At 73.7% G+C, this 110,045-nt stretch carries 102 protein-coding genes and 3 tRNA genes; 61 read left to right on the top strand and 44 right to left on the bottom strand.

Annotation, left to right across the window (positions count from 1 at the left end; genetic code table 11):
- Positions 1-112 precede the first annotated feature (112 nt).
- Together ACI79T_RS14900 and ACI79T_RS14895 are read right to left on the bottom strand one after the other, a co-directional pair.
- Positions 113-1,270: an MFS transporter gene (locus tag ACI79T_RS14900; protein WP_456610854.1), complete on the bottom strand. Its 1,158-nt coding sequence runs from the start codon at positions 1,268-1,270 to the stop codon at positions 113-115.
- Positions 1,271-1,388: 118 nt separating this feature from the next.
- A tRNA-Lys gene (locus ACI79T_RS14895) sits at positions 1,389-1,464 on the bottom strand.
- Between the two features lie 271 nt (positions 1,465-1,735).
- Between ACI79T_RS14895 and ACI79T_RS14890 the strand changes: the two genes are divergently transcribed.
- The 4 genes from ACI79T_RS14890 (at position 1,736) to ACI79T_RS14875 (ending at position 4,828) form a co-directional block, all read left to right on the top strand.
- Complete coding sequence (locus ACI79T_RS14890; RefSeq protein WP_456610853.1) at positions 1,736-2,908, top strand: L,D-transpeptidase; 1,173 nt, start codon at positions 1,736-1,738, stop codon at positions 2,906-2,908.
- A 79-nt stretch (positions 2,909-2,987) separates the two neighbouring features.
- The gene (locus ACI79T_RS14885) at positions 2,988-3,389 is read left to right on the top strand and encodes a hypothetical protein (protein WP_456610852.1); all 402 of its coding nucleotides are present in this window, start codon (positions 2,988-2,990) and stop codon (positions 3,387-3,389) included.
- Positions 3,390-3,456: 67 nt separating this feature from the next.
- The gene (locus tag ACI79T_RS14880; RefSeq protein ID WP_456610851.1) at positions 3,457-4,536 is read left to right on the top strand and encodes an exo-alpha-sialidase; all 1,080 of its coding nucleotides are present in this window, start codon (positions 3,457-3,459) and stop codon (positions 4,534-4,536) included.
- A gap of 10 nt (positions 4,537-4,546) precedes the next feature.
- On the top strand, positions 4,547-4,828 hold the full coding sequence (locus ACI79T_RS14875; protein WP_456610850.1) for a ubiquitin-like small modifier protein 1: 282 nt from the start codon (positions 4,547-4,549) through the stop codon (positions 4,826-4,828).
- A gap of 76 nt (positions 4,829-4,904) precedes the next feature.
- Here ACI79T_RS14875 and ACI79T_RS14870 read toward each other — a convergent pair whose 3' ends face one another.
- A complete protein-coding gene (locus ACI79T_RS14870; RefSeq protein WP_269191029.1) occupies positions 4,905-5,147 on the bottom strand; it encodes a hypothetical protein in 243 nt (80 codons plus the stop codon).
- A 170-nt stretch (positions 5,148-5,317) separates the two neighbouring features.
- Positions 5,318-7,105, bottom strand: coding sequence for an AMP-dependent synthetase/ligase (locus ACI79T_RS14865; protein ID WP_456610849.1), 1,788 nt, complete (start codon positions 7,103-7,105; stop codon positions 5,318-5,320).
- A gap of 151 nt (positions 7,106-7,256) precedes the next feature.
- Here ACI79T_RS14865 and ACI79T_RS14860 point away from each other — a divergent pair, with 151 nt between their 5' ends.
- The 4 genes from ACI79T_RS14860 (at position 7,257) to ACI79T_RS14845 (ending at position 12,542) form a co-directional block, all read left to right on the top strand.
- The gene (locus tag ACI79T_RS14860) at positions 7,257-8,399 is read left to right on the top strand and encodes an acyl-CoA dehydrogenase family protein (protein WP_456610848.1); all 1,143 of its coding nucleotides are present in this window, start codon (positions 7,257-7,259) and stop codon (positions 8,397-8,399) included.
- A 50-nt stretch (positions 8,400-8,449) separates the two neighbouring features.
- Entirely contained in the window at positions 8,450-9,664 is a 1,215-nt protein-coding gene (locus ACI79T_RS14855) for an acetyl-CoA C-acetyltransferase (protein ID WP_456610847.1), read from the top strand.
- A gap of 11 nt (positions 9,665-9,675) precedes the next feature.
- Complete coding sequence (locus ACI79T_RS14850) at positions 9,676-11,841, top strand: 3-hydroxyacyl-CoA dehydrogenase NAD-binding domain-containing protein (protein ID WP_456610846.1); 2,166 nt, start codon at positions 9,676-9,678, stop codon at positions 11,839-11,841.
- 65 nt (positions 11,842-11,906) lie between these two features.
- Positions 11,907-12,542, top strand: a complete 636-nt coding sequence (locus ACI79T_RS14845) for a TetR/AcrR family transcriptional regulator (protein WP_456610845.1) — start codon at positions 11,907-11,909, stop codon at positions 12,540-12,542.
- Positions 12,543-12,585: 43 nt separating this feature from the next.
- Here ACI79T_RS14845 and ACI79T_RS14840 read toward each other — a convergent pair whose 3' ends face one another.
- Positions 12,586-14,094 carry an alanine/glycine:cation symporter family protein gene (locus ACI79T_RS14840; protein ID WP_456610844.1) on the bottom strand — a complete coding sequence of 503 codons (1,509 nt, stop codon included), beginning with the start codon at positions 14,092-14,094 and terminating at the stop codon, positions 12,586-12,588.
- Positions 14,094-14,531, bottom strand: a complete 438-nt coding sequence (locus ACI79T_RS14835; protein WP_456610843.1) for a universal stress protein — start codon at positions 14,529-14,531, stop codon at positions 14,094-14,096. The genes ACI79T_RS14840 and ACI79T_RS14835 overlap by 1 nt, the downstream gene beginning before the upstream one ends.
- Positions 14,532-14,747: 216 nt before the next feature.
- On the opposite strand from ACI79T_RS14835, the gene ACI79T_RS14830 reads away from it, so the two are divergent.
- Together ACI79T_RS14830 and ACI79T_RS14825 are read left to right on the top strand one after the other, a co-directional pair.
- Positions 14,748-14,903 carry a hypothetical protein gene (locus ACI79T_RS14830; protein WP_456610842.1) on the top strand — a complete coding sequence of 52 codons (156 nt, stop codon included), beginning with the start codon at positions 14,748-14,750 and terminating at the stop codon, positions 14,901-14,903.
- A gap of 102 nt (positions 14,904-15,005) precedes the next feature.
- Positions 15,006-15,278: a GlsB/YeaQ/YmgE family stress response membrane protein gene (locus ACI79T_RS14825; RefSeq protein ID WP_456610841.1), complete on the top strand. Its 273-nt coding sequence runs from the start codon at positions 15,006-15,008 to the stop codon at positions 15,276-15,278.
- Here the strand turns inward: ACI79T_RS14825 and aztA are convergent.
- The gene (aztA, locus tag ACI79T_RS14820; RefSeq protein WP_456610840.1) at positions 15,254-16,039 is read right to left on the bottom strand and encodes a zinc ABC transporter ATP-binding protein AztA; all 786 of its coding nucleotides are present in this window, start codon (positions 16,037-16,039) and stop codon (positions 15,254-15,256) included. The genes ACI79T_RS14825 and aztA overlap by 25 nt on opposite strands.
- A gap of 48 nt (positions 16,040-16,087) precedes the next feature.
- Between aztA and aztB the strand changes: the two genes are divergently transcribed.
- Genes aztB through aztD form a run of 4 tightly spaced genes read left to right on the top strand, consistent with a single transcriptional unit; the run spans position 16,088 to position 20,374 of the window.
- Positions 16,088-16,903 carry a zinc ABC transporter permease AztB gene (gene aztB / locus ACI79T_RS14815; RefSeq protein WP_456610839.1) on the top strand — a complete coding sequence of 272 codons (816 nt, stop codon included), beginning with the start codon at positions 16,088-16,090 and terminating at the stop codon, positions 16,901-16,903.
- A gap of 53 nt (positions 16,904-16,956) precedes the next feature.
- Positions 16,957-18,189: a hypothetical protein gene (locus ACI79T_RS14810; RefSeq protein WP_456610838.1), complete on the top strand. Its 1,233-nt coding sequence runs from the start codon at positions 16,957-16,959 to the stop codon at positions 18,187-18,189.
- The gene (gene aztC / locus ACI79T_RS14805; protein WP_456610837.1) at positions 18,186-19,094 is read left to right on the top strand and encodes a zinc ABC transporter substrate-binding protein AztC; all 909 of its coding nucleotides are present in this window, start codon (positions 18,186-18,188) and stop codon (positions 19,092-19,094) included. The genes ACI79T_RS14810 and aztC overlap by 4 nt, the downstream gene beginning before the upstream one ends.
- 44 nt (positions 19,095-19,138) lie before the next feature.
- Positions 19,139-20,374, top strand: a complete 1,236-nt coding sequence (gene aztD, locus ACI79T_RS14800; RefSeq protein ID WP_456610836.1) for a zinc metallochaperone AztD — start codon at positions 19,139-19,141, stop codon at positions 20,372-20,374.
- Between the two features lie 80 nt (positions 20,375-20,454).
- Here the strand turns inward: aztD and ACI79T_RS14795 are convergent, their stop codons facing one another.
- The 5 genes from ACI79T_RS14795 to ACI79T_RS14775 all read right to left on the bottom strand — a co-directional run bounded on the left by ACI79T_RS14795 (position 20,455) and on the right by ACI79T_RS14775 (position 26,443).
- A complete protein-coding gene (locus ACI79T_RS14795; RefSeq protein ID WP_456610835.1) occupies positions 20,455-21,624 on the bottom strand; it encodes an AI-2E family transporter in 1,170 nt (389 codons plus the stop codon).
- A 207-nt stretch (positions 21,625-21,831) separates the two neighbouring features.
- Entirely contained in the window at positions 21,832-23,337 is a 1,506-nt protein-coding gene (locus ACI79T_RS14790; protein WP_456610834.1) for a mannitol dehydrogenase family protein, read from the bottom strand.
- A 61-nt stretch (positions 23,338-23,398) separates the two neighbouring features.
- Positions 23,399-24,412, bottom strand: a complete 1,014-nt coding sequence (locus ACI79T_RS14785) for an aldo/keto reductase family protein (protein WP_456610833.1) — start codon at positions 24,410-24,412, stop codon at positions 23,399-23,401.
- Positions 24,413-24,488: 76 nt separating this feature from the next.
- The gene (locus ACI79T_RS14780; protein ID WP_456610832.1) at positions 24,489-24,887 is read right to left on the bottom strand and encodes a MerR family transcriptional regulator; all 399 of its coding nucleotides are present in this window, start codon (positions 24,885-24,887) and stop codon (positions 24,489-24,491) included.
- Positions 24,888-24,952: 65 nt separating this feature from the next.
- On the bottom strand, positions 24,953-26,443 hold the full coding sequence (locus ACI79T_RS14775) for a SulP family inorganic anion transporter (RefSeq protein ID WP_456610831.1): 1,491 nt from the start codon (positions 26,441-26,443) through the stop codon (positions 24,953-24,955).
- Positions 26,444-26,755: 312 nt separating this feature from the next.
- Here ACI79T_RS14775 and pgi point away from each other — a divergent pair, with 312 nt between their 5' ends.
- Positions 26,756-28,387 (top strand): glucose-6-phosphate isomerase, encoded by a 1,632-nt coding sequence (gene pgi / locus ACI79T_RS14770; protein WP_456610830.1) that lies wholly within the window; start codon positions 26,756-26,758, stop codon positions 28,385-28,387.
- A gap of 21 nt (positions 28,388-28,408) precedes the next feature.
- On the opposite strand, the gene ACI79T_RS14765 is transcribed toward pgi, so the two are convergent.
- Positions 28,409-28,864 (bottom strand): hypothetical protein, encoded by a 456-nt coding sequence (locus tag ACI79T_RS14765; protein WP_456610829.1) that lies wholly within the window; start codon positions 28,862-28,864, stop codon positions 28,409-28,411.
- Positions 28,865-29,063: 199 nt separating this feature from the next.
- Here ACI79T_RS14765 and ACI79T_RS14760 point away from each other — a divergent pair, with 199 nt between their 5' ends.
- The gene (locus ACI79T_RS14760; RefSeq protein ID WP_456610828.1) at positions 29,064-30,779 is read left to right on the top strand and encodes a bifunctional metallophosphatase/5'-nucleotidase; all 1,716 of its coding nucleotides are present in this window, start codon (positions 29,064-29,066) and stop codon (positions 30,777-30,779) included.
- 90 nt (positions 30,780-30,869) lie between these two features.
- On the opposite strand, the gene ACI79T_RS14755 is transcribed toward ACI79T_RS14760, so the two are convergent.
- Positions 30,870-32,231: a wax ester/triacylglycerol synthase family O-acyltransferase gene (locus ACI79T_RS14755; protein WP_456610827.1), complete on the bottom strand. Its 1,362-nt coding sequence runs from the start codon at positions 32,229-32,231 to the stop codon at positions 30,870-30,872.
- A gap of 106 nt (positions 32,232-32,337) precedes the next feature.
- Between ACI79T_RS14755 and ACI79T_RS14750 the strand changes: the two genes are divergently transcribed.
- The gene (locus ACI79T_RS14750) at positions 32,338-32,805 is read left to right on the top strand and encodes an RNA polymerase sigma factor (RefSeq protein ID WP_456610826.1); all 468 of its coding nucleotides are present in this window, start codon (positions 32,338-32,340) and stop codon (positions 32,803-32,805) included.
- Entirely contained in the window at positions 32,802-33,572 is a 771-nt protein-coding gene (locus ACI79T_RS14745; RefSeq protein WP_456610825.1) for a hypothetical protein, read from the top strand. Before ACI79T_RS14750 ends, ACI79T_RS14745 begins: the two co-directional genes overlap by 4 nt.
- Before the next feature lie 85 nt (positions 33,573-33,657).
- Here ACI79T_RS14745 and ACI79T_RS14740 read toward each other — a convergent pair whose 3' ends face one another.
- The 3 genes from ACI79T_RS14740 to orn all read right to left on the bottom strand — a co-directional run bounded on the left by ACI79T_RS14740 (position 33,658) and on the right by orn (position 36,157).
- Entirely contained in the window at positions 33,658-34,992 is a 1,335-nt protein-coding gene (locus tag ACI79T_RS14740) for a heparin lyase I family protein (RefSeq protein ID WP_456610824.1), read from the bottom strand.
- 355 nt (positions 34,993-35,347) lie between these two features.
- Positions 35,348-35,420: transfer RNA gene (locus tag ACI79T_RS14735), tRNA-His, on the bottom strand.
- Positions 35,421-35,509: 89 nt separating this feature from the next.
- Positions 35,510-36,157, bottom strand: a complete 648-nt coding sequence (gene orn / locus ACI79T_RS14730; protein WP_456610823.1) for an oligoribonuclease — start codon at positions 36,155-36,157, stop codon at positions 35,510-35,512.
- A gap of 157 nt (positions 36,158-36,314) precedes the next feature.
- Between orn and ACI79T_RS14725 the strand changes: the two genes are divergently transcribed.
- Positions 36,315-37,499 carry a hypothetical protein gene (locus ACI79T_RS14725; RefSeq protein WP_456610822.1) on the top strand — a complete coding sequence of 395 codons (1,185 nt, stop codon included), beginning with the start codon at positions 36,315-36,317 and terminating at the stop codon, positions 37,497-37,499.
- A gap of 157 nt (positions 37,500-37,656) precedes the next feature.
- Positions 37,657-39,468 carry a hypothetical protein gene (locus tag ACI79T_RS14720; protein WP_456610821.1) on the top strand — a complete coding sequence of 604 codons (1,812 nt, stop codon included), beginning with the start codon at positions 37,657-37,659 and terminating at the stop codon, positions 39,466-39,468.
- A gap of 1 nt (position 39,469) precedes the next feature.
- Here the strand turns inward: ACI79T_RS14720 and ACI79T_RS14715 are convergent, their stop codons facing one another.
- The gene (locus tag ACI79T_RS14715) at positions 39,470-40,096 is read right to left on the bottom strand and encodes an SACE_7040 family transcriptional regulator (protein ID WP_456610820.1); all 627 of its coding nucleotides are present in this window, start codon (positions 40,094-40,096) and stop codon (positions 39,470-39,472) included.
- 90 nt (positions 40,097-40,186) lie between these two features.
- On the opposite strand from ACI79T_RS14715, the gene ACI79T_RS14710 reads away from it, so the two are divergent.
- Genes ACI79T_RS14710 through ACI79T_RS14700 form a run of 3 tightly spaced genes read left to right on the top strand, consistent with a single transcriptional unit; the run spans position 40,187 to position 44,963 of the window.
- Positions 40,187-41,800 (top strand): carboxyl transferase domain-containing protein, encoded by a 1,614-nt coding sequence (locus tag ACI79T_RS14710; protein ID WP_456610819.1) that lies wholly within the window; start codon positions 40,187-40,189, stop codon positions 41,798-41,800.
- An 11-nt stretch (positions 41,801-41,811) separates the two neighbouring features.
- The gene (locus tag ACI79T_RS14705) at positions 41,812-43,809 is read left to right on the top strand and encodes an ATP-binding protein (RefSeq protein ID WP_456610818.1); all 1,998 of its coding nucleotides are present in this window, start codon (positions 41,812-41,814) and stop codon (positions 43,807-43,809) included.
- Positions 43,809-44,963 carry an acyl-CoA dehydrogenase family protein gene (locus tag ACI79T_RS14700; protein WP_456610817.1) on the top strand — a complete coding sequence of 385 codons (1,155 nt, stop codon included), beginning with the start codon at positions 43,809-43,811 and terminating at the stop codon, positions 44,961-44,963. The genes ACI79T_RS14705 and ACI79T_RS14700 overlap by 1 nt, the downstream gene beginning before the upstream one ends.
- A gap of 208 nt (positions 44,964-45,171) precedes the next feature.
- Here ACI79T_RS14700 and ACI79T_RS14695 read toward each other — a convergent pair whose 3' ends face one another.
- From ACI79T_RS14695 to ACI79T_RS14685, 3 genes are read right to left on the bottom strand one after another with little or no spacing between them, the layout of a single operon-like run.
- A complete protein-coding gene (locus ACI79T_RS14695; RefSeq protein ID WP_456610816.1) occupies positions 45,172-46,860 on the bottom strand; it encodes a DUF885 domain-containing protein in 1,689 nt (562 codons plus the stop codon).
- 45 nt (positions 46,861-46,905) lie between these two features.
- Positions 46,906-47,265 (bottom strand): LuxR family transcriptional regulator, encoded by a 360-nt coding sequence (locus ACI79T_RS14690; RefSeq protein ID WP_456610815.1) that lies wholly within the window; start codon positions 47,263-47,265, stop codon positions 46,906-46,908.
- Between the two features lie 22 nt (positions 47,266-47,287).
- Positions 47,288-48,301, bottom strand: a complete 1,014-nt coding sequence (locus ACI79T_RS14685; RefSeq protein WP_456610814.1) for an NADPH:quinone reductase — start codon at positions 48,299-48,301, stop codon at positions 47,288-47,290.
- Positions 48,302-48,396: 95 nt separating this feature from the next.
- Between ACI79T_RS14685 and ACI79T_RS14680 the strand changes: the two genes are divergently transcribed.
- Together ACI79T_RS14680 and ACI79T_RS14675 are read left to right on the top strand one after the other, a co-directional pair.
- A complete protein-coding gene (locus ACI79T_RS14680) occupies positions 48,397-48,642 on the top strand; it encodes a type II toxin-antitoxin system Phd/YefM family antitoxin (protein ID WP_456610813.1) in 246 nt (81 codons plus the stop codon).
- Positions 48,639-48,890, top strand: a complete 252-nt coding sequence (locus ACI79T_RS14675) for a Txe/YoeB family addiction module toxin (RefSeq protein WP_456610812.1) — start codon at positions 48,639-48,641, stop codon at positions 48,888-48,890. Before ACI79T_RS14680 ends, ACI79T_RS14675 begins: the two co-directional genes overlap by 4 nt.
- Positions 48,891-48,925: 35 nt before the next feature.
- Here ACI79T_RS14675 and ACI79T_RS14670 read toward each other — a convergent pair whose 3' ends face one another.
- Genes ACI79T_RS14670 through ACI79T_RS14660 form a run of 3 tightly spaced genes read right to left on the bottom strand, consistent with a single transcriptional unit; the run spans position 48,926 to position 51,065 of the window.
- Positions 48,926-50,056, bottom strand: a complete 1,131-nt coding sequence (locus ACI79T_RS14670) for a hypothetical protein (RefSeq protein WP_456610811.1) — start codon at positions 50,054-50,056, stop codon at positions 48,926-48,928.
- 37 nt (positions 50,057-50,093) lie between these two features.
- Complete coding sequence (locus ACI79T_RS14665; RefSeq protein ID WP_456610810.1) at positions 50,094-50,510, bottom strand: hypothetical protein; 417 nt, start codon at positions 50,508-50,510, stop codon at positions 50,094-50,096.
- A 9-nt stretch (positions 50,511-50,519) separates the two neighbouring features.
- Positions 50,520-51,065: a hypothetical protein gene (locus ACI79T_RS14660; protein WP_456610809.1), complete on the bottom strand. Its 546-nt coding sequence runs from the start codon at positions 51,063-51,065 to the stop codon at positions 50,520-50,522.
- Between the two features lie 195 nt (positions 51,066-51,260).
- Between ACI79T_RS14660 and ACI79T_RS14655 the strand changes: the two genes are divergently transcribed.
- Positions 51,261-53,174: a glycosyl hydrolase family 28-related protein gene (locus tag ACI79T_RS14655; RefSeq protein WP_456610808.1), complete on the top strand. Its 1,914-nt coding sequence runs from the start codon at positions 51,261-51,263 to the stop codon at positions 53,172-53,174.
- A 110-nt stretch (positions 53,175-53,284) separates the two neighbouring features.
- Here ACI79T_RS14655 and ACI79T_RS14650 read toward each other — a convergent pair whose 3' ends face one another.
- Positions 53,285-53,725, bottom strand: a complete 441-nt coding sequence (locus ACI79T_RS14650) for a cupin domain-containing protein (RefSeq protein ID WP_456610807.1) — start codon at positions 53,723-53,725, stop codon at positions 53,285-53,287.
- 51 nt (positions 53,726-53,776) lie between these two features.
- On the opposite strand from ACI79T_RS14650, the gene ACI79T_RS14645 reads away from it, so the two are divergent.
- Positions 53,777-54,601, top strand: a complete 825-nt coding sequence (locus tag ACI79T_RS14645) for an alpha/beta hydrolase (RefSeq protein WP_456610806.1) — start codon at positions 53,777-53,779, stop codon at positions 54,599-54,601.
- Positions 54,602-54,686: 85 nt separating this feature from the next.
- Here the strand turns inward: ACI79T_RS14645 and ACI79T_RS14640 are convergent, their stop codons facing one another.
- The 3 genes from ACI79T_RS14640 to bla all read right to left on the bottom strand — a co-directional run bounded on the left by ACI79T_RS14640 (position 54,687) and on the right by bla (position 60,309).
- Positions 54,687-55,886 (bottom strand): hypothetical protein, encoded by a 1,200-nt coding sequence (locus ACI79T_RS14640; protein WP_456610805.1) that lies wholly within the window; start codon positions 55,884-55,886, stop codon positions 54,687-54,689.
- 720 nt (positions 55,887-56,606) lie between these two features.
- The gene (locus tag ACI79T_RS14635; RefSeq protein ID WP_456610804.1) at positions 56,607-59,210 is read right to left on the bottom strand and encodes a bifunctional FO biosynthesis protein CofGH; all 2,604 of its coding nucleotides are present in this window, start codon (positions 59,208-59,210) and stop codon (positions 56,607-56,609) included.
- Positions 59,211-59,373: 163 nt separating this feature from the next.
- A complete protein-coding gene (gene bla / locus ACI79T_RS14630; RefSeq protein WP_456610803.1) occupies positions 59,374-60,309 on the bottom strand; it encodes a class A beta-lactamase in 936 nt (311 codons plus the stop codon).
- A gap of 220 nt (positions 60,310-60,529) precedes the next feature.
- Here bla and ACI79T_RS14625 point away from each other — a divergent pair, with 220 nt between their 5' ends.
- The 5 genes from ACI79T_RS14625 to ACI79T_RS14605 are packed head-to-tail and all read left to right on the top strand — an operon-like array spanning position 60,530 to position 64,626.
- Positions 60,530-62,029, top strand: a complete 1,500-nt coding sequence (locus ACI79T_RS14625) for a 2-hydroxymuconic semialdehyde dehydrogenase (RefSeq protein WP_456610802.1) — start codon at positions 60,530-60,532, stop codon at positions 62,027-62,029.
- Positions 62,026-62,811: a 2-keto-4-pentenoate hydratase gene (locus tag ACI79T_RS14620; RefSeq protein WP_456610801.1), complete on the top strand. Its 786-nt coding sequence runs from the start codon at positions 62,026-62,028 to the stop codon at positions 62,809-62,811. Before ACI79T_RS14625 ends, ACI79T_RS14620 begins: the two co-directional genes overlap by 4 nt.
- A complete protein-coding gene (locus ACI79T_RS14615; RefSeq protein ID WP_456610800.1) occupies positions 62,808-63,233 on the top strand; it encodes a RidA family protein in 426 nt (141 codons plus the stop codon). The genes ACI79T_RS14620 and ACI79T_RS14615 overlap by 4 nt, the downstream gene beginning before the upstream one ends.
- 29 nt (positions 63,234-63,262) lie before the next feature.
- Complete coding sequence (locus ACI79T_RS14610) at positions 63,263-63,841, top strand: 3-hydroxyanthranilate 3,4-dioxygenase (RefSeq protein ID WP_456610799.1); 579 nt, start codon at positions 63,263-63,265, stop codon at positions 63,839-63,841.
- 5 nt (positions 63,842-63,846) lie between these two features.
- Entirely contained in the window at positions 63,847-64,626 is a 780-nt protein-coding gene (locus tag ACI79T_RS14605) for an alpha/beta hydrolase (protein WP_456610798.1), read from the top strand.
- A gap of 45 nt (positions 64,627-64,671) precedes the next feature.
- Here ACI79T_RS14605 and ACI79T_RS14600 read toward each other — a convergent pair whose 3' ends face one another.
- The gene (locus ACI79T_RS14600; protein WP_456610797.1) at positions 64,672-65,115 is read right to left on the bottom strand and encodes an Lrp/AsnC family transcriptional regulator; all 444 of its coding nucleotides are present in this window, start codon (positions 65,113-65,115) and stop codon (positions 64,672-64,674) included.
- A gap of 145 nt (positions 65,116-65,260) precedes the next feature.
- On the opposite strand from ACI79T_RS14600, the gene ACI79T_RS14595 reads away from it, so the two are divergent.
- The 8 genes from ACI79T_RS14595 to ACI79T_RS14560 all read left to right on the top strand — a co-directional run bounded on the left by ACI79T_RS14595 (position 65,261) and on the right by ACI79T_RS14560 (position 75,265).
- A complete protein-coding gene (locus ACI79T_RS14595) occupies positions 65,261-66,172 on the top strand; it encodes a tryptophan 2,3-dioxygenase (RefSeq protein ID WP_456610796.1) in 912 nt (303 codons plus the stop codon).
- A 5-nt stretch (positions 66,173-66,177) separates the two neighbouring features.
- Entirely contained in the window at positions 66,178-67,506 is a 1,329-nt protein-coding gene (gene kynU / locus ACI79T_RS14590) for a kynureninase (protein ID WP_456610795.1), read from the top strand.
- On the top strand, positions 67,503-68,852 hold the full coding sequence (locus tag ACI79T_RS14585; protein WP_456610794.1) for an FAD-dependent oxidoreductase: 1,350 nt from the start codon (positions 67,503-67,505) through the stop codon (positions 68,850-68,852). Before kynU ends, ACI79T_RS14585 begins: the two co-directional genes overlap by 4 nt.
- Positions 68,849-69,892 carry an amidohydrolase family protein gene (locus ACI79T_RS14580; RefSeq protein WP_456610793.1) on the top strand — a complete coding sequence of 348 codons (1,044 nt, stop codon included), beginning with the start codon at positions 68,849-68,851 and terminating at the stop codon, positions 69,890-69,892. The genes ACI79T_RS14585 and ACI79T_RS14580 overlap by 4 nt, the downstream gene beginning before the upstream one ends.
- A gap of 84 nt (positions 69,893-69,976) precedes the next feature.
- Positions 69,977-71,086, top strand: a complete 1,110-nt coding sequence (gene ald / locus ACI79T_RS14575; RefSeq protein ID WP_456610792.1) for an alanine dehydrogenase — start codon at positions 69,977-69,979, stop codon at positions 71,084-71,086.
- A gap of 60 nt (positions 71,087-71,146) precedes the next feature.
- Complete coding sequence (locus ACI79T_RS14570) at positions 71,147-72,430, top strand: amidohydrolase family protein (RefSeq protein ID WP_456610791.1); 1,284 nt, start codon at positions 71,147-71,149, stop codon at positions 72,428-72,430.
- Positions 72,427-74,043: an amidohydrolase gene (locus ACI79T_RS14565; protein WP_456610790.1), complete on the top strand. Its 1,617-nt coding sequence runs from the start codon at positions 72,427-72,429 to the stop codon at positions 74,041-74,043. Before ACI79T_RS14570 ends, ACI79T_RS14565 begins: the two co-directional genes overlap by 4 nt.
- Positions 74,036-75,265, top strand: coding sequence for an amidohydrolase family protein (locus tag ACI79T_RS14560; protein ID WP_456610789.1), 1,230 nt, complete (start codon positions 74,036-74,038; stop codon positions 75,263-75,265). The genes ACI79T_RS14565 and ACI79T_RS14560 overlap by 8 nt, the downstream gene beginning before the upstream one ends.
- A gap of 27 nt (positions 75,266-75,292) precedes the next feature.
- Here the strand turns inward: ACI79T_RS14560 and ACI79T_RS14555 are convergent, their stop codons facing one another.
- Positions 75,293-75,829 carry a helix-turn-helix domain-containing protein gene (locus tag ACI79T_RS14555; RefSeq protein WP_456610788.1) on the bottom strand — a complete coding sequence of 179 codons (537 nt, stop codon included), beginning with the start codon at positions 75,827-75,829 and terminating at the stop codon, positions 75,293-75,295.
- A gap of 153 nt (positions 75,830-75,982) precedes the next feature.
- Between ACI79T_RS14555 and ACI79T_RS14550 the strand changes: the two genes are divergently transcribed.
- From ACI79T_RS14550 to ACI79T_RS14480, 15 genes are all read left to right on the top strand, one after another.
- Positions 75,983-77,617, top strand: coding sequence for an ABC transporter substrate-binding protein (locus ACI79T_RS14550; protein ID WP_456610787.1), 1,635 nt, complete (start codon positions 75,983-75,985; stop codon positions 77,615-77,617).
- A 74-nt stretch (positions 77,618-77,691) separates the two neighbouring features.
- A complete protein-coding gene (locus ACI79T_RS14545; protein ID WP_456610786.1) occupies positions 77,692-78,774 on the top strand; it encodes an ABC transporter permease in 1,083 nt (360 codons plus the stop codon).
- Positions 78,771-79,706, top strand: a complete 936-nt coding sequence (locus tag ACI79T_RS14540) for an ABC transporter permease (RefSeq protein WP_456610785.1) — start codon at positions 78,771-78,773, stop codon at positions 79,704-79,706. The genes ACI79T_RS14545 and ACI79T_RS14540 overlap by 4 nt, the downstream gene beginning before the upstream one ends.
- Position 79,707: 1 nt before the next feature.
- Positions 79,708-80,751: an ABC transporter ATP-binding protein gene (locus tag ACI79T_RS14535; RefSeq protein WP_456610784.1), complete on the top strand. Its 1,044-nt coding sequence runs from the start codon at positions 79,708-79,710 to the stop codon at positions 80,749-80,751.
- A complete protein-coding gene (locus ACI79T_RS14530; protein WP_456610783.1) occupies positions 80,748-81,716 on the top strand; it encodes an ABC transporter ATP-binding protein in 969 nt (322 codons plus the stop codon). Before ACI79T_RS14535 ends, ACI79T_RS14530 begins: the two co-directional genes overlap by 4 nt.
- Before the next feature lie 98 nt (positions 81,717-81,814).
- Complete coding sequence (locus ACI79T_RS14525; protein WP_456610782.1) at positions 81,815-82,120, top strand: TIGR04076 family protein; 306 nt, start codon at positions 81,815-81,817, stop codon at positions 82,118-82,120.
- The gene (locus ACI79T_RS14520; protein ID WP_456610781.1) at positions 82,117-83,238 is read left to right on the top strand and encodes an LLM class flavin-dependent oxidoreductase; all 1,122 of its coding nucleotides are present in this window, start codon (positions 82,117-82,119) and stop codon (positions 83,236-83,238) included. Before ACI79T_RS14525 ends, ACI79T_RS14520 begins: the two co-directional genes overlap by 4 nt.
- Complete coding sequence (locus tag ACI79T_RS14515) at positions 83,235-84,368, top strand: alpha/beta hydrolase (RefSeq protein WP_456610780.1); 1,134 nt, start codon at positions 83,235-83,237, stop codon at positions 84,366-84,368. Before ACI79T_RS14520 ends, ACI79T_RS14515 begins: the two co-directional genes overlap by 4 nt.
- On the top strand, positions 84,365-84,808 hold the full coding sequence (locus ACI79T_RS14510) for a nuclear transport factor 2 family protein (protein ID WP_456610779.1): 444 nt from the start codon (positions 84,365-84,367) through the stop codon (positions 84,806-84,808). Before ACI79T_RS14515 ends, ACI79T_RS14510 begins: the two co-directional genes overlap by 4 nt.
- On the top strand, positions 84,805-85,788 hold the full coding sequence (locus ACI79T_RS14505) for an NADPH:quinone oxidoreductase family protein (protein WP_456610778.1): 984 nt from the start codon (positions 84,805-84,807) through the stop codon (positions 85,786-85,788). The genes ACI79T_RS14510 and ACI79T_RS14505 overlap by 4 nt, the downstream gene beginning before the upstream one ends.
- Positions 85,788-86,591 (top strand): IclR family transcriptional regulator, encoded by an 804-nt coding sequence (locus ACI79T_RS14500; RefSeq protein WP_456610777.1) that lies wholly within the window; start codon positions 85,788-85,790, stop codon positions 86,589-86,591. The genes ACI79T_RS14505 and ACI79T_RS14500 overlap by 1 nt, the downstream gene beginning before the upstream one ends.
- Positions 86,592-86,790: 199 nt before the next feature.
- Positions 86,791-87,513 (top strand): 2-keto-4-pentenoate hydratase, encoded by a 723-nt coding sequence (locus ACI79T_RS14495; protein ID WP_456610776.1) that lies wholly within the window; start codon positions 86,791-86,793, stop codon positions 87,511-87,513.
- Positions 87,510-88,460, top strand: coding sequence for an acetaldehyde dehydrogenase (acetylating) (locus ACI79T_RS14490; RefSeq protein WP_456610775.1), 951 nt, complete (start codon positions 87,510-87,512; stop codon positions 88,458-88,460). Before ACI79T_RS14495 ends, ACI79T_RS14490 begins: the two co-directional genes overlap by 4 nt.
- Complete coding sequence (gene dmpG, locus ACI79T_RS14485; protein WP_456610774.1) at positions 88,457-89,494, top strand: 4-hydroxy-2-oxovalerate aldolase; 1,038 nt, start codon at positions 88,457-88,459, stop codon at positions 89,492-89,494. The genes ACI79T_RS14490 and dmpG overlap by 4 nt, the downstream gene beginning before the upstream one ends.
- A 148-nt stretch (positions 89,495-89,642) precedes the next feature.
- On the top strand, positions 89,643-90,890 hold the full coding sequence (locus tag ACI79T_RS14480; RefSeq protein WP_456610773.1) for a multidrug effflux MFS transporter: 1,248 nt from the start codon (positions 89,643-89,645) through the stop codon (positions 90,888-90,890).
- Between the two features lie 19 nt (positions 90,891-90,909).
- Here ACI79T_RS14480 and ACI79T_RS14475 read toward each other — a convergent pair whose 3' ends face one another.
- The 6 genes from ACI79T_RS14475 to ACI79T_RS14450 form a co-directional block, all read right to left on the bottom strand.
- Positions 90,910-91,758: an ABC transporter permease subunit gene (locus tag ACI79T_RS14475; protein ID WP_456610772.1), complete on the bottom strand. Its 849-nt coding sequence runs from the start codon at positions 91,756-91,758 to the stop codon at positions 90,910-90,912.
- A 73-nt stretch (positions 91,759-91,831) separates the two neighbouring features.
- Positions 91,832-92,791: an ABC transporter ATP-binding protein gene (locus tag ACI79T_RS14470; protein WP_456610771.1), complete on the bottom strand. Its 960-nt coding sequence runs from the start codon at positions 92,789-92,791 to the stop codon at positions 91,832-91,834.
- Between the two features lie 19 nt (positions 92,792-92,810).
- Positions 92,811-93,896 (bottom strand): hypothetical protein, encoded by a 1,086-nt coding sequence (locus ACI79T_RS14465; RefSeq protein WP_456610770.1) that lies wholly within the window; start codon positions 93,894-93,896, stop codon positions 92,811-92,813.
- The gene (locus ACI79T_RS14460; protein WP_456610769.1) at positions 93,880-94,401 is read right to left on the bottom strand and encodes a sigma-70 family RNA polymerase sigma factor; all 522 of its coding nucleotides are present in this window, start codon (positions 94,399-94,401) and stop codon (positions 93,880-93,882) included. Before ACI79T_RS14460 ends, ACI79T_RS14465 begins: the two co-directional genes overlap by 17 nt.
- Before the next feature lie 193 nt (positions 94,402-94,594).
- Positions 94,595-96,223 carry a thiamine pyrophosphate-binding protein gene (locus ACI79T_RS14455; RefSeq protein WP_456610768.1) on the bottom strand — a complete coding sequence of 543 codons (1,629 nt, stop codon included), beginning with the start codon at positions 96,221-96,223 and terminating at the stop codon, positions 94,595-94,597.
- A 112-nt stretch (positions 96,224-96,335) separates the two neighbouring features.
- On the bottom strand, positions 96,336-96,824 hold the full coding sequence (locus ACI79T_RS14450; protein ID WP_456610767.1) for a flavin reductase family protein: 489 nt from the start codon (positions 96,822-96,824) through the stop codon (positions 96,336-96,338).
- A gap of 35 nt (positions 96,825-96,859) precedes the next feature.
- Between ACI79T_RS14450 and ACI79T_RS14445 the strand changes: the two genes are divergently transcribed.
- Together ACI79T_RS14445 and ACI79T_RS14440 are read left to right on the top strand one after the other, a co-directional pair.
- Entirely contained in the window at positions 96,860-98,284 is a 1,425-nt protein-coding gene (locus ACI79T_RS14445; RefSeq protein WP_456610766.1) for a dihydrolipoyl dehydrogenase family protein, read from the top strand.
- Positions 98,285-98,355: 71 nt separating this feature from the next.
- Positions 98,356-99,162, top strand: a complete 807-nt coding sequence (locus ACI79T_RS14440) for an SGNH/GDSL hydrolase family protein (RefSeq protein WP_456610765.1) — start codon at positions 98,356-98,358, stop codon at positions 99,160-99,162.
- A 70-nt stretch (positions 99,163-99,232) separates the two neighbouring features.
- Here the strand turns inward: ACI79T_RS14440 and ACI79T_RS14435 are convergent, their stop codons facing one another.
- On the bottom strand, positions 99,233-101,167 hold the full coding sequence (locus ACI79T_RS14435) for a putative bifunctional diguanylate cyclase/phosphodiesterase (RefSeq protein WP_456610764.1): 1,935 nt from the start codon (positions 101,165-101,167) through the stop codon (positions 99,233-99,235).
- Positions 101,168-101,365: 198 nt separating this feature from the next.
- Here ACI79T_RS14435 and ACI79T_RS14430 point away from each other — a divergent pair, with 198 nt between their 5' ends.
- The gene (locus ACI79T_RS14430) at positions 101,366-102,400 is read left to right on the top strand and encodes an LLM class flavin-dependent oxidoreductase (protein ID WP_456610763.1); all 1,035 of its coding nucleotides are present in this window, start codon (positions 101,366-101,368) and stop codon (positions 102,398-102,400) included.
- Positions 102,401-102,645: 245 nt separating this feature from the next.
- Positions 102,646-103,296: a hypothetical protein gene (locus tag ACI79T_RS14425; RefSeq protein ID WP_456610762.1), complete on the top strand. Its 651-nt coding sequence runs from the start codon at positions 102,646-102,648 to the stop codon at positions 103,294-103,296.
- Positions 103,297-103,359: 63 nt separating this feature from the next.
- On the opposite strand, the gene nadC is transcribed toward ACI79T_RS14425, so the two are convergent.
- From nadC to nadA, 3 genes are read right to left on the bottom strand one after another with little or no spacing between them, the layout of a single operon-like run.
- Positions 103,360-104,259, bottom strand: a complete 900-nt coding sequence (gene nadC, locus ACI79T_RS14420) for a carboxylating nicotinate-nucleotide diphosphorylase (protein ID WP_456610761.1) — start codon at positions 104,257-104,259, stop codon at positions 103,360-103,362.
- Positions 104,256-105,956, bottom strand: coding sequence for an L-aspartate oxidase (locus ACI79T_RS14415; RefSeq protein ID WP_456610760.1), 1,701 nt, complete (start codon positions 105,954-105,956; stop codon positions 104,256-104,258). Before ACI79T_RS14415 ends, nadC begins: the two co-directional genes overlap by 4 nt.
- A gap of 2 nt (positions 105,957-105,958) precedes the next feature.
- Positions 105,959-106,984 (bottom strand): quinolinate synthase NadA, encoded by a 1,026-nt coding sequence (gene nadA, locus ACI79T_RS14410; RefSeq protein WP_456610759.1) that lies wholly within the window; start codon positions 106,982-106,984, stop codon positions 105,959-105,961.
- 73 nt (positions 106,985-107,057) lie between these two features.
- On the opposite strand from nadA, the gene ACI79T_RS14405 reads away from it, so the two are divergent.
- Positions 107,058-107,762 carry an NUDIX hydrolase gene (locus tag ACI79T_RS14405; RefSeq protein ID WP_456610758.1) on the top strand — a complete coding sequence of 235 codons (705 nt, stop codon included), beginning with the start codon at positions 107,058-107,060 and terminating at the stop codon, positions 107,760-107,762.
- Positions 107,763-107,771: 9 nt separating this feature from the next.
- Here the strand turns inward: ACI79T_RS14405 and ACI79T_RS14400 are convergent, their stop codons facing one another.
- From ACI79T_RS14400 to ACI79T_RS14385, 4 genes are all read right to left on the bottom strand, one after another.
- Positions 107,772-108,014 (bottom strand): hypothetical protein, encoded by a 243-nt coding sequence (locus tag ACI79T_RS14400; RefSeq protein WP_456610757.1) that lies wholly within the window; start codon positions 108,012-108,014, stop codon positions 107,772-107,774.
- A 76-nt stretch (positions 108,015-108,090) separates the two neighbouring features.
- Entirely contained in the window at positions 108,091-108,612 is a 522-nt protein-coding gene (locus ACI79T_RS14395; protein WP_456610756.1) for a DinB family protein, read from the bottom strand.
- On the bottom strand, positions 108,609-109,100 hold the full coding sequence (locus ACI79T_RS14390; RefSeq protein WP_456610755.1) for an RNA polymerase sigma factor: 492 nt from the start codon (positions 109,098-109,100) through the stop codon (positions 108,609-108,611). The genes ACI79T_RS14395 and ACI79T_RS14390 overlap by 4 nt, the downstream gene beginning before the upstream one ends.
- A 75-nt stretch (positions 109,101-109,175) precedes the next feature.
- Positions 109,176-109,248, bottom strand: a tRNA-Arg gene (locus ACI79T_RS14385).
- Between the two features lie 189 nt (positions 109,249-109,437).
- Between ACI79T_RS14385 and ACI79T_RS14380 the strand changes: the two genes are divergently transcribed.
- A complete protein-coding gene (locus ACI79T_RS14380) occupies positions 109,438-109,959 on the top strand; it encodes a single-stranded DNA-binding protein (protein WP_456610754.1) in 522 nt (173 codons plus the stop codon).
- Positions 109,960-110,045 lie beyond the last annotated feature (86 nt).

The raw sequence follows: 110,045 nt of genomic DNA, 5'->3' as shown, positions 1-110,045 counted from the left end.
CGCGTGGGGCTTGGGGTCTGGTTTGGAGGGGTTGTAGGGGGCGCCGGGCGCGGCCGCCCCGGGGGGTCCCGCGCCCCCCCGCGCGGGCGGGGGGGGGGCCGCCGCTGCGTTCTCACAACCGGTGGGCGCGGGCGACCGGCAGCAGGCGGAGGGCGAGCAGCGCGGTGACCGCGGCCGCCACGGCCAGCGGTACGGACGCCGACGTCGCCCGCGCGGCCACCGCCATGACGAACGGTGCGGCGAAGCCGAGGTAGGCGCAGGCCAGGAACAGCGACGTGAGGGTGCCGAGGCGGGCCGGCGGAGCCAGCCGTGCAGCCAGCGTGAGCCCCGCGGCGAGGCACAGCCCGCCGCCCGCGCCGAGCAGCGGAGCGGCGACGACCAGCCAGGCCAGCGCGCCGCTCGCCGCGAACGAGGCGGCACCGGCGAACCCCAGGGTGCCGAGCGCGGTGCCGACGACGGCCGTCCACGTCCCCAGCCGGCGCTGCAGGCCGGCGACGACCGTGCCGGCTCCCAGCGTCACGCCGGCCAGCACGCCGGTGACCGCCACACCGCCGTAGGGCAGGTCCACCAGCAGCGGCACGGCGGAGATGATCGTGGACGGGAACGCGTAGACGCACACCGCCACGGGAGCCAGCACGGTGGCCAGCAGGGCGACGTCGCCCTGCCGGATCAGCGGTGCTACCGGTGCCGGCTCCGTCCCGGTCGGTCGATCCCGCTGCAGGTCGACCGTCTCCGGCAGCCGCAGGGCGAAGACGAGCCCCACGGCGACGAGCACGGTGTGCACCAGGTACGACAGCACGGTGGGCCACGGCGCGTACTGGCCCAGCAGGCCGCTGGTGAGGGGGCCCAGCGAGAACCCGGCGGTCATGGCGAAGGCGGCCCGTCGCCCACCTGCGCCCTCCCCGGACGCGCGGGAGAGCTCGCCCACCCAGGCGCTGCCGACGCTGAAGACGATGCCGCTGACCACGCCCTGGAGGAACCGGGCGCCGAACAGCAGCACCAGCGAGTCGCCGGCCGCGGCGAAGGCGAGCGACGCCAGCCCCGACAGCACGATGCCGGGGATCGCCACCTTCCGGCGGCCCAGCCGGTCGGACAGCGGCCCGGCCAGCAGCAGGGCGGGGACGAGCCCGGCGGCGTAGCAGCCGAACAGCGCCGTGAGCACCTCGGCCGACAGGTCCAGCCGCTCCTGGTAGACCAGCAGCAAAGGGGTGGGGACGTTGGTGCCCGCTGCCACGGCGAAGAGCGCGAAGACGGCGCGCTTCCAGATCACCGGGCGACCCTACGGCCCGCGACCGGTGACGCCGTCCCGCGTCCGTCGCGTCGTCCGTGGTGCTGCCCGGAACGACGAAACGGCCCCGCCCGGGAGGGGCGGAGCCGCTGCTCGATCGTGGTGCGCCATCAGGGACTCGAACCCCGAACCCGCTGATTAAGAGTCAGCTGCTCTGCCAATTGAGCTAATGGCGCGGTGTGCCCGGCGTGCCGGGCAACGAGGGAGAACGATACCAGCGCCGGCCCCGGATCCCGGTGGCGGGGTGGCGTGCTCTTCGCCACGGCTCCGCCGTGCGGCTGTCACCTGCTGTGCCGGGTGGGACGACCGGGACCGGATGCCGCCTGCGGGTCGTGACCGACTGCACTCTCCGGTGTCGTCGCTGCGTGGACACTGGAGGGGATGGTCCCCGCCCCGGTCCGGGCGGGGTGGGGAGAGGGGGCGGGACAGGTGCGACGGACAGCCGCAGTGATCGCCACCGGGGCGCTGGTCTTCCTGGCCGGGTGCGGCGGGGACGAGGGCGCCGGCGGGTCCGGCGACCGGGAGACCGTCGCCGAGCCGGCCACGGTCGAGCTGGCGGTCGCCGACGGGGCGGTCGACGTCTCACCCGTGGTCCCGCTCGAGATCGCGGTGACCGACGGGGAGCTGGCCGGGGTGACCGTCACCGACGGCGCCGGTGCGCCCGTGCCCGGCGCCGTGGAGGACGAGCAGCCGGCCGCCGCGGACGACGGCGCGCAGGTCTGGACGCCGGAGACGCCGCTGGCCTACGGCACGAGCTACACCCTCACGGCGACCGCCACCAACGAGGACGCGGCGGAGACGACGGCGACGTCGACCTTCACCACGGTCGACCCGCAGACCCTCTCCACCCCGGGCATCGGCCCCCTCGACGGCCAGACCGTCGGCGTCGGCATGCCGATCCGGGTCTACTTCGACGACCCGGTGGCCGACAAGGCCGCCGTCGAGAGCCACCTGCAGGTGACCAGCACGACGCCCACCGACGGGGTCTGGAGCTGGTTCAGCGACACCGAGGTGCACTTCCGCCCGTCGACGTACTGGCCGGAGAACATCGAGGTGACCCTCGACGCGGACCTCTACGGCGTCGACTTCGGCGAGGGCGTGTGGGGGGAGAAGGACCGCTCGGTGTCCTTCTCGATCGGCGAGCGCCACGTGTCGGTCGCCGACGCCGCCGCGCACACCATGGAGGTCTACGACGGCGACCAGCTGGTGCAGACCTTCCCGATGAGCGCCGGTGGCCCCGACTTCCCGAGCCGCAACGGCGCGCACGTGGTCACCGAGCTCAACCGGGACCGGGTCATGGACTCGAGCACCTACGGCACCCCGGTGGACAGCCCGAACGGCTACCGAACGCCGGTCGAGTACGCCGTCCGGCTGAACGACAACGGCGAGTTCGTGCACGCCGCGCCGTGGTCGGTCGCCCAGCAGGGTCTGGAGAACGTCTCGCACGGCTGCATCAACCTCTCCACCGAGCGCGCGGCCTGGTTCTTCGACTTCTCCCAGCCCGGCGACGTCGTGGAGATCGTGAACTCCCTCGGGCCCACGCTGTCGGCCGCCGACGGCGACATCTACGACTGGGCGATCTCCTGGGAGGACTGGCAGGCCGGCAGCGCCCTGAAGTGAGGGCGCGCCGTCGCGGGACGGCGTTTCCCCCCGCCTGACCAGGGGCATCCTCCGTCCGCTGCGCCGAGGAGGAGTTGTCGTGGACGCCTGGCTGATCGTGCTGATCGTCGTCGTGCTGCTGGTGCTGATCGCCCTCGCGGCGCTTATGTACTCCAAGCGCCACCGCGTGTCCCGCGTGCGGCGGGAGTCGGAGCATCGCCAGCAGGCGCGGGAGAACCTGCAGGAGGCGCAGGTCCGGGCGGCCCGCGCCGACCGGGAGCAGGCCCTCGCCGAGGAGCAGGCCGCGCGCGCCCGGCGCGAGCTGGCCGAGGTGCAGGAGCGCGCCGCGCGCGCCGAGCAGGAGGCCCGCCGCCGCGCTGCCGGTGCCGAGGAGGACCGCGCGGCCGCCGAGCACCTGCGGGCCGAGGCCGAGCGGCTGGCGCCCGACGTCGTCGCCGACGGGCAGCACCCCTACCCCGAGGGCGGCGCCACCCGCCGCTGAGCCCACCGCTCAGTTCCCGCCCCGCCGGCGGTCCTACCCCCGAGGACCACCGAACCGGAGGGGTGCAATGACCGATCTGCTGGCCATCGGGACGCGCAAGGGGCTGTGGCTGGCCCGCAGCGAGGACGACCGCCGGACCTGGACCCTCGACGGGCCGCACCTGCTGGCGCAGGAGGTCGCGGCGGTGTCGATCGACACCCGCCGGGCTGCACCGCGGCTGCTGGCCGGGGTGCAGTACGGCCACTGGGGGCCGAGCGTCACCTGGTCCGACGACCTCGGGAGCAGCTGGCACGAGACCGACTCCGGCGCCATCCGTTTCCCGGCCGACACCGGCGCCGCGCTCGGCCGGGTGTGGCAGCTGCGGCCCGACACCGCGGACCGGCCGGACGTGGTCTGGGCCGGCTGCGAACCGCAGTCGCTGTGGCGCAGCACCGACGGTGGCTGCAGCTTCGCGCTGGTGCATGGGCTGTGGGACCACCCGCACCGGCCCACCTGGGAGCCCGGCGCCGGCGGGGGCGCGGTGCACACCGTCCTCCCCGACCCGGACACCCGCCGGGTCACCGTCGCCATGAGCACCGGCGGCGTCTACGTCAGCGACGACGGCGCGACCGGGTGGCGGCCGCACAACCGCGGGATCAGCGCGGTCTTCCTGCCGGAGCCGCCGGAGTACGGCCAGTGCGTGCACAAGGTCGCCGCCGACGCCGGCGATCCGCGGCGGATGTACGCGCAGAACCACTTCGGCGTCTTCCGCACCGACGACGGCGGCGCCTCGTGGACCTCGATCGCCGAGGGGCTGCCCGTGGACTTCGGCTTCCCGATCGCCGCCTCGCCGACCACCCCGGGCACCGCCTGGGTGGTGCCGTTGGTCGCCGACGTGCAGCGGGTGCCACCGGACGGCAGGCTGCGCGTGCACCGGACCCGGGACGCCGGCACCAGCTGGACGGAGGTGGGCGCCGGGCTGCCCGACGGGTCCTGGACCGCGGTGCTGCGGGACGCGTTCTGCACCGACGACCACGAGGCGACCGGCCTCTACGTCGGCACCCGGGACGGCTGCGTCTACGCCAGCGCCGACGAGGGCGACACGTTCAACACCGTGGCCGAGCACCTGCCCGACGTGCTCGTCGTGCGGGCCGCGCGGCTGCGGTGAGGAGGCCGGCATGAGCGTCGAGGTGGTGCTGCCCGGGGCACTGGCCGACCTGGCCGGGGGTGCCCGGCACCTGGATCTCCGGCCCGATGGCGCCACGCTGGCGGCGGTGCTCGACACCCTGGCGGCGACGCACCCGGTGCTCGGCCGCCGGATCCGGGACGAGGCGGGAGCGGTGCGCCGGTTCGTGAACGTCTACGTCGACGGGGAGGACGTGCGCTGGCAGGGCGGGCTGGCGACGGCGGTGCCCGACGGCGCGGTGGTGCACGTCCTGCCGTCGGTCGCCGGCGGCTGACCGGGCATAGGAGGCTATGCCTGCGGTTTGCCGCCCGAACCCGTAGGCATAGCTTCCTATGCCTCGAGGCGAGGGGTCAGAGGGCGGCGAGGGTGGCGCAGTTCGGGCAGAGCTGGGTCTCCTCGTAGCCCTCCGGGGGCCACGGCAGCTGCTCGTCGATGGAGACGTAGGCGCCGCACAGCGCCTTGCGGCTCTGCCCGCTCACCCGGCCGATCGTCGCGTGCGCCGGGCCGATCTGCCGGGGTGCCAGGCCTTCGGCCCCGAAGGAACCGACCATGACGACCGCGTGAGCCGTGCCGTACGCGTAGACGCTGGTCATGCCGACCAGAGTCCGAGCCTTCCGCCCTCCGCGCCACCACCGCCGGTCACGTGTCGGCCGCACCCGTCACACCGGTCCCACCCGTTCCGGAAACGCCACCGGAAGTGCCCCGGACGGCCGGAGAGCCCCCGCCCGCGCGAGGCGGGCGGGGGCTCTCCGGGCGTGCGCGCTCAGGCGTAGATCTTCTCCACCTCGCCGGCGAACTCCTTCATGACGACCGAGCGCTTCAGCTTCAGCGACGGCGTCAGCTGACCGCCCTCCACGGTCCACTCGACCGGCAGGACCGCGAAGGACTTGATCGACTCCGCCTTGGACACCTGCGCGTTCGCCCGGTCGACCGCGGCCTGGATCTCCGCCAGCACCTCCGGGTCGTCCACCAGCTGGGGCATCGGGGTGTCCGTCGGCCGGCCCTTCGTCTCCAGCCAGCCGGGCAGCGCCTCCGCGTCGAGCGTCACGAGGCAGCCGATGAAGGGGCGGTTGTCCCCGACCACGATGCACTGGCTCACCAGCGGGTGCGCCCGGATCTTGTCCTCCAGCACGGCGGGGGAGACGTTCTTGCCGCCGGAGGTCACGATGATCTCCTTCATCCGGCCGGTGATCGTCACGTAGCCCTCGTCGTCGATGACCCCGAGGTCGCCGGTGGCGAACCAGCCGTCGCGCATCGTCTCCGCCGTGGCGTCCGGGTTGTTCCAGTAGCCACGGAAGACCTGCGGGCCGCGCACCTGGATCTCGCCGTGCTCGGTGATGCGCACGGCCGAGCCCGGCGCCGGCCGGCCCACCGTGCCGACCTTCATCGCATCGGGGCCGCTGACGGTGCTCGGCCCGGTGGTCTCGGTGAGCCCGTAGCCCTCGAGGATGGTGACGCCGATGCCGCGGAAGAAGTGACCGAGCCGCTCGCCCAGCGGGGCGCCGCCGGAGAGGGCGTACTCCACCTTGCCGCCCATCGCCGCCCGGAGCTTGCCGTAGACGAGGGCGTCGAAGAGCTTGTGCTGCAGGTTCAACCCCAGGCCGGCGCCGCCGGTGTCCTGGGCCTTGGACCAGGCGACCGCGACCCGCTCGGCGCGGTCGAAGATCGCCCCCTTGCCACCGGCGTGCGCCTTCTGGCGTGCGCCGTTGTAGACCTTCTCGAAGACCCGGGGGACGGCGACCAGGAAGGTCGGCTGGAACGTGCCGAGATCGGCCAGCAGCTGGGTGAGGTCGGCGGTGTGGCCGAGCCGCGCCCCGTTCTGCACGCAGCCGACCTCGATGATCCGGGCGAAGACGTGGGCCAGGGGCAGGAAGAGGACCGAACTGGCGTTCTCGGCGGCCATGGCCGGGATGACCTGCGGGGCCAGCTCGGCGACGTACAGCAGGTTGCCGTGGGTGAGCTCGCACCCCTTCGGCCGCCCGGTCGTGCCGGAGGTGTAGATGATCGTGGCCAGCGTGTCGGTGGACAGCGTCGCGCGCCGCTCGGCGAGTTGCTCCTCGGGCACCTCCGCCGCCCGGGCCGCGACGCTGTCGAGGTCCCCGCCCTCGATCCGCCAGACCTCGCGCAGCCCGGGGAGGCCGTCGCGCACCGACTCGACCATCGACCGGTGGTCGGCGGTCTCGACGACCACGGCCACCGCGCCGGAGTCCGACAGGATCCACTGCGCCTGCTCGGCCGACGACGTCTCGTAGATGGGGACGGCGACGGCCCCGGCGGTCCAGATGGCGTAGTCCGCCAGCGTCCACTCGTACCGGGTCCGGCTGAGGATGCCGACCCGGTCCCCGGCGCCCACCCCGGCCGCGATCATGCCGCGGGCCAGCGCTGAGACCTGCTCGGCGAACTCCCGGCTGGTCACCGGCACCCAGCTGCCGCCGACGTTGCGGCTGAAGGCCGCGCGGTCCGGTGACGAGGCGGCGTGCTCGGTGACGGCATCGGGCAGCGCGGCGGTGGCCGGGATCTCGAACGTTGCGGGGCTGGAGTACTCCTGCACGGCGGGCTCCTGTCAGAGGCTTCAGCGACTGTGACGTGGCTGACAAAACTACTGTGACGCCGCGTACAAATAAACAGAACGGCTGGTCTGTATGTTGAGGTTCCCCGTGCGGGTGACCGCCGGGTGATCCGCAGACTTCCGGAGGTCCGCTGTGCAGTCCGCGCTCTACGAGGCCGAGCACGAGGCGTTCCGCGCCATGCTGCGCGACTTCCTGGCCAAGGAGGTCGTCCCGCACCACGCGGCGTGGGAGGAGGCCGGGGTCGTCGACCGGTCGGTCTGGCTCAAGGCCGGCGAGCACGGCCTGCTCGGCATGGACGTGCCCGAGGAGTACGGCGGCGGCGGGATCAAGGACTTCCGCTACAACGCGATCCTCTCCGCGGAGGTCAGCCGCGTCGGGGCCAGCGGCCTCGGCTTCACGCTGCAGAACGACGTCGTCGCCCCGTACCTGACCGCGCTCACCACGGACGAGCAGAAGCGGCGCTGGCTGCCCGGGGTCGTCAGCGGCGAGATCATCACCGCGATCGCCATGACCGAGCCGGGCGCGGGCTCCGACCTGCAGGGGCTGACGACGACGGCGCGCCGCGACGGCGACGAGTGGGTGCTCACCGGGTCGAAGACGTTCATCACCAACGGCATCAACGCCGACCTGGTCATCGTCGTCACCCGCACCGACCCCGAGGCCGGTGCCCGCGGCTTCTCGCTGCTCGTGGTCGAGCGGGGGATGCCCGGGTTCGAGCGCGGGCGCAACCTCGACAAGGTCGGCCTGAAGGCGCAGGACACCGCCGAGCTCTTCTTCGACGAGGTGCGCGTGCCGGCGGCCAACCTGCTCGGCACCGAGGGGCACGGCTTCTTCCACCTGATGGAGAACCTGCCGCAGGAACGGCTCTCCATCGCTGCGGGCGCCGTCGCCTCCTCCCGGATCGTGCTCGACCTGACCGTCGAGTACTGCAAGGAGCGCACCGCGTTCGGCAAGCCGATCGGGACGTTCCAGAACACCCGGTTCGAGCTGGCCGAGATGCACACCGAGGTGTCCATCGCCGAGACCTACCTCGAGAAGGCGATCACCGAGCACAACGCCGGGCGGTTCACCGCCGAGGACGCCGCGATGGCGAAGTGGTGGACGACGGAGCTGCAGAAGCGCGTCATCGACCGCTGCCTCCAGCTGCACGGCGGCTACGGCTACATGCTCGAGTACCCGGTCGCCAAGGCCTTCGTCGACTCGCGCATCCAGACCATCTACGGCGGGACGACCGAGATCATGAAGGAGATCGTCGGCCGCTCGCTCGGCGTCTGACCTCCCATCCGAACTCCCGAGAGGACCCGTATGGCCACCGAGGCACGAGCATGAGCACAGAGGCGTTCGTCTACGACGCCGTGCGCACCCCGCGCGGCAAGGGCAAAAGGACCGGTGGGCTGCACTCGGTCAAGCCGATCAGCCTGACCACCGGACTCATCGACGAGGTCCGGAGGCGAAACCCCGGGCTGGACCCGCAGCTGGTCGACGACATCGTCCTCGGGGTCGTCTCCCCGGTCGGCGAGCAGGGCGCGGTCATCGCCCGGACGGCGGCGCTCGCGGCGGGCCTGCCGGACACGGTGGCCGGTGTGCAGATCAACCGGTTCTGCGCCTCGGGCCTGGAGGCGGTGAACCTGGCCGCGCAGAAGGTGCGCTCCGGCTTCGAGGACCTGGTGCTCGCCGGCGGCGTCGAGTCGATGTCGCGCGTCCCCATGGGTTCCGACGGCGGCGCCTGGCCGATGGACCCCGAGACCGCCGCGCGGACCGGCTTCGTGCCGCAGGGCATCGGCGCGGACCTGATCGCCACCCTCGCCGGCTGGAGCCGCGAGGACGTCGACGCGTACGCCGCCGAGTCGCACGCCCGCGCCGCCAAGGCCTGGTCCAACGGCTACTTCGAGGGCTCCGTCGTCCCCGTGACGGACAAGAACGGCACCGTCGTCCTCGACGCCGACGAGCTGGTCCGCCCCGGCACGACGGTCGAGTCGCTGGCCGCGCTGCCCTCGGCGTTCGCCGGCATCGGCGACATGGGCGGCTTCGACGCCGTCGCGCTGAACGAGTACCACTGGGTCGAGCGGATCGAGCACGTGCACACGGCCGGCAACTCCAGCGGCATCGTCGACGGCGCCGCGCTGGTCGTCGTCGGCACCGAGGAGGCGGGGCGGCGCAACGGGCTGACCCCGCGCGCCCGCATCGTGAGCACCGCCGTCTCCGGCGCCGACCCGGTGATCATGCTGACCGGCCCGGCGCCGGCCACCCACAAGGCGCTGGCGAAGGCCGGGCTGACCGTCGACGACATCGACCTGGTCGAGATGAACGAGGCGTTCGCCGCGGTCGTCCTGCGGTTCATGGCCGACACCGGCTTCGACCACGAGCAGGTCAACGTCAACGGCGGCGCCATCTCGATGGGGCACCCGCTGGGCGCCACCGGCGCGATGATCCTGGGCTCCCTCGTCGACGAGCTCGAGCGGCGCGACCTGCGCTACGGCCTGGCCACCCTGTGCGTCGGGGGCGGGATGGGCATCGCCACCGTCGTCGAGCGAGTCTGAGGAGCACTGCAGTGAGTGAGAGCACCATCCGCTGGGAGCAGGACCCCGACGGCGTCGTCGTCCTGACGCTCGACGACCCGGCGTCGTCGGCGAACACCATGAACGACGCGTACGTGCGGTCGATGGGCGAGACGATCGACCGGCTCCAGCGCGAGAAGGAGTCCATCCGCGGCGTCGTGCTGACCAGCGCGAAGAAGACCTTCTTCGCCGGCGGCAACCTGGGCAGCCTCATCCAGGCGACGCCGGAGACCCGCGACCAGGTCCTCGCCCAGGTCACGCTGGTGAAGAGCCAGCTGCGCCGGCTGGAGACCCTCGGCCTGCCGGTGGCCGCGGCGATCAACGGGACCGCGCTCGGCGGCGGGCTGGAGATCGCGCTGGCCTGCCACCACCGCGTCGTCCTGGCCGACCCGAAGGTCAAGCTGGGCTTCCCCGAGGTGACGCTGGGCCTGCTGCCCGGCGGCGGCGGGGTCGTGCGGTCGGTCCGGCTGCTCGGGCTGACGACGGCGCTGCTGGAGCTGCTGCTGCAGGGCCAGCAGGTGCGGCCGGAGAAGGCGCTCAAGCTGGGCCTGGTGCACGCGACCGCCGCGGACCCGGACGAGCTGCTGGCGAAGGCGCGCGACTGGGTACTGGCGAACCGGGGCGCGGCGCAGCCCTGGGACACGAAGGGCTACAAGGTGCCCGGCGGCACCCCGTCGTCGCCGTCGCTGGCCGCCAACCTGCCGGCGTTCCCGGCCAACCTGACCAAGCAGCTCAAGGGCGCGCCGTACCCGGCGCCGTACGCGATCCTGTCGGCCGCGGTGGAGAGCCTCCAGGTCGACGTCGACACCGCGTTCACCGTCGAGGGGCGCTACTTCGTCGACCTCGTCGTCGGCCAGGTCTCCACCAACCTGATCCAGGCGCTGTGGTTCGACCTGAACCGGATCAACGGCGGCGGCTCCCGCCCCGCGGTCGAGCGGACGGTCACGGCGTCGAAGGTCGGCGTGCTCGGCGCCGGGATGATGGGCGCCGGCATCGCCCACGCGTTCGCCAAGGTCGGCGTGGAGGTCGTGCTCAAGGACGTCAGCACCGAGGCAGCCGAGAAGGGGAAGGCGCACGTCGCGACCCTGGTGGGCAAGCAGGTCTCCCGCGGCCGGATGGCGCAGGAGAAGGCCGACGCCTTCCTGGCCCGGATCACCCCGACCGGCGACGCCGCCGACCTGGCCGGCTGCGACGTGATCGTCGAGGCGGTCTTCGAGGACACCGCGCTGAAGCACCGGGTGCTGAGCGAGGCCGAGGCGCACGCGGCGCCGGGTGCGCTGCTGGCGTCCAACACCTCGACGCTGCCGATCACCGGCCTCGCCGAGGGCGTGCAGCGGCCGGCGGACGTCGTCGGCATGCACTTCTTCTCACCGGTGGACAAGATGCCGCTGGTCGAGCTGATCGTGGGGGAGCGAACCTCGGACGAGGCGCTGGCCCGCGCCTACGACGTCGTCCGGCAGATCGGCAAGACGCCGATCGTGGTCTCCGACAGCCGCGGCTTCTTCACCAGCCGGGTGTTCGGCACCCTCGTCATGGAGGGCGCGGCACTGCTGGCCGAGGGCCTCGCCCCGATGAGCATCGAGCGGGCAGCCCTGCAGGCCGGCTTCCCGGCCGGTCCGCTGACGCTGCTCGACGAGGTGACGCTCACCCTGCCGCTGAAGATCCGGGACGAGGCGGCCAGGGCCGGCGCCGGCGACGACCACCCGGCTGTCGCGGTGCTGCGGACGCTGGTCGAGCACGGCCGCACCGGCAAGTCGGCTGGCGCGGGGTTCTTCGACTGGCAGCCGGAGAAGCGGGTGTGGCCCGGGCTGGCCGAGCTCTTCCCCGCGAGCGATGCCGGTTCCGCGGGTGCGGTGCCCTTCCGCGACGCCCAGGAGCGGCTGCTGTTCGCCATGGCCGTCGAGACGGCGCGCTGCCTCGAGGAACAGGTGCTGCGCACCGTCGAGGACGCCAACATCGGCTCGATCATGGGCATCGGGTTCCCCCCGCTGTACGGCGGCGTGCTGCAGTACGTCGACCAGTACGAGGGCGGGGTGGCCGGGTTCGTGGCCCGCGCCGACGAGCTGGCCGACCGCTACGGCGAGCGGTTCCGCCCGCCGGCGCTGCTCCTGGAGCGGGCGGTTCCCGCCGGGAGCCTGCGCGCGGCCGCCGCGGTCTAGACAGGGGGAGCGGGGCGCCGCGCACCGGCGGCGCCCCTCTCCCGCCGCTTCCTACGATTCGGGTCATGGTCGAGAGCGGGGAGTTGCAGGTGACCACCGCTCCGGTGCGCCGGACCCAGGCCGAGCGTCGTGCGAGCACGCGCGACGCGCTGGTGCGGGCGACGGTCGAGTCGCTGGTCGAGCTGGGCTACGCGCGGACCACCACCCAGGAGGTGCAGCGCCGGGCCGGGGTCTCCCGTGGCGCGCTGACCCACCAGTTCACGGCGAAGGCCGACCTGGTGCTCGCGGCGGTCGACCACCTCTACGAGGAGTTCAGCGCCAGCGTCCGGCAGGCCGCCGCGGACCTCCCGGCAGAGTCCTCCGCCCGTGTCAGGCTGGGCGTGGAGCTGATCTGGGAACGGTTCCACGGCCAGCTCTTCGTCGCGGCGATGGAGCTGTGGGGCGCGGCCCGCACCGACGCCGAACTGCGGGCCGCGCTGCTGCCGCACGAACGCCGGCTGGGCGCGCAGCTGCGGGCGCTGGCGATGGAGGTGTTCGGCGAGCAGGTGGCGCGGCACCCGCAGGCCGAGGCGGTCTACCAGGTGTTGCTCACCTCGATGCGCGGCCAGGCGCTCACCTACGCGCTGCAGCCCGACGCCCCGCGCACCGGCCCGCACGTCGAGCACTGGCAGTCGATCATCGCGGCCTTCACCGCCTCCTGACGGCGATCGATCAGGAGCCGCCGGCTGCCCGGCGCGGCGGCGGTCAGGTCCGCTCGGCCACCGGCAGGATCTCCCCGCTCTCCACCCGGGCGCGGTAGCCGTTGATCTCCGCCTTGACCACCCGGGCCAGGATGTAGAGCCCGATGATGTTGGGCAGCGACATCAGGAAAATCATGCTGTCGGAGAAGCCGATCACCGACTCGACCGTGGACGACGCCCCGATGACGACGAAGAGGCAGAAGACCAGCTTCCACGTCCGGTCGACGACCATCGACTCGCCGAAGAGGTAGGTCGCCGCCTTCAGGCCGTAGTAGCTCCAGGCCAGCATCGTCGAGTACGCGAAGAGGATGACCGCGACGGCCAGGACGATCGGGAACCAGTCGACGACCGTCTCGAAGGCCGCCGACGTCGTCTCCACGCCCGCGTCGCTGTCCTCGTCGGCGTAGGTGCCGGTGATGACGATGGCCAGGGCGGTCATCGTGCAGATGACGACCGTGTCGATGAAGGGCTCGAGGACGGCGACGTGCCCCTCGGTGGCCGGCTCGTCGGTCTTCACCGCGGAGTGCGCGATCGCCGCCGACCCCAGCCCCGCCTCGTTGCTGAAGGCGGCCCGGCGGAAGCCCTGGATGAGGACCCCGACGATGCCCCCGTAGCCGGCCTCGGGGGTGAACGCCTCGGAGAGGATCGCCCACAGCGCCGCCGGGACATCGGTGAGGTTGGCGAACAGCACGGTCAGGCAGGCGAGGACGTAGAAGACCGCCATGAACGGCACGAGCTTGTCCGTGACCCGGGCGATGCTGCGGATGCCGCCGATGATGACCGCGCCGACGAGGACGGCGAGCACGAGGCCGAAGACCGCACCCGCGGCCCCGAACCCGAGCGGGCCGTCCTCGCCGCCGGTGACCGACTGCGCCTGGTTGAACGCCTGGTTGGCCTGGAACATGTTGCCGCCGCCGACGGCCCCGCCGAGGGTGAAGATGCAGAACAGGACGGCGAGCACCTTGCCGAAGGTGCCCATCCGCGGGCCCTTCTCCCGGAGCCCCTTGGTCAGGTAGTACATCGGCCCGCCGGAGACCCGGCCGTCCGGGTAGACGTTGCGGTACTTCACCCCGAGCGTGCACTCGACGCCCTTGGTGCACATGCCGAGCAGCCCGGCGATGATCATCCAGAAGGTGGCGCCCGGCCCACCGAGGGAGATCGCGATGGCCACGCCGGCGATGTTGCCGAGGCCGACGGTGCCCGACACGGCCGTGGCGAGCGCCTGGAAGTGGGTGACCTCGCCGGCGTCCCGCGGGTCGTCGTAGCGGCCGCGGATCAGCTGGAACGCGTGCGTGAAGGCGCGGAACTGGAAGCCGCGCAGGTAGATCGTGAAGAACAGGCCGGCGATCACCAGCCAGACCACGATGAGCGGGAGCTCCACGCCCTCGGCGATGAAGTTCAGCGGGACCGCGTAGAAGACGACCGAGGTGATGTCGTCGAAGACCGGCGCGAAGAAGCCGTCGACCCGCTCGTCGAAGCTGGCGGCCAGGACCGATCCGGACGGGGCGCCCATCACGGCACCACCAGGACGGGCACGGGGGAGAGCTGGATGAGGCTGCTCGGCGTCGAGCCGAACAGCAGGGTGCGCACCCGGCTCTGCCCGACCCGGCCGACGGTGATCCAGGCGGCGTCGTGCTCGCGGGCCAGGGCCACCAGCGTCTCCGCCGGGTGACCGTGCCGCACCACCCCTTCCACCCGGAGATCCCCCGGCTCGGCGAGCCGGGCGATGACCGGGTCGAGCACGCGCTCCTGGGCGGCGGCGGTCTCCCGCGCCTTCTCCACGGAGCGGCGTTCGTTCTCCTCCGCGGTGGTGAAGGAGTACGGCGACCAGGGGACGACGCACGCCAGGACCAGGCGCAGCTCGTGGCGGTGGGCGGCGTCGGCGGCGGCATCGGCGGCGCGGCCGCTCGATTCGCTGCCGTCCAGACCCACGACGATCGAATCGGGCACGAGCGCACCTCCGGCGGCCGACGACGACGTGGCGGGAACCGTAGCCCCCATCGGTAGCCCCGGCAGGCCGAGAGGGCCCCGTTCTCGATCCAGCGCGCGGTGCACTGCCACCGCGCCGATCGTCACGGGTGGGTGTCGATCGGCGCGGACCGGGTGACGGTCGGTACCGACCGGGTAGGTGCGGGGGACACGACATCCGTCGAGAAGGAGAAGCCCGTGCTCGGAGTCATCGCACTGCTGCTGGTCGTCTGGCTGGCGCTCGCCGTCATCGGAGCCGTGGTCGAGGGGCTGTTCTGGCTGCTGATCATCGGCGTCGTCCTCTTCCTGGCCACCGCCGCCTACGGCTGGATGAAGCGCAACACCAAGGTCTGACCTGCCGCGTCACCAGCGGCTCGCGGAGAGGCGTCCGACGGCCGTCGGGGCACCGGCAGGTGTCGTGCCGGGCAGCCTTCCCCCACGAGAGGAGAACTCGGCATGGAGGTCACCGGCATCATCACCGCGCTGGTCATCGGTCTCATCATCGGTGCGCTCGGCAGGCTGGTCGTCCCCGGCAAGCAGAAGATCCCCATCTGGATGACCTTGCTCATCGGTGTGCTCGCGGCGATCGTCGGCACCCTGGTCGCCGGTGCGCTGGGGGTGGCCGACACAGCGGGCATCGACTGGATCGAGCTGGCCCTGCAGGTCGGCTTCGCGGCGCTCGGTGTGGCGGCCGTGGCCGGCTCCTACGGGCGGCGCACCCGCGTCTGACGCGCCGGCCGCGGAGAGGCCCTGGTCGGTTCGCCGACCGGGGCCTCTCGCGTCTCGGGCGAGTCCCGGGCGCGCGGATCGGTCCCGGCCGACCAGCTGCACCGTGGCTCTCGGACCGTGCTGAGGGCCGCGTCCACCCGGCCGGCGGTGAGCGCCAGCACCCGGTCGGCGCTCGCGACCGCGGACACCTCGTGGGTGGCGTGCACGACGACGGCGCCGCGCGCCGCCTCGTCGGCCAGCGCCCGCAGCACCGCCACCTGGGTCGCGGCGTCCACCCCGGCGGTGGGCTCGTCGAGCAGCAGCACGTCCGCGCGGGCGACCAGCCCCTGGGCGACCAGGGCGCGCTGGCGCTGGCCGCCGGACAGCTCGGACAGCGGCAGGTGCATCAGCCCGGTGATGCCGAGGCGCTCGGCGCCCGCGGCGATCAGCTCCCGGTCGCAGGTCCGCAGCCGTCGCCACGGGCCGCGCTCGCGCCAGCGGCCCATCGTGACCGTGTCGGCCACCGTGAGCGGCAGCTGGTCCGGGACGGCGCTGCGCTGGGGGACGTAGGCCACCGTCCGCCCCGCCGCCCCCCGCACCCGGCCCGCGGTGGGCTCGAGCACGCCGGCCAGCACGTCGAGCAGGGTCGACTTGCCGGCGCCGTTCGAGCCGACCAGTGCGGTGACCGCGCCGGCCGGCAGCCACGCGTCGACCGCGCAGAGGGCGACGGTCTCGCCGCGGCGGACGGTGAGGCCCTCGACGTCGATGGCGGGCGCAGGCATGACCGGGACGCTAGCAGTAGTGATAATCATTCCCGCTAGGGTGGCGCCGTGGCCTGGCTCTCCGATCCCTTCCTCCTCCCGTTCATGCAGCGGGCCCTCCTCGGCGGCGTGCTCGCGGCGGTGACCTGCGCCGTGGCCGGCACCTGGGTCGTCGTCCGCGGCATGGCCTTCCTCGGCGAGGCCCTCGCGCACGGCATGCTCCCGGGCGTCGCGCTCGCCGCACTGGCCGGCTGGCCGCCGCTGCTGGGCGCCGCGGCGAGCGCCGGGCTGATGAGCGTGGGCGTGGGGGTGGTTGCCCGCCGGGCCCGGTTGTCCCACGACACGGCCATCGGCCTGCTGTTCGTCGGGATGCTGGCTCTCGGCGTGCTGATCGTCTCCCGGTCCCGGTCGTTCGCCACCGACGTCACGGCGATCCTCTTCGGCGACGTGCTGGCGGTGCGCCCGGGCGACCTCGTGCTCCTCGCCGTCGGGCTGCTCCTGCTCCTCGCGGTGTGCGCGGCATTCCACCGGTCCTTCGTGGCGCTGTCCTTCGACCCGCGCACCGCGGCCACGCTGGGCCTGCGCCCGCGTGCGGCGCACGTCGCGATGGTCCTGGTCGTCACCGCCGCGGTCGTCACCTCCTACCAGGCGCTCGGCACGCTGCTGGTGGTGGCGCTGCTGCTCGCGCCGGCGGCCGCAGCCCGCCAGTGGACGAGCCGGCTGCCCTCGACCATGGCGCTCGGCGCCGCGCTGGGCGCCCTCGCGGTGCTCGCCGGGCTGCTCCTGTCCTGGCACACCGGGACGGCGGGCGGCGCCTCCATCGCCGTCTGCGCGGTCGGTCTCGTCGCGCTCTCCGTCGCCGCCCGGGCCGCGCTGCCCCGCTGACGTCCCTGCATCCACCGCTCGTCCCGTTCCACCCGTTCCCTCCAGGAGGACCCGTGTCCCGCCCGTCCCACCGGCCACCCGGCCGGTGCCATCTGCCGGCAGCGCTGCCGCTCTGCTGCGCCGCCCTCCTCCTCGCCGGCTGCGCCACCGGCCCCGACCGCGCGGCCGCGCCCGCCGCCGCGACGTCCTCCGGTGGGCACGGCTACGTCGCCGGCGCCCAGGAGCTGACCGAACCGCAGCTGCAGCTGGCCTACCTGGACGACGCCGGGGGGGTGTTCGCCCTCGACCTGCTGACCGGGGAGTCCTCCGCGCTGGGCGACGTGGGGGACGTCGCCACCGTGGTGACCGACGGGCGGTACCTGTTCGCGGCGTCGGACCCCGACGGCGAGCTCGCCGTCGTCGACACCGGCACCTGGACGGTCGACCACGGCGACCACGTGCACTACTACCGGGCGCCGGCCCGGGTGGTCGGCTCCCTCGACTGGGCGGGAGAGGTGCGGGTGGCCTCGTCGGAGACGCTCACGGCGCTCTTCTCGCCCACCACCGGAGCCGGTGTGGTGCTCGACCGGGCGGTGCTCGGCCGGGGGGAGCTGGCGGAGGTCGCCGTGGTCGACGGCGAGCCGCACGACGGTGCTCTGGTGCCGCTGGGCGACCTGCTGGTGTCCACGGAACCCGGCGCCGTCGTCGGCCGGGACGCGGCGGGGGAGCCCCTGCCCGGGGTCCGGGCCGAGTGCGAGGAGCCGCGCGGCGGCGCTCCGACGCGGGTGGGAGTCGTCGTCTCCTGCGCCGACGGCGCGGTGCTCGCGACCGAGAGCCCCGACGGGATGGCCCTCGAGCGGATCCTGTACCCGGCCCCCGTGCCCGACGGGGAGCGGGCCGGCGGGCTCGCCAACCGGCCAGGGCGGCCCTCCGTGGCGGCGCCCGCCGGGGAGCGCGGGGTCTGGCTGCTCGACAGCCGGGCCCGGACCTGGCAGCTGCTGCCGACGGAGGTGCCGTGGGTGCTCGCCGTCGCGGCCGACGACGAGCGCGACCGGGTGGTCGGCGTCGACGCGACCGGGCGGGTCGTCGTCCTCGACCCCGCGGACGGGAGCGTGGTGGCCACCGAGCCGCTGCTGCCGGCCGACCGGCTGGCCGACGTGGACCTCTCGGTGGACGCCGACCGGGCGTACCTCAACGTCCCCGGCCGGCACGAGCTGATCGAGGTCGACTACGCCGACGGAGCCCGGGTGGCGCGCACCTTCCCGACCGAGGTGGCCGCCGCGCACGTCGCGGAGACGGGCCGATGAGGCGGCTCCGGCGGGCTCTCGCCGGTGTGCTGGTGGCCGCTGCCGCCCTGACCGGCTGCAGCGCCGCGGCGGACGACCGGCCGCTGGTGGTCGTCACCACGAACGTCCTCGGCGACGTCGTCGGGGAGCTCGTGGGCGGCCAGGTCGAAGTGCTCGTGCTGATGCCCCCGGGAGCCGATCCGCACTCGTTCGAGGTTTCCGCCCAGGAGGCCGCCCGGATGCGGCAGGCCGACCTGCTGGTGGCCAACGGCCTGGGTCTGGAGGAGGGCCTGCTGGCGCACGTCGAGGCGGCGCGCGACGACGGCGTTCCGGTGGTCGAGGCCGGGGACGCGGTGGACCCGGTCGAGTGGACGACGGAGGACGACGAGGGCGTCGACCCGCACTTCTGGACCGATCCGCAGCAGATGCTGGCCGTGGTGGACGCCCTGTCGTCCGCGATGGGGGAGCAGGTCGACGGCGTCGACCGCGAGCTCTTGGCGGCCGAGACCGAGCGCTACCGGGCCGAGGTCGCCGAGCTCGACGGCTGGATGGCCGCGCAGTTCGACCAGATCCCGGCCGGGCGCCGGAACCTGGTGACCAACCACCACGTGTTCGGCTACCTCGCCGACCGGTTCGGCTTCACCGTGGTCGGTGCGGTGATCCCCAGCGGCTCGACGCTCGCGTCGCCGAGCGCGGGGGACCTCGCGGAGCTGGCGGACGCCGTCCGCCGGGCCGGGGTGCGGACGCTGTTCGCCGACTCCTCGCAGCCGGACCGGCTGGTGCAGGTCCTGGCGGAGCAGGCCGGCGTGGAGGTGGCGGTCGTCCCGCTGTTCACCGAGTCGCTGACCGCCGACGGGCAGGGGGCGGACAGCTACCTGCAGATGATGCGGGCGAACACCGAGGACATCGTGGCAGGGCTGCGATGACCCCCGCCATGAGAATGAGAATCGTTCCCAGTAAGATCGCCGGCATGATGACCGCCCGACCGTCCCCTCCGCTCCGCCTGCTCATGCTGGGCGCCGTCGGCCTGCTCGTGGCCGGCTGCTCCGCCGAACCCGACGCCGACGCCGCCTCCCCGTCCACCTCCGACGCCGCGAGCGCGGAGGCGGTGTCCGACGCGCAGCCGCGTCTCACGCTCACCTACGACGGCGGCGTCCTGGTGCTCGACGCCGCGACGCTCGACGTGGTCGGCGACCACGCGCTCGACGGCTTCCTGCGGATCAACGCGGCCGGCGACGGCCGGCACGCGCTGGTCACCACCGATGAGGGCTTCCAGGTGCTCGACGCCGGGGTGTGGACCGACGGCGCCACCTCCTACGCCGGCGACTCCGAGCTGACCGACGACGTCTTCCCGGCCGACACCGCCGGGCACGTGGTGGTCCACGGCGACCGCACCGTGCTGTTCGCCGACGGCACCGGGGACATCGAGTCCTTCGCCACCGCCGACCTGCTCGACGCCGACGGCCTGCCGGAGACCCGGTCCTGGACGTCGGAGGAGGCCCACCACGGCGTGGCCATCGAGCTCGAGGACGGCACCCTGCTGTCCACCCTCGGCGATGAGGAGGGGCGCTCCGGCGTGCGGGTGCTGGACCCGTCGGGCGAGGAGGTCGCCCGCTCGGAGGACTGCCCCGGCGTGCACGGCGAGGGCACCGTCGCGGGCGAGGTGGCGGTGTTCGGCTGCGAGGACGGCGTGCTGGTCTACGACGGCGGGTTCACCAAGCTCACCGCCCCGGACCCGTTCGGCCGCACCGGCAATGTGTTCACCAGCGAGACCTCCCCGGTCGCGCTCGGCGACTACAAGGACGATCCGGACGCCGAGGGCTACCTGCTGTCGCAGCTCGCCCTCGTCGACACCGCGGCCGACCGGCTGCAGGTCCTCCCGCTGCCCGACGGCGTGCAGTACACGTTCCGCGACCTGGCGCGCGGGCCGGAGGACGAGGCCGTCGTGCTCGGCACCGACGGCAGCCTGCACCTGCTCGACGAGGAGAGCGGCGAGCTGCTGGCCAGCCACCCGGTGATCGACGCGTGGGAGGGTCCGGCCGAGTGGCAGGACCCGCACCCGGCGCTGAAGGTGCACGACGGCATCGCCTACGTCACCGACCCGGCCGCGAACGCGATCCACGCCGTCGACCTGGCGACCGGTGAGGTGCTGGCCAGCGGGGAGCTCGACGTCACCCCCAACGAGATCGCGGTCGTCACCGGCTGACCGCCCGCCCGGAACGGGAGAGGCCCTGGTCGCTGCACCGACCAGGGCCTCTCCTCGTGCCGGGGAGGTGGCGTTCCCGGTCAGGACGGAGGTGCCGCGGTGCGCGCGCCGGCCACGTCCGCGCCGGCCACGTCCGCGCCGGCCACGTCCGCGCCGGCCGCGTCCGCGCCGGGGGCGGGGTCGTCCGGGGCGTCCGGGTCGGCCGGCAGCGCGTCCGCCGGGCGGCGCACCTCCCGGCGCCAGCCCTGCACCGCGGCCGCGAGCACCCCGGCGACCGGGACCGCGACGAACAGGCCCAGCAGCCCGAATGCGGAGGCGGCCCCGGTCGTCAGCAGCAGGACGACCAGCGGGTGGAACGAGATCGCGCGGGACAGCAGCAGCGGTGCCAGGACGTTGCCCTCGATCTGCTGCACCACGACGACGATGAGCAGCACCCACAGGGCCGTGGCCCAGCCGCCGGTGACGCCGGCCACGGCCACTGCCACCGCCCCCGCGATCGTCGCCCCGACCAGTGGCACGTACCCGAGCAGGAACGTGAGCGCGCCGATCGGGAGGGCCAGCGGGACGTCGAGCACCCACAGCCCGAAACCGATGAGGATGCCGTCGATGAGCCCGGTGGCGGTGGACGCGTAGAACCACGCGCCGGCCGTGCGCATCCCGGCGCGGAAGGCCGCGTCGGTCGCCGCCCGGTGCTCCACGGCGAGCGCGCCGACGAACACCCGCCACAGCCGGTCTCCGCTGGTGAGGGCGAACAGCGTGAAGAACAGTGCGATGACCAGCACCGTGGCGACGTTGCCCGCCGCGTTCAGCCCCTGGGCCGCTGCGCCGCCGACGCCGCTCAGCGCGTCGCCCACGGATGACTCCAGCTGGTCGAGCACCTGGTTGAGCCCGGCGTTGTCCAGGTCGTCCGCGCGGCTCTGGGCCCAGTCGGTGACCGAGTCCACCGCATCGGCGCCCGCGGCGACCAGGCCGGGCCAGGCGCCGATCAGCTGCAGCACGAGAAAGGTCAGCACGCTGACGAAGAAGGCCAGGTAGGCGACGACGCAGGCGATGGCGGCGAGGACGGCCGGGACGCCCCGCTGCCGCAGCCAGCGGGCGATCGGCCACAGCAGCGCCACCTGGGCGAGCCCGAGCATCGCCGCGGCTGCGACGAACTGCACCTGGAGCGCCAGCCAGATCGCCCCGACCGCGGCCAGCCCGATGACGAGCACGCGCCCCGCGATCGTCGCCTCGCGCTGCAGCAGCGTCACCCGGTCGGTCGGCCGGTGCGGCGGACGCCTCCCGGCGGGGGCCTGGCGACGCACGGCCCCGTCCGCAGGAGGGGGCGGTGCCGGTTCTGCCATGCGCTGCCTCCGGTCCGATGCGCGCAGACGGTGCTCGTCCCGCTGTGCGCATCCTCCCTGACCACCCGTGCCCGGCACCGGCCGCTCAGGCGCCCGGCGCGCCGGGAGGTGTGGCTAGCCGAGAGCTGCGAGCGTGGCGCGTGCGCCGCGTTCCCGGAGCGAGGTGAGCGCGCTCCGGTACGCCGCGGTGAAGCGTTCGTCGTCCACCAGGTCGCCGAAGATGCTCCGGTCGGCGATGAAGGCCAGCGGGTCGTCGTCGTGCCGGCCGGCGTTGGTGACGAGCCGGTCGGCCTGCCGGTCGACGAGGGGGAGGGGGCGCCCGGAGTCGTCCCGCCCCTCGGCGCACCGCGCCCAGCTGGCGACGACGGCGGCCGCCCGGTGGACCTCGCCGCCGCTGGCCAGGCCCGCCCGGACGACGGGGAGCACGTACTTCGGGATCAGCGCCGACGTCTGGGCGCAGAGCCGGGCGACCGTGTCGGCGACCGCGGCGCTGGCGAAGCGCTCGAGCAGGGTGTGCTTGTAGCCCTCGAGGTCGACGCCCGGTACGGGTGGCAGCGTGGGGGTCACCTCGTGGTCCATGTAGCCGCGCAGGAACCGGGACCACAGCGGGTCCTGGCAGGCCTCGTGCACGTGCGTGTACCCCGCCAGACGGGCGAAGTGGGCCAGTGCCTGGTGGCTGCCGTTCAGCAGCCGCAGCTTCATCGCCTCGTACGGGGCGACGTCCTCGACGACCTGCACGCCGGCGTCCTCCCAGGGCGGCCGGCCGGCGGGGAAGTCGTCCTCGACGACCCACTGGACGTAGGGCTCGCACACGACCGGCCACGCATCGGCGATGCCGACGTGGTCGCGCACCATCGCGATGTCGTCGGGGGTGGTCAGCGGGGTGATCCGGTCGACCATCGTGTTCGGGAACGACACCGTGCGACCGACCCACGCGCCGAGGTCCGGGTCGCGCAGGGTGGCGAACGCGGTGAACGCCCGGCGCGCGATGTCGCCGTTGCCCTGGAGGTTGTCGCAGGAGAGGACGGTGAACGGGGGGAGGCCCCGGTCGCGACGGCGGGCCAGTGCCTCGGTGACCAGGCCGAAGGTCGTGCGCAGGACCGCGTCCGGCCGGAGATCGGCCTGGATCCCGGGGTCGTCGTCCTGGAAGGCGCCGGTCACCGGGTCGGTGTTGTACCCCCGTTCGGTGACCGTCAGGGAGACGATGCGGGTGTCGGGGTGGGCCATCTTCTCGACGACGGCGGTCGGGTCGTCGGGTGCCAGGAGGTACTCGACGATCGAGCCGATGACCTGCGGCTCCAGCGTGCCGTCCGGGTGCTTGACGACGAGCGTGTACAGGCCGTCCTGCTCGGCCAGCACGTCGCGCATACGGCGGTCCTCCGGCAGCACGCCCACGCCGCAGATCCCCCAGTCGAGGCCCACGCCGGTGTTCATCAGCCGGTCCGCGTACATCGCCTGGTGGGCCCGGTGGAAACCCCCGACGCCGATGTGCACGATGCCCGTGCGGATCTGGCGCCGGTCGTAGCCGGGGCGCGCCACGGCGGAGATCGACGAGCCCAGGACGGCGGCGTTCAGGGTGGGGGCGGGCTCGATCTCGGTCGGAGCGGGATGGCTGGGCATCCGCCTACTCTAACGTGAGGTTAGATTGACCGTTCCCCGGTCCCGAGTGCCGCCACGACCGTCACGCGGCCGTGTCCCTCGCCTTCCGGTCCGCGGGCAGGAACACCTTGGCGGGGTCCCGCTCGACGACGTCCCCGAGGGCCTCGTCGACCCGCGCCATGATGTCGGCGTCCAGCCGGACCCCGGCCGCCTTGACGTTGTCGTGGACCTGCTCGGGGCGGCTGGCGCCGATGATCGCCGCGGCGACGTTGGGGTTCTGCAGCACCCACGCCAGGGCGAGCTGCGCCATCGTCAGCCCGAGGTCGTCGGCGATGGGCCGCAACCGCTGCACGCGGGTGAGGACCTCGTCCTCCATGAACCCCTCGACCTGGAAGCCGACGCCCGAGTGGCTCGCGCGGCTCCCGGCCGGCGGCTGCTCGCCGGGCAGGTACTTGCCGGTGAGCACGCCCTGGGCGAGCGGTGACCAGACGATCTGGGAGAGCCCCTCCCGCTCGGAGGTGGGTACCACCTCGTCCTCGATGACCCGCCACAGCATCGAGTACTGCGGCTGGTTGCTGATCAGCTGCACGCCGAGCTCGCGGGCGAGGGCGGCGCCGGCGGCGATCTGGTCGGCCCGCCACTCCGACACCCCGAGGTACAGGACCTTGCCGGCCCGCACGAGGTCGGCGAAGGCCGTCATCGTCTCCTCCAGCGGCACCGTGGGGTCGTAGCGGTGCGCCTGGTAGAGGTCGATGTGGTCGGTCTGCAGCCGGCGGAGGGAGGCGTGGCAGCTCTCGACGATGTGCTTCCGGGACAGGCCCCCGTCGTTCGGGCCGGGGCCGGTCGGCCAGTAGACCTTGGTCGCGATCTCCAGGCCTTCGCGGCGCTGCCCCGCCAGGGCGCGGCCGAGGACCGACTCGGCCGCCGTGCCGGCGTAGACGTCGGCGGTGTCGAAGGTGGTGATCCCGACGTCGAGAGCGGCGTGCACGCAGGCCACCGCGGCGTCCTCCTCGACCTGGCTGCCGTGCGTCAGCCAGTTGCCGAAGGCGATCTGCGAGACGTTGAGGCCGGACCGGCCCAGTCGACGAAACTCCACGGCTCGACCGTAGTGCCGGGCCCGCTGCCCGGTGCGGGCAGGGCGGGACCCCGTCCACCCGGCACGGCGACGGGCCTCAGCGGTGGGCGTCCAGGCGCCCGGCCAGGGTCTCGGCGAAGCCCTCGGCGACGGCGAGCTGCTCCCTCAGTGCGGTGACGCGCGCGGTGGCCGCCGCGTGGAACATCCGGAGCCGGTCGAGCAGCTGCGCGCGGTCGCCGGCGCCCGAGTCGACGTCGGCCAGCAGGACCAGCAGCTCCTGCATCTCCTCCAGCGTGAAGCCCAGCGGCTTCATGCGCTTGATGACCTCGAGGCGTGCGACGTCGTCCTCGCTGTAGAGCCGGAAGCCCCCCTCGGAGCGGGCGGTCGGGATGACCAGCCCGTTCTCCTCGTAGAAGCGGATCGTCCGCAGGCTCAGACCCGTGCGCTCGGCGACCGTGCCGATCTGCATGAGCTCGCCGCGAGGGGTGTCGGTCACCCCCTCTTCATAGGGCATGCCGCGACGGCCGTCCGCCCGGCCGATCCTGAGCAGACGTGGTGGCATCAGTGGGCGCCGGCGAGCTGGCCGGTGTGCCGGTCGAAGCGGTCTGCGGAGTGCCCCTGCAGCCCGACGATCTCGACGTGCTTGCCGCGGGTCTCGTACTTGTGGGTGATGGCGTCCAGGGCGGCGACGGTCGAGGCGTCCCACACGTGCGCGCGGGAGAGGTCGATGACCACGTTCTCCGGGTCGTCCGCGTACTCGAACTGCGTGTACAGGTCGTTGCTCGACGCGAAGAAGAGGGCGCCGTCCACGGTGTAGTGCGCCGTGCCGTCGGCTCCGACGACGCGGTCGACCTCCACCAGGTGGGCGATCCGCTGGGCGAACAGCACGCAGGCCACCAGCACGCCGACGCCGACGCCGATCGCCAGGTTGTGCGTGAACAGCGTGACGGCGACGGTCGCGAGCATCACGGTGGTCTCGCTCTTGGGCATCCGGTGGATGGTCTGCAGGCTGTGCCAGTCGAACGTCGCGATCGACACGAAGATCATGACGGCGACCAGGGCGGCCATCGGGATGATGCTGACGATGTCGCCCAGGGCGACCACGAGGATCAGCAGGAAGACCCCGGACAGGAAGGTCGAGAGCCGCGTGCGGGCACCCGACGCCTTCACGTTGATCATCGTCTGGCCGATCATCGCGCACCCGCCCATGCCGCCGAAGAAGCCCGACGCCATGTTGGCGACGCCCTGACCCCAGGACTCGCGGGTCTTGTCCGAGTGGGTGTCGGTGATGTCGTCGACCAGCTTCGCCGTCATGAGCGACTCCATCAGCCCCACGAAGGCGACGCCGAGGGCGTAGGGCGCGATGATGCTCAGCGTCTCGACGGTGAACGGCACGTCGGGCAGGAGGAAGAACGGCAGGCTGTCGGGCAGCTCGCCCTCGCCGCCGACGTCGGGCAGGTCCCAGCCGGCGGCCACCGCGAGGGTGGTCAGCACGACGATCGCGACCAGGGGCGGGGGGACGGCGGTCGTCAGCCGGGGGAGCAGGAAGATGATCGCCAGCCCGGCGGCGACCATCGGGTAGACCAGCCACGGGACGTCGATCAGCTGCGGCAGCTGCGCGGTGAAGATCAGGATCGCCAGGGCGTTGACGAAGCCCACCATGACGCTGCGCGGGATGAACCGCATGAGCCGGGCGACGCCCGTCGCGGCCAGCAGGATCTGGAAGACGCCGCCGAGGATGACCGCGGCGAACAGGTACTGGACGCCGTACTCCAGCGCCAGTGGTGCGACGACCAGGGCGATCGCGCCCGTGGCGGCGGTGATCATCGCCGGGCGGCCGCCGGTGAAGGCGATGACGACGGCCATCACGAAGGACGAGAACAGGCCGACGCGGGGATCGACGCCGGCGAGGATGGAGAAGCTGATGGCCTCCGGGATCAGCGCCAGCGCGACGACGAGACCGGCGAGGATCTCGGTGCGGGCGACCGTCGGGGAGAGCCAGGCGGGCCGGCCCAGCCGCGGCTTGGGGAGGACGGGGGAAGCAGAAGACATGGGTCCGTCTCGTTCGATGCGCCGTCGCCGGCGCGGGCGGGCAGCACCGGGGGCGGTGCCGAGTCGGGAGTGGGTGCGACGGTGCACCCGGAGGAGCGGGGCTCGCGCCGTGGCGGCGACGTCGGTCAGGATCGGCCGACTCGGATCGTCGCTGCGCTCGGGCGGCATCGCTCGGGTCACGGACAGTCTGCCGGGAACTCGTCTGTCACGTCAGGGTTGAGTGGTGAGCCGTTGGTCACGTTCCGGACTCGATCGGCGGAGCGATGGTCACCACGGCACCGTGGGCGTAGGACCCAACCAGGAGGAGCGAGCATGGACATCACCGCGACCGACGAATGGCGTGCCCTCGCCGAGCACCACCGGGCGCTGGCCCCGGCACACCTGCGCGACCTGTTCGACGGGGACCCGGACCGGGGCCGACGGCTGACCGGTCAGGTCGGCGACCTGTACGTCGACTGGTCCAAGCACCGCGTGACGGACGAGACGATCCGCCTGCTCGTCGCGCTCGCCGAGCGGGCCGGGCTCCGCGAGCGGATCGCGGCGATGTTCCGTGGCGAGCACATCAACACCACCGAGGACCGAGCCGTGCTGCACGTGGCGTTGCGCATGCCGGCGGACGCGGAGCTGGTGGTCGACGGCCAGCACGTCGTCCGCGACGTGCACGAGGTCCTCGGGCGGATGCGCCGGTTCGCCGACCGGGTGCGCTCGGGGGAGTGGCGCGGGCACACCGGGCGGCCGATCCGGGCGGTGGTCAACATCGGCATCGGCGGCTCCGACCTCGGCCCGGCGATGGCGTACACCGCGTTGCGGGCCTACGCCGACCGGGACCTGACCGTCCGCTTCGTGTCCAACATCGACCCCACCGACTTCGCCGAGGCCACCCGCGACCTCGACCCCGCGGAGACCCTCGTCGTCGTCAGCTCCAAGACATTCACGACGCTGGAGACGCTCACGAACGCCACCGTCGCCCGGGACTGGCTGCTCCGCGGGCTGGGTGCCGACGACGCCGCGGTCGCCAAGCACTTCGTGGCCGTGTCGACCAACACCGAGGCCGTGCGCGCGTTCGGCATCGACCCGGAGAACATGTTCGAGTTCTGGGACTGGGTCGGAGGCCGGTACTCCTTCACCTCCGCCATCGGGCTCTCGCTCATGGTGGCGATCGGGCCGCAGGCGTACGACGAGATGCTCGCCGGCTGCCACGCCGTCGACGAGCACCTCCGCACCGCTCCGCTGGAGGCCAACGTGCCCGTGCTGCTGGGCATGCTGAACGTCTGGTACCGCAACTTCTTCGGCGCCCAGTCCCACGCCGTCCTGCCCTACAGCCAGTACCTGTCCCGGCTGCCGGCCTACCTGCAGCAGCTGACGATGGAGAGCAACGGCAAGTCGGTCCAGGCCGACGGGCAGCCGGTTCCCACGGCCACCGGGGAGGTCTACTGGGGGGAGCCGGGGACGAACGGCCAGCACGCCTTCCACCAGTTGCTGCACCAGGGGACGACGCTCGTCCCGGCCGACTTCATCGGCTTCGGCGAGCCGGCCCACGACCTCGGTGAGATGCACGACCTGCTGATGGCCAACATGTTCGCCCAGTCGGCGGCCCTCGCCTTCGGCCGCACCGCCGAGGAGGTGGCAGCCGACGGGACGCCGTCGTCGCTGGTGCCGCACAAGGTCATGCCGGGGAACCGGCCGAGCTCGGTGATCCTGGCCCCGCGGCTCACCCCGGCGACCCTCGGTCAGCTGGTCGCGCTCTACGAGCACGTCGTCTTCACCCAGGGCGTGGTCTGGCAGCTCGACTCCTTCGACCAGTGGGGCGTCGAGCTGGGCAAGGTGATGGCCCGGGACCTCGCGCCCGCGCTGACCAGCGCGGATCCGGTGTCGACGGACCAGGACGCGTCCACGACGGCGCTGGTGGCGGAGTACCGGCGGATGCGGGGGCGGCCGGCCTGACGGGTACAGGGCTGCGGGTGATCAGGCCCGTGCCGTGACGGTGGCGTCGGCGGCGAGGTGGGTGACCGGGATGCCGCAGCTCTTGCGCAGGCGTGCCGGCAGGTCGCGGCGCAGCCACTGGGACAGCCCCTGCGGCAGCGTGGAGACGACGATCTCGTCGGCCGGGAAGTGGCGGAGGGTGGTCCGGACCGCCTCCAGCGCGTCCGGGTCGCCGACCTCGCCCTCGACCGCGGCGCCCAGGGCGCGCAGGTGGTCCAGCGCCCGGTCGAGGCGCTGCCGGGCGAGGGCGTAGGCGCGGTCACTCGGGGAGGGGCCCAGGGCCGCGTACGCGCTCGGGCCGTCGACCTCGTCGGCTGCCGGGGTGGCCGGGGCCACGAGGTGGAACTCGTGCGGTCCGGCCGCCATCCGCTCCTGGACGGCCCGGCTGAGCGTGTCGGTGGTGAGGGTCTGGTTGGCGACGATCAGGCAGCGGCGCATGGTCCGTGCTCCCGTTCGGTCGGTGCCTCAGGATGCGCTCAGTGTGAGCTGCGTCATCGCGCGCGTCCACCGGGTGACGCCTCGTGGCCGACCCGCCCCGTGCTCGTCCGGTGTCGCCGGCTGTTCACCGGCAGCTCGCCCGGAGACCCCGCGACCGACCTACGGTGACCCGGAATCGCCCCCTCCCGAGGAGTACCGCATGAGGCTCCGTCCCGTGGTCACCCTGGCCGCGACCGCGTCCCTGTCCGCCCTCGCCCTCGCCGCCGCCGCGCCCGCGGTGGCCGGCGGCCCCGGGCACCACCCACCGGCCGGACCGAAGCCGGTCGAGGTGCAGCTGCTCGCCTTCAACGACTTCCACGGCGCCCTGGAGCCGCCGGGCGGCTCCGGCGGGCGGGTCACGCTGGCCGACGGCAGCGTGGTCGACGCGGGTGGCCTGGCCTACTTCGCCACCCACCTCCGGCAGCTGGAGGCGCAGAACCGCCAGACCCTCACGATCAGCAACGGCGACCTGATCGGGGGCAGCCCGTTCCTGTCGGCCCTCTTCCGCGACGAGCCGACCGTCGACGCGATGGACCGGCTCGGCCTGGACGTCGCCGCGGTCGGCAACCACGAGTTCGACGAGGGGGTCGACGAGCTGCAGCGCATCATCGAGGGCGGCGCATGCCACCCCGAGGACGGCTGCCTGGACGGCACCGGCTACAACGGGTCCGACGCCGACTGGCTGGCCGCCAACGTGGTGGGCCGGGAGACCGGCGAGCCGATCCTGCCGCCCTACGAGGTCTACCGCTTCAAGGGTGTGCCGGTGGGCGTCATCGGGCTCACCCTCGATGAGACCCCCTCCATCGTCTCGGCCGAGGGCATCGCCGACGTCCGCTTCGCCGACGAGGTGGAGACCATCGACCGCTACGTGGCCGAGCTGCGCGCCGACGGTGTCGAGGCGATCGTCGTCGCGCTGCACGAGGGCGGCACCGCGGGCGGCGGCATCAACGCCTGCGAGGAGCCGACCGGCCCGGCCTTCGACATCGCCCGCGCGGTCGACGACGCCGTCGACGTCGTCCTCACCGGGCACTACCACAACGGATTCGTCTGCCAGGGCGAGGACGAGGTCGACGGCAAGCTCGTCACCCAGGCGCTGTCCAACGGGCGGCTGATCACCGACATCGACCTGAGCCTCGACCGGCGCAGCGGCGACGTCGTGGCCGCGCGCGCCGAGAACGTCGTCGTCACCCGGGACGTCCGGCCCGACCGGAAGGCGCAGGAGCTCCTCGACCGCTACGCCCAGCTGGCCGAGCCGATCGCCAACGAGCCGGTCGGTTCGATCACCGAGGACATCGTCCGGGCCCAGGAGACCCTCGTCGGGTCGCTGCAGGGCGAGTCGCCGCTCGGGAACCTGATCGCCGACGCCCAGCTGGCGGCCACCGACGACGAGGCCGGAGCGGTCGCGGCCTTCATGAACCCCGGTGGGGTGCGCGCCGACCTGCTCTACGCCTCCTCCGATGCCGGCGAGGGCGACGGCGTGGTGACCTACGGCGAGGCCTTCGAGGTCCAGCCGTTCAACAACCTGCTCACCACGCTGGACCTGACCGGCGAGCAGCTGTACGCGCTGCTCGACCAGCAGTTCGAGGTCGGCCGGGTGCTCGCCCCCTCGGCCTCGGTCCGCTACGAGGTGGCGGCGGACGGCAGCAGCGTGGTCCCCGGGTCGCTCACCATCGGCGACGAGGCCGTCGCGCTCGAGGAGACCTACCGCATCACGGTCAACAGCTTCCTGGCCGGCGGCGGGGACGGCTTCACCGTGCTCACCGAAGGCGCCGACCCGGTCAACCAGCCCGGCTTCGACATCGACGCGCTGGTGGCCTACCTGTCGGGTGACCCGGTGCCCGCACCGGAGACCGATCGCATCACCGTGGCCGGCTGACACCCACGGCGGGCGTCACCGGCTCTCCGGAGCAGGTGACGCCCGCTGCACCGGCCGGGCCCCTCCGACCGCCGGCCGGCAGCGACCCGGTCAGTCGTCCGACCCGGGCCGCTCCGTCCGGGAGAACGCGGCGACCTCCGCGGTCAGGGCGGCCAGGAGCTGGTCGCTGTCCGGCACGAGCGCCTCGTCGACCGCGACACCGACCAGCAGGTTGCCTGCGTAGCTGCAGATGGACAGCCCCACGCCGATCGGTCCGGTGGAGGGCACCCAGGCGGTGAACCCGCGCAACGGGACCCCGGCCAGGGCCACCGGTTCGCGGGGGCCCGCGATGTTGGTGACGACTGCGGTGGCCCGACCGGCGAACAGGTCCAGCCACCGTTGCTCGAGCTGGACCGGGGTCTGCCCCATGACCGCCAGCGCGCCGGAGACGACCAGCCCCTCGCCCGTGGCCTTCACCCGGGCCATCGCCGTCTGCACGGCCCGCAGCCGAGCACGTGGATCCGGCTCGCCGACCGGGAGCCGGACGAAGGCCAGCCCGAACTGGTTGCCGCGCCGGGGGTCGAGGGGCTGGTCCGGTGGCCGCAGGTTCACCGGCACCACGGCGGTCAACCGCTCGACCGGCTGGCCGTGCGCCAGCAGGTGCCGGCGCAACGCGCCGGCAACGGCGGCCAGTGCGACGTCGTTGACGGTCGCGCCGACCGCCTGCCCCGCGCGCTTCACCTGTTCCAGGGGCACCGGCGGTGACCAGGTCATCAGCTTGCGCCCCGACAGCGGGCCCCGCAGGACGCTGGGCTCGTCGGCCGCAGCGAAGCCGAGCCGTTGCAGCATCGCGGTCCGGTCCACGGCGGCTCGTGCGTGGTCCATCAACCCGGGGCGGCCCCCGTCGCCTCCCGGCGGACGGAGGAGCCCCCGGGACGGTAGGCCGAAGGCGCTGCCCGCGGCGAGCGTGCGCTGCCCGGCGTGCGACGGCCGTCCGTCGGGAGGGTCGGCGAGGGTCAGCAGGGCCTGGACCAGTGCCGTGCCGTCGGCGATCGCGTGGTGGGTGCGCAGCAGGACGGCGCAGCCGTCGCCGTAGCCGTCGATCAGGTCCGCTTCCCACAGCGGCCGGCCGGGGTCCAGCGGGCGGTCGGCCCGCCCGCTGACGTGGGCGTGCAGTTCGGCGTCGCCGCCGGGGGCGGGCAGTACGACCCGACGCAGGTGACCGCGGACGTCGAAGTCGTCCACATCGGCCCACCGCGGGCCGATCAGGCCGAACGTGACCGGCGGTTCGACCACCCGCTGGGCGAATCGCGGGAAGGCCGGTACCAGCCGCTCGGTGAACGCCGCCGCGACCCGGTCCCAGTCCAGCGGCCGGTCGAACCAGAAGACGCAGGTGACGACCATGAGGTTGGTCGGCCGGTCCATGTGCAACCAGGCCGCATCGACGCTCGCCATCCGTTCCGTGGCCGCCACGCCGCGAGGGTGGCACGGACGCCCGGGGACCGCACGCCCGGTGCGGCCAGCGGCCCCGACCCGGCGAGATCTGCAACGATCCGCCGTCGCTGTACGACTGAGAGGTGTGAGGTCTGCACCCGCCACCGGCGTCGGTCCGTCGTTCGAGGTGGCCTACAAGGAGCAGCGGCTCCCGCTGCTCCGGCTGGCGGTCCTGCTGACCGGTTCCCGGGAGCACGCCGAGGACGCCGTCCAGGCCGTCTTCACCGCGGCCTTCCCGCGGTGGAACTCCATCGCCCAGCCGCTGTCGTACCTGAAGCGGGCGGTGGTCAACTCCTGCGCCGACGTCCACCGCCGCCGCGCCCGCGACCGCCGCGCCGTGCTCGATCGCGAACCCGTCACCGGCATCCCGGAGGTCGACGAGACGTGGGCGGTCCTGCGCGAGCTGCCGCCCCGGCAACGGGCCGTCGTCGTCCTGCACTTCTACGAGGACCTCCCGCTCGTCGAGATCGGCCGGCTCCTCGGGCGCCCGGCCGCGACCGTCCGGTCCGACCTCCGCCGCGCCCTCGACACACTCCGGAAGGACCTGGCATGACCACCGACCAGCTGGACATCGATCCCGTGCTCGAACGTCGCCTGCGGACGTCGCTGGCCGCGGTCGCCGCTGCGGTCACCGCCGACAGCGCACCGGCGCCGAGCGGCCCGGGCCTCGACTCGCCGCCGCCCGGCAGGCGACCGCGCCGCCTGGCCGCGGTGGCCGGGGTGACCGCCGGGACGCTGTCGCTGGCCGCGTTCGCCTACCTGCAGAGCGGCCCCGAGTACGTCTCCGAGCTCCCGCCGCCGGACGTGCTGAGCTCGGGCGAGGTCGAGGGCGTCCGCTACTGGCTCGTGCCCTCCTTCCACGAGGACGTCTGCGGCCGGCCGATGGCCGGCGTGGAGATCGTCTCCGCCGCCACCAACCAGGTCGGGCAGGAGTGGAGCACCGGCGGGATGGCCTACGGCGACCCGCGGGAAGGGGAGCGGCCCGGCTGCGACCGCTGGGACGAGACCGCCTGGCTGGCCGATCCGTCCCGAGCGGCTGTCGACTGGATGCGGCTCGGCGAGGGCGACGACGGTCCCTGGGGCGGTATGGCCGCGGTCCACCCGGACGTCACCCACCTGGTCGTCGAGGTCGACGGGACGACGCTGCCACCCGTCCCCACCCGGCCGCGGGAGGACGCCCCGGACGGTCCTCGCTACGGCGTGGTCGGCGTCCCCGACGACACCGACGTCGCGACGATCACGCTGCAGGACGGCACCGGCCGTGCGGTGGCGGTCCACGAGGAGCGCCTGTCGGCACTCGGGGTGCCCGCCGCCGACTAGCTCCACCGCCCGGGCAGGGACCCGACCCGGGACGGCCCCCTCACCGCAGAGGTGCTCGGCGGGGCCGTCCCGGGAACGGGGCGCGTCAGTCGAGCGAGGGGAGCCCCTCGACGGAGGCGCGCGTCGGGCCGTGGCGCAGCACGCTGTGCTGGATGCGGTGGACCCGGTTGGTCCCGGCCGCCGAGTAGATCCCCTGCTTGATGTAGACCGACTGGCCCACGTAGAGGTTCGCCACGTTCTCGGAGAGCACGCGCTCGCCCTGGTGCCAGACCTCGATCAGGCCCTTGCTCGGGTCCGAGGACCAGACGAAGTGGACCATGAAGTCGTTCCACGAGCCCTTGTCGATCAGGCCGAGGTCGAACGTGCGGGTGTACTGGGCATCACCGGCGACCCGGCCACCGGTCCCGCCGCGCACGTCGACCATGAGGTGCTCGTTCACGTCCGACCAGAAGTGGACGTTCGGGTTCCCCGAGTTCACCGTCTGGTGCCACTGGGTGAAGATGAGGAACTGGCCCCTCTCGTCCCAGTCGAAGTCGGCCGGGAAGAACGTCGGCCAGGCCCACCACTGGTCGGTCCCCTCCTTCACGTTCCCCGAGTTCGCGATCGAGTCGCGGACCTCGGACCGGAGCGTCCCCCGGGTGCCGTTCCAGCCGGTGTCGCCCCGCTTCACGGTGAAGAACGCCGACCGCGTGGTGCCGGGGTACGGGTTCTCGGTGGTGATCCCGTGCTGGTCGGACCGGAGCGCGTGGATCTCCATCCACGGCGGGACGAGGGAGCCGCCGGGCTCGTAGTCCCAGACGCGGGCCGGCTGGGCCGCGGGCGCCGCGGGCTCCGGCTCGGCCGGCGGGGGCGGGGTGGGCGCTGCCGCCGTCGTGGGGGCCGTGATGACGACGTGGACCTCCGCGGACCACGTGCCGATGACGCCGTCGGCGTCGCGGGCCGCCACGGAGTAGTAGTAGTCGGGGTCCGTGAGGGAGAGGACCGGCGAGGTGCGGGTGCTCTCGGTGACGACGCGGAGCTCGTCGGGCGTCCGACGCTCACGGATCACGTAGTCGGCCGCGTTCTCGACGTCGGCCCAGTCGGCGACGGCACGCTGGTCGACGGAGCGGACGGTGACGTCGGACGGAGCCGGGAGGACGGCGCGCTCCTCCGGCTCGGGCTCGGTCGGGGGCTCGGTGGGCTCGACCGGCGGCTCGGCCGGCTCGGTCGCGGGCTCGGCCGGCTCCGTCGGGAAGGCGCCCGGGTGCTCGGCGCGGACGATGGCCTCGAGCGCCTCCACCTGCTCGAGCAGCTCGTTGTAGTCCTCGGCGGTGACCTCGGCGCCGCTGGGGAGCGGCTCGGGAGCAGCGATGGCCATGGACGAGAAGGCGACCAGGGCGACGCTCGCGAGCGCGCCGGAGGCCAGGAGGTTGCGCTTCACGCGGACGACGCCCCTGCGGGGACGGGCATGCGCGCCGCCCCCGCCCGCCGGAGCACCACCGTCGCGCGGCGACTGCCGCTCATGCCCGTACCGATCCGGCTGAACTGGTTCCGCTCTGGTCATGACCTACATGTAGCCGCCCGTACTGACAGAGCGCAACCGGTCAAATGCTCTCTGCTACCAACGCCCTGGTGACACGCAGGATCCAGAAACGCTTCGGCGTGTGCGGTCGGACCGGGATAGGGGCCGAGCGGCACGTCCCCTCGCCGCACGCGCGCCCGTGACGTGCCGTCCGGGTGTCGTCACATAGCAGAAAGTGCTGGCCAGCGAGCCGCTGACCAGCACTTTCGCTCGGGGTGAGTGACGGGGCTCGAACCCGCGACACCCAGGATCACAACCTGGTGCTCTACCGACTGAGCTACACCCACCGTGCCTCCGCCCGGACGCAGGCGCCCGGAGGGAACGGGACAACGATACCGGAGCCGGTGGCCGGCTCCGGCAGGGGAGTCGGGAGGGGTCAGGCGGGGCCGGCGTCGCCGGACGCCAGCAGCTCGGCGAACGAGTCGACCACCTCGCCGGCGACCTTCTTCGCCTGGTCGCCGTGGGGGCCCGGGGCCGGGACGAACAGCGTGCGCCGGTAGTAGGCCAGCTCCCGCACGGACTCGATGATGTCGGCCAGCGCCCGGTGGGCGAGCCCCTTGGGCGGCTGGGCGAAGTACACGCGGGGGAACCAGCGGCGGGCCAGCTCCTTCACCGAGGAGACGTCGACCATCCGGTAGTGCAGGTGGTCGTCGAGCTCGGGCATGTCGCGGGCGAGGAAGCCGCGATCGGTGCCGATGGAGTTCCCGCACAGCGGGGCCGTGCGCCGGTCGGGCACGAACCGCTTCACGTAGGCCAGGATCTGCTGCTCGGCCTCGGCGAGGGTGAGCGTCGCCGCCCGGACGGCGTCGGTCAGCCCCGACTTGGCGTGCATCTCGGCGACGAACTCGGTCATGCCGTCGAGGTCGGCGTCGTCGGCGGAGATGATGAGGTCCAGCCCCGGGTCCAGGACGTTCAGCTCCGAGTCGGTGATCAGCACCGCGACCTCGATCAGCTTGTCCTTGGTCAGGTCCAGGCCGGTCATCTCGCAGTCGATCCAGACCAGGTGTCCCGCGCTCTCCGCCACGTCGGCCGACAGTACGCACCGCCCGTCCCGGCCGCCCCGATCACCCCGCGGGTGCCCGCACGCCACACCCCGCCGGGAGCCGTGACCGGAATGCCTCGGAATCGGTCCCGATCGCGGCTAGGGTCGCCGGAACGTCCTCTCGTCAGGAAGCCTTCCCGTGTCCTCTGCACCCGCCCCCACCGCGCGCCCCGTGCCCCAGGCGCCGGGAACGCTCCGTGCCGGCCTGGCCCACCCGATCGCGCTCGTGCGGTGGCTGTGGGCGGCGTACATGACCCCCGGCCGCCCGGGCCGGGCCGCGGACCAGACGGAGCTGCGCTGGATCTACACCGCGTGGCTGGCGGCCTTCCTGCTGAAGATGCTCGGCTCCTCCTGGGACGTCTCCTGGCACTTCATGTGGCTGCGTGACGACCTCGCGCCCCCGCACCTGCTCAACACGGTGGGCACCGCGCTCGTCGTCGTCCTGGTGCTGTTCCACAGCTACAGCGGCTACGGCGTCGACCGGCGCGCGCTGCGGCTGATGCAGGCCGGCATCGCGACGTTCCTGATCGCGGTCCCGATCGACATCGTCAACCACCGGGTCAACGGGCTGGACATCACCAGCTGGAGCCCCAGCCACGCCCTGCTCTACCTCGGGACGGCGATCATGCTGGCCGGCGCGCTGCGCGGCTGGTGGCTGTACGCCGCGCCGGGCCGCACGAGGGACCTCGTCTCGCTGGGGCTGTGGCTGTTCTTCGTGGAGAACGTCGTCTTCCCGAACCAGCACCAGGAGTACGGGGTGCTGTCGCTGGAGGCGTACAACGCGGGCCGGACGACGGCCGAGCCGTCGCTGCTGGACTTCGCCGCCTCGCAGGGGCAGACGCCGACGATGTTCATGCTGCCGGTGCCCTCCTGGGTGCACCCGGCCTGGCTGATCTGCGCCGGGCTGCTCTCGCTCGTGGTGGCCCGGAAGATGGTCGGGCTGCGCTGGACGGCGACGGTGATCGCCGTCGGGTACCTCGGCTACCGCGGCGTCATGTGGCTCGGGCTGGTCGCCACCGGCTTCCCGCCCTCGGTGCTGCCGGTCGTCCTCATCCTGGGCGCGGTGCTCATCGACGTCGCCGTCACCCGGCGCCTCCCGGGCTGGGCAGCCGCGCTGGTCGTCACGGCGGCCGTGTACGCCCTCGCCTTCCCGCTGGACGCGATGGGGCTGCTGCCTCCGTGGAACTGGTGGTCGGTGCTGCCGGTCGCCGTCGGGTTCGCCGTGCTGTGGGGCGGGCTGGACGTGCTCGAGCGCAGCTCGTGGCTGGCCCGTTGGCGCGTCGCGGACGAGCCGGCCGCCGCGCCGGAGCCCGTCGCCGTCTGACCCGCCCGCACCGGCCGGCGGCGCCGGCGCAGCCCGTCCGGTGACGTAGCGTCGGGGGACGGCTGCGCGACGGGGTGCCCGCCGAACCGCGCGCCCCCGCACCCCGCCGGGCCGGTGGAACCCTGATCGCAGAACCCGAGCTCCCCCGGAGGACGACGTGCTGGCCCTGACCCCGGCACCGCTGGAGACGGCGGGGGAGCGCGCCTTCTTCGGCGAGCTCGCGCGGTGGGACACCGGCGCATCGGTGCGCGCCGCGGTGGTGGCCTCCCTGCCGCTGGTCGACGGGCCGCTCGGCCGCCGCCAGTCCGACGCCGTCCTGCTGGTGCCCGAGGGGATCGCGGTCATCCGGGTGGTCGAGGTGCTGCGGCAGTCCGGCGTCGTGACGGCGACCCCTGAAGGCGCGTGGACCATCGGCCCCGAAGGCGGGCCCGGTCAGGTGCTGCAGCTCGCCGGCGGCGGGTCCACGCCGCTGGACGGGCTGATGCGGGCCGGGATGGACACCGCGGTGAAGCTGCGGCGGGCCGGCCTCGAGCCGGGCCGGATCGCCCGCCTCACCGTCCTGGTCGGCGAGATCACCGGGCTGGTGCCGGCCGACGGCGACCTCGGTGAGGGCGACCAGGTCGCCACCCTCGATCCGCGTTCCCTCCTCCTCGCCTTCGGCCGGGCCAGCCGCCACGCCGGTGTGGGCAACCCCCGGCTGTGGACCACCGCCGACGTGCGCGCGGCCCTCGAGGCGCTGGAGCTGCCCGGTCGCGGCCCCACGGTCGAGGAGCTCAACGGCGAGGCCTTCCCGTACTCGCCCTACGTCCTGCGGCGCCCGCAGCTGTTCGCGCCGGCCGCGATGGCCGCCTCCCCGCAGGTGGCGCCACCGACCGGACGCGACGACGCGGCAGGGGACGCCGGGCAGGCGGACCGGCCGGACCCGACGGCCTACGCGGGCGATCCGCTGAGCGCCACCGCCGTCGCCCGGGCGGTCGCGGCCTCGGTCGCCTCCGCGAACGCGGCCGCGGTGGCGGCAGCCGCCCCGCCCGCGCCGGTGCCCGGCCTTCCCGGGCGGCGCGACACCGTCGAGGTGGACGGTCCGCCCGCGCCGCCGGGCGGTGACGCCGGCATCGGCGGTCTCTTCGGGGGTGGTGAGCCGGACGGCGACGGCACGGCTCCGCCCCGCGGGCCGCGGACGGCGGTGCTGCCGGCGACCCCGGGGGCGGCCGAGCCGCCGGTCCGGCCACCGCTGTCCCCGGCGTGGGGCGCCGCCCCGGGACGGGGCGCCACGGCTTCGGGGCGGGGCGTCACCGCCACTGATCGGGAAGCCGCCGCCGACCGTGGCGGCGAGCCGTCGCCCTCGGGCCGGCACCGCCGGATCGCCGCCCTGGTGGCCGCCGCCGTGGTACTGGTCGCGCTCGTCGCTGCGGCGGCCTGGCTGCTGCCCGGCGCCGGATCCGACGACGTGGTGGCCGGCAGCGGCACACCCGCGCCGGGCGCCGCCGCGCCCGGGCCGGCCGAGGGCGACGTGCGCTCGGTCGACGGCACGGAGTTCACCGTCGAGGCCGTGCGGGTGGACGACACGTGCGCGGGCCACGCCTACGGGTCGGTGGCCGACTTCTTCGCCGGAACCGACTGCGCGGGGCTGTCCCGTGCGCTGTACTCCGCCGAGGTCGACGGCGCCCCGGTCGTCGTGTCGGTGTCGCGGGTGACCATGTCCGACGCCGCGGTGGCCCGCGAGCTGCGCGCGCTCACCGACCGCAACGGCAGCGGCAACGTCAACGACCTGCTCCGCGAGGGCGTCACCTACGACGGCGCTCCGGCGCAACTGCGCTCGGCGGAGTACGCCAGCGCGGTCTCGGGCCCGACCGTGACGATCGTGGAGAGCGCCTGGGCCGATCCGGCCACCGCCGGCGGCACGGCCACGGTGGACAAGGTCGCCTCCGACGGGCTGGCCCTGCCGGTACCGCCGCCGCCCGGCGGCTGAGCTAGCCGGTGGCTGCCGCCCAGGCCATCCCGCGCAGCAGTCCGGCCATGGCGGCCCGGTCGAGCTGGCCGGCGCTGTGCGGGGTGGAGTTGATCAGCCCGAAGACGGCGTGCGCCCGCGCCCGGCAGGCGACCGCGTCGGCACCGGGGTGCAGCCGGGCGAGCACCGCCACCCACACCTCGACGTAGCGGCGCTGCAGCCGGCGCACCTGACCGGCCTCGGCCTCGGGCAGGGAGGTGAGGTCCCGGTCGTGCACGACGATCAGGGCGGGATTGTCCAGGGCGAAGTCGACCTGGAAGTCGATCAGCGCGCGGAGCTGGGCGGCCGAGTCGGGGCCCGCGGCGGCCACCCGCTCGCGGCCGCCGTCGGCCAGCCGCTCGCTGATCCGCAGGAGCATCTCGGCGAGCATCGCGTCCTTGCTGGCGAAGTGCCGGTAGATCGCCGGCCCGGTCACCCCGACGGCCGCGCCGACGTCGTCCACGCCGACCGAGCGCGAGCCGCGCTCGGCGAACAGCTGTGCCGCCGCCTGCAGGATCTGCTCCCGCCGCGACGGGCGGTCGGCATCGGCGAGCAGTGCGGTGTCCTGGGTGGCGGGGCCCGGATCCGGGCGCGTGCCGGCCGGCGTCATGCCAGGCATGGTAGCCCCGCGGTGAACGGCGGTTAACCCCTCGCCCGTGTGGGCTGGACCGCAGTGTGAACCACCGTTAACCTCGGGCCCGTGGACGCACCGGTGCTTCCCCGAACCCTCCCGGCCGATCCCGGGGCGGCCGCTCGCCATGCCGCCGCGCACGCCGAACTCGTCGCCGATCTCGCCGGGCAGCTGCGGCGGGTGGCCCTCGGCGGTGGTGAGCGGGCCCGCGAGCGGCACACCGCCCGCGGCAAGCTGCTGCCCCGCGAGCGGGTCGACGCGCTGCTCGATCCCGGCAGCCCGTTCCTGGAGCTCTCGCCGCTGGCCGCGCACGGCCTGTACGACGGCGAGGCGCCGGCCGCCGGCATCATCACCGGCATCGGCCGGGTGTCCGGGCGCGAGTGCGTCGTCGTCGCCAACGACGCCACCGTCAAGGGCGGGACCTACTACCCGATGACGGTGAAGAAGCACCTGCGGGCCCAGGAGGTGGCGCTGCAGAACCGGCTGCCGTGCATCTACCTGGTCGACTCCGGCGGCGCCTTCCTCCCGATGCAGGACGAGGTCTTCCCCGACCGCGAGCACTTCGGCCGGATCTTCTACAACCAGGCCAACCTCTCCAAGGCGGGGATCGCCCAGATCGCGGCGGTCATGGGGTCGTGCACCGCCGGGGGCGCCTACGTGCCCGCGATGAGCGACGAGGCCGTGATCGTCCGCGAGCAGGGCACGATCTTCCTCGGCGGCCCGCCCCTGGTGAAGGCCGCGACCGGCGAGGTCGTCACCGCGGAGGACCTGGGCGGGGGAGACCTGCACAGCCGGGTCAGCGGGGTCACCGACCACCTGGCCGACGACGACGCGCACGCCCTGCAGATCGTCCGGCAGATCGTGTCGACGCTGGGCCCGCGCGAGCCGCGCCCGTGGGACGTCGAGCCGGTCGACGAGCCGGTGCACGCCCCGGAGTCGGTCTACGAGGTCGTGCCGCCGGATCCGCGCACGCCCTACGACGTCCGCGAGGTCATCGCCCGGCTGGTCGACGGTTCGCGCTTCGCCGAGTTCAAGCCGCTCTACGGGCAGACGCTGGTCACCGGCTTCGCCCGGCTGCACGGGCACCCGGTGGGGATCATCGCCAACAACGGCGTGCTGTTCGCCGAGTCGGCGCTCAAGGGCGCGCACTTCATCGAGCTGTGCGACCGGCGGAAGATCCCGCTGCTGTTCCTGCAGAACATCTCCGGCTTCATGGTGGGCCGGGACTACGAGGCCGGCGGCATCGCCAAGCACGGCGCGAAGATGGTCACCGCCGTCGCCTCCGCGCGGGTGCCGAAGCTGACCGTCGTCATCGGCGGCTCGTTCGGCGCGGGCAACTACTCGATGTGCGGCCGGGCGTACTCGCCGCGGTTCCTCTTCACCTGGCCCAACGCCCGCATCTCGGTCATGGGCGGAGAGCAGGCGGCGTCGGTGCTGGCGACGGTCCGCCGGGACGGCATCGAGGCGCGCGGTGACGAGTGGTCGGCCGAGGACGAGGAGGCCTTCAAGGCGCCCATCCGCGAGCAGTACGAGGCCCAGGGCCACCCCTACTACGCCACCGCCCGGCTCTGGGACGACGGCGTGATCGACCCCGCGCAGACCCGCACGGTCCTCGGCCTGGCGCTCTCCGCGTGCGCCAACGCCCCGTTGGAGGACGTCGGCTACGGCGTCTTCCGGATGTAGAGGCCGATCCCATGTTCGACACCGTCCTGGTCGCCAACCGCGGCGAGATCGCCGTCCGGGTTCTCCGCACGCTGCGGGAGATGGGCATCCGCTCCGTCGCCGTCCACAGCGACGCCGACGCCGGCGCACTGCACACCCGGCTGGCTGACGTCGCCGTCCGGCTGGGCCCCGCGCCCGCCGCGGAGAGCTACCTGTCCATCGACCGGGTGCTCGCCGCCGCCGCGCAGACCGGCGCCCAGGCGATCCACCCCGGCTACGGGTTCCTCTCGGAGAACGTGGACTTCGCCCGCGCCTGCGCCGAGGCGGGGATCGTCTTCATCGGGCCGCCGGTCGCCGCGATCGAGGCGATGGGCGACAAGATCCGTGCCAAGCAGACGGTGATGGCCGCCGGGGTGCCCGTCGTGCCCGGCCGGACCGAGCCGGGCATGAGCGACGACGAGGTCGCCGACGCGGCCGTCGCCGCCGGGTTCCCGGTGCTGCTCAAGCCCAGCGCCGGTGGCGGGGGCAAGGGCATGCGGGTAATCCGCGGCAAGGAGGAGCTGCCCGAGGCGATCGCCGGGGCCCGGCGCGAGGCGCGCAACTCCTTCGGCGACGACACCCTGCTGGTCGAGCGCTACGTGGGGAACTCCCGGCACATCGAGGTGCAGGTGCTGGGGGACGCGCACGGCACCGTGATCCACCTCGGCGAGCGCGAGTGCAGCCTGCAGCGCCGGCACCAGAAGGTGATCGAGGAGGCTCCCTCGCCGCTGCTGGACACCTCCATGCGGGCGTCCATGGGGCGGGCGGCCGTGGAGGCGGCGAAGGCCGTCGGGTACACCGGGGCGGGCACGGTCGAGTTCATCGTCGACGCCGACCAGCCGCGCGAGTTCTTCTTCCTGGAGATGAACACCCGGCTGCAGGTGGAGCACCCGGTCACCGAGTGCATCACCGGGCTGGACCTGGTGGAGCAGCAGATCCGGGTGGCGGCGGGGCAGCGGCTGCCGATCGACCAGAGCGACGTCTCCCTCGACGGGCACGCCATCGAGGCGCGGCTGTACGCCGAGGACCCGGCGCGCGGCTTCCTGCCGCAGGCCGGCACGGTGCTCGGGCTGGGCGAGCCCGAGGGCCCCGGCATCCGGGTGGACAGCTCGCTGGCCGTGGGGTCGGTCGTCGGCACCGACTACGACCCGATGCTGGCCAAGGTGATCGCCTGGGGGCCGGACCGCGAGACCGCCCGTGCCCGGCTGGTCGGAGCGCTCGGCCGGACCTCCGTCCTCGGTGTCACGACCAACGCGTCCTTCCTGCGCGCGCTGCTCACCGACCCCGACGTCGTCGCGGGGAAGCTGGACACCGGGCTGATCGAGCGCCGCGGCGACGAGCTGACGACCGCCGCGCCGGTGCCCATGTCCGCCTACGTCGCCGCCGCGCTGGCGGTGCAGCTGGAGTCCGAGCCGGCCGGACCGGTCGTCGACCCGTGGGAGCGCCGCGACGGCTGGCGGCTGGGGGAGCCGGCCTGGACGGTCCGCCGGCTGACCGCCGCCGGCGGCGAGCCGGTGGAGGTCGAGGTGCGCGGGCCCGCGTCCGGTGCCGAGGTCCGCGTGGCCGGCGGGATCGTGCCGGCGAGCGCGGTCCGGCACGGTGACCGGCTGAGCGTCACCTTCGGCGACGTGACGACCGGCTACGCGGTCGTCCACGAGGGCGGCACCGTCTGGCTGGCGGCGGGCGGGCAGGTCGTTGCGCTGCGCGAGCAGGAGCGGCTGTCGGACGCGGCCGGGTCGGCCGCCGGCGACGGCGTCGTCACCTCGCCCATGCCGGGCACGGTGACGGTGGTGCAGGCGTCGGTCGGCGACGAGGTGGAGGCGGGCACCCCGCTGCTGGTCGTCGAGGCGATGAAGATGGAGCACGTGCTCACCGCCCCGGTCGCGGGGACGGTGGCCGAGCTCGGTGTGACGGCGGGCCAGACGGTCGCGCTGGACGAGCGGCTGGCGCTGGTGACCCCGGCGGCCGAGCCCGAGCAGCAGGAGAACTGATGTTGGACTACCGGCTCAGCGACGAGACCGAGGCTCTTCGGACGACCGTCCGCGAGTTCGCCCGCGAGGTGATCGCCCCGCAGATCGGCGAGTTCTACGAGCGCGACGAGTTCCCCACCGAGATCGTGCGGCAGATGGGCGAGCTGGGGCTGTTCGGCCTGCCGTTCCCCGAGGAGTACGGCGGCTCGGGCGGCACCTACTTCGACCTCTGCGTGGCGCTGGAGGAGCTGGCCCGCGTGGACAGCTCCATGGCGATCACGGTGGAGGCCGGCGTCTCGCTCGGGGCCATGCCGATCTACCGGTTCGGCACCGAGGAGCAGAAGCAGGAGTGGCTGCCCCGGCTGTGCACCGGGGAGGCGCTGGGCGCGTTCGGTCTGACCGAGGCCGGCGGCGGGTCCGACGCCGGGGCGACCCGCACGACGGCGCGCCTGGAGGACGGGCACTGGGTGATCAACGGGTCCAAGGCGTTCATCACCAACTCCGGCACCGACCTGACGGCGCTGGTGACGGTGACCGCGGTGACCGGTACGAAGCCGGACGGCAAGAAGGAGATCTCGGCGATCATCGTGCCCTCGGGCACCCCGGGGCTCACCGTCGGGAAGCGCTACTCCAAGGTCGGCTGGAACGCCTCCGACACCCGCGAGCTGTCCTTCGACGACTGCCGGGTGCCGGAGGAGAACCTCGTGGGGGAGCGGGGCCGCGGCTACGCGCAGTTCCTCTCCATCCTCGACGAGGGCCGGATCGCGATCTCGGCGCTGTCGGTGGGGCTGGCGCAGGGCTGCGTCGACGAGTCGGTGAAGTACGCCGGTGAGCGGGAGGCGTTCGGCCAGGCGATCGGGAAGAACCAGGCGGTGCAGTTCATGATCGCCGACATGGAGGTGCGGGCCTCCACCGCGCGGCTGGCCTACTACCGGGCGGCGGAGAAGATGCTGCGCGGCGAGGCGTTCAAGCGCGAGGCGTCGATCGCCAAGCTGTACAGCTCCGAGGTCGCCATGGACAACGCCCGGTACGCCGCCCAGGTGCACGGGGGCTACGGGTTCATGAACGAGTTCCCGGTCGGCCGCTTCTACCGGGACGCCAAGATCCTGGAGATCGGGGAGGGCACCAGCGAGGTGCAGCGGATGCTTATCGCCCGGGACCTCGGCGTCGGCTGACGCCGGCGGGAGCATCGCAGCGAGCGCCAGCGAGCGAGGAGCGGACCGGGGGCGGAAGCCGACCAGTGGGCGCATCGTCGGCTGACGCGGTTCTCCCGGCGCGACCGCGGCAGAGGGCAGGTCTGGCCGCACCGCTGAGGGTTGAGCCGCGTGCGCCCGCGGTTCAACCCCTGGCTGCCCGGTTCGACCCGCAGCCGCCCGCCGGCGCTCAGCTGCGGGCGAGCTCCGCGGCCAGCGGGTCGAGGCCGAGCTGGCCCAGCTGCAGGACGGAGCGGTGCCACTCCCGGAGGTCGAACGCATCGCCCGCCCGCCGCCGGGCCTCCTCCCGGCAGGCGAGGAGGACACGCTCGCCGACCTTGTAGACCGGCGCCTGGCCGGGCCAGCCGAGGTAGCGGTGCAGCTCGTCGACCCGCATGGCGTCGTCCATGCTGACGTGCCGGCGGAGGAAGGCCAGGGCGACGTCGTAGTCCCAGCGGGTGCCCGTGGCCGCTCCGGCCGGGATCGGCAGATCCAGGTGCAGCCCGATGTCGAGGACGACGCGCGCGGCCCGCAGCTCCTGCGCGTCCAGCATGCCCATCCGGTCGCCCGGATCCTCGAGGAAGCCCAGCTCGCCCATCAGCCGCTCGGCGTACAGGGCCCAGCCCTCGGCGCTGCCGGAGCACCAGCACAGCAACCGCTGCCACCGGTTGAGCCGGGCGGCGTCGTGCAGGGTCTGCCCGATCTGCAGGTGGTGGCCGGGCACGCCCTCGTGGAACACCGTCGTCGTCTCGCGCCAGGTGGTCATGTCGTCGACGCCCTCGGGCAGCGACCACCACATCCGGCCGGGGCGGCTGAAGTCCTCGGTCGGCGCGCTGTAGTAGACGCCCTCGCCCGAGGTCGGCGTGAGCCGTCCCTCGATCCGGCGGACCGGCTCGGGGATGTCGAAGTGGACGCCGTCCAGCGCGGCCACGGTGCGGTCGGCGGTCTCCTGCAGCCACGCCTGCAGGGCGTCCCGGCCGCGGATCATCCGGGCGGGGTCGGCGTCGAGCGCAGCCATCGCGCCGGCCACCCCCTGCCCGGGCGCGATCTCCTCGGCCAGCCGCTCCTTCTCGGCGACGATCCGCGCCAGTTCCGCCCAGCCCCAGTCGTAGGTCTCGTCCAGGTCCAGCCGGGCGCCGGTGTGGAACCGCGACTCGAGCACGTAGCGGTCCCGGCCCACCCCGTCGGCCTCGGGCGCGAGCGGCAGGAGGACGCGTTCCAGGTGCCCGGCGAACCCGTGCAGGGCGCCGGAGGCCCGCTGCGCGGCGTCGGCCAGGTCGCGGCCGAGCGGGCTGCGCTCCGCGACGGGGGCGTCGCGCACCAGGCGGGTGAAGTAGCCGGGGCGGTCGTCGTCGCCGGCCCACTGCCGGGCGCGCTCCGCCGCCAGCCGCACCTGGCGGGCGGCGGAGACGCGGCCGCGGTCGGCGGCGTCGTCCAGGCCGCGCGCGTAGCGCAGCAGGGCGGCGGGCATGGCCGCCATCCGGACGGCGACGGTGGTCCAGTCCTCCTCGGTCTCGGTCGGCATGAGGTCGAACGTCTCGCGGAAGTCCTGCAGCGGGCTGCTGATCGTGTTGAGCTCCGCCTGCGCGTAGCCCGCGTCGTACCGGTCGAGCTCGGCGCCGAGCCGCTCGAGCATCGCGCTGCGCGCCACCTCGTCGCGCCGGTCGACCGGCTCCAGGGCCTCGGCCTGCGTGCGCGTCCGCCGGAGCAGCTCGGCGTGGGCGGCGTGCCCGTCGGTGCTCAGGTCCGGCCACCGGTCGTCGTGCCCCCGCACGCCGATGTAGGTGGCCACCGTCGGCTGCGAGGCCGCGTAGCTCTCGACGAAGCCGTCGGCGAGCTGGTCGAGCGGGGAGGGCGGACGCGCGGGGAAGCCGGTCACCGCACCCACGCTATCCGGCCCCGGCTCCCCGTCCGTCCGCCGCGGTCAGTGCGCGCGGGGCGCGCGCTGCGGGACCGCGACGCTGAGCAGCACGACGGAGTCCTCGTCGGCGTGCAGGCTGTGCCGGCGATCCGGGACGGGCGCCACCTGGGAGGCGCCCAGCTCGTCGGTGTGCTCGCCGGCGACGAGCCGCACGCGACCACGGAGCACCAGCAGACTGGCCGGCCCGGGGCTCTCGTGCTCGGCGAGCTCGGCCCCGTCGCGGAGGGCGATCACGGTCTGGCGCAGGCCGTCGACGGGGTGCGGCAGCGTGCGCCCGGCGCGGCCCGAGTGCTCACCGGTGGCTTTCCCCAGCAGTTCCTCGGCGAGCGCGGACAGGTCGACGGCTGCTCCGGAGTCACCCATGCGTCGACCCTAGGCCCACCGGTCACGCGGTGACGTCGATCAGCACCTTGCCGACGGCGCCGTCCTGCACCGCCTGGTGCGCCTGCGCGGTCTCGGCCAGGCCGAAGACGTGCAGCGGCAGGCCGGCGTCCTCGCCGACCCGGATCGCGCCGTCGGCGACCGCGGTGACGACGTCCTCGATGCCGAGCACCTTGGACCGCTCGGGCTCGGTGTAGACCAGCACGAACTGCCAGCGGGCGTTGGGCCCCATCTGCGCGCGCACCGGCACGGTCACCTCCGCGCCGCCGTCGTCGGCGTACATGGCGACGGCGCCGTGCATACCGATCACCTGCGCGTCGATGCCGGCGTTGACCGCGGCGGACACCTCGACGATGGCATCGACGCCCTTCGGTGCGATCTTCCGCACCTCGGCGACGACGTCCTGGTCCTTGTAGTCCACGACGTGGTCGGCGCCGGCGGCGGCCGCCAGCTGGGCCTTGCGCGGGCTGCTGACCGTGGCGATCACCGTCGCGTCGGCCCAGCGGGCGAGCTGGATCGCCGCGTTGCCGACGGCTCCGGCGCCGCCCTGCACCAGCACGGTGTGCCCGGTGAGCGCGCCGGGGCCCAGCCGGTCGGGCAGCGACTCGGCGACGGTCAGGCAGCGGTGCGCGGTGAGGAACGGGATGCCCAGCGCCGCGCCGAGCTCGAACGACGGGTCCGCGCCGAGCAGGACGACGTGCCGCGCCGGGACGACGGTGAACTCCGCGGCGGTGCCCCACGCCCGCTGCCAGGCGGCCTCCCAGATCCACACCCGCTGGCCGAGCATCGCCGGGTCGACGCCTTGGCCGACGGCGTCGACGGTGCCGGAGCCGTCCTGGTTCGGCACCTGCCCGTCGGGTCCGGGCTGCGCGGTGGTCCGGGACTTCCAGTCGGTCGGGTTCACCCCGGAGAAGGCGACGCGGACGCGCACCTCGCCGGGGCCGGGCTCGGGGACCGGGCGGTCGGTCAGCTGCAGGACGTCGGGGCCACCGGGCTGGGTGTAGGAGATCGCTCGCACCGTCGTCCGCTACCCGGCCCGGTCAGGAGGACACCACCCCTTGAATCTGCGGCGGAGTGGTACGGTTTCCGGTACAACATGCCGATGGAGGACCCATGTCCGTCACTGCCAGCGAGGCCCGTCAGCGCCTGTTCCCGCTGATCGAGGAGGTCAACGAGGACCAGATCGCGGTCGAGATCGTCTCGAAGCGGGGGACGGCTTTCCTCGTCTCCGCCGACGAGTACCACTCGCTGAAGGAGACCGTGCACCTCCTGCAGTCGCCCACGAACGCTCAGCGCCTGCGGGAGAGCCTTGTGGAGGCGGCCGCTGGGAAGGCGGAGCCGCACGACCTGGCCGAGTGAGGATCGTCTTCACGACCCACGGCTGGGAGGACTGCACCAGCTGGACGGGGGACCGGAAGACGCTGGGCCGCATCAACAGGCTGATCACCGAGGCGGCCAGGGACCCGGCCGTCGGCGCCGGGAAGCCGGAGCGCCTGCGCGGGGACCTGTCGGGCTGCTGGTCCCGCCGGATCGACCAGGAGCACCGCCTCGTCTACACCGTCCGTGGGGACGACCTCGTGATCCTGCAGGCGCGATACCACTACTGACCCGGCCTGCTGGTCGTGGTCAGCCCGCAGGTGCGTCAGGACGGGAGCTCCGGCAGCGGCGCGCCGATGGTGACGTCCACCCGCACCGCGTAGGTGCCGTCGGCGCTGACCGTGGTGGCCGAGGCCTGGAGGTCGAGCAGTACGCCGGCCACGATGCCGGTGAACGGCTCCCCGGTGCGGCGCACCTCTTCCAGCCGGGCCTCGACGGCCGGGCGGACCGCGTCGGTGAGGAAGGTGAGCCCCTGGGGGAAGCCCCAGGAGGCCAGCGACGGCGTCCCGACGGCCGGGTCGAGCACGCCGCCCCCGATCCCGAAGGAGACCGCGAGCACCCGGTCGGTGTCGGCGAAGGTCCGGTAGTCGATCTGCTGGTTGCCGGCGGGCCGGGTGCAGGGTTGCTCGATGTCGCCGTAGCAGTCGAAGCCGCCGGCCTCGAGCCCGGGCGCCGCCTCGACCGTGGCGCGCGCGTAGTGCTCGCTGCCGTAGGGCCAGCTGCGGTCGTCCACCAGAGGGGTGGTGACGGTGAGCTCCAGCGCGGGGTCGTGGTCGACGGTGCCGTACCCGGCGTCGGCGATCTCGGTGACGACGTACCGGGCCGAACCGGCGCGCACGGTGCGCTGCTCCGGTGGCCGCGGGTCGGTGGGATCCCAACCGGGGGAGTACGCGGCCAGCTCGTCGAGGACGGCGCGGACGCCGTCGTCGTCCTCGGGCCAGAGCCGGAACAGCGAGGCGTCCAGGACCGCCATCAGCGCCTCGGCGTGCGGTTGCTGCACCGCGGACGGGTCCAGCAGCTTCTCCGGCAGCTCGACGTGCGCGAACTGCAGCTCGCCCTCGGGTGTGGTCATCAGGTCCACCGTGGTGACGGCCGGTTCGGCGGCCGGCGGGGCGCTCGTGGTGCGCCGCAGGCACCGCACCTGGACGGCGGCGTCGTTCGCGCGGACCTGGGCGCAGAAGAAGCCGGCGGCGGTGAGCCCGTCGGGGACGCGGGCGATGTCGCCCTCGGCGGAGACGGGGCGGGCGACGGAGTCCTCCCGCAGCGGCGGGTGGTCGTAGGGCGCGGTCGGCGTGCTCGGCCAGGGCTCGCCGAGGACGCTCGTGCTGCAGCCGGCCAGCAGGAGGCATGCGGCCAGGGGGAGCGTCGCCGCACGCCGGGAGCCGCGGGTCCTCACTGCCGGGACGGTACGGCGGAGTTCCCCTGCCCCCGGGTCACCCGGGCGGTGCGTCGTCGTCGGTGGGCCACTCGGGGGTCGGCAGCCCCGCGAGCGCGAGCAGCCGCTCGACGGTCTGCTCGACCACCTCGTCGGTCGGCGGCACCCCGCCGGGGGAGGCCATCAGCGCCCGCACCTGGGCCGGCTCCAGCACCGTGCCGACGGCGTCGCGCACCCACCGGGCGAAGCCCTCGGCCTCTGCGTCGGTGTCGACCGGCGCGGAGGCGTCCGGCTCGTCGAAGTAGACGCGCGGCTCGTAGCCGAGGAAGAAGCGGCCGCCGGAGGCGTCGGCCGCGCGGTAGTCCACGGTGGCGATGTTGCTGTCGTGCACGTCCACCATCAGGAACGGCACCGCCGTCGGCCGGCCCGTGCGCCAGCGTCCCTCGCTGTAGACGAGCGTGCCGAAGTACCCCATGGCCCGAGGCTAGCCGCCGGCATCCGGCCGGCTCGGTGGCGCGTCGCCCCCGGTGCGGTGCTTGGCGCGGTCGATCAGCCCCAGGGCCACGGCCGCGGCGACGACGACGGCCAGCGAGGCGATCCACCACCACGGGGCGGGCAGGCGCAGCGTGAACGCGAGGAAGAGGTCGACGCCGAAGACCAGCCGGGCGACGAACGGGGCGATCCCGTTGTAGACGCCGACCAGCAGGACGATCGCGGAGAGGGCGTCGTAGCCCTCGGCAGCGGACTTCCCGGCCTCGGCCCCGGCCCCGTCCTCCGGCTGGGCTGCAGGCTCGGGCCGGCGGCGCTCCTTCGCGTCCTCCACGAGCAGCAGCGCGACGGCCGCCAGCGCCAGCACGGCGACGCAGCTGATCCACCACCACGGGGCGGGGAGCAGCAGGGTGAGCGCGAAGCGGCCGTCCCGGTCGAAGATGCCGCGGACCACGAGCGGCACCGCGCCCTGCGAGATCGCCACGAACCAGATCAGCCCGGAGGCGACGTCGAGGCCCCGGGTGCCGTGCTCCTGTTCCACGGGCCCAGCCAATCGGCCGGCGGCCGTGCGCACCATCGGCCGATGGTCGACGGCGGCGCGACGGGAGTAGGGGGCCGCTCGCGGATCGGAGGAGGTGCGTGCGGCGGTCACCGCGCGCTCGCTCGTCGACACCACCTCCTAGGCTGTCGAAGCCGTGACGCGGCTCACAGTTCCGACTGGAGGACGAGGTTCCCGATGACACCGTTCCGCACCCGGCGCGCCCGCCCGCGCGCCCGCTCGAGCAGCCGCCTGGGCGGCGCGCTCGCCATCGCCGCCGCTCTCCTGGTCGCGCCGGCGACCGCCGGCGTGGCCACCGCCGCACCTTCGCCACCCACGGACCCGTTCGCCCCGGACCTCGGCGCCAACGTGACCGTCTTCGACCCGAGCATGCCGGTGAGCGAGATCCAGGCGACCCTCGACGCCACCTGGGAACGCCAGCGGGACAACGAGATGGGCTCCGAGCGGTACGCCTACCTCCTTCTGCCGGGCACCTACGGCACCGCGACCGAGCCGCTGCAGATCAAGGTCGGCTACTACACCGAGGTCTCCGGCCTGGGCGAGCAGCCCACCGACGTCGTGATCAACGGCAAGGTGGAGGTCTACAACCGCTGCCTGGACGACGGCGGCACCACCAACTGCATCGCGCTGAACAACTTCTGGCGCACGGTGTCGAACCTGACGGTCGCCGTGAACGGCACCGGCCAGGACGACTGCCGGCAGACCGCGAACTTCTGGGCCGTCTCGCAGGCGGTCTCCCTGCGCCGGGTGAACATCACTGGCGCCAACCTGTCGCTCATGGACTACTGCACCGCCGGGCCGCAGTACGCCAGCGGCGGGTTCATCGCCGACTCGAACCTGCCGTTCGTCGTCAACGGCTCCCAGCAGCAGTGGCTGACCCGGAACAGCGTCATCGGCGGCTGGTCGAACGGGGTGTGGAACCAGGTCTTCTCCGGCGTGGTCGGCGCACCCGACGACGCGACGTTCCCCGACCCGCCGTACACGACCCTGGAGACCACCCCCGTCAGCCGGGAGAAGCCCTACCTCTTCGTCGACGACCGGGGCCGCTACGTCGTCCGCGTGCCCTCGGCGCAGGCCGACTCGGCCGGCACCAGCTGGGCCGACGGGACGACGCCGGGCCGGGCCCTGCCGATCAGGGAGTTCCTGATCGCGACGCCGGCCACGTCGGTGCAGGAGATGAACAGGCAGCTCGCCCGCGGCAAGCACCTGCTGCTCACCCCCGGCGTGTACGACGTCGCGCAGAGCATCGCGGTGAAGCGGGCGGGCAGCGTCGTCCTCGGCCTGGGGCAGGCCACGCTGACCGCCGTCGACGGCTCGACCCCCCTGACGGTCGCCGACGTCCGGGGCGCCGTCGTCGCCGGGGTGACGATCGACGCGGGGACCGAGGAGTCCCCGGTGCTGCTGCAGGTGGGCAACCCCTCGGGCAGGGGCGGGCAGTCGAACCCGGCCGACCCCACGACGCTGTCCGACGTCTACTTCCGCGTCGGCGGGCCGCACATCGGCAAGGCCGACATCGCGCTCGAGGTGAACAGCGACGACGTCCTCATCGACCACACCTGGGTGTGGCGCGCCGACCACGGCGTCGAGGACTTCACCGAGGGCTACCTCGGTGACACCGACCGCTGGCAGATCAACACCGGCCGCAACGGCGCCGTCGTCAACGGGGACGACGTCACGGCGACCGGCCTGTTCGTCGAGCACTTCCAGGAGCACAACACCATCTGGAACGGCGAGGACGGGACCGTGGTGCTGTACCAGAACGAGCTGCCCTACGGCCCGCCGTCGCAGGCCGAGTGGCAGGAGCCGGACGGCACGCTGGGCTGGGCGGGGTACAAGGTCGGGGACGACGTGCAGCGGCACCAGCTGTTCGGCGGTGGCGTGTACGGCTACCAGCGCAACGCCGCTCCCGGGATCACCACCGAGAACGGGTTCGAGGTGCCGGAGACGCCCGGGGTACAGCTGCACCACGTCATGACCGTGCACCTGGACGGCATCGGCGTCATCGAGCACGTGGTCAACGGGGTCGGTGGCCGGTCGGACCCGAGCACCGCCGGCACGCCGCAGTACGTCGTGGAGTACCCGGCGCCGTGACCCGCGGCTGACCTCCGGTGGGCCGCGGCGGGGGACCGCGGCGGCCCACCGGGGGCTTCCGGGCCGGCCTGTGCCGCAGGCTGCCCAGTCCGCGGCTGCGCGGCGCCCCGTCAGAGTTCGGTGAGCGAGCCGGGAGCGAGGTTGACCACGATCGCCTCCTGGCTGCTGCGCGCCAGGACGACGACCGCCTCCTCCTCGCCCGGGTTCTCCTCGCGGTGCGGCGTCCACGGCGGCACGAAGACGTAGTCGCCCGGCTCCGGGGTCAGCCGGACCTCCTCGCCGTCGCGGGCGAAGACGAAGACGGGCCGGCCGGAGACGACGTAGATGCCGGTCTCGGAGTCGCCGTGGTGGTGGTTGGCCGAGGCGGTGCCCGGCGCGACGTGCGCCTCGCCCATCCAGACCTTCTCCGCCCCGACGCTCTTCCCGGAGACGGCCTCCTTGCGGGTCATCCCGCTGCTCTGGCCGGTGGCGGTCGAGAGCTCGGCCGCGCGGACGTGCCGCAGCGGCGCGTGCCAGTGGTCGGTGCCGTCGGCGGCGTGGTCGTGTGCCATGTGCGGACGCTAGCGCTGGCTCGCCGCGCGTGGCAGGCGGAGCATCGGGAGATGCTGCGCAGGGCGGGGGTGGCTGCGGTCGTCGTCGTCCTGCTGTGCACTGTCCTGGTGAGCCTGCTCTGGGCGTTCCAGCGCCACCTGGTCTACCTGCCGGACGCCGGGCCGGTCGCCCCGGCGGCGGAGGCCGTGCCGGGCGCCCGGGACGTCGTGCTCGAGACCGCGGACGGGCTGCGGCTGGCCGGCTGGTTCGTCCCGGGCCGGACGCCGGACGCCCCCGCGGTGCTCGTCGCCAACGGCAACGGCGGCCACCGGGGCATGCGGGCCCCGCTGGCTCGCGCGCTCGCCGACGAGGGGCTCGCCGTCCTCCTGTTCGACTACCGCGGCTACGGGGGCAACCCGGGCAGCCCCAGCGAGGCCGGGCTGGCGCTGGACGCCCGTGCGGCGCGGGCTTTCCTGCTGGACCGGGCGCAGGTCCCGGCCGACCGGCTCCTGTACTTCGGCGAGAGCCTCGGCGCGGCCGTCGCGACCGAGCTGGCGAGCGAGCACCCGCCCGCCGGCCTGGTGCTGCGCTCGCCCTTCGTCGACCTGGCCGCGGTGGGCAGCGAGCACTACCCGTTCCTGCCGGTGCGGGCGCTGCTGCGCGACCGCTACCCGGTGGCCGAGCTGGTCCGCCGGATCCAGGTGCCGACGACGGTCGTGTACGGCGGCGCCGACTCGATCGTCCCGCCGACGCAGAGCCGGGCGGTCGCCGACGCCGCGGCCGGCCTGCACCGGGTGGTCGAGGTGCCGGGCGCCGACCACAACGACCTCGTCCTGCTCGCCGGGGAAGAGGTGGTCACGGCGGTCGTGGAGCTCGCCCACCTCAGCGCGGGATGACCGAGAGCGTCAGCCGGAAGCGGCCTGCCTCGGAGCGTGCGGTGGCGATCCCCGGGCCGATATCGGCTTACTGGAGGTGTGAAGACTAATTAGACTCGAGATCCTTATAGCCCATGAAGAGGCATCCTGCATTGGTGGTTGCAAAGACTGTATCGGTTACGCGCTGCGAGTCTGGGAAGGTTCGAACGCGACCAACGGCCTCCTTGAGGAGGTCGACACTGCCATGCCTTGAGAAGAGTGCAAGGGTGTCGTCTCGCTCAATTACAAAGCCTGACTTAACTCCTTGAATCGAGTGGGCACCCTCCAGTGAAACGGACATCTCCCGCTTCGTCTCCTCCGACGCCCATCTGTCCCGCACGTTGAGGCGTGGGTTTTCATTCTTCGCGACGGTGAGATTGACGACTTGGACCTCATCCTTCTGCTGGGCTAATAGGGTGTTCCAGTGATTGGCGACAATGTGCAGTCGCTCGACTGGCCGTTCGACGGCACCCTTGCGCTTGGCTCCGTGCTTAGGTCGATCATCTAGATGATCGAGCCGCAGCGGGCTCTTGAGTGACTCGATGCGAACCGACTCGAATTTTTGATTTAGTGAGCGAGGAACAGTTATCGTCTCGCCTCTGTAAAGTTCCGTTGTTGACCGGCCATCCTCGATGGCGTAATTGATTACGTTATGTCTTGCGAAGGACGCGGATGATGAATTGTCAGCGAGCCGCTTCAGTTTGCTGTCGTCGACTGAGATGGGCGAATCGAAACCAAAATCAATGTGGCTTTGCCAGAGGCCGTCTTCTCCGGCTGAGGCGAGTAGTAGGCCGTAATTCGCTGCGATGGCCGTAGCTGGCACGGGAGCCCCGGCTGATAGGTCGGCGGCCAACCAGGGGTGGTCGGGGTCTACTCTCGATTCAAACAGGCCTTCTTCTGAGGCCATGTACACGCGGTTGGCGTAGAACTTAAAGTCGTATAGGTAAGAGTCAAGATTCAGGGTAGAGACGGGCCGAAAGATCCCGTCGGGAATGACGATATCGGGGACGTCAAGTATTTCCAGTCGGGTTGAGCGCAATGCGACCGCACGCTCAAAGAGAGCAGAGTTCTTCCAGTCGCCCGATCTAAAGACAAGAGCCTCGGCGGCCAAGGTGCTGGCAGGACCGTAGTCTGCCGAAATGGCGTTGAGTGCTTCGCGAACTGGCGCGCAAAAAAATGAGTTGCTTCGGTCGACGAGGTAGATCGAATCCTTGTAGATCCAGCCGTCCCGCCAGTCGCCCGGGACTAGGATTCTAATGACCCGCATCAAAGTCGACCCCCCCGAAGTCGGTCGTAGTCGACCGCTGTTATCGCTCCACGCTTTTGCAATTCATCTAACACGGATTTCGGCACTCGGCGCGGCGTGTTGGCGTAGCTCCCACCCGACAATCGGCGTTTCTGGTCGCCTGCGTACGGAAAGCCGTGCCATTCTTCAGCGCCTTCGGAGGGGTGCAGGAAGACCGCGACGCGTTCTCCACGCGTACCGACGGGCGGGCCGTGTGTATCGATATGCCAGAGATTGCCCTGAGGGTCACGGACGGGTGAGGGCTCGCACGAGCAGAACAGATTGCATTCCGCAATCGGTGTGGGTAGGGACCACTTGGATTTGGCAGGAATATAGCCGGGAGTCCGGTGATAGTTTAGCGATTGGTAGGGCGTCTTGTTGCAAGATGACATGTGAACGGCGTCACTGTCTACGCGCAATTGGCGGCAGTCGGGATGTCGGTCGATCATCGGCCCTTCCTGCGTGGCGTTGAGCGGCGTGCGTGCCGGTGACAGTATCGCGGCTGGCCCGAAACGTTCAGAGCGTGCCGTTCGAACCGCCGAGGCTTAACGGCTGGTCGACCGGATGCCGCAACATCGCACTTCTAGCAAACAACAGTGGTGCGTGCTCGCGCACGGAAAGTGAGACGCTCGCCGGGATGTTCGGGGTTCTGCGTTCAGCTTGGGTACACGCCTTGGTCGTGGAGCTTCAACATCGCCTACCTCAGCGCGGCGAGATCGAGAGGGTCAGCCGGGCGCGACCCTCCTCGGAGCGCGCGGTGGCGATCCGCTCGGCCGACGGCATCCCGTACTCGGTGGTGCGCTGACGGGCGGGCCGGCCGATGGCGGCGGCCATGGCCTCCAGCTCGGCGATGGTCTTCAGCGAGCCGTTCTCGCTGCCGGCCATCCGGCTGATCGTCTCCTCCATCAGCGTGCCGCCGAGGTCGTTGGCCCCGCCCTGCAGCACCGCCTTGGTGCCGGCGTCGGCGAGCTTCACCCACGAGGTCTGGATGTTGGGGATCCGGCCGTGCAGCAGCAGCCGGGCCACCGCGTGGATCGCCCGGTTCTCCCGCACCGTCGGACCCGGCCGGGCGACGCCGGCCAGGTAGATGGGGGAGTTGTGGTGCACGAACGGCAGCAGCACGAACTCGCTGAAGCCGCCGGTGCGGTCCTGCAGCGCGGCGAGGGTGCGCAGGTGCCCGACCCAGTGCGCCGGGGTGTCGACGTGGCCGTACATCATCGTCGACGTCGTCGGGATCCCGACCTCGTGCGCGGTGCCGATGATCTCCAGCCAGGTCGCCGTCGGCAGCTTGCCCTTGGTCAGCACCCACCGGACGTCGTCGTCGAGGATCTCCGCGGCCGTGCCGGGGATGGAGTCCAGACCCGCGGCCTTGAGCTCGGTGAGGAAGTCGCGGAACGACAGCCCGGTGCGGGCGGCGCCGTTGACGATCTCCATGGGCGAGAACGCGTGCAGGTGGATGCCGGGCTGCCGTTGTTTCACCTCGCGGGCGAGGTCGAAGTAGGCGGTGCCGGGGAGGTCGGGGTGGATCCCGCCCTGCATGCAGATCTCGGTCGCGCCGGCGGCCCACGCCTCGTCGACCCGGTCGCCGACCTGGGCCATCGAGAGCGTGTAGGCGTCGGCGTCGGTGCGCCGCTGGGCGAAGGCGCAGAACCGGCAGCCGGTGTAGCAGACGTTGGTGAAGTTGATGTTCCGGTTCACGACGTAGGTGACGTCGTCGCCGTTCACGTCCCTGCGGACCGAATCGGCCAGCGCCGCCAGTGCCTCCAGGTCCGGGCCGTCGGCGCCGAGCAGCGCCAGGTACTCGGCGTCGGAGAGCCCGGCCGGGTCGGTCTCGGCGTGCGCCAGGGCGGCGTGCACCTCGGGGTTCCCGACGGTCAGCGCCGTCGAGGAGCCGTCGCGGGCGCTCTCGGTGCGGGAGCGCAGCTCCGACCAGTCGCCGTATACGGCGTCGAAGTCGCTGCGCCGGTCGCCGGTCCGCCCGACGGTGTCCACCTCGACGTGCAGGTCGACCCGGCCCGACGAGGTCCACGACTCGTCCGGCTCCTGCCACGGCAGCCCGGCGGGCATCCGGCCCTCGACCGCCAGCCCGTCGGGACCGGCGAGCGCGTCGACGTGCGGGCGCACCCGCGGGTCCAGCCACGGCTCGGGCCGCAGCACGTACGGCGGCTGGGCGGCCAGCCGCTCGCGCAGCTCGAACCCCGCCTCCGCGGACAGCGCGGCCAGCTTGTCGATGTTCGGCCACGGCCGCTCGGGGTTGACGTGGTCGGGGGTCAGCGGGCTGACCCCGCCCCAGTCGTCGACGCCCGCGCGCAGCAGCAGGCCGAGCTCGGTGGAGTCGGAGAGGTTCGGCGGCGCCTGGACGCGGGCCTTGGGGCCGAGCAGCAGCCGGGTGACGGCGACCGCGGCGACGTACTCCTGCAGCTCCAGGTCGTCGTGGGCCTGCATCGCGGTGCGCGGCTTGGCCCGGAAGTTCTGGACGATGACCTCCTGCACGTGCCCGTGCCGCTGCGCGCTGGCCCGGATCGCGGCGACGGCGTCCACCCGCTCGGCGTAGTCCTCGCCGATGCCCAGCAGCACGCCGGTGGTGAACGGGACCGCGGAGCGCCCGGCGTCCTCGAGCACCCGCAGCCGGACGGCGGGCTCCTTGTCAGGGCTGCCGTAGTGCGGGCCGCCGGGCTCGGACCACAGCCGGGTCGCCGTCGTCTCCAGCATCATCCCCATGGACGCGGAGACGGGCTTGAGCCGCTGGATCTCCTCCCAGGTCAGCACGCCGGGGTTGAGGTGGGGGAGCAGCCCGGTCTCCTCGAGCACCCGGATCGCCATCGCCCGCAGGTAGCCCAGCGTCGAGTCGAAGCCGTGCGCCTCCAGCCACTCGGCCGCGACCGGCCAGCGGTCCTCGGGGCGGTCGCCGAGGGTGAACAGCGCCTCCTTGCAGCCCAGTGCGGCACCGACCCGCGCGATGTCGAGCACCTCGTCGGGGGAGAGGTAGGGGGCCTTGTCCTGGGCCCGCAGCTGCCCCGGCGTCGTCACGAAGGTGCAGTAGTGGCAGCGGTCGCGGCACAGGTGGGTGAGCGGGATGAACACCTTGCGGCTGTAGGTGACGACGCCCGGCCGCCCGGCGCTGGCCAGACCCGCGTCGCGGACCCGGCCGGCGGCGGTGAGCAGGCGGTCCAGCGGCTCCCCGTCGCCCAGGCCGCGGGCGTGCAGCAGGGTTTCGGCCTCGACGGCGTCGAGGGCGACGCCGCGCTCGGCGCGCACCAGGGCGCGGCGGACGGCGGACTCGGACGGTGCAGGCAGAGCGCTCATAGCGCGTCCGACGCTAGCCCGCCGGGATGACGACGGCGTTGCCGACCCGGTTCGGAGGGGTGGGGCCGCCGGCGGTCTGCCTCTGCCCAGCCGGAGTGGGCAGAGGCAGACAGTCCGGAGAACGGAACCGGCCCACCCGTCCCGGGACGGGGCGCACGGACCCTCAGCGCAGGGCGCCGGCGACCACCGCGGCGGCCCGGGCCACCAGCGCGTCGTCGTACCCGGCGTCGGCGGACGCCCGGCTGGAGAGGACGGCGAGCACGATCGGCGCGCCGTCCGGCGGCCACATCACGGCGATGTCGTTGCGCGTGCCGTGGCCACCGGCGCCGGACTTGTCCGCCACGTCCCACTCGGCGGGGACGCCGGCCTCGATCAGGGTCGCGCCGGTGGTGTTGTCCCGCAGCCACCCGGTGAGGAGGTCGCGGTCGGCGGGCTCCAGGGCTCCGTCCAGCAGGACCGCCCGCAGGTCCGTGGCCAGCGCGCGCGGGGTGCTGGTGTCCCGCTCGTCTCCGGGCACCGCCGTGTTGAGCTCGGTCTCCGTCCGGTCGGCCCGGGTGACGTCGTCCCCGAGCGCGCGGAGCACCTGCTCGAAGCCGTCCGGGCCACCGAGCCGGGCCAGCAGCAGGTTGGCGGCGGTGTTGTCGCTCTGCTGGATCGCGGCCTGCAGCAGGTCGCGCAGGGGGAGCCCGGCGCCGGCGTGCGGCCCGGTCACCGGCGAGTGCGCGACCAGCTCGTCCGCGGTGTACGGGACCAGCTGGTCGAGCTCGGCCGCGGACGTTCGGTCGAGGACGGCGGCGGCCGTGAGCGCCTTGTGCGTGGAGGCGAACGCGAACCGCTCGTCCGCGCGGTGCTCGACGGTCCGGCCGGTTGCGGTGTCGACGGCGAACACGCCGAGCCGGGCGTCGAACTCCGCCTCCAGCTGCTGGAAGGCGGGGGCGACGTCCACCGCGGGCGCCGACGTGGGGGCAGAGGTCGACGGGGAGGTCGGCGTGCCGGCCGCCGGCCCGGCCGCCGGCTCCGCGGTCGAGCAGGCACCGAGCAGCGCGGTCAGCAGGACGACGGACGCCGCACGACCGGACCGGGCCCTCGCTGTGCTCATCGGTTCCGGACGCTATCCGTGCGGGCCCGGCCGACTTTAAGGCGACACCCGGAGCGACCTTCCGGTCTGAAAGCGGGGCGGGGCATGTGGCCGTCGTTGCCCCTTCCACGCCGGGGATCACCTGTCTGAGACTTCTCCGTGCACGGCGGCCCGGGTGCCGCCGGCGCCGCGCCACCCCGCCAGCCGTACCGCCTCGACCGCACATGAAGGTGGATCCGCAGTGACTCAGACGACCACGGCAGCTCAGCCGGTGACCGACTCGTCGGCGCCGATCCTCTGCAACGTGGTGGACGGTGAGCTCGTCGAGACGGGTGAGCTGTTCGTCAAGATCAACCCGGTCGACGGCTCGACCGTCGCCCGGGTGCACGAAGCGGACGCGGCCACCGTGGACCGAGCGGTCGCGGCTGCCCGCCGGGCGCTCGACGGTCCGTGGGGCCGGCTGGGGGTGAGCGCCCGCGCCACGCTCCTGCGCCGGGTCGCCGACCGGATCGAGGAGCGTTTCGACGACTTCGTGCGGGCCGAGGTCGCCGACACGGGCAAGCCGGTCGCCCAGGCCCGCACGCTCGACGTCGCCCGGGCCGTGGCCAACTTCCGGTCCTTCGCCGACACCATCTCCTCCGCCGGGCTCACCTCGTACCAGACGGAGACGCCGGACGGCCGGGGCGCCCTGAACTACGCGGTGCGACAGCCGCTCGGCGTGGTCGCCGTGATCGTGCCCTGGAACCTCCCGCTCCTCCTGCTGACCTGGAAGGTCGCCCCGGCCCTCGCCTGCGGCAACGCCGTGGTGGTCAAGCCGTCGGAGGAGACGCCGTCGACCGCGACCCTGCTGGCCGAGGTGCTGCGGGACGCCGGCGTGCCCGACGGCGTCTACAACGTGGTGCACGGGTTCGGCCCGGGCTCGGCCGGGGAGTTCCTCACCTCGCACCCGGGGGTGGACGGTGTGACGTTCACCGGGTCGACGGCCGCCGGGAGCGCCATCATGCGGTCGGTGGCACCGCGGGTGCGGCCGCTGTCGTTCGAGCTCGGGGGCAAGAACCCGGCGCTGGTGTTCGCCGACGCCGACCTGGACGCGACGATCGAGGGCCTGACCCGGTCCGTGTTCGCGAACACCGGCCAGGTGTGCCTCTGCACCGAGCGGGTCTACGTGCAGCGCCCGGTCTTCGACGAGGTGGCCGAGCGGCTGACCGCCGCAGCGCGGGCGCTCCGCCTGGGCCGCCCGGACGACGAGGCCACCACGACCGGCCCGCTGATCAGCCGGGGCCACCGGGAGAAGGTCGTGTCCTACCTGGAGCTGGCCCGCCGGTCCGGGGCCACCGAGCTCGTCGGCGGCGGCATCCCCGACCTGGGTGCCGAGCTGGACGGAGGGGCGTGGATCGAGCCGACCCTCTGGACGGGCCTGCCGCAGGACGACCGCGTCCTGCGCGAGGAGATCTTCGGCCCGGTGGCTGCGCTGGTGCCGTTCGACACGGAGGAGGAAGCGGTGGCCCTGGCCAACGACACCGACTACGGGCTGGCGGCGGCCACCTGGACCACCGACCTCCAGCGCGGGCACCGCGTCGCCCAGCAGCTGCGGGTCGGCATCAGCTGGGTCAACACCTGGTTCCTGCGCGACCTGCGCTCACCGTTCGGCGGCAGCGGCCTGTCGGGGATCGGTCGTGAGGGCGGCCAGTCCTCCCTGGAGTTCTACACGGAGCAGACGAACGTGTGCGTGAAGCTGTGACGACGACCCCGCGCGTGGACGACGCGCTCGTGCAGCGGCTCGACGACGCGGTGACCGGCGTCCACGAGATCCGCAACGCGGAGGCGACGGACGTCGACGCCGCCTACGCCGTCCAGGAGGCGCTGGTCGCCCGCCGGCTGGACCGGGGCGCCGTCCAGGTCGGCTGGAAGCTGGGCTTCACCAGCCTGGCGAAGATGGCGCAGATGGGCGTCTCCGACGTCATCGTCGGGCGGCTGACCTCGGACATGCTGGTGCCGGACGGCGGCTCGGTGGACCTGTCCCGGTTCATCCACGCCCGCGTGGAGCCGGAGGTCGCCTACCGCCTGGCGCGGGACGTCTCCCCGGACGAGCCGGTCGACGACATCCTGTCCGCCGTGGACGCCGTCGCCCCGGCGCTGGAGATCATCGACTCGCGCTACCAGGACTTCCGGTTCACGCTCGCCGACGTCGTCGCGGACAACACGTCGGCCGCCGGGTTCGTCATCGGTCCGTGGACGTCGCTCCGGGACGCCGGGGAGCTCGGTGGACTGCCGGTCTCCCTGATCGTCGACGGCGAGGTCGCCGAGACCGGTTCCACCGACGCCATCCTGGGCCACCCGCTCAAGGCCCTGCCGGCGCTGGCCGACATGGCCCTCCGGCGTGGTCTCCGGCTGCGCGCCGGGCAGGTGATCCTGGCCGGCGCCGCCACCGCCGCCGTCCCGCTGACGCCGGGGTCGGGCGTCGTCGGGCGGGTGACCGGTCTGGGCTCGGTGCGCCTCGGTGTCCTCGGAGGAGCGGAGTGAGCGACAGCCGGGCCGTGACCGTCGCCGGCAAGGCGACGCCCCGCGGACGCTTCCCCCACGTCCGGGTCGCCCACGGGATGGCCTGGGTATCCGGCACCAGCAGCCGGCGGCCCGACGACACCATCGCCGGGGCGGAGGTGGGCGACGACGGCGAGCTGCGGCTCGACATCGCCGTGCAGACCCGCGAGGTGCTGCGCAACGTCGCCGACATCCTGGCCTCGGTGGGCGCCGGGCTGGGTGACCTGGTCCAGGTCACCACATACCTCACGTCCATGGCGGACTTCGACGCCTACAACGCGGTGTACGCCGAGCACTTCGACGAGTCGGGGCCCACGCGGACCACCGTGGCGGTCGCCGAGCTGCCCCATCCGCACCTGCTCATCGAAATCCAGGCGGTCGCGGTCCTGCCGGCCCGCGACTGACCCAGAGAAGCCGACCCGAGGAGGCACCCATGCCCGACCCCCGTGAGCTCAAGGCGTTCAACTTCCAGCGCTGGATCGAGGAGCACCAGCACCTGCTCAAGCCGCCCGTCGGCAACGTGCAGGTCTGGGAGGACGCCGACCTGATGGTGACGGTCGTGGGCGGCCCGAATCAGCGCACGGACTTCCACGACGACCCGATCGAGGAGTTCTTCTACCAGCTCAAGGGCAACATGGTGCTGCGGGTGATGGCCGAGGAGGGGCAGCCGCCGACGGACATCCAGATCAGCGAGGGCGACGTGTTCCTGCTGCCCCCGCACGTCAAGCACTCCCCGCAGCGCCCGGAGCCGGGCAGCATCGGGCTGGTCGTCGAGTTCGCCCGTCCCACGGGGCAGCGGGACGCCGTCGAGTACTACTGCATGGAGTGCAACCACCGGATCTTCCGGGCAGAGCTGCAGCTGGAGTCGATCGTCGAGGACCTGCTCCCCGTCTTCGACTCGTTCCTCTCCGACGAGCAGGCGCGGACCTGCGACAACTGCGGTGCCCTCCACCCGGGCAAGCAGTGGCCGGACCACCTGCGCCCGGTGACCGGGGCCCCGGCCGGCGCCTGATCGCCGTGGACGTCCTGGAAGCCCCGGACCCGCTCCGGCCGGAGGACCGCTCGGTCCTGTCGCGTCCGGCGCCGGGGCCGGACCTCGTCCTCCGGTACGGCGCGGCGGACGAGCACGTGTGCGACGTCCGCCTCGGTGGTCCGCGTGCGGCGGGGCGGCCGCTGGTCGTCCTGCTGCACGGCGGCTTCTGGCGTCCCGAGTACGACCGGGTGCACGTGCGGCCGATGACCGACGCGCTGGCCCGGGCCGGTTGGACGACGGTGACGCCGGAGTACCGGCGCGTCCCGGGCCGGCCCGACGCCATGGTCGCGGACGTCCGCGCGGCCCTGCGCGAGGCCCGGCGGTCGGACGTGACCGCCGCCCACAGCGACGGCCGGCTGCTGATCGCCGGCCACTCGGCGGGTGGTCACCTCGCGCTGCTCGCGGCCGCGGGAGCGCCGGCGGGCGTCGTCGGCGTCCTCGCGCTCGCGCCGGTGGCCGACCTCGAGGTGGCCGCGGCCCTGGCGCTGGACACCGACGCGGTGCCGGCTTTCCTCGGCGGACCCGCGGCCGGGCGGGCCGACCTCGATCCCGCGCGGCTGCCCACACCGGATGCCCGCGTGCACATCGTCCACGGCGCCGGGGACGGGATCGTGCCGGCCGTGGTCAGCGAGTCCTACCGTCGCCGGCACCCCGCTACGGCGCTGACCGCTCTCCCGGTGGGGCACTTCGCGCTCATCGACCCGAGCAGCACGGCGTGGCCGGTCGTGCTCGGCGCGCTCGACGGGCTCGCCGCGTCCGCCTGAGCGGTCCCTCCTGCCGAGCCCTCGGCGTCGCGGCCCGGCCGGCCCTCAGGAGTCCGGTCGGTGGACCCGGCCGCGGCCGAGGGGGCTGGAGAGCACCAGCGTCGACGACGGCTGGCCGTAGTCGGCGAGCCGGTCGACCACCGCTTCGAAGGCCTGCATCGAGGCGGCCACGACCTTCAGCTCGCAGCACACGTCACCGGTGACGCGGTGCAGCTCGAGCACCTGGGGCCACGCCGCGACGCTCTCGGCGTGCTGCAGGATGCAGCGCGGCCCGAAGCACTGCATGCGAACCAGGGCGAGCACGCTCCAGCCGGCCGCCTCGAGGTCGACGGCGGCGTGGTACCCGGTGATGACCCCGGCCTGCTCGAGCCGGCGGACGCGTTCGGCGACCGCCGGCGAGGACATGTGCACGCGCCGGCCGAGCTCGCTGAACGAGACCCGGCAGTCGTCCTGGAGCTCGGCGAGGATGGCCCAGTCCGTGCTGTCCACGCGCCCGACACCCCCCTCCACGACACGAAAGTCGTTTGCCGATCCGACCTTCCGATCGAAAAGTCGGATGGACTATACGACCCCCGCTCGCCATTCCCGGACGTCCTGCACCCGCGCAGACTTCACCCGTGAAGGAGGGCCGACAGTGACCGTGGAAGAGCGCGACAAGGGTACGGCGAGCGAGGTCGACGACCGCCCCGGGACGGCGACCGCGGAGAGCCGCGCCGCCCTCGCCGAGGCGACCGGCGGCAAGCCGCACATGTCGTTCGACGGCGCGACCCCGTACGACCACTACGTCCGCACGGACGTCCTGCACGGCATCCAGGACACGATGACCGACGTGCCCGAGGAGCGCGCCTTCCTGGTCGCGTCGCAGATCATGGAGCTCTACTTCGGGCAGCTCCAGTTCGAGTGGGAGCTCGCGCAGCAGCACCTGCGCGCCGACGACGTCCGCGGTGCGGTCGCCGTCCTCCGCCGGTCCGTCCGGCAGTTCGAGGGGCTCGTCGCCTCCTGGTCGACCATCGACTGGCTCTCGCCCATGGCGTTCAACCGGTTCCGCGACACCCTCGGCGTGGCGTCGGGCTTCCAGTCGTGGGCCTACCGCCGGCTGGAGCTCCTGCTCGGCATCAAGCAGCGCCGGCTGACCGAGCTCTACCGCGGCAACCCAGCCGTCTACGAGCCGCTGATGGCGGCGTTCGAGGGCCCGTCGCTGTACGACGACGCGATCGCCGCCCTCGCCCGCAGCGGCATGGACATCCCGGACGAGGTCGTGAACCGCGACTTCGGGCAGGACTACGAGGCCCGTCCGGAGGTCGAGGAGGCCTGGCTGCAGATCTACACGCGGGAGCAGAACGGCGACCCGCTGTGGGAGCTGGCCGAGGTGCTGACCGACATCTCCGCCGCCTTCACCGACTGGCGGCACAAGCACCTCCTCGCCGTCCGCAGGGGCATGGGCGACAAGGTGGGCTCCGGAGGCTCCTCGGGGACGTACTGGCTGGCCAAGAGCCTGGCCCGGGTCGTCTTCCCCGAGGTGTGGTCGGCACGGACGGCGGTCTGACCCCGGTGACCGAGACCGTGACCGCCCGGCCCGGGGGCCGGGACCTGCTCGCCGACCTGCTGGCCCGCGAGGAGCACGCCCTCGCCCTGGACGCGGCCGACGAGCTGCCGACCCGGCGCGGGGAGTTCCACGTCCCGCCGGCCGAGGGCGGGGACCACCCCGAGACGGCGTACTTCGCCGGGAACTCGCTGGGCCTGCGCCCGCGACGGACCTCGGTCGAGCTGCTGGAGGACATGGAGGACTGGGCGCGGTGGGGCGTCGAGGGCCACACCGAGGCGCGCCGCCCGTGGCTGCCCTACCACGCGCTGCTGCGCGAGCCGATGGCCCGGCTGGTCGGTGCGCAGCCGGACGAGGTCGTGGCGATGAACTCGCTGACGGTCAACCTGCACCTGCTGATGGTGTCGTTCTACCGGCCGGAAGGCGCCCGCCGGAAGATCCTCATCGAGGACAGCGCCTTCCCCTCCGACAGCTACGCGGTGCGCAGCCAGGCGGCCTTCCACGGGCTCGACCCGGACGAGGTCATCACCCGCATGCGCCCCCGGGAGGGCGAGGAGAACCTGCGCACCGAGGACGTCGTGGACTTCCTCCGCCGCTCCGGGCACGAGCACGCGCTCGTGCTGTTCGGGGGCGTGAACTACCTGACCGGTGAGCTGCTCGACATGCCGGCGATCACCCGCGCCGGCCACGAGGCGGGGTGCGTCGTCGGCTGGGACCTGGCGCACGCCGCCGGCAACGTCCCGCTCGCGCTGCACGAGTGGGGCGTCGACTTCGCCGCCTGGTGCACGTACAAGTACCTCAACAGCGGCGCCGGCGCGGTCGCCGGCGTCTTCGTCCACGAGCGGCACCTGGCCGGGGACCGCCCGCGGTTCGAGGGCTGGTGGACGACGCGGGAGTCGACCCGCTTCCAGATGGCGCCCGTGGCCGACCCGCCGCCGACGGCCGACGCGTGGGCGCTGTCCAACCCGCCGATCTTCGCCATGGGGCCGGTCCGCAGCTCGCTGGAGATGTTCGACGAGACCGGGATGCCCGCCCTCCGCGCCCGGAGCGAGCGGCTGACCGCCTACCTCGAGTCGCTGTTCGACGAGGTGTTCCGGGACCGTCCGCTGACCCAGGTCACGCCGCGGGACCCGGCCGCGCGCGGCAGCCAGCTCTCGGTCCGGATCGAGGGCCGCACCGCGAAGGAGCTTGCCTCCGCGCTGCGGCTCCGGCACGGGGTGATCGCCGACGCGCGGCAGCCGGACATCGTCCGGTTCGCCCCCGTCCCCATGTACGTCACGTTCCACGACTGCTGGCGCGCCGCTGTCGCGCTGGCCCGCGAGGTGGCACCCCGATGAGCGATCCGATCCTGACCTCGTCCGACCCGACGTCGCAGCGTTCCGTCGCGGTGGTCGGCGCCGGGCTCGTCGGCTGCCTCGCGGCGTGCTTCCTCGCCCGTCGCGGGTACGCCGTGACGGTCTACGAGCGGCGCCCGGACCCGCGCCTGACCGCCGAGGAGCGGGGCCGGTCGATCAACCTGGCGCTCTCGGAGCGCGGGATCGACGCGTTGCGGCGGCTCGGCCTGGACGAGCAGGTCATGGCCCCCGCCCTCCCGATGCACGGGCGGATGGTGCACGGCGTCGACGGCACGCAGAACTTCCGCTCCTACTCCGCGGACGGGCGCCAGCACATCAACTCGATCAGCCGGTCGGCCCTGAACGCGACCCTGCTCGACGCCGCGGAGAAGGCTCCCGACGTCCGGGTCCTGTTCGGGCACCGGCTCACCGGGGTCGACGTCGGGACCGCACAGCTGAGCTTCGAGACCCCCGACGGGCCGGTCGAGGTGTCCCCGGACTGGGTGGTCGGCACCGACGGGGCCGGCTCGGCCGTCCGTCAGGCGCTGATGGCCGCCGGCGTGGTGACCGCGGAGGAGGACTGGCAGCCCTACGGCTACAAGGAGCTGACCATCCCGGCCCGGGACGGTGAGTTCGCCCTGGATCCCGACGCGCTGCACATCTGGCCGCGCGGCGGATCCATGATGATCGCCCTCCCCAACCCCGACCGGTCCTTCACCTGCACCCTCTTCTGGCCGCTCGACGGGCCGGGCAGCTTCGCCGAGATCACCACCGCCGACCAGGTGGCCGAGCACTTCCGGCGTCACTACCCCGACGTCCCGCCGCTGGCGCCGGACCACGTGTCGGACTACCTGCACAACCCGATCGGCCCGCTGGGGACGCTGCACACGTCCCCGTGGCAGCACGACGGGCGGTTCGTCCTGATGGGGGACGCCGCGCACGCGATCCTCCCGTTCTTCGGGCAGGGGGCGAACTCCGGCTTCGAGGACTGCGTCGCCCTGGACCAGCTGCTGGAGAGCACCGGCGACGACCTGCGCCTGGCACTGCCGCTGTTCGAGTCGGCCCGGCGGGAGAACGCCGAGGCGATCGCCGGCATGGCCGCCGACAACTTCACCGAGATGCGGGACAAGGTGAACTCCCGGCTCTTCCAGCTCACCACCCGTGGCGAGCACCTGCTGGAGAAGTGGCTGCCGGCCTACCGCACCCGCTACGAGCTGGTGTCCTTCACGACGGTGCCCTACGCCGAGGTCGTCCGGATCGTGCAGCGCCAGCGGCGGCTCGTGGCGGCGGGGGCGGCGGCGCTCGTGGTCCTCGCCTCCATCGGCGGGGGAGCGTGGCGGTCCCGGTGACCTCGACCAGGGAGCCCGGCGGGATCGCGGAGACCGCCGACGGGCAGATCATCGACGTGCACACCCACTTCGTGCCCCGTGGCTGGCCCGACCTCGGTGCCGCCTGCGGGCCGGGGACGTGGCCCTCGCTGCGCATCGACTCCGAGCGCGAGGCGATGATCATGGTGGGCGAGACGGAGTTCCGCCCGATCGGTGCCGAGTGCTGGGACGCGCCCACCCGCTTCGCCGACATGGACGGCGACGGGGTCGCCGTCCAGGTCGTCTCGCCGACACCGGTGTTCTTCTCCTACGACCGCCCGCCCGCGCAGGCGGCCCGGGTGTGCGAGATCTTCAACGACCTCGCCCTCGAGCTGACCGACGGCTCCGGTGGCCGGCTCGTCCCGTTCTGCCAGGTGCCCCTCCAGGACCCCGACGCGGCGTGCGCCGAGCTCGAGCGCGCCCTGGCGGCCGGTCACCGGGGCGTCGAGATCGGCAACCACGTCGGCGACCGGGACCTCGACGACGCCGGCGTCGTCACCTTCCTGCAGCACGCGGCGTCGCTGGACGTCCCGGTGTTCGTGCACCCGTGGGACATGGCCGGCGGCCCGCGGCTGGACCGGTGGATGGCGCAGTGGCTCACCGGCATGCCCGCGGAGACCCACCTGTCGGTGCTGGCGATGGTGCTCGGCGGCGTGTTCGACCGCGTCCCGGAGTCGCTGCGGATCTGCTTCGCGCACGGTGGCGGCTCGTTCGCCTTCTGGCTCGGCCGCCTGGAGAACGCCTGGCACCGGCGCGGCGACGTCGTCCGGGGGAGCTCGACCCGTCCGCCGTCGGAGTACGTCGGCCGGTTCTCCGTCGACTCGGTGGTCTTCGCCCCGCCGGCGCTCCGGATGCTCGTCGAGACCCTCGGGCCCGACCAGGTGATGGTCGGGTCGGACTACCCCTACCCGTTGGGCGAGCGCCCCGTCGGCGCCGTCGTGCACCAGGCGGGCCTGCCCGAGGAGCAGCAGCGGCAGCTGCTGTCCGGGAACGCCCGCCGGTACCTGACCGGTCAGCAGTGACCCGGGACCCGGGCCGGCGCGCGAGCGCCGGCTGACCACCACCTTCCGCCACCCACCTCGAACCACCTGGAGACGACCGTGCGAGTGGGCATCCCCACGGAGATCAAGAACCACGAGTACCGGGTGGCGATCACGCCGTCCGGGGTGGACGAGCTGGTCCGCCGCGGGCACGACGTGTTCGTCCAGCGCGGCGCCGGGTCCGGCTCGTCGATCCCGGACGAGGCGTACGCGGCGGCCGGCGCGAAGGTCCTGGACACGGCCGAGGAGGTCTGGGGCGTCGGGGACCTGCTGCTCAAGGTCAAGGAGCCGGTGGGCCCGGAGTACGGCCTGATGCGCGCCGACCAGGTCCTCTTCACCTACCTCCACCTGGCGGCGTCCCGGCCGTGCACCGACGCGCTCCTCGCCGCGGGGACGACGTCGATCGCGTACGAGACCGTGCAGCTCGCCGACCACAGCCTTCCGCTGCTGGCACCGATGAGCGAGGTGGCCGGACGGCTGGCCGCCCAGGTGGGTGCCTACTACCTGATGCGCCAGGACGGCGGGCGCGGGGTGCTGATGGGTGGTGTCCCCGGCGTCCGTCCCGCGAAGGTCGTGGTCATCGGGGCGGGCGTGTCCGGCCGCAACGCGGCCGCCATCGCGCTGGGCATGGGAGCCGACGTCGCGCTGCTCGACCGCAACCTCGACCGGCTCCGGGCCGTCGACGCCGTCTTCGGCGGCCGGTGCCGCACCGTGGCCTCCAACACGCTGGAGATCGAGACGGCGGTGACCGAGGCGGACCTGGTCATCGGTGCCGTCCTGGTCGCCGGCACGAAGGCCCCGACGCTGGTGAGCAACGAGCTGGTCGGGCGGATGAAGCAGGGGTCGGTGCTCGTCGACATCTCCATCGACCAGGGTGGCTGCTTCGAGGACTCGCGCCCGACCACGCACGCGGACCCGATCTACCCGGTGCACGACTCCGTCTTCTACTGCGTGGCGAACATGCCCGGCGCTGTCCCGCACACCTCGACCTACGCGCTCACCAACGCCACGCTGCCCTACGTGACCGCGCTGGCCGACGGGGGATGGCGGGCGGCGCTCGCCGCCGACCCGGCGTTCGCCAGGGGCCTGAGCACCGTCGACGGGCGACTGGTGAGCGAACCCGTGGCCGCAGCGCACGGATACCCGCATGGCACGGTGGCCGACGCGCTGGCCTGACCGGCCGGGCACGATGCCCACCGACGACCGCACCAGCCACCCGTGAGTCCGGAGGAACCGATGCAGCGAACCTCGGTGGTGCTCTCGCAGTGCCACGTCGCCGACGCGGACCGCGACGTCCTCCTGGAGGACGCCGCCGTCTGGGTGGACGACGGGACGATCCGTGCGGTCGGGCCCCGGGAGCGGGTCCTCGACCAGCTGCGCGAGGAACTGCCGGGCGAGGACCGGCCGCCGGAGCTCGAGCTGGGCGGCCGGACCGTGATGCCCGGGCTGTTCAACATGCACACGCACCTCTCGCTGGCGCTCCCCGGCCCGCTCGGGGCGCAGATCGCCGCGATGACGCCGCACGAACTGGCCCTCTACATGGCCGACGGCGCCCGGCGCTCGCTGCTGTGCGGGGTGACGTCCGTCCGGTGCGTCGCGGAGAGCGACCACGCCGACTTCGCGCTGCGCGCGGCGATCGAGGCCGGGCGGGCCGAGGGCCCACGGATGTTCACCGCCGGCCGGGCGCTGGTCTGCACGGGCGGGCACGGCCACGAGACGAGCTCCACCCTGGAGTGCGACGGGGCGGACGACTTCCGCCGCGGGGTGCGGGCGCAGATCCGGGCCGGCGCGGACCTGATCAAGGTGATGATCTCCGGCGGGATCGCGGGCGAGCACGAGTCCATCGACACCCGCCAGCTCACGTCGGACGAGATGTCGGCGGTGATCTCCACGGCGCACGAGTGGAACCGCAAGGTGACGGCGCACGCCGGGCCGGCACCGGTCATCCTCGAGGCGGTCGAGCTCGGCCTCGACTGCGTCGAGCACGGCTACCAGCTCACCCCCGAGACCGCCGCGGCCATGGCGCGGCACGGCTGCGCGCTCGTCCCCACGCTGGGCGTCTCCCGCTGCCGCGAGTTCTTCGAATCGCTGGGCGTGCCGCCGTGGATGCAGGAGCGCGCCCTCGGTGCCGGTCCGCGGCACGTGGAGAGCTACCGCACGGCACTCGACGCGGGCGTCCCGGTGATGCTCGGGAGCGACCTGCCGCCGTTCTGGGACATCGACGGGACGAACGCCACGGCCTGGGAGTACGGGCTCATGGCCGAGCACGGGGCGGGTCCGCGCGGCGCGCTGGCGGCGGCGACCACGGTGCCGGCCGCGTGGCTCGGCGTCGACGACCGGGTCGGCACGGTCGGCGAGGGCAAGGAGGCCGACCTGCTGGTCGTCGACGGGGATCCGCTGACCGATGCCTCCGCCGTCCGTCGCGTCTCGATGGTGCTGCAGCGGGGCCGCGTCGTCCCCGGTGCGGGCAGCGGCGCGACGACGCGCTCCGCGGTCCCGGCCGGGCAGGCCGCGTCGTGACCGTCGACTGGCTGCTGACCGGCGGTCGTGTCGAGACCTTCCACCCCGACGCCGGCCGCGGTACCGCGCTGGCGATCGGTGACGGCCGGGTCCTCGCCGTCGGCACGGACGCGGACCTCGAGCAGCTGGCGGGTCCGGCGACCCGCCGGACCGATCTGCGCGGGGCCACCGTGTGGCCCGGGTTCATCGACACCCACATCCACCTGGAGAAGGTGTCGCACGAGTTCCAGATGCTGCGGCTCGAGCAGGCCCGGTCGGTCGGCGAGGTCGTCGAGATCGTGCGCGAACGCGCCCGGGCGTCGAGCGAGCACGTCTGGATCAGGTGCTTCGCCGACACCGCCGCCTGGAACGAGCGCAACCTCGCCGAAGGCCGGCTGCCCACCCGCGACGAGCTCGACGCGGCGGCACCGCGCACCCCGGTCTATCTCTACCGGCGGCCCGACCGCGCGGTCATCAACACCGTCGGGGCGCAGCGCATGGCCGAGCGGCTGGCCGGGCTGCCGGTCGAGTCCTACGACCCGGCGACGGGCTACCTGCACGGCCAGGCCGTCCGGGTGGTGAACGACGCCATCTACACCCAGAGCATGGACGACGACGAGTACCGGCTCGCCATCCTCGACGAGGCCTGCGGGCGGCTGCTCCGGATGGGCGTCACGACGGTCGTCGACCCCGGTCTCGCCGGCGCGTTCGAGCCCTCGTGGGCCCTTTACCAGGAGGCCCGGCGGCGCGACCAGCTGCCGCTGCGGGTGCGGCTGATGAACCGGTTCGACTGGCGCAAGCCGTTCCAGGTGGAGCTCGACCGGCTGCTCGCCGCCACGGCCCCGCCGATGACGGGGGACGAGGGCCTGCGCGCCTGGGCCGTCAAGCTGCTGCTCGACGGCGAGTTCGCCACCGCCTGGATGCGGTCGGGGGAGGAGATCGGGGACGCCCACCCGCACTACACCGGCGAGGAGCTGCGGACGCTGCTGCGCCTCGCCGCCGAGCGCGGGTGGCCGGTGTGCATCCACGCCATGGGCGGCGGCGCGATCGGCGAGATCATCTCGGCCGTCGACGACGTGCGGCGAGCGGGCGCACCGCTGGAGAGCGGTCAGGTGAGCATCGCGCACGCCTTCCTCGTCGACGTCCTCGACCTGCGTGAGTGCGCCCGGCTCGGAATCAAGATCTCGGTGAACCCGCCGCTCGGCTACGTGTACAGCGACGAGATCCGCGCCGCCTGGGGGCCGCTCGCCGGCCGCACCATGCCGCTGGCCACCATGACCGCGCTCGGCTTCCGCTTCGCCGCCGGGTCCGACACCCACCCGTGCGCTCCGCTGCACGGCGCGCTGATGGCCGTGACGCGGCGGGTCTGGGACGGCTCGAGCCTCGGTGACCACGAGGCCCTGACGCCCCGGGAGGCGTTCCCGATGTACACCCGGCACGCCGGTGACTACGTCGGGGAGCCGGACCTGGGACACCTGGCCCCCGGCGCGCGGGCCGATCTCGTCGTCTGGCCGGAGGACCCGCTGGGTCTCGATCCGGAGGAGTGGCCCCGGCAGCAGCCCCTCGCCGTCGTCATCGGTGGCCGCCCCGTGCACCTCGACCCGTCCATCCCAGGGAGTGCCTTCCATGTCTGACTCGATCCTCCTGCACGGCTGCTCGGTCGCCGACGCCACGCGGAAGGCGCCGCTGACGGACGCGGCCGTCTGGATCCGCGGGGAACGCATCGTGGCGGTCGGCCCCGAGGCGGAGGTCCGTGCCGGCCTGGACGACGCCGACCACCGGGAGATCGACCTCGGCGGCCGCTGGCTCTCGCCCGGCCTGGTCAACATGCACACCCACCTGTCGCTGTCCCTGCCCGGTCCCCGCGGGGCCGAGGTCAAGGCGATGGACGAGGCCCAGCTGGCGCTGTACATGGCGGGTGGTGCCGCCGCGACCCTGCGGGCAGGGGTCACCACCATCCGCTGCGTCGGGGAGAAGAAGCACGTGGACTTCAGGCTGCGGGAGGCGATCGACGCCGGCCACGTGGTCGGACCGCGGATCTTCACGGCGGGACGGCCGATCTCCTGCACCGGCGGCCACGGTCACGCCTCGTCCGGGGCCCTGGAGTGCGACGGCCCCGTCGGCTTCCGGAACGGGGTCCGTCAGCAGATCCGGGCCGGCGCGGACCTGATCAAGGTCATGATCTCCGGCGGCATCTCCGGGCAGCACGAGACGATCACCACCCGGCAGGTGGCCCGGGACGAGCTCGAGGCGGCGATCACCACCGCGCACGAGTGGAACCGCAAGGTCACCGCCCACGCGGGCCCGGCCGGGGTCACCGGCGAGGCGGTGGAGCTGGGTCTCGACTGCGTCGAGCACGGCTACGAGCTGACCGACGAGGTGACGGCGGCGATGGCGGCCTCCGGCTGCGCGTACGTGCCGACGCTCGTCGTCACCCGGTGCAAGTCCTTCTTCGACGAGCTCGGCGTCCCGGAGTGGATGCAGCAGCGCTCGCTGGGGGCGGGGGAGCGGCACCTGGAGAGCTACCGCAGCGCCCTGGCCGCCGGTGTCTCGGTGATGCTGGGCTCGGACATGCCCCCGTTCTGGCAGTTCGAGGGGACCAGCGCGGCGGTGCGGGAGCTGGAGCACATGGCCGAGAACGGCCTGGAGCCGTTCGACGCCGTCGCGGCCGCCACCCTCGTGCCCGCCACCTGGCTGGGCGCGCAGGACGACATCGGATCGGTCGAGCCGGGAAAGTTCGCCGACCTCGTCGCGACGGAGGGCGACCCGACGGCCGACGTCGCCACCTACCGCTCGCTGTCCTGGGTCATGAAGGGCGGCGCCGTCGTCCGCGACGACGTCGCGACCGGGGCCTGACCCGTGTCCGGGGCGGCGTGCTCGCGCTCAGGGGACCGGCGGCGTGACCGCCAGGAGGTACTCGGCGGGCGCACCGGAGTCGTTGAAGAAGCGGTGCGGCAGCCGGGAGTCGAAGGTCAGGCTCTCGCCGATCGCGAGGTCGTACCGCACGCCGTCGACCTCCGCGCTCATGCTGCCCACGACGACCACGGCGCACTCGGTCGACGGGTGCGCCCACGGCTCCTCCGACGTCGCCTGCCCCGGAGCCAGCCGGCCGTGGAGCACCTCCAGGTCGGAACGCCCGGGGGTCAGCCGTTCGTAGGACATGAGCCCGGCCCCCGCCGACAGCAGCGGACGCTGGCCCGGGCGGCTGTGGTGGACCTGCGCCGGCGGCTCCTCGGCGAAGAGCGTCGCGAGGTCGGCGCCGAGCACGGCGGCCAGCTTGCGGATGGTGTTCAGGCTCGGGTCGGTGGCGCCGCGTTCCACCTGGCTCAGCAGTGCCGCCGAGACACCGGTCGCCGCGGCGAGCTCACGCAGGGACATGCCCCGGTTCTTGCGCAGGGTGCGCACCCGCTCGTTGAGCATGAGTTCCTCCCCGGTCCGACGACGACCGATCGTCGGACATTTTCTGTTCACTGAGGCTATCGCCGTGTAAACACTGGCGATACATTCGCCCTCTAGGTTCTCCCTCACACCTGGCAGCTCCGCTGTCGCCCCTTCGGCCAGAGGAACGGATCCATGTCGATCGCAATCTCATCCGCTCGGGCGGTCCGCCCCACGCGGTACGCCGCCGTCGCAGTCGGTGCAGCAGTCCTCGTCAGCGGCTGCACCGCGGGCTCGTCGTCGTCCGGCGGGGGTGGGGGCGGGGGTGGCGACGCCGCCGACCAGACGCTGCTGGTGAACACCTCCTTCGTCTACTCGACGCTCGACCCCGCCCGGGCGTACGAGCAGACCGGGTACCTGGCGATCCACAGCTTGTGCGACACGCTCATGACCTTCGACGGCGGGGACGTCGGCGAACCCGTGCCCGAGCTCGCCGAGGGGTTCGAGGTCTCCGAGGACGGCACGACCTACACCTTCACGCTCCGGGACGACGCCGTCTTCTCCGACGGCTCCCCGGTGACGTCGGAGGACGTGCTGTTCTCCTTGAACCGGATGATGAACGTCCAGGGCAGCGGGTCGAGCTTCTTCGCCGGGCTGGAGTTCTCCGCACCCGACGAGTCCACGGTCGTCGTGACGGCCGACCGTCCCACCGCCGAGGTGCCCACGCTGATGGCGATGCCGGTGACCAGCATCCTCAACGAGGAGGTGGCCACGGCGAACGGTGCGACCGACGCGGAGGGCGCCGAGACGGCCGACACCGCGCAGACCTTCCTGGACAGCAACTCCGCGTGCGCCGGTCCCTACGTGCTGGAGCGCAACGACCCGGGGAACGAGATCGTGCTCACCGCCAACGAGGAGTACTGGGGCGAGGCGCCGGGCTACTCCCGGGTCGTCATCCGCAACGCCGACGCGCAGAACCAGAAGCTGGCGATCAGCCGCTCCCAGGGCGACGAGGTCGCGATCGACGTCACCGGCAACCTGCTCGACGGCCTGCCGGAGTCGCTCAACGTGTCCCAGGTGAAGGACACGCTCTACATGCTCTACATGAGCACCGACCCCGCCGTCTCCCCGGCCACCTCAAACCCCGACTGGCGGGCGGCCCTGCGGGCGTCGCTGGACTACGAGGGCCTCGCCGCTCTGTACGGCCAGGGCGGCGACCGCCTCGGCGGCTTCCTCGCCGACGCCTACCCGGGCTCGCTGCCCGTCGAGGAGGGCCCGGAGCGCGACCTGGACGCCGCCCGGGCGGCCCTCGAGGCCTCCGGTGTCGGCGACGAGCCGGTGCGCTTCATCTACCCGTCGATCACCTACCGGGGCGTGGACCTCGGCACGATCGCGACGAAGGTCCAGGGTGACGCCGCCGAGGCCGGCATCAACCTGGAGCTGACGCCGCTGGCGCTGCCGGCGTTCCTGGAGGAGCAGCGGGGCGGCAACGTCGTCATGGGCTTCACGCCGCACGCGCTGATCTACCCCCGCCCCGAGTCGCTCGTCCGGCAGCTGAGCCCCGGGGGCGTCAACGCCGAGCGCGTCCGCTGGAGTGACGGGCCGGCGGCCGAAGAGGTCACGGCGGCCGCCGAGCAGGCGCTGACCGCGGTCGACGGCGCCGAGCTCGAGAGCGCGCTCGTCGAGTGGCAGGAGGCCATGCTCGCCGGCTCGCCCTACGTGCCGGTCGCGCAGAACTCCGGATCGGTCGTGTCGACCGAGGACGTGGCCGACGCCGAGTACACCCCCGCCGGCTGGATCCTCGACCTGGCCGCGGTGGAACCGGCATGACCGCGCACCGGCCAGGCTCCGCGGCACCCGCGGAGCCCGGCACGGGCGCCGATCGCACACAGCCGTCGGCGCCCGTGCACGAGACGGGCACCGACGCCGCGGCCGAGGGGACCACGGCTCGGCCGAAGCGCTCGGGCCACGGCTTCCTCCGCTACCTGGTCCAGCGGCTGCTGGTCACCGTGGGGCTGCTGCTGGGGACGACCGTGATCGGGTTCAGCCTGGTGCAGCTGGCACCGGGCGACCCGGTCGCGGCGAACCTCTCCGACGCGGCGCTGGGCAACCCGGCCATCGTCGCGGCCTTCGAGGAGAAGTGGGGTCTGAACGAGCCGCTGCCCGTCCAGTACCTCACCTACCTCGGCAACCTGGTCCAGGGTGATCTGGGGTTGTCCCAGCAGACCGGCCGGCCGGTGCTGACCGAGCTGCTGGACTACGTCCCCGCGACGATGGAGATCGCGGTGCCGACGCTGCTGATCTCCCTGGTGATCAGCATCGGGCTCGGGCTGCTGTCGGCCATCCGGAACGGCGGGGCCGCCGACCAGACCGTGCGGGTGTTCTCCCTCGTGGGGCTCTCCACGCCGCCGTTCTGGCTGGCGCTCCTGGCGCTGTACCTGTTCTTCTTCGTCCTCGGGGTCTCGCCCAGCGGTGGACGGCTGAGTCCCCAGTTCAGCCCTCCGGAGCAGGTCACCGGGCTCTACACCGTGGACGCCCTGCTCCAGGGGGACGTGCTCCTCGCCTGGGACGCCGCGCAGCACGCCATGCTGCCGATCCTGGTCCTCACCCTGGTGACGGTGGCGACGCTGACCCGCTTCGTCCGCTCCGCGCTCCTCGAGGTGCTCCGCAAGGACTACATGCTGGCCGCCCGCGCCAAGGGGCTGTCCACGCGCGTGGTTCTGACCAAGCACCTCCTCCGGGCGGGCCTGCTGCCCATCCTCACCATCGCCGGGCTCACCTTCGCGTCGCTCCTGGCCGGCACGGTGCTGGTGGAGAGCATCTTCTCCTGGCCGGGGCTGGGGTCCTACGCCTACGAGAGCGCCACCGCGCTGGACCGCTCCGCGATCCTGGGCGCCAGCCTGTTCATCGCCGCCGTCTACCTGGGGGTCAACCTGGTGGTCGACCTGCTGTACGGACTCGCCGACCCGAGGGTGCGGCTGACATGACCCGGACCCACTCCTCCCTGACCGAGCTGGCGGAGGAACAGGAAGCGGCCACCGTCACGCCGCCCGACGACTCCCCGGCGCCGCGTCGCCGGTGGTGGCAGGCCCGCACGGAGGCGGGCCGGATCTGGCGCCAGCCGGTGGTCGTCATCGCGCTCCTGGTCGCTGCCGCATGGCTGGTCGTGGCGATCGCCGCGCCGCTGCTGGCGCCGTTCGACCCGCTGCAGCAGTCCTCCGACGTCTACGCGTCACCGGGCGGGGACCACCTGTTCGGCACCGACGCGCTCGGGCGGGACGTGCTCAGCCGCGTCATCTACGGCGCGCGGTTGTCCATCCCGCTGGCGCTGACCATCGTCGTCTGCGCACTCGCCTTCGGCGGGCTGCTCGGGCTGGTCGCCGGTTACGTGCGCGGGGTCGTCGGCGAGGGCATCATGCGGCTCACCGACCTGTTCTTCGCCTTCCCGCAGATCATCCTGGCGATGGCGGTCGCCGCCGCCTTCGGGCCGAGCACCCTGAACGCCGTGGTCGCGCTGGTCATCGTCTCGTGGCCCATCTACGCCCGCGTCATCCGCGGAGCCGTGCTGTCCATCCGGAGCGAGGACTACCTCAACGCCTCGCGGATGCTCGGCGTCGGGCCGGTGGCGGCGCTGCGCCGCGACGTCATGCCGAACAGCTTCGGCCCGGCCGTCGTCCTCGCGACCCTGGAGCTCGGCAACTCGATGCTGCTGCTGGCCGCGCTCTCGTTCCTGGGGCTCGGGCCCCGACCCCCGGCGGCCGAGTGGGGCGCGATGATCGCGCTGGGGACCAACGACATCAGCCGGTGGTGGGTGAGCGTGTTCCCCGGGCTGGCGATCCTCACGGTCGTCATGGCCTGCAACATCATCGGGGACGCCCTCCGCGACAGGTTCGATCCGCAGTCCGTGGGAGGACGCTGACATGGGCGAGCTGCTGTCGATGTCCGGGGTGGGCGTGAGCCTCCCCGGCCTCCACCGACCCGTCGACGTGCTCAAGGACGTCACCCTGGACGTCGATCCGGGTGAGATCGTCGGCATCGCGGGCGAGAGCGGATCCGGCAAGAGCATGACCGGGCGGGCGCTGCTCGGGCTGCTGCCGGACGGGGCGCGCGTCCGCGGGTCGATCGTGTTCGAGGGCACCGACCTCGCCGCGGGTTCGGGGAAGGCGTTCCGGAAGGTCCGCGGCCGGCGGATCGCCATGGTGTTCCAGGACTCCACCGCGGCGCTGCACCCCATGCTCACCGTCGGCACCCAGCTGACCGAGCACATGCGCCGTCACCTCGGGCTCAACCGCCGCGACGCCAACGCGCGCGCCGTCCAGCTGATGGAGCAGGTGCGGATCCCCGACCCGGCCCGTGCGCTGCGCTCCTACCCGCACCAGTTCTCCGGCGGCATGCGGCAGCGCATCGCGATCGCCATCGCCCTCGCGGCCGAACCGGCGCTGCTCATCGCCGACGAACCCACGACCGCCCTGGACGTCACGGTGCAGGCCGGCATCCTGCAGCTCTTCGACCGCCTCGTGCGGGAGATGGACCTCAGCATCATGTTCATCACCCACGACCTGGGGGTCCTCGCCGCCCTGGCCAACCGGACCTACGTCTTCTACGCGGGCCGCGTCATGGAGACGGGGCCGACCGAGGAGCTGCTCCTCCGCGCCAAGCACCCCTACACCGGGGCCCTGCTGTCGGCGCGTCCGGAGACGGCGGACACGGGCGGGGAACCGGTCCCGCTGCGCCCCATCCCGGGCCAGCCGGCCACCGCGGCGTCGTCCCCGCCGGGCTGCCCCTTCCACCCGCGCTGCCCCGACCGCGTCGCCGTCTGCGACCAGGTGACGCCACCGCTGGTGCAGGTGTCCGCCACGCGCGTCGGCACCCGGGAGGCGGCGCACGCCGCGGCCTGTCACGTCCACGCGCCCGCGGCACGCGTGCCGGTCGCGGTCCCGGCGCACGGGGAGGGAGCACCATGAGCCTGCAGCTGCAGGACATCGTCGTCGAGTACCGCGGTGCCCACAACAGCATGGTCCGCGCCGTCAACGGGGTGTCCCTGACGGTGGAGCCGGGCAAGATCGTCGGCCTGGTGGGGGAGTCCGGGTGCGGCAAGTCCTCGCTCGCCCGCGTGGCCTCCGGCCTGATCAAGGCCAGCAAGGGCTCGGTGCTCTTCGACGGTGAGCCGGTGGCCCCGTTGAGCTGGCAGCGCCGGCCGCGCCGGGAACTGGGACTGCAGATGGTGTTCCAGAACCCGTACTCGTCGCTCAACCCGCGCCGCCGCATCGACGCCCAGCTGCTCGACGGCGTGCCCGCGGACGTCCCGCGACGGTCGCGGCGCAGCTACGTGCTGGAGCAGCTCGAGCGGGTGGGCGTCGCCCCGGACGTCGCCGGCCGGTTCCCGCACCAGTTCTCCGGTGGGCAGCTGCAGCGGATCGCGATCGCGCGCGCGCTCGTGACGCGACCGTCGGTGCTGATCGCCGACGAACCGGTGACCGCGCTGGACGCGTCCTCGCAGGTGCACGTGGTCAACACGCTGACCCAGCTGGTGCGCGACCTCGACGTCGGCATGCTGTTCATCTCCCACGACCTCGCCCTGGTCCGGCACATCGCCGACACGACCGCCGTCATGTACCTGGGCAAGCTGGCCGAGACGGCGCCGACCGCGCAGTTGTGGAGCCAGCCCGGTCACCCGTACACCAGCTCCCTCATCGCAGCCATCCCGCAGGTGAAGGCGGGTGCCGGCCTCCCCGTGGCCCTCGCCGGGGAGGTCCCGGACCCGGCGAACGTGCCGACGGGCTGCGCCTTCCGGCCCCGCTGCCCGCACGCCTCCGACGAGTGCACCCGCGAGCCGGAGCTGTGGCCGCACCGGGCCGGTCGATCCGCCTGCTGGCTCATCCACCCGGGAACCGAGATCCCCGTCCGCCCAGCGCAGCCGGTCGCCTGACCCCGCGCCCCCCACACCAGGAAGCACCGCTGATGCCGAACGAGCACGTGCCTGCCCCGACGTCCGCCTCCGGTGCGCCGGGACCCGACGGAACCGACATGCAGCTCCACGACCTGCGGATCTCGGTCGACCGCATCGAGGGCCGGTCGGTCTGCGGCCTCCAGGTCGGCGACCACATCGACGTCGTCCGGTCCAACGAGATGCGCCTCCCCGAGGGCAAGCACTTCTGCATGTACGCCTTCGCCGCGGTGCTGCCCATGCTCGCCGCCAAGCAGCGGGACCTGCCTGCCTGCGACTGGATGAGCCAGGACTCCCACGTCGCCTGCCCCGACCCCGAGGAGCGGCTCATCATGCGGATCGACCGCATCGGCACGGCCCACCTGAACTCCGGTGACCTGACGTGAGCGACGTCCCGGCCCCCGGCGCCGGCCCGCAGCGCGCGGGGACCTGGCCGCGCACCGACCGGGTCGAGATCGGGCTCGGGCTGCAGAGCGACAAGCCCGCGGGGGAGTACGCCCGGCTGGCGCGCATCGCCGAGCAGCACGAGATCGACGTGATCAGCGTGTTCTCGGACCTGATGTTCCAGCCCCCGATCTTCGCCCTGCTGGAGATGGCCGCCGCCACCGAGCGGGTGCGGCTGGGAGCCGCCTGCTGGAACCCCTACTCCATGCACCCCTACGAGATCGCCGGCCAGGTGGCCGCGCTCGACCTGGCGTCGCACGGGCGGGCCTACCTCGGGCTGGCCCGGGGGACCTGGCTGGGCAGCGTGGGGATCGAGCAGCCCCGGGCGCTGGCGTACCTCCGCGAGGCCGTCGGCTACGTCCGCGACCTGCTGGCCGGGGACGCGGCCGGCTCGGAGGGGAGCGTGTTCCGGCGGGACGCCGGCGTGCGCCTGCGGTACCAGGTGCAGCGCCCGCACGTGCCGCTGCTGCTGGGTGTCTGGGGCCCGCAGGCCTCCGCGGTGGCCGGCGAGCTCGCCGACGAGGTGAAGATCGGCGGCAGCGCGAACCCCGCGCTGGTCGACGTGATGCGGGAGCGCCTCGCCCCGGGTGAGCTGCGCGCGGGACGTGCCCCCGGCACCACCCGGGTCACCCTGGGCGCGGTGACCGTCGTGGACGAGGACGGCGAGAAGGCGCGGGCCAAGGCGCGCGCCGAGGTCGCGATGTACCTCGCGGTGGTCGCCCAGCTCGACCCCACCGTCGAACTGCGCCCGGGCCTGCTCGAGGAGGTCCAGCAGTTGGTCGCCGTCGACGACCACGCCGGTGCCGGCGCGCTCATCCCCGACGACCTGCTCGACCTGTTCGCCTTCTCGGGGTCACCCGAGCAGATCGCGGCGCAGGCCCAGCGGCTCATCGACGCGGGCGCCGACCGGATCGAGTTCGGCACCCCGCACGGGCTGCAGGACGACGTGGGCGTGGAGCTGATCGGCAGCCGGGTGGTCCCGCTGCTGGACCGCCGCCCGCGGGCCCGGGGGGTCGAGCAGCCCGGACCGGCCGGAACCGGGGAGGGCGTCGCGCGGTGAGCCGGTTCGACGTCGTCGTCGCGCCCGGGGTGCTGGCCGACCGCCGGACCGCCCAGGAGGTGTTCTCCCGGGCACTGGACCGACGGGGGGAGCAGGGATCCCTGCTGTTCCCCGGGAGCGCCGCGGAGCTCGAGGAGACCCTCGGGAAGGTGGCGGCCGCCGGGGAGTTCGGTTACCTCCCGGCCGATCCCGCCGACCTGGACGCGCAGGACCTGCCCGGCGCGCCCGCAGCGGTGGTCCGCATCGACGTCGACCGGCGGGAGGCCGACCGGTCCGACTGCGTCCGCCGGCACATCCGCGGACGCGGGATCGACGGACTCCGGTTCGCCGTGGACTCCTGGCACTTCCACCGGGCGTGGCCGGCCCGGCAGGTGGCCTACGGGCCGGACCCCGATCAGCACGTCGAGGTGCGAGTGCCCCGGGGCCCGGGCAGCGGCGCGCACCCCGTCGCCGTCCTGGTGCACGGGGGCTACTGGCAGTCCCGCTGGGAGGTCGACCTCATGGACGCCCTCGCGGTGGACCTCGCCGAGCGCGGCTACGTGGCCTGGAACCTCGAGTACCGGCGCCCGGACGACCACGGCTGGGCCGCCACGGCCGCCGACGTCGCCGCGGGGGTCGCCGCCCTGGCGACGGCCGACCCGGGTGCCGAGCTGGACCTGGACCGCGTCGTCCTGCTCGGCCACTCCGCGGGCGGGCAGCTCGTCGTACGGCTGGCCGCCGACCTCGCGGAGGACCCCTCGGCCGCGGTCCGGCCGGCGCTCACCGTCTCGCTGGCCGGTGTCCTGGACCTCGACGTCGCCGACCGGCGGTGGCTGGGCGAGGGGTCGATCCCGGCGGCCCTGGGCGGCCGGCGCGACGAGCTGCCGGAGGTCTACCGCCGCTCCTCGCCGATGACGCGGCTGCCCATCGGCCTGCCCGTGGCCGTCGTCTGCGGCCTGCAGGACAGCCTCGACCTGCTGGACATCGGCCGCAGCTTCGCCGCCGCCGCCGTGGCGGCCGGCGACGACGTCGTGGTGCTCGAGGAGGCCGGGAACCACTTCTCGGTGATCGACCCCGACCACCCGTTCTGGACGTCGATCGCCGCTCTGGTGGCCGACCGGGTCCCTCCCGGCGCCGGGTCCCCGCGGTGACGGTGGGGGACGCCGCCTCGCCCGGACAGGGCGGGCCCGGGGCCGCCGACGTCATCGCCGGGCTCGAGGACATGTACGACGCGTTCATGGCCGGCGACCGGCAGCGGTTCGACCGGCACCTGGCCGACGACGTGACCACCTGGGAGTCAGGGCTGCCCGGGCTGCTCAGCCGGTCGCAGCTCGACGCGCACCGGGACGATCCCGAGCGCCCGACCGGGGGCAAGCCCCGCGGCCTGCGCGTGGAGCCGGTGCGGGTCGACGTGTGGGGCGACGTCGCCGCCGCCCGGTACGAACTCGTCGTGCTCCCGCCGGACCCGGACGGGGCCGAGGAGACGACCCGCGTCACCGATCTGCTCCGCCGGACCGGCGACGGCTGGCGCATCGTCCACCACCACGCCGAGGTCCTCCCGGGGCTGCGCGGCACCGGGGGGACGTCGTGAGGGTCTTGCGGGCCCAGCGGCTGGGCGAGCCGGGGGACGTGCTGGAGCTCGGCGAGACGGAGCCGCAGGATCCCGGGCCGGGTCAGGTGCGCATCGCCTGCGAGGCGGTCGGGCTCAACTTCCTGGACGTGTACCTGTGCCGCGGGGGTCACCGGCACGGCTCGCCCCCTCCGTTCACGCCCGGTGTCGAGGTGGCCGGTCGCGTGGTGGCGGCCGGCGCCGGCGTCGGGCACCTCGAGGGCGTCGACGTGGTGGCGTGCCCGGCTCTCCCCGTCGGCGCGCTCGCCGACGAGGTCGTGGTCGACGCCGACCTGGCCGTGCGGCGGCCCGCGGACATCGACCCGGTCGTCGCGGCCGCGCTGCCGGTCGCCTACCAGACCGCGTGGTGGGCGCTGGAGCGCGCCGGCGTGGGGGAGGGCCACACCGTCCTGGTGACCGCCGCCGCGGGCGGGGTGGGCACCGCGGTGATCCAGCTGGCGCTCGCTCGCGGCGCCCGCGTGATCGCTGCCGCGGGCGGGGACGCGAAGCTCGACCTGTGCCGGCGCCTGGGTGCCGGCGCCACGATCGACTACACGACCGAGGACCTGCGCGCCCGCATCGCCGAGGCGACGTCCGGGGACGGGGTGCACGCGATCGTCGACTCCGTCGGCGGCGCGCTGACCGAGCCGCTCGTCGACTCCCTGGCCTTCGAGGGCCTCCTCGTCGCGGTCGGGCGGACGGGTGGACCGTCGTCCGTGGACCCGGGGCGCCTCATGGCCCGGAACGCCTCGCTGGTGGGGCTGTCCTGGGGTTCGCAGTACCCGTGGACCCGCCGGGACGACGTGCTCCGCGTGTACGACGAGCTGTTCGACCGCGTCCGGGACGGCTCGGTGGCGCCGGTGATCGAGACGGTCGGTCTCGCCGACGTGCCCGGGGCCCTGGACGCCATGGCGGCCCGCCGCACCGTCGGCAAGATCGTCGCCGTCATCCGCGACCGCTGATGGGTTCGGCGCCGGGCGGCCGGGACGCGGACGGGACCGCTGCGCCCGCCGTCGACCGGAGCACGGTCCTCGGCAAGGTGGTCACGGTGCTCTTCGCGTTCCGCGCCGACGACCACGGGGTCACCCTGGCCGACCTGGGACGGCGCACCGGCCTGCCCAAGGCGACCCTGCACCGCGTGGTCTCCGACCTCGTCGAGGTGCGGCTCCTCGACCGGGTCGACGGGCGGTACCGGCTCAGCGGGCAGGTCTTCCAGCTCGGGATGCGGGCCTCGGTGGAACGCGGGCTCCTGGAGGTGGCCACCCCGTTCCTGGAGGACCTCTACGAGCGCACCCACGAGACGGTGCACCTCGGCGTGCTCGACGAGGACAGCGTCGTCTACGTCGCCAAGATCGGCGGGCACCGGCAGGCGGCGGCGCCGTCCCGCATCGGGGGCCGGATGCCGCTGCACTGCACGGCGATCGGCAAGGCGCTGCTGGCCCATTCCCCGGCCGAGGTCCTCGCCCGTGCCGTGGCCGGTGGGCTGGAGCGGCGGACACCGCACACCGTCACCGCACCCGGCCTGCTGCGCCGCCAGCTCGACGCGGTCCGCGAGACCGGTACGGCCTTCGAGCACGAGGAGTCGGCGATCGGCATCGTGTGTGTCGCCGCACCCGTGCTCGACCCCGGCGACCGGCCGGTGGCGGCGATCAGCGTCACCGGTCCGGCCATCCGCTTCCGCCCGGGCGCCGCCGCGCCGGCGGTCCAGGCCGCCGCCGCGGGGATCGCGGCGGTCCTCGCCCGCCGCGGGTCGGCGGAGAGCTGACCCGCTCAGTGGAACGCCGGGCTAGGCCCCGGGGACGGGCGCCCGTCATGGTGAGGGTTCCACCGCCCACCGTCGACCCGAGGACGTCATGACGCGAGCGACCACCCCATCGGCCCCTGCCCGCCCCGGGAGCTCCGCGGTGGACCGGGCGGCCGACCGGCTCCGGACCGCGGCCCGGACCGGCACCCCGTGCCCTCCGGTGCGGGACCTGATCGGCACCGACGACGTGGACCTGGCGTACGCGGTGCAGCAGCGGCTGGCCGAGGGCCGGCTGGCCGCCGGTGCCCGGGTCGTGGGCCGGAAGATCGGCCTGACCTCGACGGCGGTGCAGAAGCAGCTGGGCGTGGACCGGCCGGACTTCGGCGTGCTCTTCGACGACATGGACGTCAGCGCGCTGCCGGAGGTGCCCTCGGACCGGCTGATCCAGCCGAAGACGGAGGCCGAGGTGGCGTTCGTGCTGGGCGCGGACCTGGCCGATGGCCTGCTGGACGTCGACCAGGTGCGCGGCGCCGTTGCGTACGCGGTCGCCGCGCTGGAGATCGTCGACAGCCGGATCGCCGGCTGGGACATCACCTTCGGCGACACGGTCGCGGACAACGCCTCCAGCGGGCTGTTCGTGCTGGGGGAGCGGCGGCTGACCCTCGAGGAGTTCCGGCCGGTCGACGTCGCCATGACCATGCGGCTCGGCGGCGAGGTCGTCTCGGCCGGCACCGGGGCGGCGTGCCTCGGCGACCCGCTGACCGCGCTGGGCTGGCTGGCCCGGACCGCGGCCGACCTCGGCGATCCGCTGCGGGCCGGACAGGTCGTCCTCTCCGGTGCGCTGGGCCCGATGGTGGCCACCCCGCCCGGGTCGGTCGTCTCGGCCGACCTCGGCCCGCTGGGACAGGTCACCGCCACGTTCTCCGGAAGGGACCAGGCATGAGCAGGACCAAGGTCGCGGTCATCGGCTCGGGCAACATCGGCACCGACCTGATGATCAAGGTGATCCGGCACTCGGGCGTGCTCGAGATGGGCGCGATGGTCGGGATCGACCCGGACTCCGACGGGCTCGCCCGGGCGCGCCGCATGCAGGTGCCCACCACGGCCGAGGGGGTGGACGGTCTGATCGCCATGGACGGCTTCGACGAGATCGAGATCGTCTTCGACGCCACCTCGGCGAAGGCGCACGTCGCGAACGCGCAGAAGCTGGCCCCCTACGGCAAGCGGCTGGTGGACCTGACGCCGGCGGCGATCGGGCCCTACGTGGTCCCGCCGGTCAACCTGGACCAGCACCTCGCCGACGAGGTGACCAACGTCAACATGGTCACCTGCGGTGGGCAGGCGACGATCCCCATGGTGGCCGCGGTCGCCCGGGTCGCACCGGTGGCCTACGCCGAGATCGTCGCCTCGATCGCGTCGAAGTCGGCGGGTCCGGGGACGCGGGCGAACATCGACGAGTTCACCGAGACCACCGCGCAGGCCATCGAGGCCGTCGGCGGCGCGGGGCGGGGCAAGGCGATCATCGTGCTGAACCCGGCGGAGCCGCCGCTGATCATGCGCGACACGGTGCTCTGCCTGATCGGCGACGCCGACCAGGACGCCATCCGCGACTCCGTCGCCCGGATGGCCGCGGACGTCGCCGAGTACGTACCCGGCTACCGCCTCAAGCAGGAGGTGCAGTTCGCCGCGATCCCCGACGGGGAACCGGTGCACACCCTGCTGCCCGACGGCGCCGGACCGGTGACCACGAAGGTGACGATCTTCCTCGAGGTCGAGGGCGCCGCGCACTACCTGCCCGCCTACGCCGGCAACCTCGACATCATGACCTCGGCGGCCCTCCGCGTGGGCGAGAGCCTCGCCCGCCGGCTCCCCGCGCAGGTGACGGCGTGACCGCCGCGCCGGACGTCTACGTCCAGGACGTGACGCTGCGGGACGGCATGCACGCCATCCGGCACCGGATCAGCCCCACCGACGTCGGCCGCATCGTCGCCGCGCTCGACGCCGCCGGTGTGGACGCGATCGAGGTCGCCCACGGCGACGGGCTCGCCGGTGGCAGCCTCAACTACGGCCCCGGCAGCAACACCGACTGGGAGTGGATCGAGGCCGCCGCGGCCAACCTGGAGCGGGCGGTCCTCACCACGCTGCTGCTGCCCGGCATCGGCACCATCGCCGAGCTCAAGCACGCCTACTCCCTGGGTGTGCGGTCGATCCGGATCGCCACCCACTGCACCGAGGCCGACGTCGCCGCCCAGCACATCGCCACCGCCCGCGACCTGGGCATGGACGTGTCGGGGTTCCTGATGATGAGCCACATGGCCCCGGCCGCCGAGCTCGCCCGGCAGGCGGCGCTGATGGAGTCCTACGGGGCGCACTGCGTCTACGTCACCGACTCCGGCGGCCGGCTGACCATGGACGGCGTCCGCGAGCGGGTGCGCGCCTACCGCGACCTGCTCCGCGCGGAGACGCAGATCGGCATCCACGCCCACCAGAACCTCTCGCTCGCGGTCGCCAACTCCGTCGTGGCGGTGGAGGAGGGGGTCACCCGGGTGGACGCCTCGCTGGCCGGTCACGGCGCCGGGGCCGGCAACTGCCCGATCGAGCCCTTCATCGCCGTCGCCGACCTGCAGGGCTGGACCCACCGCTGCGACCTGTTCGCCCTCCAGGACGCCGCCGACGACATCGTCCGGCCGCTCCAGGACCGCCCGGTCCAGGTCGACCGGGAGACCCTCACCCTGGGCTACGCGGGCGTCTACTCCAGCTTCCTCCGCCACGCCGAGGCGGCGTCGCAGCGCTACGGCATCGACGTCCGCACCATCCTGCTCGAGGTGGGCCGGCGCGGTCTGGTCGGCGGCCAGGAGGACATGATCGTCGACATCGCCCTCGACCTCCGGGGTGCCCGGGGGGACGACGCCGGGACCGCCTGACGCCGTTCCCCCCGCCGGTCCCGGGCTCCGTGGTGCCGACCGGTGGGCCCACCCCGTCGTCGTCCGTGAGGAGCAGGATGCTGGCCAGGATCGGAGTGGCTCCTCGTCGGCCGCCGGTGGGCGCCGGGGCGCCCGGGGGACGGGCCGGGTGAGCGCACCCGGTTCCGTCTCCGCCCGCGCCGCCCGCCGCCGCGAGCTGCCGCTGCGCCTGGTGCTGGTCCTGGGCGGGCTGACGGCGGTCGGCCCGCTCTCGCTCACCATGTACCTCCCGGCCCTCCCGCAGCTGGCCGAGGACCTGGGCAGCACGGACGCGCTGGCCCAGCTGACGATGACGGCCTGCATGGTCGGGCTGGCCCTCGGGCAGCTCGTCGTCGGGCCGCTCAGCGACCGCTACGGGCGGCGGCGTCCGCTGCTGCTGGGCGGCGCCGCCTACACCACGAGCTCGTTCCTGTGCGCGCTGGCGCCGGACATGACGCTGCTGATCGGCCTGCGCCTGGTGCAGGGGATGGCCGGCGGTGCCGGGATCGTCATCGCCCGCGCCATCGTCCGGGACCGCTTCGACACCGATTCGGTGGCGCGGGTGTTCGCCCTGCTCCTGCTGGTCACGGGGGTGGCGCCGGTGACCGCGCCCATCCTCGGCGGGCAGCTCGTCCGCGTCACGTCGTGGCCGGGTCTCTTCGTCGCGCTCGGCGTCATCGGTGCGCTGACCTTCGCCGCCACCGCGCTGGTGGTCCGGGAGAGCCTCCCGGTGGAGGCCCGGGACCGGGGCGGGTTCCGCGCCACGGGGCGCCGGTTCGCCACGGTGCTGCGCGACGGCCGCTTCCTCGGCTTCGCCGGCGTCCTGGCGCTGGGGACGACGCTGCTGTTCACCTACCTGTCGATGAGCCCCTTCGTGCTGCAGGAGCGGTTCGGGCTCAGCCCCCAGGCCTTCTCCTACGCGTTCGCCGCCACGGCCGTGGGCATGATGGCCGCCGGGCAGCTCAGCGCCTGGCTGGTGGGCAGGCGTGGCGCCGCCTGGACCCTCCGGGCCGGGCTCGTCACGACGGCGACGCTGAACGCCGTGCTCGTCACCGCGGTGGTGCTCGGCCTGGGCGGGTCCGTCGTGCTGCCGCTGCTCACCGCGGGTGTGAGCTGCATCCCCCTGGTGCTGTCGACGTCCTCGGCCCTCGCGCTCGACGCCCATCGCGCACGGGCGGGGACGGCCACCGGCCTCATGGGGATGGCCCAGTTCGGGATCAGCGGCACCGTGGCGCCGCTGGTCGCCATCGGGGGGACGACCCCGGTGCTCATGGTCTCGACCATGGCCTGCTCCGCGGCGCTCGCCCTCGTCGTCGGTCTGCTGCTGATCCGGGGCCGCATCCCGCCCCGGGGCGGTGGCGGACCACTGGTGAGCTGACGCCCCGGCGGCAGCGGCGTCAGACGTCGCGGCGCTGGAAGGAGAGCGCGGTCAGCCCCAGGACCACGGCGGTCCACACCGCGGCCCACGCCAGGTAGGCCGGCGTCAGCGCGGCGTCGGCCAGGAACGGGAAGCCGCCCTCGGGACCCATCTGCATCAGCGCCGACGGGTCCTGGAAGGCGTTCATGGCGCCGCGCCACAGGCCGTCGGTGGGCAGCAGCACCCGGGACACGCTGCCCACCCGCTCGACGCCCTCGTTGCCCAGCGCTCCGCCGATGCCCCCGACCACGCCGGCGACCCAGGTGGCCCCGAAGAGCCCGACCGCGACGATGCCCGACGCCATCGGCGAGATGACGCTGGAGAGCAGCAGCGCGAGGGTCAGCAGCGCGATCGTCTCGGCCGCGAGCAGTGCCAGCCCGACGGCGGGCGACGGCGGCCAGTACCCGACCACCGCGCGAACCACGAGCAGCTGCGCCAGGCCGGCCAGCACCACGTAGCCGCAGCCGAAGGTGAGCAGCCCCAGCCACTTGCCGATCAGCACCGACGACCGGCGGACCGGCCGGGCCAGCACCGCCAGCGCCTGCCCCGACTCCACCTCACCGGCCAGCGTGGGACCGGCCAGGAACGCGGTGCCGATCGCCGCGATCAGGCTGAAGCCGAACATGATCAGGTTGAGCAGCATCGAGGCGACCAGGCGGGCCTCGCCGCTGGTCAGCGTGCCGAGATCGGTGTCCAGGCCGATCAGCCGCGAGAAGCCCCAGCCGCTGAGCGCGAGCAGCACCACGGTGAGCGCCAGCAGCGCCCAGACGACCTTGCGCCGGGCCGCCTCGCGCAGGGTGAGCCCGGCGATGGTCAGCACGATGCTCATGGCTCCACTCCTCGCTCGTTCCGCTCCTCGCTCGTTCCTCGCTGCGATGCTCGCTCGCCCGTCGTCGTCGCGATCACGGCGTGGGCTCCTCGTGCCGGAGGACGGCGAGCAGCCGCTCCTCGAGGCTGATGCGCACCGGTTCGACGGCGTGCACGCGGACGCCGAGGCCGACGAGGTCGCGCACCAGGTCGGGCACGGTGACACCGTCGTCGTCCGCGGAGAGCTGCACGGTGAACCAGTCGCCGCTGCGCGCCAGCGAGCCGGCCGACCGCAGCCGCTGCTCGACCCGCTCGTCGACGCCGGACAGCCGCATCCGGACCTCGCGCTGACCGAGCAGCTCGGCCAGCGTGCCCGACGCGGCCACCTGGCCCTTGTCGAGGATCACGACGCGGTCGCACACCCGCTCCACCTCGCCGATCAGGTGCGAGTTCAGCAGCACCGCGACCCCGCGGGACTTCAGCGCGAGCACCAGGTCGCGGACGTCGACCCGGCCGAGCGGGTCCAGCGCGCTGGTCGGCTCGTCGAGGACCACCAGCTCCGGCCGGGCGACCAGGGCGACGGCGAGCCCGAGCCGCTGCTGCATGCCCTTCGAGAAGCTGCCGACCCGGTCGCCGGTCCGCTCGCCGAGGCCGACCAGCGCGAGGCACTCGCGGCGCTCCTCGGCGGGGACGTCGAGGCGGGAGAGCCGGACGTGCAGGTCGAGCACCTCGGTCGCGGTGAGCCACGGCTGGTAGCGGAACAGCTCGGGCAGGTAGCCGACGGCGCTGCGGGAGCGGGGATCGGTCGAGGGGCGCCCGAGCAGCAGCACCTCGCCGGCGTCGGGCCGCACCAGGCCGAGCAGCATCTTGATGACGCTGGTCTTCCCGGCGCCATTGGGGCCCAGCAGGCCGACGACCTCGCCGCGGCCGACGGAGAAGGAGACGTCGTCGACCGCGGTCCGGCGTCCGTACCGCTTGCGCAGCCCGGAGCACCAGACCGCCGGGGACGGCGGCAGGTCGTCGAGCCCGCCCGCCGCGGGAGCCTTCGAGGTCACCCCGCGGACGGTAGCGGCGTCAGCGGAGGTCACGGGCGACGTCGAGCAGCTCGTCGGCGCTGAGCGTCCCGGCGACGCCGGTCATCACGCCGTCCTCCACCCAGACCACGCCGGCGAAGAGCCCGTCGCGGGAGGTGAGCACCGTCGCCTCGGACCCGTCGACGTCGGCCGTCGAGCTGGTCACCATCTCCGCGGGGACCGGCAGCGGCAGCGTCGCGGCATCGGTGGAGAGGTCGCGCAGCTGGTCGGCGAGGCCGTCGGGGAGGCCGGGCAGCGACAGCAGGTAGTCGCGGACGGTCTCGAACGGCACGCCCGACGACAGCACCTTCGGCGCACCCGACCGGGCGACGACGAGGGTCGGCACGCCGGTCGGCTGCGACCACATCGCCGCGACCCCGGGGCCGGCCTCGAACCGCAGGGTGCTCCCGTCGATGCCGGCCGGCGGGGGAGGCAGGACCTCGCCCTCGGCGGCAGCGGCCTGCGCCGCCTTGTCGGCGGAGAAGGTGAACGTGGCGCCGAGCACGCCGACCACCTGGTAGGCCGGGTCGCCGTTCACCCCCTCGGGCAGCTCGGCCACCTGCGGGACGTCGAGACCGGTGCGCTCGCGCGCGGTCGCCGCGTCGGCCACCGGCTCGGGGTCGGGCTCCTCGGTGATCTGCAGGTCGCCGTAGGCCGAGAGGTCGGGCACCTGCACCAGGTCGCCGGCGGTGACCTCGACCGGGTCGACCCGCTCGGTCTGGAAGATCGGCAGCCAGTCGTTGGCGGCCGCCACGCCGGCGCCGGTCATCAGCACCACCGCACCGAGCGCGGCCGCGGCCGGACGGCGCACCGCGGTCGCCCAGCGGTTCCGGGCGGCGGCGCGCGCCGGCCGGAAGGCGGTCGCGGACGACGGCGCGGGAGCGGCCGAGAACCGGGCCCACGCCGCATCCGTGTCGACGGCGCCGGTGCCGCCGAGCGCCGCGCCGACGAGCTGCGCGTCGGCGCGGGCGTCGTCCAGGGAGCGCAGGCAGGTGGCGCAGCCGGCGACGTGCGCGCGGTCGGCGTCGGAGACGCCGGCGGGCTCGTCGATCAGCCGGCGGAGGACGCCCTCATTCGGGTGACGCATGGCGGTTCAGCTCCTTGCGAAGTGCGGCTTCGGCGCGTCGGACGGTGGTGCCGACGCTGCCGGGGGACAGGTCCAGTGCGGTGGCGACCTCGGCGTAGCTCAGGCCGCTGTGGCGCAGCACGAGCGCGGTCGCCTGCGTGCGGGGGAGCCGGGCCAGGGCCGCCCGGACGCGGCTGCGGTCCTCGAGGGTGAGCACCGTGTCGGCGACGTCGGGGGTGACCGTGTCGGTGACCGAGGCCACCGTCTCCTCCCGGGTGGCCCGGCGGCGCCCCGAGCGGATCAGGTTCAGCGCGGTGTGGGCCGCGGCGACCGAGAGCCAGCCGGCCGCCTCGGCGGCGGGGACCGACGAGCGGCCGAAGGAGAGGAAGACCTCCTGGGCGACGTCCTCGGCCTGGTCGCGCGACCCGAGCACCCGGGCGGCGACGCCGACGACCCGGGAGTAGTCCCGGCGGAAGACCTCCTCGAGGTCGGGTCGCACCGCACCGCGGGTCGCTGCTGCCGGCACGCCGTCCGCCCCTCCGACCCGGCCCAGCGGACCGGGGAATGTCAGGACGGCCGCCGGTGCCGGCCGCCCGTTCCGTACGAGGTCCATGTACGGATAGCACCGCCGGGCCCGCGGATGTGACAACCGGCCCGGAACTTCCTCCGCAGCGCCGCTCAGCCGCGCCCGGCCACGAGCGGACCCGGCCGCGGACGGCTCACTCCGCCCACCTCGGGGAGGTCGTCCGCGGCGGGGTCAGCGTCGCCTCGGTGACGACCAGCTGCGGCCCCCCGCTGGCCAGGGCCGCCCTTAGCGCCTCCGCCAGCGGCTCGCCGAGCCCGGTGACCCGCGTCGCAGGAATGCCGAACGACTCGGCGAGCGCGGCGAAGTCGGGGCGGACCAGGTCGACACCGCGGTGCTCGTCCCCGGCGTGGTCCTGGTCGTAGCGCAGCATGCCGTAACCGCCGTCGTCGACGACGAGGACCGTGACGGCGAGGTCCTCCTGGGCCATGGTCGCCAGCTCGCCCACGGCGAACATGAAGCCGCCGTCGCCGCAGACGGCGAGCACCGGCCGGTCGCCGAGCACCCCGGGCCCGACCGAGGCGGGCAGGGCGTACCCGAGCGTCCCCCACCCGACGGGGTACTGCAGCGTCCGCGGCCGCCGGACGGTGCCGTAGCCGCCGAACCAGTAGCCCGGGATCGCCATGTCCGCGACGACGACCGTGCCGTCCGGCATCGCGGTGTGCAGCGACTCGAGCAGCTCCAGCCCGGCCGCGGCACGGGGATCGCCGGACAGCCGCTCCCAGCAGCGGTCGCGGACCTCGCTCACCCGTCCGGCCGCCGCGGGGCGGGTCCCGGCCGGGAGGGCGAGCAGCGCCTGCAGCGTCTGCTTGGCGTCGCCGAGCACCGCGACGTCGAACGGGTAGTTCTTGGTGAGGTCCTCGGCGGCGCAGTTGATCGTCGCCATGGCCCGCGGCAACGGCATGGACCAGTTGCGGGTCATCATCCCGTCGAAGTCGCTGCCGATGCCGATCAGCAGGTCGGCCCCCGCGACGAGCTCGGCGATCTCGGGCTCGTGCGGCGGGAGCCCGACCAGGTACGGGGAGTCGGGAGGGAGGATGCCCCGGGCGGTGTAGGTGGCGACGACGGGGGCCTGCAGGCGCTCCGCGAGCGCGGCCACCTCCTCGGCCGCGTCGGCCTGGACGGCGCCACCGCCGACCCACAGGACCACCGACGGCGACGCCTCGACCAGCTCGTGGAGGGCCTGGACGGCCGCGGCGTCCGGGGCCACCGGGGAGGTCGGGAGCCGGGGGACGGCGGGACCGGGCTGGCTCAGCACGTCGGTGGGGATGTCGACGTAGACCGGGCCCCGCGGGCTGGTCATGGCCGTCCGGATGGCCTCCGCGACGGCGGCACTCGCGTCCTCGGCGGTCCGCGGGCGGAACACCGCCTTCGCCAGGGGCTCGAAGATGCCGGCCTGGTCCCGGGACTCGTGCAGGATGCCCCGCGACACCCCCGGGCGGGTCAGCTTCGTCGAGACCTCGCTGGCCACGAGGACCAGCGGCGTGCCCGAGGCGGCGGCCTCGCCGAAGGCGCCGGCGGCGTTGGCGGCGCCGGGGCCGGTGGTGGTCAGCGCGACGCCGAGGCCACCCGTGGCGCGGGCGAGCCCGTCGGCGGCGTAGACCGCCGTCTGCTCGTGGCGGACCCCGACGATCCGGGGCAGGCCGGGGCCGGTCTCCCGCCAGAACGACAGGTTGTGCACCCCGGGGAGCCCGAAGACGGTCTGCACGTCGGCGGCGGCGAACCCTTCGAGGATCCGCCTCGCGACGGGGTGCGACGAACTCATCGGGAAGCCTCCCTGTCGGACGGCCCCGGGCGGGCCGGGGCGCGTAGGTGGACAGTGTCGCCGTGCCGGGGAAGTCCCGCGCTGCGCGCCACGTCCGCGCAGGGGGAACGGGTCAGGAGGCCTGGTAGCGGCCGCGCACCCGCAGCAGGGGTGGTGCGGTCGGGTTCAGCACGGGCACGTCCTCGACCCGGAGCAGGGCCAGCACGTGGTCGCCGGCCTCGACCAGCCGCTCCAGGCGGCAGTCCAGGGCGGCCGGTGCCTCCTGCAGGACGATGGCGCCGCTGCCCTCCGCCCGGGTCCAGGGCACCGTCTCGAGCAGGTGGCGCGCGCTGGGCCGGCCGGCGGAGGAGAACCGGGACGCGACGATGGTGTGCGGCGCGCCCAGCACGGTCAGCGCGCAGCTGCCCACCGCCTCCAGCACCTCGGCGGGGTAGCCGTCGGCGGTCAGGCCGACGGCGACCAGCGGGGGTGCGGCCGACACGCTCATGACCGAGCTGACCGTCGTCCCGACGTCGTCGATGTCGTCGCGCACGGTCAGCAGGCACACCCCGGCGGCGTACTGGGCCAGGGCGGTGGTGAACTCGGTGCGGTCGACCGGCATGGCGGCCAGTCGATCACACCGCCAGGATGACGCGGGTGACCAGTGAAGCGGAGAAGACCTACGACGTCGTCGTCCTCGGGGCGGGGTCGACCGGGGAGAACGTCGCCGACGTCGTCGTCCGGGGCGGGCTGTCGGCGGTGCTCGTCGAGCCGGAGCTGGTCGGCGGGGAGTGCTCGTACTGGGCGTGCATGCCGAGCAAGACGCTGCTGCGCGGCACCGAGGTGCTGGCGGAGGCGCGCAGCGTGGCCGGCGCGGCCGAGGCGGTGACGGGGGAGCAGGACGTCGCGGCCACCCTCGCCCGCCGCGACTCGTTCACCAAGCACTGGGACGACTCGAGCCAGGTCGAGTGGGTGCACGGCGCCGGCATCGACCTGCTCCGGGGCGCCGGCCGGCTCGACGGCGAGCGCACCGTCGTCGTCACCGCCGAGGACGGCACGCGGACCCGGCTGACGGCCCGGCACGCGGTCGCCGTGTGCACCGGGTCGGCCGCGGCCGCGCCGCCCGTCGAGGGGCTGGCCGACGTCGACGCCTGGGGTCCGCGTGAGGCGACCAGCGCCAAGGAGGCCCCCGCCCGGCTGCTCGTGCTCGGCGGCGGCTACGTCGGCTGCGAGATGGCCACCGCCTGGCAGGCGCTCGGGTCGCAGGTGACCGTGCTGCAGCGCGGCGACCGGCTGCTGCCGGGGCTGGAGCCGCAGGCCGGCGAGGCGGTGGCGGAGTCGCTGCGGAAGGCCGGCGTCGACGTCCGGCTGGGCACGGAGGTGATCGCTGCCCGCCGGGACGGCACCGAGGTGGTGCTGACGACGGCGGACGGCGAGCTGCGCGGCGACGAGGTGCTGGTCGCGACCGGCCGGGCCGCGCGCACCACCGACATCGGCGCCGACACCGTCGGCCTCGAGCCGGGGGAGTACCTCTCCGTCGACGCCACGCTGCAGGTCGAGGGGATCCCCTGGCTCTACGGGGTCGGCGACGTCAACGGCCGCCGGCAGCTGACGCACATGGGCAAGTACCAGGCCCGGCAGGCCGGCGCGGCGATCGTGGCGCGGGCCCGCGGCGAGCAGGTGGACACCTCCCCGTGGTCGCCGTTCGTCGACACCGCGGACGACGTCGCGACGCCGTCGGTGGTCTTCACCGATCCGCAGGTGGCCAGCGTCGGGCGCACCGCCGCACAAGCGGAGGAGGCAGGGCTGCCGCACCGCGTCGTCGAGTACCCGATCGGCAGCATCGCCGGCGCCTCGGTCTTCGCCGACGGCTACACCGGGACGGCGATCGCCGTCGTCGACACCGAGCGCGAGGTGCTGCTCGGGGTGACCTTCGTCGGCCCGGCCGTCGCCGAGCTGCTGCACGCCGCGACGATCGCCGTCGTCGCGGAGGTGCCGATCGCACGGCTGTGGCACGCCGTCCCGGCCTATCCGACGATCAGCGAGATCTGGCTGCGGCTGCTGGAGACCTATCGCGGCTGACGGCGGGGTCCGGGTCGGGCCCGTGTCCCACCCCGGTGACGGCACCACCGGGGCGCGTGCTGGAGTGAGCCGTGCAGTTCGACCGCTCGTCCCGCTTCTCCTGGCACCGCTACATCGCCCTCGGCGACTCGTTCACCGAGGGGCTCAGCGACCCGGATCCCGCCCGCCCCGGCGAGTACCGCGGCTGGGCCGACCGGCTCGCCGAGCACCTCGCCGCCGCGGCGCCGCACGGCGACGTCGAGTACGCCAACCTGGCGATCCGCGGCCGGCTGCTCGCCCAGGTCCTCGCCGAGCAGGTGCCCGTGGCGCTGGACGCGTCGCCGGACCTGGTCAGCCTCGTCGCCGGCGGGAACGACCTGATGCGCCCGGGCGCCGATCCGGACGAGCTGGCCGCGCAGCTCGAGTCTGCCGTCGTCCGCTTCCGCGCGGCCGGCGCCGACGTGCTGCTGGCGACCGGCGTGGACACCCGCAACACCCCGATCCTGCGCCGGGCGCGCGGCAAGATCGCGATCTTCAACGCCAACATCTGGTCGATCGCCGCACGGCAGGGCGCCGCCGTCCTCGACCAGTGGGGCGCAGGCTGGGTGCAGGACTTCCGGCTCTGGGACACCGACCGCATCCACCTGACCGACGAGGGGCACCGCCGCATGGCGCTGGCCGCCGCGGCGGCGCTGGGCCTCCCCGGTTCCGACGGCGAGGACTGGCGCACACCCCTCCCGCCGCAGCCGCCGCGCGAGCTGCGGGCGGCGCTGGCCGAGGAGGCCGCCTGGGTGCGTGGCTTCGTCGCGCCGTGGATCGGCCGGCGGCTGCGTGGCCGCTCCTCCGGTGACGGCCGGGCGGCCAAGCGGCCGGTGCCCCTGGCCCTGCCCCGCGGGTGACGTGCTGGAACCGGCCCGGTCCGGAGGCTCACCGCGAGCGTGCGAGGGGTGAGAGGGACCGGGTCCTCTTTCAGTCGTCGTCGTCCTGGTCGGCGAGCTCGTCGAAGAGCGTCCGGGCGGAGAACCGGCCGGTGTCGGCGGCGTCGTGCGCCGCGGGGGTCGAGGGCGTCCGCTGCCGGGGGAGCGCGGGCGGGGCCGGCGGCTCGGGCAGCAGCTCGCCGGCGACGTCCTCGGCCGGGGCGTCGGTGACCTCGCCGATCAGCACCTCCGCCGGGCTGGGCAGCGGCGCCGGGCGGCCGAACGCGTAGCCCTGGGCCATCGCGCAGCCGTGGTCGAGCAGCCAGGCGGCCTGGTCGAGGTCCTCGATGCCCTCGGCGATCACCTGCAGGCCCATGCCGCGGCCCAGTTGCAGCAGCCCGTGCACGAGCGCGGCGGTGGAGGGCTCGGTGACGACGTCGGCCACGAAGGAGCGGTCGATCTTCACCGTGTGGATGGGCAGCCGGTGCAGCGCGGTGATGGCCGAGTAGCCGGTGCCGAAGTCGTCCAGGGCCAGCGTGACGCCCTGCTCGGTGATGACGGCGACCGAGTTCAGCGTGGTCTCCGCGGCGAACAGCGCCGTCGACTCGGTGATCTCCAGCTCGAGCCGGTGCGGCGGCAGGCCGGACTCCTCGAGCGCCGCCGCGACGAGCTCGCTGAACCCGTCCTCGCCGAGGTGGCGGGCGGAGATGTTGACGTGCACCCGCAGGTCGTCGGTCCAGGTGGCGGCGTCCAGGCAGGCGCGCCGCAGCACCCACGCGCCGAGCTTCGAGGTGAGCCGGTTGTTCTCCGCGACGTCCAGGAAGACGCCGGGCGGGAGCAGGCCGCGGGTGGGGTGCTGCCAGCGGATCAGCGCCTCGTAGCCGAGCAGCGTCTCGTCGGCCAGGTGCACGATCGGCTGGTAGAACAGCCGCAGCTCGTCGTTGTCGAGGGCGTGCCGCAGCTCGGTCTCCAGCTGCAGCGAGTCGACGTCGTTGCGGCTCAGCGCCCCCTCGTGCACCTCGATGCGGGCGCGCTGGCCGTCGGCCTTGGCGCGGGTCAGCGCGCTCTGCGCCTGCCGGAGCAGGTCGTCGGGCGTCATGTCGGCGCCCAGGGTGAGCCCGACGCTGGCCGAGAGCGTGATCTCCCGGTCGTTCACCACGAACGGCTCGTCCAGGACGCTCAGCAGGCGGTCGGCGAGCGCCCGGAGGCCGTCGAGGTCCTCGACGTCCTCGGCGACGACGAGGAACTCGTCGGCACCCAGGCGGACGGCGGTGTCCTCGACGCGGGTGCTCCAGCGCAACCGGTCGGCGAACTGGCTGAGCAGCAGGTCGCCGGCCTCGTGGCCGAGGGCGTCGTTGACCGCCTGGAAGCGGTCGATGTTCAGGTGCACCAGGCCGACCTGCAGCCCCCGGCGGCGGGAGAGCGCGACGGCGTGCCGCAGCCGGTCGGTGAGCGCGCGCCGGTTCGGCAGCCCGGTGAGCGGGTCCATGAACGCGCGGCGGACGGCGTCCTCCTCCGCCCGGCGGCGGTCGGTGACGTCGACCAGCGAGAGGACGACGAACTGCGGCGTCCCGTTGTTCTGCCGCACCACCTCGTGCGACTGGACCACCCACAGCTCCGTGCCGTCGGAGCGGCGCAGCCGGCGCTCGCCGTCGAGGAGGAGGTTGGGGTCGAGGTCGGGCTCGCCCGGAGCCGGCGCCAGCCCGAGGTCGCCCACCGGCGGGTCGTCGGGGTGGGCGAGCAGGTCGACGTGCCGGCCCGACAGGCTCTCGGCGGTGCGGCCGGTGAGGGCGCACATCCTCGGGTTGGCGACCAGCACGCGCCCGTCGAGGTCGACCAGGGCCTTGGCGATCGGCGCGGAGAGGAACAGCGCCTGGAACAGCTGGCCCCGGTCGGCGAGCAGCGTGTCGATCGCCCGCAAGCGCTGCCCGGCGGTGCCGCCAGGCGTGCCCGGGGATCGGGGCGTCTCGGATGCGGGAAGGCTCACCGGGACAGCGTCACGCATCGCAGGCAAGAAGTGACGGAACCGCATCACGGAGAGTCGTGATCGCCCCGTCACACTCCGTCGCAGCAGGGCTCACGAGCCCCACGGGTCGCGCCCGATACGGGGATCTGCCACAGCCGTCGGGAATCCGGGCCGGTCCCGGGGCGCTGCTGCAGCAGACATCGACGAGAGGGAAGAGTCGTGGAGAAGCGGATCGGGTTCCTGTCCTTCGGGCACTGGCAGCCCATTCCCGGGTCGCAGGTGCGCACCGGCCGGGACGCGCTCGTGCAGAGCATGGAGCTGGCGGTCGCCGCGGAGGAGATGGGGCTCGACGGCGCGTACGTGCGGGTGCACCACTTCGCGCGGCAGCTGGCCTCGCCGTTCCCGCTGCTGGCGGCGATGGCGGCGCGCACCAGCCGGATCGAGCTCGGCACCGGCGTCATCGACATGCGGTACGAGAACCCGCTGTACATGGCCGAGGAGGCCGCGGCGACCGACCTGCTCGCCGACGGCCGGCTGCAGCTGGGCGTCAGCCGGGGATCACCGGAGACGGCGCTGCGCGGCTCGGAGGCGTTCGGCTACGTGCCCGGCCCCGACGGCAGCGACGCCGACCTGGCCCGGCAGAAGACCGCGCTGTTCCTGGCCGCGATCGCCGGGCAGCCGCTGGTCGACGCCGATCCGCGGATGACCGGTGGCGCAGCCGGCAAGCTCGCGATCCAGCCGCAGTCGCCGGGCCTGGCCGACCGGATCTGGTGGGGCTCGGGCACCCGCGCGACCGCCGAGTGGACGGCGCAGCAGGGCCTGAACCTGATGAGCTCCACGCTGCTGGTCGAGGACACCGGCGTCCCCTTCGACGAGTTGCAGGCCGAGCAGATCGCCCGCTACCGGGCGGCCTGGGCCGAGGCCGGGTGGGAGCGCGAGCCGCGCGTCTCGGTGAGCCGCAGCGTGCTGCCGATCGTCAGCGACCTGGACCGGCAGTACTTCGGCGGCGGCCGGGACGGGCAGGACCAGGTCGGCATCCTCGAGGGGGTGCGGGCCCGGTTCGGCAAGAGCTACACCGGCGAGCCGGACGCGCTCGCCGAGGAGCTGGCCAAGGACGTCGCCGTCCGCGAGGCCGACAGCCTGCTGCTCACCGTGCCCAACATGCTCGGCGTCGAGTACAACGCGCACATGCTGCAGACCATCGTCGAGCACGTGGCACCCGCGATCGGCTGGGTGCACCCGGACTCGCGGTAGCGCGCCGACCGTCGGCTCGTCGTGGTGTCGACCGGATCGACACGACGACGAGTCGACACTCGCCGGCCCATCCCCGATCACCTGGCTTCGGACCCGCTCTGGGGGTGCTGCTCGCGCTCCCGGGGCCTTGCAGGACCCCGGGAGCGCCAGTTCCACTCCGAGAGCGGACTTGGTGACATCACCCGTCCGGGCGGGATCCGGCGGGTCGGGGCACCTCGGGGCCGGGTCCACGCCAGGCTGCACGGGTGCCTGACACCGACGACGAGACCCGCTGGTCAGAGGCGCGGTCGCTGCTCGACGACGTGCCCACCGAGTCGGCCGACCGGCGGGCACGACGGTCCCTCCGGACGAGGATCCTGATCGGCCTCGGGGTGGGCCTGTTCGTGGGCGCGCCCCTCGGCATCGGGGTGGCCTGGCTGGCCGATCGCTCCGGAGACGGCGCCACCTCGGCGGGCGCGCCGCTGTGGCAGGAGATCACCGGGCTGGCCGTCGCCGGAGCCGGACTGCTTGTGCTGTTCGGCGGCGTCGTCGCCCAGTTCCGCGCGAACCGCCGGATGCGGGCCTGGCGCAGCCCGCTCGCCGTCCTGACCAAGGCCCAGCGCAAGGAGTTGCTCGCCGTCGTGCGCGGGCGCGGAGACCTCCGCCCCGACCGGCTGCCGCTCGCCCGGCACCTGGCGTCCAACCTGCTCGACCAGCGAGCCCTCGTGTACCTCCTCGGCGGGCAGGCGGTGCTGTGGGTCGGTCTGCTGATCGCGTTCCCGTCGTGGCTGCGCGCGGCCGCGGCCGTCGTGCTCGTGGCACTCACCGTCGTCGGCGTGCCGTTCATGCGCCGGCAGGAACGGCAGGCCCGCCGGTTCCTCGCCGAGCACCCGGAGCCCGACCCGCTCCAGGGGTGATGCTCGCGCTCTGGGAGTCCTGCAGGACCCCCAGAGCGCGAGCATCACCCCTAGAGCGGCGGATCAGCGCAGGTCGAAGCCCAGATCGAGCACCGGGGCGCTGTGGGTGAGTGCGCCGACGGCCAGGTAGTCGACGCCGGTCGCCGCGACCTCGTGCGCCCGCTCCAGCGAGAGCCCGCCGCTGGCCTCCAGCCGCACCTCCGTGCCGCGCACCAGCGCCACTGCCGCCTGCGTGTCGGCGAGCGCGAAGTTGTCCAGCAGCACCAACTGCACCCCCGCGGCGATCGCCTCCCGCACCTGGTCGAGGGTGTCGCACTCGACCTCCAGCGGGATGTCGGGGGAGTGGGCGCGCACCGCCTCGACGGCGGCGGTGATGCCTCCCGCGGCGGCGACGTGGTTGTCCTTGACCAGGGCCGCGTCGCCCAGCGCCATCCGGTGGTTGACCCCGCCCCCGCAGCGGACGGCGTACTTCTCCAGCGTCCGCAGCCCGGGGGTGGTCTTGCGGGTGTCCCGGATCGCGGCCTCCGTGCCCTGCACCGCGTCCACCCAGTGCCGGGTCAGCGTGGCGACGCCGGAGAGCCGCCCGACCAGGTTCAGCGCCGTCCGCTCGGCCGTGAGCAGCGCGCGGGTGGGGCCGGTCGCGCCGAGGACGGGGGTGTTCGCACGCGCCGCCATCCCGTCGGCCGCGTGCAGCACCACCTCGACGTCGCTCCCGCCGACCATCACGAACACCGCCGCCGCCACCGGGATGCCGGCCAGCACGCCGGCTGACCGCGGGACGACCTCGCCGGTGGCCAGGGCATCGGCGGGCACGGTGGCCAGGGTGGTGACGTCGGGGCCGAGCGCCAGGTCCTCGTCCAGCGCCCGCCGGATCACCCGCTCCACGGTGGCGGGGTCCAGGCCGCCGTCGCGCAGGACGTCGGCGAGTTCCGCGCGCAGCGGGAACCACTCGGTGCCGGTCATGCCACCCCCTGGGTCTGGTCGGTGCCGGGCACACCGAGCGGCACGGTACGGGTGTGCAGCCGGCCGGCGGCGTCGACGTGGTGCGCGAGCCGCACCTGCCACTCGGGCCGGGTGCCGGGGGCGTCGGCGCGGCGGTGGCAGCCGCGGCTCTCCGGGCGGGCCAGCGCGGCGGCGGCCAGCACGGTCGCCACGGTGTGCACCGCCGTGGCCTCGACGGCGGCGAGGTCCAGCGGCCGGCCGGCGGGCAGTCGCGCGGCGCCGGCGAGGGTGCCGGTCAGCTCGGTGAGCCCGGCGGCGGTACGGACGACGCCGGCGTGCCGGCTGGTGGCCGTGCTGATCGCCGGCCGCGCCGCGGGGTCGACCGCCCCGGAGGCGAAGCGGCCACCGGGTGCCGGCTCGGCCGGTGCGCCCTGCGGCAGTTCCGCGGCGAGCAGGGCGGCGGAGCGGCGGGCGGCGACCAGCCCCTCGGTGATCGAGTTGGACGCCAGCCGGTTGGCCCCGTGCACGCCGGTGCAGGCGACCTCGCCGACGGCGTACAGCCCGGGGACCCCCGTCCGGCCGTCGAGGTCGGCCAGCACCCCGCCGCAGGTGTAGTGCGCGCCGGGCGTCACGGGCACCGGCTCGGTGGCCAGATCGAACCCGGCCGCCCGGCAGGCCCGGACGATGCCGGGGAACCGGCGGGTCACGAACGCAGCGCCCAGCCCGGTCGCGTCGAGGAAGACGCAGTCCTCCCCGGTGGCGGCCAGGTGCCCGGCGATGGTCGCGGAGACGACGTCGCGCGGCGCGAGGTCGGCCAGCGGGTGGGCGCCGAGCATGATCCGTCGACCCGCGCCGTCGACCAGCACGGCGCCCTCGCCGCGCACCGCCTCGCTGATCAGCACCTGCTGCCCCCGCGCGCCCGCTCCCTGCCACAGCACGGTCGGGTGGAACTGGACCATCTCCACGTCGGCGACCTCGGCCCCGGCCCGCAGCGCGAGCGCGAGCCCGTCGCCGGTCGCGCCGGCGGGGCTGGTGGCCGCGGCGTAGGCCTGCCCGTACCCGCCGGTGGCCAGGACGACGGCGTGCGCGCACAGGTCACCGGCGCCGGTCAGGGCGCCGTCGTCGGCGACGCGGGCGACCCGCAGGCCGACCACGGTGCCGTCGCCGGTGCGCAGGGCGTCGAGCGCGACGGTGCGCTCGAGCACCTCGACGCCGGCGTCCCCGAGGGCTTCGACGAGGGTGCGGGTGACCTCGGCGCCGCTGGCGTCACCACCGGCGTGCACGATCCGGTCGCGGCTGTGCCCGCCCTCGCGGGTGAGCGCCGGGCGGCCCTGCGGATCGAGGTCCAGCCGCGCCCCGAGGTCCTGGAGCAGCGCGATCGCGGCGGGCGCCTCGGCGACGAGCGTGGCCACCGCGTCGGGGTCGCACAGGCCGGCGCCGGCGGCGAGGGTGTCCTGCAGGTGCAGCGCGGCGTCGTCGTCGGGACCGAGGACGGCGGCCAGGCCGCCCTGGGCCCAGCGGGTGCTGCCGTCGCCCAGCGCCCCCTTGGTCACGACGGCGACCCGGCGCCCCGCACCGGCCAGCGCGAGCGCCGTCATCAGCCCGGCGGCGCCGCTGCCCACGACGACGACGTCGACGGCGGTGGACCAGCCGGCCGCGGGGAGGGGCAGTGCCGGGACGACGGCGGGGGCGACCGGCGCGGTGCGGCGGGGCCCCATGGTCACTCGCCGACCGGCGAGGGGGTGCCGATGGCGACCATGGCCTCGACGGCGGCGCGGGCGCGGGCGGAGACCTGCGGGTCGACGGTCACCTCGTCGCGGCCCTCGCGGAGCGCGCGCAGCAGCTTCTTCGGCGTCGACATCTTCATGTAGGGGCAGGCGGCGCGGGAGTTGACCGGCTCGAACGAGGTGCCGGGGTTGGCCTGGCGCAGCTGGTGCAGCATGCCGATCTCGGTGGCCACGAGAACGCGCTTAGCCGTCGTCCGGCGGGCCTCGTCGAGCATCCCGCCGGTGGAGAGGATGTGCACCCGCTCGGTCGGCAGCTGGCCGTCGCTGACCATCCACAGCGCGCTGGTGGCGCAGCCGCACTCGGGGTGCACCAGCAGCTCGGCGTCCGGCGCGGCCTCGACGCTGGCCCGCAGGTCGGTGGGGGAGATGCCGGCGTGCACGTGGCACTCGCCCATCCAGATGCGCATGTTCTGCCGGCCGGTGACGCGCTGGACGTGCGCGCCGAGGAACTGGTCGGGGAGGAAGAGGATCTCGCGGTCGGCCGGGATGGACTCGACGACCTCGACGGCGTTGGACGAGGTGCAGCAGATGTCGGTCTCGCCCTTCACCTCGGCGGAGGTGTTGACGTAGGAGACGACGACGGCGCCCGGGTGCTCGGCCTTCCAGGCGCGCAGTTGGTCGGCGGTGATGGTGTCGGCCAGCGAGCAGCCGGCGTTCGCGTCCGGGACCAGCACCGTCTTCTCCGGCGCGAGGATCTTCGCCGTCTCGGCCATGAAGTGGACGCCGGCGAAGACGATGGTGCTCGCCTCGCTGGCCGCCGCGAGGCGGGAGAGGGCGAGGGAGTCGCCCACGTGGTCGGCGACGTCCTGGATCTCCGGTGCCTGGTAGTTGTGCGCCAGGACGACGGCGTCGCGCTCGGCGGCCAGCCGGCGGACCTCGTCGCGCCAGTCCTGCCACTGCTCGGGCGACCAGGTGGTCGACGGGCTGGGGGCGAGCGCGGCGGGCAGCGTTGCGGTCACGGGGACCTCCCTGTGGGGGGATGGTTTTGCACTATGAGGCGAAAACCTCGACGGGGAACCTAGCATTCCCGTCGTGACATCCGTGTGGTCCTCGCCGGAACGGCCGGCCTTCCCGCACCAGGCCCTGGCCGTGGTGCTCCAGGTCCGGACGGCGAGGCTGCACGTGATGCTGTGGCAGCGGGCCAAGGAGCCGTTCGCCGGGGCGTGGGCGTTGCCCGGCGGACCGCTGCTGCCGGAGGAGACCCTCGGGGCATCGGTGGGCCGGCAGCTCGCCGCGAAGGTGGAGGTGGCGCAGCTGGCGCACCTGGAGCAGCTGGAGACCCGGAGCGACCCGCACCGCGACCCGCGCAGCCGCACCGTCGCGACCGCCTACCTCGGCCTGATCCCCGGGGGCCTCGATCCCGTGCTGCCCGGGGACACCGCCTGGCACCCGGTGGACGCACTGCCGGAGACGGCGTTCGACCACGGCTCGATCGTGGCCTCGGCGCTGGAGCGGCTGCGGGCCAAGCTGTCCTACACCAACGTCGCCTTCGCGCTGGCCCCGCCGGCGTTCTCCATCGCGGAGCTGCGGGAGATCTACGTCGCCGCGCTCGGCTACGAGGTCACCGCCACCAACCTGCAGCGGGTGCTGCTGCGGCGTGGGGTGCTGGAGCCGACCGGGGAGCTGGCCGCCTCCGGGCGGGCGGGCGGACGGCCGGCGGCGCTCTACCGGTTCGCGACGACGACCCTCGAGGTCACCGACCCGTTCGCCGTGCTGAAGCCCCCCTCGGCGCGCTGAGCCACGGGGTCAGACCGGGTCGCTCACGCCGACGTGCGCGATCAGCCGTCCGGCCACCGCGTCGTCCCCGCCGACGGCGAGCTCGACCAGGCGGGCCAGCTCGGGGTCCCGGTCGGCGGGTACGTCCTTGACCACGGCGGCCCCGTCCTGCGGGCGGGTGCCGGTGACCCGGACCGTGCCCTGCTCGATGGTCACGGTCCCGTCGAACCCGGGCTCGTGGACCTCCAGCGTCGTCGCGTCATCCGTCGCCATGGTCCGCCCCCTACCCGGCCGGGCGGCGGGCCAACAGCCGGCCGGGATCCGTCTCGCCCCAGGCTCGGCGGCCGGGTCACTCGCCGGTGGCCCCGTCCAGCGCCTCGCGGATCAGGTCCGCGTGGCCGTTGTGCCGGGCGTACTCCTCGACCAGGTGGAGGAGGATCCAGCGCAGCGAGAACGTGTCGTCACGGCCCCACGGCCGGTCCTCGGTCTCCAGCGGCAGCCGGCGGACCACCTCGCCGACCGCGTCGGCGACCGTGCGCCAGGTCGCCCACGCCCGGGCCACGTCGTCCGCCGTGACGGAGTCGGGGTGGACGCGCCACTGCTCCTCCTGCTCGCGGACGACGTCGGGCCACAGGTCGTGAGGAAGGCCGCCGAAGCCGACGAGCCAGCCGGTCTCCACCGCCGCGAGGTGGCGGACCACGCCCAGCAGCGTCAGTTCGGAGGTCGGGACGGCCCGCGTGGCCAGCTGCCGGGGCGTCAGCTCGGCGCACTTCCACTCCAGCGTCTGCCGGTGGTACTCCAGGAAGGCGGTCAGCAGCGTCGCCTCGTCCCCGGTCAGCGGGGGCTCGGTGCGGTGGTCGGCGGGGCTCATCGGGACCTCTCTACGGTCGGGGTGCGCCGGTGGGCGCCGTCGGCGCGCATCCTGCGGCACGGGGCCGACATCAGGAACCGGCCCTCGCCCCTCGACGCGCTGATCACCGCTGCCCTGACAGGGAGGTCCGCCGCGCGGGGGCCACGGCGCCTCGTGCGGTGCGCTCGCGTCAGAGAGCCGCCTCGGCGGGCGGGCGCAGGGCCGGCCCGCCCAGTGCGTAGGCGATCAGCCCTCCGACGGCGAGCGATCCAGCCGACGGCGCTGCCGGAGGTGGCGGTACCGGCGAAGCTGCCCGTTGCCCGCCAGACCGCCAGGTAGGTCTCCTGCAGCACGTCGGCGACGACGTCCTCGTCGGAGCACCGGCGCTGCAGACGCACGGCGAGCCACGGAGAGGTGCGCCGGTACAGCTCGTCGAAGGCCTGCCGGTCGCCCGCGGCCGTGCGACGGACGAGTTCCGCCTCGTCGACCGCCTCCCAGCTCCCGCTCACAACAGGAGAGACGCTGCCAGCCCGGGTTCTGGTGCACGACGCACCGCGAGCCAGGTCACAGTCGGAGAACTGGGGCGCGCCCGGCAGGGATCGAACCTGCGACCAAGTGCTTAGAAGGCACCTGCTCTATCCGCTGAGCTACGGGCGCTCGCGCCGTCGATCATCGCATCGCCCGGCGGTGGCGTGGTGGGGGTTCGCGACGCGTCGTCCACAGGGCGCGGCTGCGTCCACAGTTCGCGTTCCGGCCTGCTCCCGCCCGACGACGGCGGCCAGGGTCGACGGCACACCGGCACCGCGCCGGTCGCGCCCACCCGGCGCCACCTCCCCAGGGAGCACCGTGAACGACACCATCGTCACCGTCGTCGGCAACGTCGTCGACTCACCCCGCCGCAACACCACCCAGAACGGGGCGGTCACCAACTTCCGCCTCGCCTCGACCGCCCGCCGCTACGACTCCGGCAGCGAGCAGTTCATCGACTCCGGCACCTTCTGGGTCGACGTCGAGTGCTGGAACGGCCTCAGTGCCAACGTCTCCGCATCCCTCAGCAAGGGCGATCCGGTGATCGTCCACGGCGCCCTGACGACGCACAGCTGGGAGTCGGACACCGGGCCGCGCAGCAGGCCGCGCATCAAGGCCTTCGCGGTCGGCTCCAACCTGGCCAAGGGGTCGTCGGTCTTCCGCCGCACCCCGCCGGTACGCACCGCCCAGCCGGTCGAGGAGGGCTCGGCCCCGGCGGAGACGTCGACCGAGCAGGCGTTCCCCGGCGGCTTCGACCCCGTCACCGGTGAGCGGTACGAGACCGACGGCGGTGCGGCGGGCACGGCCTCCGAGGAGGCCGCCGGGGTGCTCGTCGGCTGAGGGGTGGCGGGGGGGGGGGGGCCCGGGCCCCCCCCCCCCCGCGGCCCCCCCCGCCGGCCTTTAAAACATACCACTTGGCCGGGGGG

It is taken from the genome of Blastococcus sp. SYSU DS0619 (assembly GCF_054051035.1).
Note: the sequence above shows the minus strand (reverse complement) of the source record. Positions and strands in the feature narration are given on the sequence as shown.

Excerpts from the sequence above, each read along its gene's own strand:
- ACI79T_RS14880 (WP_456610851.1), top strand. The coding sequence starts at position 3,457 with ATGACCGATCTGCTGGCCATCGGGACGCGCAAGGGGCTGTGGCTGGCC.
- ACI79T_RS14875 (WP_456610850.1), top strand. The coding sequence starts at position 4,547 with ATGAGCGTCGAGGTGGTGCTGCCCGGGGCACTGGCCGACCTGGCCGGG.
- ACI79T_RS14870 (WP_269191029.1), bottom strand. The coding sequence starts at position 5,147 with ATGACCAGCGTCTACGCGTACGGCACGGCTCACGCGGTCGTCATGGTC.
- ACI79T_RS14855 (WP_456610847.1), top strand. The coding sequence starts at position 8,450 with ATGAGCACAGAGGCGTTCGTCTACGACGCCGTGCGCACCCCGCGCGGC.
- ACI79T_RS14845 (WP_456610845.1), top strand. The coding sequence starts at position 11,907 with ATGGTCGAGAGCGGGGAGTTGCAGGTGACCACCGCTCCGGTGCGCCGG.
- ACI79T_RS14840 (WP_456610844.1), bottom strand. The coding sequence starts at position 14,094 with ATGGGCGCCCCGTCCGGATCGGTCCTGGCCGCCAGCTTCGACGAGCGG.
- ACI79T_RS14825 (WP_456610841.1), top strand. The coding sequence starts at position 15,006 with ATGGAGGTCACCGGCATCATCACCGCGCTGGTCATCGGTCTCATCATC.
- aztA (WP_456610840.1), bottom strand. The coding sequence starts at position 16,039 with ATGCCTGCGCCCGCCATCGACGTCGAGGGCCTCACCGTCCGCCGCGGC.
- aztC (WP_456610837.1), top strand. The coding sequence starts at position 18,186 with ATGAGGCGGCTCCGGCGGGCTCTCGCCGGTGTGCTGGTGGCCGCTGCC.
- aztD (WP_456610836.1), top strand. The coding sequence starts at position 19,139 with ATGATGACCGCCCGACCGTCCCCTCCGCTCCGCCTGCTCATGCTGGGC.
- ACI79T_RS14790 (WP_456610834.1), bottom strand. The coding sequence starts at position 23,337 with ATGCCCAGCCATCCCGCTCCGACCGAGATCGAGCCCGCCCCCACCCTG.
- ACI79T_RS14775 (WP_456610831.1), bottom strand. The coding sequence starts at position 26,443 with ATGTCTTCTGCTTCCCCCGTCCTCCCCAAGCCGCGGCTGGGCCGGCCC.
- pgi (WP_456610830.1), top strand. The coding sequence starts at position 26,756 with ATGGACATCACCGCGACCGACGAATGGCGTGCCCTCGCCGAGCACCAC.
- ACI79T_RS14765 (WP_456610829.1), bottom strand. The coding sequence starts at position 28,864 with ATGCGCCGCTGCCTGATCGTCGCCAACCAGACCCTCACCACCGACACG.
- ACI79T_RS14760 (WP_456610828.1), top strand. The coding sequence starts at position 29,064 with ATGAGGCTCCGTCCCGTGGTCACCCTGGCCGCGACCGCGTCCCTGTCC.
- ACI79T_RS14745 (WP_456610825.1), top strand. The coding sequence starts at position 32,802 with ATGACCACCGACCAGCTGGACATCGATCCCGTGCTCGAACGTCGCCTG.
- ACI79T_RS14715 (WP_456610820.1), bottom strand. The coding sequence starts at position 40,096 with ATGACGCCGGCCGGCACGCGCCCGGATCCGGGCCCCGCCACCCAGGAC.
- ACI79T_RS14705 (WP_456610818.1), top strand. The coding sequence starts at position 41,812 with ATGTTCGACACCGTCCTGGTCGCCAACCGCGGCGAGATCGCCGTCCGG.
- ACI79T_RS14700 (WP_456610817.1), top strand. The coding sequence starts at position 43,809 with ATGTTGGACTACCGGCTCAGCGACGAGACCGAGGCTCTTCGGACGACC.
- ACI79T_RS14690 (WP_456610815.1), bottom strand. The coding sequence starts at position 47,265 with ATGGGTGACTCCGGAGCAGCCGTCGACCTGTCCGCGCTCGCCGAGGAA.
- ACI79T_RS14680 (WP_456610813.1), top strand. The coding sequence starts at position 48,397 with ATGTCCGTCACTGCCAGCGAGGCCCGTCAGCGCCTGTTCCCGCTGATC.
- ACI79T_RS14665 (WP_456610810.1), bottom strand. The coding sequence starts at position 50,510 with ATGGGGTACTTCGGCACGCTCGTCTACAGCGAGGGACGCTGGCGCACG.
- ACI79T_RS14655 (WP_456610808.1), top strand. The coding sequence starts at position 51,261 with ATGACACCGTTCCGCACCCGGCGCGCCCGCCCGCGCGCCCGCTCGAGC.
- ACI79T_RS14650 (WP_456610807.1), bottom strand. The coding sequence starts at position 53,725 with ATGGCACACGACCACGCCGCCGACGGCACCGACCACTGGCACGCGCCG.
- ACI79T_RS14645 (WP_456610806.1), top strand. The coding sequence starts at position 53,777 with ATGCTGCGCAGGGCGGGGGTGGCTGCGGTCGTCGTCGTCCTGCTGTGC.
- ACI79T_RS14640 (WP_456610805.1), bottom strand. The coding sequence starts at position 55,886 with ATGCGGGTCATTAGAATCCTAGTCCCGGGCGACTGGCGGGACGGCTGG.
- ACI79T_RS14635 (WP_456610804.1), bottom strand. The coding sequence starts at position 59,210 with ATGAGCGCTCTGCCTGCACCGTCCGAGTCCGCCGTCCGCCGCGCCCTG.
- bla (WP_456610803.1), bottom strand. The coding sequence starts at position 60,309 with ATGAGCACAGCGAGGGCCCGGTCCGGTCGTGCGGCGTCCGTCGTCCTG.
- ACI79T_RS14610 (WP_456610799.1), top strand. The coding sequence starts at position 63,263 with ATGCCCGACCCCCGTGAGCTCAAGGCGTTCAACTTCCAGCGCTGGATC.
- ACI79T_RS14585 (WP_456610794.1), top strand. The coding sequence starts at position 67,503 with ATGAGCGATCCGATCCTGACCTCGTCCGACCCGACGTCGCAGCGTTCC.
- ACI79T_RS14570 (WP_456610791.1), top strand. The coding sequence starts at position 71,147 with ATGCAGCGAACCTCGGTGGTGCTCTCGCAGTGCCACGTCGCCGACGCG.
- ACI79T_RS14560 (WP_456610789.1), top strand. The coding sequence starts at position 74,036 with ATGTCTGACTCGATCCTCCTGCACGGCTGCTCGGTCGCCGACGCCACG.
- ACI79T_RS14555 (WP_456610788.1), bottom strand. The coding sequence starts at position 75,829 with ATGCTCAACGAGCGGGTGCGCACCCTGCGCAAGAACCGGGGCATGTCC.
- ACI79T_RS14550 (WP_456610787.1), top strand. The coding sequence starts at position 75,983 with ATGTCGATCGCAATCTCATCCGCTCGGGCGGTCCGCCCCACGCGGTAC.
- ACI79T_RS14540 (WP_456610785.1), top strand. The coding sequence starts at position 78,771 with ATGACCCGGACCCACTCCTCCCTGACCGAGCTGGCGGAGGAACAGGAA.
- ACI79T_RS14535 (WP_456610784.1), top strand. The coding sequence starts at position 79,708 with ATGGGCGAGCTGCTGTCGATGTCCGGGGTGGGCGTGAGCCTCCCCGGC.
- ACI79T_RS14530 (WP_456610783.1), top strand. The coding sequence starts at position 80,748 with ATGAGCCTGCAGCTGCAGGACATCGTCGTCGAGTACCGCGGTGCCCAC.
- ACI79T_RS14525 (WP_456610782.1), top strand. The coding sequence starts at position 81,815 with ATGCAGCTCCACGACCTGCGGATCTCGGTCGACCGCATCGAGGGCCGG.
- ACI79T_RS14500 (WP_456610777.1), top strand. The coding sequence starts at position 85,788 with ATGGGTTCGGCGCCGGGCGGCCGGGACGCGGACGGGACCGCTGCGCCC.
- ACI79T_RS14490 (WP_456610775.1), top strand. The coding sequence starts at position 87,510 with ATGAGCAGGACCAAGGTCGCGGTCATCGGCTCGGGCAACATCGGCACC.
- ACI79T_RS14475 (WP_456610772.1), bottom strand. The coding sequence starts at position 91,758 with ATGAGCATCGTGCTGACCATCGCCGGGCTCACCCTGCGCGAGGCGGCC.
- ACI79T_RS14465 (WP_456610770.1), bottom strand. The coding sequence starts at position 93,896 with ATGCGTCACCCGAATGAGGGCGTCCTCCGCCGGCTGATCGACGAGCCC.
- ACI79T_RS14455 (WP_456610768.1), bottom strand. The coding sequence starts at position 96,223 with ATGAGTTCGTCGCACCCCGTCGCGAGGCGGATCCTCGAAGGGTTCGCC.
- ACI79T_RS14450 (WP_456610767.1), bottom strand. The coding sequence starts at position 96,824 with ATGCCGGTCGACCGCACCGAGTTCACCACCGCCCTGGCCCAGTACGCC.
- nadC (WP_456610761.1), bottom strand. The coding sequence starts at position 104,259 with ATGACCGGCACCGAGTGGTTCCCGCTGCGCGCGGAACTCGCCGACGTC.
- ACI79T_RS14415 (WP_456610760.1), bottom strand. The coding sequence starts at position 105,956 with ATGGGGCCCCGCCGCACCGCGCCGGTCGCCCCCGCCGTCGTCCCGGCA.
- ACI79T_RS14400 (WP_456610757.1), bottom strand. The coding sequence starts at position 108,014 with ATGGCGACGGATGACGCGACGACGCTGGAGGTCCACGAGCCCGGGTTC.
- ACI79T_RS14395 (WP_456610756.1), bottom strand. The coding sequence starts at position 108,612 with ATGAGCCCCGCCGACCACCGCACCGAGCCCCCGCTGACCGGGGACGAG.